This is a genomic window from Cryobacterium serini (genome assembly GCF_004404025.1).
Lineage (GTDB): Bacteria > Actinomycetota > Actinomycetes > Actinomycetales > Microbacteriaceae > Cryobacterium > Cryobacterium serini.
In genome coordinates this window covers 115,343-230,685 of record NZ_SOHN01000019.1, presented here as the reverse complement: position 1 = coordinate 230,685, position 115,343 = coordinate 115,343, and the positions used below count along the sequence as shown (strand labels likewise).

General features: G+C 64.2%; 110 protein-coding genes (2 of these 110 running past the window's edge). 71 read left to right on the top strand and 39 right to left on the bottom strand.

Going from position 1 to position 115,343, the window contains the following annotated elements:
* The 7 genes from E3T51_RS16600 to E3T51_RS16570 form a co-directional block, all read left to right on the top strand.
* Positions 1-1,094: the end of a HelD family protein gene (locus E3T51_RS16600; protein ID WP_134530824.1), read on the top strand. Its footprint begins 1,132 nt before the window's first position; 1,094 of the gene's 2,226 nt are visible here — the last part of the coding sequence; the start codon falls outside the window, past its left edge; the stop codon is at positions 1,092-1,094.
* Positions 1,095-1,297: 203 nt separating this feature from the next.
* On the top strand, positions 1,298-2,863 hold the full coding sequence (locus tag E3T51_RS16595) for an HNH endonuclease signature motif containing protein (RefSeq protein WP_166806527.1): 1,566 nt from the start codon (positions 1,298-1,300) through the stop codon (positions 2,861-2,863).
* Between the two features lie 62 nt (positions 2,864-2,925).
* Positions 2,926-5,034, top strand: a complete 2,109-nt coding sequence (locus E3T51_RS16590) for a S9 family peptidase (protein WP_134530822.1) — start codon at positions 2,926-2,928, stop codon at positions 5,032-5,034.
* A gap of 59 nt (positions 5,035-5,093) precedes the next feature.
* A complete protein-coding gene (locus E3T51_RS16585; protein WP_166806526.1) occupies positions 5,094-6,605 on the top strand; it encodes a DUF3375 family protein in 1,512 nt (503 codons plus the stop codon).
* Positions 6,598-7,287 carry a DUF4194 domain-containing protein gene (locus E3T51_RS16580; RefSeq protein ID WP_134530820.1) on the top strand — a complete coding sequence of 230 codons (690 nt, stop codon included), beginning with the start codon at positions 6,598-6,600 and terminating at the stop codon, positions 7,285-7,287. The genes E3T51_RS16585 and E3T51_RS16580 overlap by 8 nt, the downstream gene beginning before the upstream one ends.
* Complete coding sequence (locus E3T51_RS16575; RefSeq protein ID WP_134530819.1) at positions 7,284-10,670, top strand: ATP-binding protein; 3,387 nt, start codon at positions 7,284-7,286, stop codon at positions 10,668-10,670. The genes E3T51_RS16580 and E3T51_RS16575 overlap by 4 nt, the downstream gene beginning before the upstream one ends.
* 243 nt (positions 10,671-10,913) lie before the next feature.
* Entirely contained in the window at positions 10,914-11,453 is a 540-nt protein-coding gene (locus E3T51_RS16570) for a hypothetical protein (RefSeq protein WP_134530818.1), read from the top strand.
* Here the strand turns inward: E3T51_RS16570 and E3T51_RS16565 are convergent.
* A complete protein-coding gene (locus tag E3T51_RS16565) occupies positions 11,450-11,902 on the bottom strand; it encodes a DoxX family protein (RefSeq protein WP_134530817.1) in 453 nt (150 codons plus the stop codon). The two genes, E3T51_RS16570 and E3T51_RS16565, sit on opposite strands and share 4 nt — an antisense overlap.
* Positions 11,903-12,070: 168 nt before the next feature.
* Here E3T51_RS16565 and E3T51_RS16560 point away from each other — a divergent pair, with 168 nt between their 5' ends.
* Complete coding sequence (locus tag E3T51_RS16560; RefSeq protein ID WP_134530816.1) at positions 12,071-14,362, top strand: FdhF/YdeP family oxidoreductase; 2,292 nt, start codon at positions 12,071-12,073, stop codon at positions 14,360-14,362.
* A gap of 9 nt (positions 14,363-14,371) precedes the next feature.
* Here E3T51_RS16560 and E3T51_RS16555 read toward each other — a convergent pair whose 3' ends face one another.
* From E3T51_RS16555 to E3T51_RS16545, 3 genes are all read right to left on the bottom strand, one after another.
* Positions 14,372-14,689 carry a DUF6457 domain-containing protein gene (locus E3T51_RS16555; protein ID WP_134530815.1) on the bottom strand — a complete coding sequence of 106 codons (318 nt, stop codon included), beginning with the start codon at positions 14,687-14,689 and terminating at the stop codon, positions 14,372-14,374.
* A gap of 98 nt (positions 14,690-14,787) precedes the next feature.
* A complete protein-coding gene (locus E3T51_RS16550; protein WP_134530814.1) occupies positions 14,788-15,276 on the bottom strand; it encodes a DUF427 domain-containing protein in 489 nt (162 codons plus the stop codon).
* Positions 15,277-15,285: 9 nt separating this feature from the next.
* The gene (locus E3T51_RS16545) at positions 15,286-16,572 is read right to left on the bottom strand and encodes an MFS transporter (protein ID WP_134530846.1); all 1,287 of its coding nucleotides are present in this window, start codon (positions 16,570-16,572) and stop codon (positions 15,286-15,288) included.
* Between the two features lie 360 nt (positions 16,573-16,932).
* Here E3T51_RS16545 and E3T51_RS16540 point away from each other — a divergent pair, with 360 nt between their 5' ends.
* The gene (locus E3T51_RS16540; RefSeq protein ID WP_134530813.1) at positions 16,933-17,766 is read left to right on the top strand and encodes an aldo/keto reductase; all 834 of its coding nucleotides are present in this window, start codon (positions 16,933-16,935) and stop codon (positions 17,764-17,766) included.
* Between the two features lie 59 nt (positions 17,767-17,825).
* Positions 17,826-18,848 (top strand): non-homologous end-joining DNA ligase, encoded by a 1,023-nt coding sequence (ligD, locus tag E3T51_RS16535; RefSeq protein ID WP_134530812.1) that lies wholly within the window; start codon positions 17,826-17,828, stop codon positions 18,846-18,848.
* 10 nt (positions 18,849-18,858) lie between these two features.
* Here ligD and E3T51_RS16530 read toward each other — a convergent pair whose 3' ends face one another.
* Positions 18,859-19,860, bottom strand: a complete 1,002-nt coding sequence (locus E3T51_RS16530; protein ID WP_134530811.1) for a glutathione S-transferase family protein — start codon at positions 19,858-19,860, stop codon at positions 18,859-18,861.
* A gap of 42 nt (positions 19,861-19,902) precedes the next feature.
* On the bottom strand, positions 19,903-20,217 hold the full coding sequence (locus tag E3T51_RS16525; protein WP_134530810.1) for a hypothetical protein: 315 nt from the start codon (positions 20,215-20,217) through the stop codon (positions 19,903-19,905).
* A gap of 124 nt (positions 20,218-20,341) precedes the next feature.
* Between E3T51_RS16525 and E3T51_RS16520 the strand changes: the two genes are divergently transcribed.
* A complete protein-coding gene (locus E3T51_RS16520; RefSeq protein WP_134530809.1) occupies positions 20,342-20,758 on the top strand; it encodes a VOC family protein in 417 nt (138 codons plus the stop codon).
* A 48-nt stretch (positions 20,759-20,806) separates the two neighbouring features.
* Positions 20,807-21,610 carry a DUF1206 domain-containing protein gene (locus E3T51_RS16515; protein ID WP_134530808.1) on the top strand — a complete coding sequence of 268 codons (804 nt, stop codon included), beginning with the start codon at positions 20,807-20,809 and terminating at the stop codon, positions 21,608-21,610.
* Here the strand turns inward: E3T51_RS16515 and E3T51_RS16510 are convergent.
* The 3 genes from E3T51_RS16510 to E3T51_RS16500 are packed head-to-tail and all read right to left on the bottom strand — an operon-like array spanning position 21,557 to position 25,594.
* The gene (locus E3T51_RS16510) at positions 21,557-22,330 is read right to left on the bottom strand and encodes a phosphatase PAP2 family protein (protein ID WP_134530807.1); all 774 of its coding nucleotides are present in this window, start codon (positions 22,328-22,330) and stop codon (positions 21,557-21,559) included. The genes E3T51_RS16515 and E3T51_RS16510 overlap by 54 nt on opposite strands.
* Positions 22,331-22,380: 50 nt before the next feature.
* Positions 22,381-23,076 (bottom strand): phosphatase PAP2 family protein, encoded by a 696-nt coding sequence (locus tag E3T51_RS16505; RefSeq protein WP_134530806.1) that lies wholly within the window; start codon positions 23,074-23,076, stop codon positions 22,381-22,383.
* 25 nt (positions 23,077-23,101) lie between these two features.
* Complete coding sequence (locus tag E3T51_RS16500; protein WP_134530805.1) at positions 23,102-25,594, bottom strand: ATP-dependent DNA ligase; 2,493 nt, start codon at positions 25,592-25,594, stop codon at positions 23,102-23,104.
* 71 nt (positions 25,595-25,665) lie between these two features.
* Here E3T51_RS16500 and ku point away from each other — a divergent pair, with 71 nt between their 5' ends.
* Together ku and E3T51_RS16870 are read left to right on the top strand one after the other, a co-directional pair.
* Entirely contained in the window at positions 25,666-26,499 is an 834-nt protein-coding gene (ku, locus tag E3T51_RS16495; protein WP_134530804.1) for a non-homologous end joining protein Ku, read from the top strand.
* A gap of 39 nt (positions 26,500-26,538) precedes the next feature.
* The gene (locus tag E3T51_RS16870) at positions 26,539-26,802 is read left to right on the top strand and encodes an FCD domain-containing protein (RefSeq protein WP_134530803.1); all 264 of its coding nucleotides are present in this window, start codon (positions 26,539-26,541) and stop codon (positions 26,800-26,802) included.
* 53 nt (positions 26,803-26,855) lie between these two features.
* On the opposite strand, the gene E3T51_RS16485 is transcribed toward E3T51_RS16870, so the two are convergent.
* Together E3T51_RS16485 and E3T51_RS16480 are read right to left on the bottom strand one after the other, a co-directional pair.
* The gene (locus tag E3T51_RS16485) at positions 26,856-28,409 is read right to left on the bottom strand and encodes a maltokinase N-terminal cap-like domain-containing protein (protein WP_134530802.1); all 1,554 of its coding nucleotides are present in this window, start codon (positions 28,407-28,409) and stop codon (positions 26,856-26,858) included.
* Positions 28,410-29,105: 696 nt separating this feature from the next.
* The gene (locus E3T51_RS16480) at positions 29,106-29,606 is read right to left on the bottom strand and encodes a GNAT family N-acetyltransferase (RefSeq protein WP_134530801.1); all 501 of its coding nucleotides are present in this window, start codon (positions 29,604-29,606) and stop codon (positions 29,106-29,108) included.
* Positions 29,607-29,739: 133 nt separating this feature from the next.
* Between E3T51_RS16480 and E3T51_RS16475 the strand changes: the two genes are divergently transcribed.
* Complete coding sequence (locus tag E3T51_RS16475; protein WP_134530800.1) at positions 29,740-31,443, top strand: AMP-binding protein; 1,704 nt, start codon at positions 29,740-29,742, stop codon at positions 31,441-31,443.
* Positions 31,444-31,583: 140 nt separating this feature from the next.
* Positions 31,584-31,817: a hypothetical protein gene (locus E3T51_RS16470; protein ID WP_134530799.1), complete on the top strand. Its 234-nt coding sequence runs from the start codon at positions 31,584-31,586 to the stop codon at positions 31,815-31,817.
* A gap of 6 nt (positions 31,818-31,823) precedes the next feature.
* Here the strand turns inward: E3T51_RS16470 and E3T51_RS16465 are convergent, their stop codons facing one another.
* Positions 31,824-32,678, bottom strand: coding sequence for a TIGR00645 family protein (locus E3T51_RS16465; RefSeq protein ID WP_241989393.1), 855 nt, complete (start codon positions 32,676-32,678; stop codon positions 31,824-31,826).
* Between the two features lie 485 nt (positions 32,679-33,163).
* Positions 33,164-33,385, bottom strand: a complete 222-nt coding sequence (locus E3T51_RS16455; protein WP_134530797.1) for a hypothetical protein — start codon at positions 33,383-33,385, stop codon at positions 33,164-33,166.
* 56 nt (positions 33,386-33,441) lie between these two features.
* Here E3T51_RS16455 and E3T51_RS16450 point away from each other — a divergent pair, with 56 nt between their 5' ends.
* Complete coding sequence (locus E3T51_RS16450) at positions 33,442-33,723, top strand: caspase family protein (protein WP_134530796.1); 282 nt, start codon at positions 33,442-33,444, stop codon at positions 33,721-33,723.
* A 12-nt stretch (positions 33,724-33,735) separates the two neighbouring features.
* On the opposite strand, the gene E3T51_RS17365 is transcribed toward E3T51_RS16450, so the two are convergent.
* Positions 33,736-33,861: a hypothetical protein gene (locus E3T51_RS17365; protein WP_255453256.1), complete on the bottom strand. Its 126-nt coding sequence runs from the start codon at positions 33,859-33,861 to the stop codon at positions 33,736-33,738.
* A gap of 487 nt (positions 33,862-34,348) precedes the next feature.
* Here E3T51_RS17365 and E3T51_RS16445 point away from each other — a divergent pair, with 487 nt between their 5' ends.
* On the top strand, positions 34,349-35,845 hold the full coding sequence (locus tag E3T51_RS16445) for a flotillin family protein (RefSeq protein ID WP_166806524.1): 1,497 nt from the start codon (positions 34,349-34,351) through the stop codon (positions 35,843-35,845).
* Positions 35,846-35,946: 101 nt separating this feature from the next.
* Here the strand turns inward: E3T51_RS16445 and E3T51_RS16440 are convergent, their stop codons facing one another.
* The 3 genes from E3T51_RS16440 to E3T51_RS16430 all read right to left on the bottom strand — a co-directional run bounded on the left by E3T51_RS16440 (position 35,947) and on the right by E3T51_RS16430 (position 37,993).
* Positions 35,947-36,780, bottom strand: a complete 834-nt coding sequence (locus E3T51_RS16440) for a PKD domain-containing protein (RefSeq protein ID WP_134530794.1) — start codon at positions 36,778-36,780, stop codon at positions 35,947-35,949.
* Positions 36,781-36,836: 56 nt separating this feature from the next.
* Entirely contained in the window at positions 36,837-37,424 is a 588-nt protein-coding gene (locus tag E3T51_RS16435; RefSeq protein WP_134530793.1) for a hypothetical protein, read from the bottom strand.
* Positions 37,425-37,846: 422 nt separating this feature from the next.
* On the bottom strand, positions 37,847-37,993 hold the full coding sequence (locus tag E3T51_RS16430; protein WP_134530792.1) for a glutamate-cysteine ligase family protein: 147 nt from the start codon (positions 37,991-37,993) through the stop codon (positions 37,847-37,849).
* A 411-nt stretch (positions 37,994-38,404) separates the two neighbouring features.
* Between E3T51_RS16430 and E3T51_RS16425 the strand changes: the two genes are divergently transcribed.
* Positions 38,405-40,672, top strand: a complete 2,268-nt coding sequence (locus E3T51_RS16425; protein ID WP_166806523.1) for a transglycosylase domain-containing protein — start codon at positions 38,405-38,407, stop codon at positions 40,670-40,672.
* A gap of 14 nt (positions 40,673-40,686) precedes the next feature.
* On the opposite strand, the gene dnaE is transcribed toward E3T51_RS16425, so the two are convergent.
* Positions 40,687-44,118, bottom strand: coding sequence for a DNA polymerase III subunit alpha (gene dnaE / locus E3T51_RS16420; RefSeq protein WP_134530790.1), 3,432 nt, complete (start codon positions 44,116-44,118; stop codon positions 40,687-40,689).
* The gene (locus E3T51_RS16415; protein ID WP_104191963.1) at positions 44,115-44,387 is read right to left on the bottom strand and encodes a hypothetical protein; all 273 of its coding nucleotides are present in this window, start codon (positions 44,385-44,387) and stop codon (positions 44,115-44,117) included. Before E3T51_RS16415 ends, dnaE begins: the two co-directional genes overlap by 4 nt.
* 210 nt (positions 44,388-44,597) lie before the next feature.
* On the opposite strand from E3T51_RS16415, the gene E3T51_RS16410 reads away from it, so the two are divergent.
* The 7 genes from E3T51_RS16410 (at position 44,598) to fdhD (ending at position 54,160) form a co-directional block, all read left to right on the top strand.
* Positions 44,598-45,755, top strand: a complete 1,158-nt coding sequence (locus E3T51_RS16410) for a CdaR family transcriptional regulator (RefSeq protein WP_166806522.1) — start codon at positions 44,598-44,600, stop codon at positions 45,753-45,755.
* Between the two features lie 75 nt (positions 45,756-45,830).
* Positions 45,831-47,003 (top strand): glycerate kinase, encoded by a 1,173-nt coding sequence (locus E3T51_RS16405; protein WP_134530788.1) that lies wholly within the window; start codon positions 45,831-45,833, stop codon positions 47,001-47,003.
* A 35-nt stretch (positions 47,004-47,038) separates the two neighbouring features.
* Positions 47,039-48,397: a GntP family permease gene (locus E3T51_RS16400; protein WP_134530787.1), complete on the top strand. Its 1,359-nt coding sequence runs from the start codon at positions 47,039-47,041 to the stop codon at positions 48,395-48,397.
* Between the two features lie 184 nt (positions 48,398-48,581).
* Positions 48,582-50,612, top strand: coding sequence for a PhoX family protein (locus E3T51_RS16395; protein WP_241989403.1), 2,031 nt, complete (start codon positions 48,582-48,584; stop codon positions 50,610-50,612).
* 180 nt (positions 50,613-50,792) lie between these two features.
* Complete coding sequence (gene fdhA / locus E3T51_RS16390; protein ID WP_104191958.1) at positions 50,793-52,010, top strand: formaldehyde dehydrogenase, glutathione-independent; 1,218 nt, start codon at positions 50,793-50,795, stop codon at positions 52,008-52,010.
* Positions 52,011-52,140: 130 nt separating this feature from the next.
* Positions 52,141-53,259: a GTP 3',8-cyclase MoaA gene (gene moaA / locus E3T51_RS16385; RefSeq protein ID WP_134530785.1), complete on the top strand. Its 1,119-nt coding sequence runs from the start codon at positions 52,141-52,143 to the stop codon at positions 53,257-53,259.
* Positions 53,260-53,308: 49 nt separating this feature from the next.
* Positions 53,309-54,160, top strand: a complete 852-nt coding sequence (fdhD, locus tag E3T51_RS16380; protein WP_134530784.1) for a formate dehydrogenase accessory sulfurtransferase FdhD — start codon at positions 53,309-53,311, stop codon at positions 54,158-54,160.
* A gap of 6 nt (positions 54,161-54,166) precedes the next feature.
* Here fdhD and E3T51_RS16375 read toward each other — a convergent pair whose 3' ends face one another.
* Complete coding sequence (locus tag E3T51_RS16375) at positions 54,167-56,467, bottom strand: FdhF/YdeP family oxidoreductase (protein WP_134530783.1); 2,301 nt, start codon at positions 56,465-56,467, stop codon at positions 54,167-54,169.
* Positions 56,468-56,673: 206 nt separating this feature from the next.
* On the opposite strand from E3T51_RS16375, the gene E3T51_RS16370 reads away from it, so the two are divergent.
* The 4 genes from E3T51_RS16370 (at position 56,674) to E3T51_RS16360 (ending at position 62,124) form a co-directional block, all read left to right on the top strand.
* Positions 56,674-58,068 carry an OFA family MFS transporter gene (locus E3T51_RS16370; RefSeq protein WP_134530782.1) on the top strand — a complete coding sequence of 465 codons (1,395 nt, stop codon included), beginning with the start codon at positions 56,674-56,676 and terminating at the stop codon, positions 58,066-58,068.
* Complete coding sequence (locus E3T51_RS17580) at positions 58,065-58,166, top strand: MFS transporter small subunit (protein WP_420898450.1); 102 nt, start codon at positions 58,065-58,067, stop codon at positions 58,164-58,166. Before E3T51_RS16370 ends, E3T51_RS17580 begins: the two co-directional genes overlap by 4 nt.
* Positions 58,167-58,468: 302 nt before the next feature.
* A complete protein-coding gene (locus tag E3T51_RS16365) occupies positions 58,469-60,802 on the top strand; it encodes a glycosyltransferase (RefSeq protein WP_134530781.1) in 2,334 nt (777 codons plus the stop codon).
* Positions 60,799-62,124 carry a nucleotide disphospho-sugar-binding domain-containing protein gene (locus E3T51_RS16360; protein WP_134530780.1) on the top strand — a complete coding sequence of 442 codons (1,326 nt, stop codon included), beginning with the start codon at positions 60,799-60,801 and terminating at the stop codon, positions 62,122-62,124. The genes E3T51_RS16365 and E3T51_RS16360 overlap by 4 nt, the downstream gene beginning before the upstream one ends.
* 182 nt (positions 62,125-62,306) lie before the next feature.
* Here the strand turns inward: E3T51_RS16360 and E3T51_RS16355 are convergent, their stop codons facing one another.
* From E3T51_RS16355 to E3T51_RS16345, 3 genes are all read right to left on the bottom strand, one after another.
* Entirely contained in the window at positions 62,307-63,023 is a 717-nt protein-coding gene (locus tag E3T51_RS16355; RefSeq protein ID WP_241989392.1) for a nucleotidyltransferase family protein, read from the bottom strand.
* Between the two features lie 440 nt (positions 63,024-63,463).
* On the bottom strand, positions 63,464-66,334 hold the full coding sequence (locus tag E3T51_RS16350) for a molybdopterin-dependent oxidoreductase (protein ID WP_134530779.1): 2,871 nt from the start codon (positions 66,332-66,334) through the stop codon (positions 63,464-63,466).
* A complete protein-coding gene (locus E3T51_RS16345) occupies positions 66,331-67,152 on the bottom strand; it encodes an FAD binding domain-containing protein (RefSeq protein WP_134530778.1) in 822 nt (273 codons plus the stop codon). The genes E3T51_RS16350 and E3T51_RS16345 overlap by 4 nt, the downstream gene beginning before the upstream one ends.
* Before the next feature lie 263 nt (positions 67,153-67,415).
* Between E3T51_RS16345 and E3T51_RS16340 the strand changes: the two genes are divergently transcribed.
* Positions 67,416-68,909: a dihydrolipoyl dehydrogenase family protein gene (locus E3T51_RS16340; protein ID WP_241989391.1), complete on the top strand. Its 1,494-nt coding sequence runs from the start codon at positions 67,416-67,418 to the stop codon at positions 68,907-68,909.
* On the opposite strand, the gene E3T51_RS16335 is transcribed toward E3T51_RS16340, so the two are convergent.
* The gene (locus E3T51_RS16335; RefSeq protein ID WP_134530777.1) at positions 68,891-69,427 is read right to left on the bottom strand and encodes a DUF2017 family protein; all 537 of its coding nucleotides are present in this window, start codon (positions 69,425-69,427) and stop codon (positions 68,891-68,893) included. The two genes, E3T51_RS16340 and E3T51_RS16335, sit on opposite strands and share 19 nt — an antisense overlap.
* Positions 69,424-69,708, bottom strand: a complete 285-nt coding sequence (gene clpS / locus E3T51_RS16330; RefSeq protein ID WP_104191949.1) for an ATP-dependent Clp protease adapter ClpS — start codon at positions 69,706-69,708, stop codon at positions 69,424-69,426. Before clpS ends, E3T51_RS16335 begins: the two co-directional genes overlap by 4 nt.
* A gap of 109 nt (positions 69,709-69,817) precedes the next feature.
* On the opposite strand from clpS, the gene E3T51_RS16325 reads away from it, so the two are divergent.
* Together E3T51_RS16325 and sufU are read left to right on the top strand one after the other, a co-directional pair.
* A complete protein-coding gene (locus tag E3T51_RS16325; protein WP_134530776.1) occupies positions 69,818-71,158 on the top strand; it encodes a SufS family cysteine desulfurase in 1,341 nt (446 codons plus the stop codon).
* Positions 71,155-71,634 (top strand): Fe-S cluster assembly sulfur transfer protein SufU, encoded by a 480-nt coding sequence (gene sufU, locus E3T51_RS16320; RefSeq protein ID WP_134530775.1) that lies wholly within the window; start codon positions 71,155-71,157, stop codon positions 71,632-71,634. Before E3T51_RS16325 ends, sufU begins: the two co-directional genes overlap by 4 nt.
* Before the next feature lie 49 nt (positions 71,635-71,683).
* Here the strand turns inward: sufU and E3T51_RS16315 are convergent, their stop codons facing one another.
* The 5 genes from E3T51_RS16315 to E3T51_RS16295 form a co-directional block, all read right to left on the bottom strand.
* Positions 71,684-73,489, bottom strand: coding sequence for an HNH endonuclease signature motif containing protein (locus E3T51_RS16315; RefSeq protein ID WP_134530774.1), 1,806 nt, complete (start codon positions 73,487-73,489; stop codon positions 71,684-71,686).
* A gap of 131 nt (positions 73,490-73,620) precedes the next feature.
* Positions 73,621-74,019: a flagellar assembly protein FliW gene (gene fliW / locus E3T51_RS16310; RefSeq protein ID WP_134530773.1), complete on the bottom strand. Its 399-nt coding sequence runs from the start codon at positions 74,017-74,019 to the stop codon at positions 73,621-73,623.
* Positions 74,016-74,930, bottom strand: a complete 915-nt coding sequence (gene flgL, locus E3T51_RS16305) for a flagellar hook-associated protein FlgL (RefSeq protein ID WP_134530772.1) — start codon at positions 74,928-74,930, stop codon at positions 74,016-74,018. Before flgL ends, fliW begins: the two co-directional genes overlap by 4 nt.
* 3 nt (positions 74,931-74,933) lie before the next feature.
* Entirely contained in the window at positions 74,934-76,373 is a 1,440-nt protein-coding gene (gene flgK, locus E3T51_RS16300; RefSeq protein ID WP_134530842.1) for a flagellar hook-associated protein FlgK, read from the bottom strand.
* A 40-nt stretch (positions 76,374-76,413) separates the two neighbouring features.
* Positions 76,414-76,899, bottom strand: coding sequence for a flagellar protein FlgN (locus E3T51_RS16295; protein WP_134530771.1), 486 nt, complete (start codon positions 76,897-76,899; stop codon positions 76,414-76,416).
* A gap of 290 nt (positions 76,900-77,189) precedes the next feature.
* On the opposite strand from E3T51_RS16295, the gene E3T51_RS16290 reads away from it, so the two are divergent.
* The 30 genes from E3T51_RS16290 (at position 77,190) to csrA (ending at position 102,781) form a co-directional block, all read left to right on the top strand.
* A complete protein-coding gene (locus tag E3T51_RS16290; RefSeq protein ID WP_134530770.1) occupies positions 77,190-78,014 on the top strand; it encodes a sigma-70 family RNA polymerase sigma factor in 825 nt (274 codons plus the stop codon).
* A 191-nt stretch (positions 78,015-78,205) separates the two neighbouring features.
* The gene (locus E3T51_RS16285) at positions 78,206-79,342 is read left to right on the top strand and encodes a flagellin N-terminal helical domain-containing protein (RefSeq protein ID WP_134530769.1); all 1,137 of its coding nucleotides are present in this window, start codon (positions 78,206-78,208) and stop codon (positions 79,340-79,342) included.
* A gap of 164 nt (positions 79,343-79,506) precedes the next feature.
* Positions 79,507-80,862 carry a flagellar filament capping protein FliD gene (fliD, locus tag E3T51_RS16280; protein WP_134530768.1) on the top strand — a complete coding sequence of 452 codons (1,356 nt, stop codon included), beginning with the start codon at positions 79,507-79,509 and terminating at the stop codon, positions 80,860-80,862.
* A gap of 11 nt (positions 80,863-80,873) precedes the next feature.
* Entirely contained in the window at positions 80,874-81,302 is a 429-nt protein-coding gene (locus tag E3T51_RS16275; RefSeq protein ID WP_166806521.1) for a flagellar export chaperone FliS, read from the top strand.
* Positions 81,283-81,663 (top strand): hypothetical protein, encoded by a 381-nt coding sequence (locus E3T51_RS16270; RefSeq protein ID WP_134530766.1) that lies wholly within the window; start codon positions 81,283-81,285, stop codon positions 81,661-81,663. The genes E3T51_RS16275 and E3T51_RS16270 overlap by 20 nt, the downstream gene beginning before the upstream one ends.
* Before the next feature lie 156 nt (positions 81,664-81,819).
* Complete coding sequence (locus E3T51_RS16265) at positions 81,820-82,161, top strand: flagellar basal body rod protein FlgB (RefSeq protein WP_134530765.1); 342 nt, start codon at positions 81,820-81,822, stop codon at positions 82,159-82,161.
* Positions 82,158-82,547, top strand: a complete 390-nt coding sequence (locus tag E3T51_RS16260; RefSeq protein WP_134530764.1) for a flagellar basal body rod protein FlgC — start codon at positions 82,158-82,160, stop codon at positions 82,545-82,547. Before E3T51_RS16265 ends, E3T51_RS16260 begins: the two co-directional genes overlap by 4 nt.
* Before the next feature lie 53 nt (positions 82,548-82,600).
* Positions 82,601-82,861: a flagellar hook-basal body complex protein FliE gene (gene fliE, locus E3T51_RS16255; protein WP_241989401.1), complete on the top strand. Its 261-nt coding sequence runs from the start codon at positions 82,601-82,603 to the stop codon at positions 82,859-82,861.
* Positions 82,861-84,477 (top strand): flagellar basal-body MS-ring/collar protein FliF, encoded by a 1,617-nt coding sequence (fliF, locus tag E3T51_RS16250; RefSeq protein ID WP_134530762.1) that lies wholly within the window; start codon positions 82,861-82,863, stop codon positions 84,475-84,477. Before fliE ends, fliF begins: the two co-directional genes overlap by 1 nt.
* On the top strand, positions 84,474-85,490 hold the full coding sequence (gene fliG, locus E3T51_RS16245) for a flagellar motor switch protein FliG (protein WP_174844610.1): 1,017 nt from the start codon (positions 84,474-84,476) through the stop codon (positions 85,488-85,490). Before fliF ends, fliG begins: the two co-directional genes overlap by 4 nt.
* A complete protein-coding gene (locus E3T51_RS16240; RefSeq protein ID WP_134530761.1) occupies positions 85,480-86,097 on the top strand; it encodes a FliH/SctL family protein in 618 nt (205 codons plus the stop codon). Before fliG ends, E3T51_RS16240 begins: the two co-directional genes overlap by 11 nt.
* On the top strand, positions 86,094-87,431 hold the full coding sequence (locus E3T51_RS16235; RefSeq protein WP_134530760.1) for a FliI/YscN family ATPase: 1,338 nt from the start codon (positions 86,094-86,096) through the stop codon (positions 87,429-87,431). Before E3T51_RS16240 ends, E3T51_RS16235 begins: the two co-directional genes overlap by 4 nt.
* On the top strand, positions 87,428-87,892 hold the full coding sequence (locus E3T51_RS16230) for a flagellar FliJ family protein (RefSeq protein ID WP_134530759.1): 465 nt from the start codon (positions 87,428-87,430) through the stop codon (positions 87,890-87,892). The genes E3T51_RS16235 and E3T51_RS16230 overlap by 4 nt, the downstream gene beginning before the upstream one ends.
* Positions 87,889-88,548, top strand: coding sequence for a C40 family peptidase (locus E3T51_RS16225; protein WP_134530758.1), 660 nt, complete (start codon positions 87,889-87,891; stop codon positions 88,546-88,548). The genes E3T51_RS16230 and E3T51_RS16225 overlap by 4 nt, the downstream gene beginning before the upstream one ends.
* Positions 88,545-89,993, top strand: coding sequence for a flagellar hook-length control protein FliK (locus E3T51_RS16220; RefSeq protein WP_134530757.1), 1,449 nt, complete (start codon positions 88,545-88,547; stop codon positions 89,991-89,993). The genes E3T51_RS16225 and E3T51_RS16220 overlap by 4 nt, the downstream gene beginning before the upstream one ends.
* A gap of 13 nt (positions 89,994-90,006) precedes the next feature.
* Positions 90,007-90,477 (top strand): flagellar hook capping FlgD N-terminal domain-containing protein, encoded by a 471-nt coding sequence (locus tag E3T51_RS16215; RefSeq protein WP_134530756.1) that lies wholly within the window; start codon positions 90,007-90,009, stop codon positions 90,475-90,477.
* 63 nt (positions 90,478-90,540) lie between these two features.
* The gene (locus tag E3T51_RS16210; RefSeq protein ID WP_134530755.1) at positions 90,541-91,737 is read left to right on the top strand and encodes a flagellar hook protein FlgE; all 1,197 of its coding nucleotides are present in this window, start codon (positions 90,541-90,543) and stop codon (positions 91,735-91,737) included.
* Between the two features lie 569 nt (positions 91,738-92,306).
* Positions 92,307-92,540 carry a flagellar FlbD family protein gene (locus tag E3T51_RS16205; protein WP_104191923.1) on the top strand — a complete coding sequence of 78 codons (234 nt, stop codon included), beginning with the start codon at positions 92,307-92,309 and terminating at the stop codon, positions 92,538-92,540.
* The gene (locus E3T51_RS16200; RefSeq protein WP_134530754.1) at positions 92,540-93,418 is read left to right on the top strand and encodes a motility protein A; all 879 of its coding nucleotides are present in this window, start codon (positions 92,540-92,542) and stop codon (positions 93,416-93,418) included. Before E3T51_RS16205 ends, E3T51_RS16200 begins: the two co-directional genes overlap by 1 nt.
* Complete coding sequence (locus tag E3T51_RS16195; RefSeq protein ID WP_174844609.1) at positions 93,415-94,272, top strand: OmpA/MotB family protein; 858 nt, start codon at positions 93,415-93,417, stop codon at positions 94,270-94,272. Before E3T51_RS16200 ends, E3T51_RS16195 begins: the two co-directional genes overlap by 4 nt.
* A gap of 72 nt (positions 94,273-94,344) precedes the next feature.
* Positions 94,345-95,256 carry a flagellar motor switch protein FliM gene (locus E3T51_RS16190; RefSeq protein WP_174844608.1) on the top strand — a complete coding sequence of 304 codons (912 nt, stop codon included), beginning with the start codon at positions 94,345-94,347 and terminating at the stop codon, positions 95,254-95,256.
* On the top strand, positions 95,253-95,960 hold the full coding sequence (gene fliN / locus E3T51_RS16185; RefSeq protein ID WP_134530752.1) for a flagellar motor switch protein FliN: 708 nt from the start codon (positions 95,253-95,255) through the stop codon (positions 95,958-95,960). The genes E3T51_RS16190 and fliN overlap by 4 nt, the downstream gene beginning before the upstream one ends.
* Entirely contained in the window at positions 95,961-96,422 is a 462-nt protein-coding gene (gene fliO, locus E3T51_RS16180) for a flagellar biosynthetic protein FliO (protein WP_134530751.1), read from the top strand. It abuts the gene before it with no gap.
* 86 nt (positions 96,423-96,508) lie between these two features.
* Positions 96,509-97,270 (top strand): flagellar type III secretion system pore protein FliP, encoded by a 762-nt coding sequence (fliP, locus tag E3T51_RS16175; RefSeq protein WP_420898451.1) that lies wholly within the window; start codon positions 96,509-96,511, stop codon positions 97,268-97,270.
* Positions 97,267-97,542: a flagellar biosynthesis protein FliQ gene (gene fliQ, locus E3T51_RS16170; protein WP_134530750.1), complete on the top strand. Its 276-nt coding sequence runs from the start codon at positions 97,267-97,269 to the stop codon at positions 97,540-97,542. Before fliP ends, fliQ begins: the two co-directional genes overlap by 4 nt.
* A gap of 1 nt (position 97,543) precedes the next feature.
* Complete coding sequence (locus E3T51_RS16165; protein ID WP_134530749.1) at positions 97,544-98,302, top strand: flagellar biosynthetic protein FliR; 759 nt, start codon at positions 97,544-97,546, stop codon at positions 98,300-98,302.
* The gene (locus E3T51_RS16160) at positions 98,303-99,445 is read left to right on the top strand and encodes an EscU/YscU/HrcU family type III secretion system export apparatus switch protein (RefSeq protein WP_134530748.1); all 1,143 of its coding nucleotides are present in this window, start codon (positions 98,303-98,305) and stop codon (positions 99,443-99,445) included.
* On the top strand, positions 99,442-101,493 hold the full coding sequence (locus E3T51_RS16155; RefSeq protein WP_134530747.1) for a flagellar biosynthesis protein FlhA: 2,052 nt from the start codon (positions 99,442-99,444) through the stop codon (positions 101,491-101,493). The genes E3T51_RS16160 and E3T51_RS16155 overlap by 4 nt, the downstream gene beginning before the upstream one ends.
* Positions 101,468-102,475: a hypothetical protein gene (locus E3T51_RS16150; RefSeq protein ID WP_134530746.1), complete on the top strand. Its 1,008-nt coding sequence runs from the start codon at positions 101,468-101,470 to the stop codon at positions 102,473-102,475. The genes E3T51_RS16155 and E3T51_RS16150 overlap by 26 nt, the downstream gene beginning before the upstream one ends.
* A 9-nt stretch (positions 102,476-102,484) precedes the next feature.
* Positions 102,485-102,781 carry a carbon storage regulator CsrA gene (csrA, locus tag E3T51_RS16145; protein WP_134530745.1) on the top strand — a complete coding sequence of 99 codons (297 nt, stop codon included), beginning with the start codon at positions 102,485-102,487 and terminating at the stop codon, positions 102,779-102,781.
* Positions 102,782-102,813: 32 nt separating this feature from the next.
* Here csrA and E3T51_RS16140 read toward each other — a convergent pair whose 3' ends face one another.
* Genes E3T51_RS16140 through idi form a run of 8 tightly spaced genes read right to left on the bottom strand, consistent with a single transcriptional unit; the run spans position 102,814 to position 108,865 of the window.
* Complete coding sequence (locus tag E3T51_RS16140) at positions 102,814-103,191, bottom strand: RNA-binding S4 domain-containing protein (protein WP_134530744.1); 378 nt, start codon at positions 103,189-103,191, stop codon at positions 102,814-102,816.
* 36 nt (positions 103,192-103,227) lie between these two features.
* Entirely contained in the window at positions 103,228-104,127 is a 900-nt protein-coding gene (locus tag E3T51_RS16135) for a prenyltransferase (RefSeq protein ID WP_134530743.1), read from the bottom strand.
* Positions 104,120-104,440, bottom strand: a complete 321-nt coding sequence (locus E3T51_RS16130) for a lycopene cyclase domain-containing protein (RefSeq protein ID WP_134530742.1) — start codon at positions 104,438-104,440, stop codon at positions 104,120-104,122. Before E3T51_RS16130 ends, E3T51_RS16135 begins: the two co-directional genes overlap by 8 nt.
* Positions 104,437-104,760 carry a lycopene cyclase domain-containing protein gene (locus E3T51_RS16125; protein WP_134530741.1) on the bottom strand — a complete coding sequence of 108 codons (324 nt, stop codon included), beginning with the start codon at positions 104,758-104,760 and terminating at the stop codon, positions 104,437-104,439. The genes E3T51_RS16130 and E3T51_RS16125 overlap by 4 nt, the downstream gene beginning before the upstream one ends.
* Positions 104,757-106,364: a phytoene desaturase family protein gene (gene crtI / locus E3T51_RS16120; protein ID WP_134530740.1), complete on the bottom strand. Its 1,608-nt coding sequence runs from the start codon at positions 106,362-106,364 to the stop codon at positions 104,757-104,759. The genes E3T51_RS16125 and crtI overlap by 4 nt, the downstream gene beginning before the upstream one ends.
* Positions 106,361-107,269: a phytoene/squalene synthase family protein gene (locus E3T51_RS16115; RefSeq protein ID WP_241989389.1), complete on the bottom strand. Its 909-nt coding sequence runs from the start codon at positions 107,267-107,269 to the stop codon at positions 106,361-106,363. Before E3T51_RS16115 ends, crtI begins: the two co-directional genes overlap by 4 nt.
* Before the next feature lie 11 nt (positions 107,270-107,280).
* Positions 107,281-108,327 carry a polyprenyl synthetase family protein gene (locus E3T51_RS16110; RefSeq protein WP_166806520.1) on the bottom strand — a complete coding sequence of 349 codons (1,047 nt, stop codon included), beginning with the start codon at positions 108,325-108,327 and terminating at the stop codon, positions 107,281-107,283.
* Positions 108,320-108,865 carry an isopentenyl-diphosphate Delta-isomerase gene (idi, locus tag E3T51_RS16105; protein WP_241989388.1) on the bottom strand — a complete coding sequence of 182 codons (546 nt, stop codon included), beginning with the start codon at positions 108,863-108,865 and terminating at the stop codon, positions 108,320-108,322. Before idi ends, E3T51_RS16110 begins: the two co-directional genes overlap by 8 nt.
* Positions 108,866-108,947: 82 nt before the next feature.
* On the opposite strand from idi, the gene E3T51_RS16100 reads away from it, so the two are divergent.
* The 7 genes from E3T51_RS16100 to E3T51_RS16070 all read left to right on the top strand — a co-directional run bounded on the left by E3T51_RS16100 (position 108,948) and on the right by E3T51_RS16070 (position 113,497).
* Positions 108,948-109,490: a MarR family winged helix-turn-helix transcriptional regulator gene (locus E3T51_RS16100; RefSeq protein ID WP_166806519.1), complete on the top strand. Its 543-nt coding sequence runs from the start codon at positions 108,948-108,950 to the stop codon at positions 109,488-109,490.
* Between the two features lie 42 nt (positions 109,491-109,532).
* Positions 109,533-110,087: an adenine phosphoribosyltransferase gene (locus E3T51_RS16095; protein ID WP_134530736.1), complete on the top strand. Its 555-nt coding sequence runs from the start codon at positions 109,533-109,535 to the stop codon at positions 110,085-110,087.
* A 56-nt stretch (positions 110,088-110,143) separates the two neighbouring features.
* Positions 110,144-110,659 (top strand): NUDIX domain-containing protein, encoded by a 516-nt coding sequence (locus E3T51_RS16090; protein WP_174844607.1) that lies wholly within the window; start codon positions 110,144-110,146, stop codon positions 110,657-110,659.
* A gap of 28 nt (positions 110,660-110,687) precedes the next feature.
* On the top strand, positions 110,688-111,302 hold the full coding sequence (locus E3T51_RS16085; RefSeq protein ID WP_338145169.1) for a CDP-alcohol phosphatidyltransferase family protein: 615 nt from the start codon (positions 110,688-110,690) through the stop codon (positions 111,300-111,302).
* A gap of 196 nt (positions 111,303-111,498) precedes the next feature.
* Positions 111,499-111,933 carry an FHA domain-containing protein gene (locus E3T51_RS16080; RefSeq protein ID WP_104192006.1) on the top strand — a complete coding sequence of 145 codons (435 nt, stop codon included), beginning with the start codon at positions 111,499-111,501 and terminating at the stop codon, positions 111,931-111,933.
* Positions 111,934-111,968: 35 nt separating this feature from the next.
* Positions 111,969-112,667: a transcriptional regulator FtsR gene (ftsR, locus tag E3T51_RS16075; protein WP_134530735.1), complete on the top strand. Its 699-nt coding sequence runs from the start codon at positions 111,969-111,971 to the stop codon at positions 112,665-112,667.
* 278 nt (positions 112,668-112,945) lie between these two features.
* Positions 112,946-113,497, top strand: coding sequence for a MerR family transcriptional regulator (locus E3T51_RS16070; RefSeq protein WP_104191904.1), 552 nt, complete (start codon positions 112,946-112,948; stop codon positions 113,495-113,497).
* A gap of 152 nt (positions 113,498-113,649) precedes the next feature.
* On the opposite strand, the gene E3T51_RS16065 is transcribed toward E3T51_RS16070, so the two are convergent.
* Positions 113,650-114,462 (bottom strand): ParA family protein, encoded by an 813-nt coding sequence (locus E3T51_RS16065; protein WP_134530836.1) that lies wholly within the window; start codon positions 114,460-114,462, stop codon positions 113,650-113,652.
* Positions 114,463-114,540: 78 nt separating this feature from the next.
* On the opposite strand from E3T51_RS16065, the gene E3T51_RS16060 reads away from it, so the two are divergent.
* Positions 114,541-115,343: the 5' portion of a pyruvate carboxylase gene (locus E3T51_RS16060; RefSeq protein ID WP_134530734.1), read on the top strand. Its footprint extends 2,602 nt past the window's final position; the window shows 803 of its 3,405 coding nt (coding positions 1-803); its start codon is at positions 114,541-114,543; its stop codon lies off the right edge, out of view.

Here is a 115,343-nt window from a genome sequence, read left to right as displayed (position 1 = left end):
TGCGCGAAGACCTGCGCCTGGCCGACGATGTGCGCATCGCGCTCAATACCGCTTGGCTGCCGCTCACGCCGCAAAAACTGTTGCAAGATCTTTATGCGAGGCCGCAGTGGCTCGAGGAGCTGACTCCGCGCTGGCGATTCGCCCAGCGCAAGCTGCTGGCGCGTCCGCGGGACGCCGAGTTCACGATCTCCGACATTCCTCTGCTCGATGAGGCGGCGGAGTTGCTCGGTGAATATAACGCGGTCGACCAGGCGAAGAAGCGTGCGCTCAAGGAACAGCGCAAGCGCGACGTAGAAAATGCCGAAACGGCCATTGAAAATATGCAGGTGAAGGGCCTGGTCAACGCCAAAGACCTCGCCGCCAGTTTCGCCGAACTCGATGAACGCGCAACGACCAGCGAGCGTGCCGCGCGCGATCGCACTTGGACCTACGGTCACGTCGTCATCGACGAGGCGCAGGAACTCTCGGCGATGCAGTGGCGCTTGGTGTTGCGGCGTGGTCCGCGCCGGTCGTTCACGATCGTCGGTGACATCGCGCAGGCGGCGAGTGCTGCGGCATCCGCCAGCTGGAAAGAGGCATTGCAGCCGGTGCTCGAGGGCTCGCCCGAGGCGGACCGCTGGCGGCTCGAGGAATTGACCGTGAACTATCGCACGCCGAGCCAGATCGCTACGGCGGCCGAAACTGTCGCGATGTCGCACCGGTTGCCGATCACGCCGTCCCGCACGGTGCGGTCCAGCGAATGGCCGGTTGAAACGGTAACGGAGACCGCGGTCGCAGTGCGCCGTGACCTAGCGCTCGGCGCCGGCGGCACCCTCGCCGTGATCGTCGTCGACGCCGGACTCGATGACCTTGAAGCAACCCTGCGCGCTGAATTCGGCGATCTGCTCGGCGTCGGTGCGCTTGGTCTCAGCCGCGAGATAGCGCTGCTCACGCCGCAGGATGCCAAGGGGCTGGAATTCGACGCGGTCATCGTCGTCGACCCGGCTGCCATTCTTGCGGCCTCCGAGCGTGGCGCCGGCGCACTCTATGTAGCGATGACGCGGGCCACGCAGCGGCTCTATTTGGTGGGGGACGCGCCGCTCGGTCGCTCATGATCATGGCGCCGCTGACCTGAACACGCGGTTAGAGATCGTACGAGCCTGCGGACGAAGCCGGGCACCGAATCTCTGGGGCGTCGTGCCGAGCGAACCTTCGTGCATCGTATGTATCTCGTAAAAAAACTTCACAATTTACTGAGATCTTCTCGTTTTTGTGAGCGTTTTAGGCTATAATTGTGGGTGAAGGAGGCACCGACGCCATGACCCTCACCGCCCCGCCCTCCGCCACCGGCTCTGTGCCGGAACCCGAGGGTTCTCGGGTTTTGGTCATTGCTCAGGCTGGTGCTTTGCTGGGGTCTGTTTTAGACGGAACACGGTTTGGTCACCTGGACGATGCTGAAGCTGTCGCGGTCCTGGCAGCGCTTGAGGGTTTGGGCCGCAAGGTTGATGGTGCCAGGCTACGCGCCACCACCGACATCGGCGTGCGTGCCGAAACCGACCTCGGCACCGGGTCCCTCGCCTACAAAAACGGATGCCGCAACCGGGTCGAATTCATCACCCAACTCGCCGGCATCTCCGGCCGCGAAGCCAAACGCCGCCTGAAGCTGGGTGAGACCACGGTCGAACGCACGCCGCTGGGTCTGCCCGTGCCGGCCCGGTACCCGGTCATTGCCGCCGGACTCAGCAGCGGCGACCTCGGGGTGGAGTCGGCAGAAATCATCGCCACCACGTTGACCGCGCTGCACGGGAAAGTCCTGCAGGACGACCTCGACCAGGTGGAACGTGCACTGGTCGCGTCGGCGACCGGAGCGATCACCCCCGAAACCGCGGGGCTGCCCGGAGCAGGCATCCGCTTCGCTCCCGACCTACTGCGGGCGCAAGCCCTCGAATGGCAGGGCCGGCTCGACCCCGACGGCACCGCCCCCACCGACGACCTCGCCGAAGCGAAAAGCTCGGTGACGTTCGGGCTGCTGCGCAACGGCCTCTATCCGCTGCGCGCCGACGTCACCCCGGAACTGCGCGGCATCATGGACACCCTCTTCGACACCTATTTGTCGGCCCGGTCTCGTACTCCCCGGTTTGAACCCACCGAACCCGACGACAGCACAGGCGTTGGCACTGTCACGGGCACCGAACTGGACGGCCTGCGTGTCGGCGACTCGAGCGTGGACGGTGAACGTTTCAGCGCCGACCCCTTCACCGGCGACCCCCGCTACGACGGCGACCGCCGCACCGCCGGAGAGAAACGCGCCGACATCCTCCGCGACGTTTTCCAAGCGGCCGCACTCGACCCGAAAACCCCGACCATGGGCGGCGCCGCCCCCACCGTCATGATCCACATCAACGCCACCGACCTCGACCAGGGCCGCGGCGTCGGCTGGATCGACGGCATCGAAGCGCCCATCTCGATGCGCCGCGTGAAAGAAGCCATCTGCGCCGGCGGCGCCCAACAGGTCATCATCGGCACCAACGGCGACATCCTCCGCCTCGGCGACAAAGTGCGCTGCTTCAGCCCCAAACAACGAGCCGCGATCAGTGCCCGCGACGAAGGCTGCATCATCCCCGGCTGCATCATCCCCGCCCGCTGGTGCGAAATCCACCACGTCATCCCCTGGCGCAAACACGGCCCCACCACCATCGACAACGGCACCCTCCTCTGCTGGTTCCACCACCACACCATCGACACCAACGGCTGGAACATCCGCATCATCAACGGCCGACCCCAAATACGCGGGCCCCTCCTCTGGGACCCCACCCAAACCTGGCGGCCAGCCCACACCCACCGCGCCAACACCCCCAGCCTCGAACCGTACTGGCGCACCTAAGACAAACGGTGCCACTCAGGGTGAGAACGAGGGCAAGCGTGCGCATCCGCTAGCCTGCAACCATGACATCGGAGTCGCACACCACGCCATTTTCCAGCCTCGACGACTACATCGCGTTGCCCCGCGTGGAAGGTCTCACCCTCTCACCCGACGGGGCACGCGTCGTGCTGACCGTCGCCACACTCGCCCGTGATCGCACGACCTACGAGCGGGCACTCTGGTCGGTCGCTGCCGACGGCGCCGGGGTTCCGACCCGTCTGACCCGGTCGGCTAAGGGCGAATCGGGGGCGGCTTTCACCGCTTCGGGCGACGTTCTGTTCGTCTCCGGCCGGCCCGATGCTGGTGCAGAAAAAGATACCGAGGCCGCCCAACTCTGGCTGCTGCCCGCCGCCGGCGGGGAGGCCCGCGCTATCACTCGCCTCGCCGGGGGAGTATCCGGTATTGCCGCCGTCGCCGCGGCCGCCAACTCGCTTGTGATCGCCGCCGACCTGCTGCCGAGCGCCCTCGACCTCGAATCGGAAAGGGTCGCACGCACGGAACGCACCGAGAAGAAGGTCGTGGCCATTCTGCACGAGAGCTACCCGGTGCGTTACTGGGACCACGACCTCGGCCCCGCCGAGCCACACCTGCTTGCACTCGACCTCGCCGACCTGCAGGACACGATCGTCGGCCCCGCAAGCGTTACCCCAGCGGATGCCCCCGCTCCCTACCCCGCCGATCTGCCACGTCCCCGAGACCTCACCCCCAACCCCGGTCGCACCATGGACACTGCCGGCCAGGCACTGACCCCCGACGGCGCAACCCTCATCGTGGCCCGGCGGGTGGCCGAGCAGCGCTCCGGCCGCTTCGTTCTGGTCTCCATCGACGTTTCGACCGGCACCCAGACCACGCTGTTCGACGAACCGAAGGTCGACTTCGAGTCACCCGCCATCAGCCTTGACGGGCGACTGATCGCCTTCGTGAGGTCCGCCGTCAGTACCCCGGAAGGCCCGGCGGACCAGGAAATCTGGGTCGCCGACCTCGACGGCGGCCACCCCCGCCGCCTCGCCGCCGAATGGGACCGCTGGCCGACCAGCCTGGTCTTCGACGCGCCGCACGGTGGCGCTCCGGGCGAATCCAACCAGTCCCTCATCGTCACCGCCGACCACAACGGCCGCGGACCCATCTTTCGGGTCCCGCTCGACGGCAGGGTCCGGGAACAGCTCACCACCGATGACTTCAGCTACACCAATGTGTGCGTCGACGCCCAGACCGGTGACCTCGTGGCGTTGCGCTCCTCGTGGGTCACGCCGGCGCATCCGGTGCGCATCAGCCGTTCCGGCTCCGTCACCGCGCTGGCCACACCGGCCGCACTGCCCGACGTTCCCGGCACGATCACCGAGGTCGAGACCCTCGCCGAGGACGGAGCGCGGGTGCGCGCCTGGCTGCTGCTGCCTGACGGAGCCTCGGCGCAGCATCCGGCCCCGCTGTTGCTGTGGGTCCATGGCGGACCGCTGAACAGCTGGAACGCCTGGAGCTGGCGGTGGAGCCCGCTGCTCGCCGTGGCCCGCGGCTACGCTGTGCTGTTGCCCGACCCCGCGCTGTCCACCGGCTACGGTCTCGATTTCATTGCGCGCGGCTGGAATGCCTGGGGCGTTAAGCCCTACACCGACCTGCTCGCGATCACCGACGCCGCCGAAGCCCTCCCCGAGATTGACGAGACCCTCACGGCAGCGATGGGCGGATCCTTCGGCGGCTACATGGCCAACTGGGTCGCCGGGCACACCGACCGATTCCGCGCCATCGTCAGCCACGCGAGCCTCTGGGCACTCGACCAGTTCAACGGCACGACCGACAACTCCGAATACTGGCAGAGCATCTTTTCGACGCAGGGCATGGTTGACAATTCGCCGCACCAGGCCGTGCGCGACATTGTCACCCCCATGCTTGTGATTCACGGCGACCACGACTACCGGGTGCCGATCGGCGAAAGCCTGCGACTGTGGTCGGAGCTCGCCGAGCACCACGCCAATGCCGACGGCAGTACCCAGCACAAGTTTCTCTTCTTTCCCGATGAGAACCACTGGGTGTTGAAGCCGCAGCACGCCGTCGTCTGGTACCAGACCGTCTTTGCCTTTCTCGAGCAGCACGTGCACGGCGCCGACTGGAAGCGGCCGAGCCTGCTCGGCTGAGCGGGTCAGGGGCAACCTGCCCAGTCGGTTAAAGTGGAGAGCTGGAGAGGAACCAGCTATTGAGTGATATTGCGAGCGAATTGGCGCGGGTACGCGAAGCCTTCGACAAACCCACCCTGCGCCTGCTCGACCGCAAATGGGCGCCGTTCGTGCTCGCGGTGTTCAAGAGCTCGTTCAGCCGCGACCGCCGCAGCGTGGCGTGCGAGCTGCTGCATGCCCAGGTGGATGCCTACCTCGCCGACCTCCGCAGCACCGGTGTCGACGCCCCCGAGAAGACCGGCCGTGCCCTGTGCGTGCAGTGGATGAACGACCTCTGGCTGTACCGCGAAGTCCGCGACGCGGGCGACGGGAGCGAAGAACATTACTCGCTCACCAGCCACGCCCTCGAAGCCCTGCTTCTGGTCGACAGCCTCGCGCGCGATCGGGCGCTGATCAGCGAATCCAGGCTGTCGACGATCGTCGACACCGTGCGCCACCGGGCCACCGAGGCCAACCCCGATCGCGAAGAGCGGGTTCGCCGCCTCGACCAGCAGATCGACGAACTGACCAGCGAGCGCGATCGTCTCGCTCGCGGCGGCGCTATCGAAGCGGCCTCGAACGAGCAGATGCACGAGGGCTACGCCAACCTCATCGACCTTATCCAGCAGCTTCCAAGCGACTTCAAACGGGTCGAGGAGTCGGTCGCGGCCATGCACCGGCAGATCGTCAACGACTTTCGCGGCGAGGAACGCCCGATCAGCGAGGTTCTCGACGACTACCTGGCCAAAACGGATGCCCTCATGTCCTCGACCGCTGAGGGTCGCGCCTTCGAGGGCGCGTTCACCCTGCTGCGCAACGACACTCTCATGCAGGGTCTGAAGGACGATCTGGAGACGATTTTGCTGCATCCGTTCGCCCTCGAACTGAGCCTGAACGAACGGCGCAGCTTCATGAGCACGGTGATGCTGCTGCGCAAGGGCATCGACGACGTTCTCACCCAGCGCAAGGGGCTCACGACCACCCTGCGCGAGCACATTGTCAACCACGACGTCGTGAAAGATCGCGAGCTCGAGCTCGTACTGCGGGGCATCAACCGCGAACTTGCCGTCTGGATGCAGACCGCCGGCCCCCGCGCCACTGTCACCACCGAGCTCATGCCCGGCACTCTCGAGGTGGAACACCTGCGCGAACGGTTCTACGATCCGGTCGCCCACCTCGGACCGCCCGCGCTGGCCGACGTGTCCGACGCTGCTCCCACAGCACCGAGCCTCGGCGACCTGCGCCTGCAGGGCGGGCCACTGCTCGAAGATCTGCGCGACGCCCTCGTGGCCGCTTTCGGGGCGGGGGAGGCAGCATCCGTCGGCAGCGCCTTCAACGGGTTCGGTGCAAGCCTGCGCCGCCCGGTCGAGATTCTCGGCCTGCTGCAACTGGCCGCCCAGCTGAATGCTTCGACCAGCCCGGCCGAGCTGGAGAGCTTTAAAACGATACGACCGGATGGCTCGGTGCGGGTATTCGACGTGCCGCGCCGCACCCTGACCGACGACGACATGGCGGCCCTGGCCGCCCAGAATTTGGGTTCCCAGCATGATTGACGACTTTTCGGCTGAGGGCACCGCTACCGACATCGACAGCGACCCCCAGACCCTTTCCCTGTTCGAGGGCGACGAGGGCGGGCTGAGCGCCCCGCAGCGCCGCACCCTCGTGCTGCTGTTGAAACACCGCTATATCTCGGCGGCCCTGCAGCCCGCCGAATGGCAGACGCTGCTGCAGTCGCAGACCCTGCTCAAGTCCCGCCTCAACGACGTCTTCCTCGACCTGCACGTCGACCTCCATTACGAGGTCGCTTTCAAGAGGCAGGCCCTAGCGGAGGGCGGCGAACGGTTTCCGACGCTGCTGCACGACGTGGCCTACACCCGCGAGGAGACAATTCTGCTCGTACTGCTGCGCCAGCGCTTTCGCAGCGAACGGGCGAACGGGCAGGAAATCGTACTCGTCGACCGGGACAACCTGGTCGAGAACGTTGCACACTTTCGCCCGGAATACGCCACCGACCTTTCCGGTGACGCCCGAAAGGCCGCTGCCGCGGTCGACAGCCTCGCCAAGGCACGGGTACTGCTGAAGACCAGCGACCCAGACCGGTTTCGCATCTCGGCCGTGATCGAAGTGCTGTTGTCGGTGGAACGCCTCGGCGAACTGCTGGACTGGCTGCGTCAGGAAAACCGTGCTGAAGATACGCAACCGCTCGCCGCCTCGCACCTGGAGCCCCTCGTATGAACGATTCCCCGCTGTTCTACATCGATGGTGCCACCGAGGGCACCACCCAGTGGCGAGCCGAATCCATGCAACTGGTCAACTGGGGCGGATTTCACGGCCACCACGCGATCGACTTCAGCGCCGCGGCCACGCTCGTCTCCGGGGCGTCAGGTACCGGCAAGAGCAGCCTGCTCGACGCCTACCTTGCGCTGATGATGCCCTCGGACACCCCGTTCAACGGTGCCTCGAACGACGCCGGCTCCGGCCGAGCCCGAAGCCACGACCAACGTAACCTGATGACCTATCTGCGTGGCAAGACCGACGCCAATCGGGAAGCGGCAACCGGCGAGCTGACCGACCAGGTGCTGCGGGGCGCGCAGGAGGCTACCTGGGGTGCCATCGCCATGACCTTCATCGACGACAACGAGCGCCGGTTCACCGTGCTGCGAGCCTACTTCGTGCCGCGTGGCGCCCATAAATTCGCCGACGTCGCCATGAAAATGGCCACGACCGACGGACACCTCGACCTACGCGACCTCGCCTCCTGTGCCGAGAACAGGTTTGACAAGCGCGCCCTCAAGGCCCGCTTCGAGGGCCTCGAGGTGTTCGACACCTACGCGGCGTTCGCCCAAACGCTGTACACCCGGCTCGGCATCGGCGCCAACGGCGAGGGCGGCAAGGCTTTGCGCCTGCTCGCCCGCATCCAGGCCGGCCAGCAGGTGAAAACGGTCGACGGACTCTACAAGTCGATGGTGCTCGAAGAGCCTGCGACCTTCGCTGCCGCCGACAAGGCGGTCGACCACTTCGAAGACCTGGAACGTTCCTACGGTGCCATGGTCGCCGAGGCGCAGAAGGCTCAGGTGCTCGACCGCCTGCCCGAACTGCACCAGGCTTACGAGGCCGCGACTGCCAAAGCTGAACTGGTCGACACCTTCGGTGTGCACCGGGCAGGGGACACCCCCTTTGTGCTGTGGCAGCTGCTCACCGAGCACACCCTGCTTGAGAATGCCGCCGACACCAACCGGGCAGCTCGCCGCGACAACCAGGCCGCCCTCGTCCAGGCCCGTGACGCCGAGACCGCGCTGAAAATCCGGGTTGTCGAGTTGCAACGGCAGGAGCGCGACAACGGCGGCGATGTGCTCGAACGGCTGCAGACCGAGCTCGTTCACCTCAGTGACCAGCGCGACGATGCGGCGCGGGAACACGAAAATTTCCGTCAGCGAGTGCACGTTCTGGCGGCGCCGATCGATTCCGCTGCTTCCTTCGAGGCCGCCCAGCGGGAGGCCAACCGCTTTGCCGCCGAGTTTGCAGCCGCCGAGTCTGCCCTGGAGACGACCCGCTCGGCACTCCAGCGTGAAGCGTATCCCGTGGAGGAGGGCATCCGCTCGCTCAAAAAGGAACGCGTATTCCTGACCGGGCGCGAGAGCCTGGTGCCACAGTCCCTGCACCAGGCGCGGCTGCTGATCGCCGAAGCGGCGGGGATTCCGACCGAGGAACTGCCGTTCGTGGCCGAACTCATCGACATCGCCGCCGGTGAGGAACTGTGGCGGCAGGCCGCCGAGGTGACCCTGTCGTCGGTCGTCCGGGTTCTACTCGTCGATGAGACGCGTCTGGCGCACCTGAGCGCGGCGATCGACCCGCTGCAGCTGCCTCTGCGCATCCACTTCGAGGGCGTGGCACTGAAGCAGCATCAGGCCGCGACCGGTGACGCCCGGTATGTGTCTGGCAAGCTCGACCTGAAGGACTCGCCGTTTAGCAGCTGGGTGCAGGCGCGCCTTCGGTCGTCGAACCTCGACGCGCTCTGCGTGGCCAGCCCGTCCGAGCTGGTTGGTGAGGGCGCCCGGGTGACGCCGAGCGGGCAGACGCGCAACGGTTCCCGTGGCGCCCATGGCTGGAACACCGGCCAGAAGTCCATCATCGGGTTTTCCAGCCGCGCCCGGCTCGAAGACATTGCCGTAGAGGTGGCCACGCAGGGGCTGGCCGCTGACGCGATCGCGCAGCGGGCATCCGCTGTTACTGAGCAACTCGGTGAACTGCGCGACCAACTGGCCGCTCATCAGTACATTCTCGACACCGACTGGTCGACCATTGACATTGCGACAGCGGCCGAACGCATTCAGGGCAAGAAATCGGAACAAGAGCGGATGCTGGCCAGCAGTGATCTTCTGCGTGCTCTCAGTATCGAAGAGGCCCGGCTCGCCCTCGAGCTCGATGCTGCCCAGAAACTCAAGCACAGCACCGATCAGGCCGCGGCTGTGCTCAACGACGAGCAGGCCAGCATCGTCGACGCACAGGACGCGGTGAATGATCGACTCGAACAGATTGAACAGAGCAGCGCGCTGACCCTGTCGCCGGAACATTCTCTGCACCTCGATGAGCAGTTCGCGCGCGTCACCGACCAGAACGACCTCGCCGCTTTCTCCGGCGGCCTGAAACGCCTGCGTGAGCGGCTGATCAATCAATCGGCGCAGGATCGTGACAGTGCCGCCCGCGACCGGGCCACCATGATGGGTATCTTCGAGACTTACCAGGCTCGGTGGCCCGACCCGAATATCGGTGTAGCGCTCGAATCGGTCACGAGTTACACCGATATTCTCGATGCCATCCGCACACTCGGCCTCTCTGAGCGTCGCCAGGAATGGAAGCGCCGGCTCTCAGCGTGGAGCGGGCAGGACCTCGTGCCACTCACCGGCGCGTTTAACACGGCCATTGAAGAGATCGAAGACCGGTTGCGACCGATCAATGAGATCCTCGCGACCCTGCCGTTCGGCGCAACCCGCGACCGTCTCCAGATTTCGCTGCGCCGACTGCACCGCGACGACGCGAGCGCGTTCCGCAAGGAGCTCAAGGCTCTCTCCTCCGGCGCGACGGAAGAATTCACCGACGATCAAACCGAGGACCGCTTCACTCGGCTGCAGCAGTTCATGGCTGTGATTCGGCGGCCTGATGATACCGCCACGTCCCAGCGCGATGTCCTGCTCGATGTGCGCCAGCACGTCGAGATCACGGCCGTTCGCGTGACTCAGGACGGCACCCGCGTCAGCACCTACTCGTCTCTCGGCGGCAAGAGCGGCGGCGAGTCGCAGGAGCTCGTGGCCTTCGTGGTCGGCGCAGCCCTGCGCTTCCAACTCGGCGATGAAAGCCGCACCCGGCCGCGCTTCGCGCCCGTGTTCCTCGACGAGGCTTTCGTCAAATCCGACGCTGAATTCGCCGGCCGAGCCGTTGCCGCGTGGAAGGGCCTCGGCTTTCAACTCATCGTCGGGGCTCCGCTCGACAAGGTCACCGCGCTCGAACCATCCATGCAGCTCGTGTTGTCGGTCACGAAGAACACGACCACCGGTTACTCGTACATCACACCGTTGACGTCGCCGGGGGTGGTTGTGGCCGGAGCGTCGGCCGCGTAGCTAGGGCGGCACTGCGTGCGGAAGCGCACGTGCCGTTGCCGCAGCGGGGTCCGCCGATCAGGTGCCACGTGAGCGTGGGCGTAGCATGTCTGCATGTCGGTCCAAGATTCTTCTCCATGACTTGGCCTGCACTCACCGACGAGCACCTTGGACTGGAGCGGAACCTTGACCAGAATGCGGCGACTTCATCGCAATCCCGGCTTCCGAAACCCCACATTTTTCTCGACCTGGTTACTGTGGACCGTGGGATTTCTTGCGTTCCCGATCGCGGGCCTCGCCGGCACGGCGGTCGGTGGGCGCGTCAGTAACCCCGTGTCGGCCCTGATCGGTGGCGCGGTCTGTGGGGTCGTCATCGGTTTCGGTCAGGTGCTGGTCAGCCGGCGTCGTCTCAACCCGCTGAACTGGGTTCCGCTGACCGGCATTGGTTTGGGCTTGGGTCTGCTCCTGGGCTCGACGGTGGTCGACTATCGAACGACGCTGCCGGAGTTGGCACTGATGGGAGCGATCACCGGGATCGTGCTCGGTGCAGCCCAGGCCATGGGGTTGCCGCCGCGCACGCGCCGACGCTGGCTGTGGGCCCTGGGTATGGCCACGCTGTGGGCGCTGGGATGGACTGTGACGACGCTGGCCGGGGTCAACGTCGAGGCCCAGTTCACCAATTTCGGCGCCATCGGAGCTGTGATCGTCACGGCGCTGTCCGGACTCCTCTTGCATTTCCTGCTGCCGTTTTATCCCTCGTCGGGCATGTGGCTGCGCTCACGCCCCGTCAGTACCGCCCCTTAAGCCGCCGAGCGGCCTGCGCGCCAAGACCGCCACGCATCGGTAGCCCAGAGCGCCCACAGTACGAGCAGGGGCTGGAAGGCGAGGCGGATGCCCCGGGACAGATCCGAATTCAGTCCGAAGGAGTCGGTCGCCGTGACGAACTGGGAGATGTTTCCGGGAAAAATGGCAACGAAGAACGCGGCGACGACCCAGCCGACGGGCACCCGCCAGCGGTGCAGCGCAAGTAACGCGGTTCCCAGCAATATCTCGGCTATTCCAGAGAGTACGACGACCAAGTCGGTGTCCAGCGGAACCCACGCCGGGACCTGCGCGTGAAATGCCTCCCGGTTGAATGTGAGATGGCTGATTCCAGCCAAAAGCAGCGCGGCGCCGAGTGTCAATCGGCCGAGCAGCCGAGGCAGCGAACGGCGCGGGCTCGATTTGGCTCCGCGAGATTCTTGGATAGTCATTGTCTGAAGTGTAATTGTTTGCTCGCGCTCTGCCCAGGCTGAGCCTCTTTCGTTCGCAGTCGCATGACACTGTCACGGCGCAAACAAGTACTTCCATCCCAGTAGGTGTATCGTGCCAGCGTCGACCGTAATGGCGGCGAAGCGATAATGCGATGAGAGCGGTGCAGCATGAGCAGTGAACCCCCGATCAATGACGTGACAGACATCGACATCGAGGTCACCCACTCCAAAGCCTGGGCCGCTGGCGTTCCGGGCGTGCTGCACTCCATGCAGCCGGCGATCACGCAGATGGGCGCTGTGCGCGGAATGCGCGCTCTGCTATCGCTGAACCAGAAAGACGGATTCGACTGCATGAGTTGCGCCTGGCCCGACCCCGGGCACCGCAAGACCTTCGAATTCTGCGAGAACGGTGCCAAAGCAGTCACCTGGGAGGCCACCCCGATCACCATCCCGACCAACTTCTGGGCCGAACACTCCTTGACAGACCTGCGGGAAAAGAGCGAATACTGGCTTGGCATGCAGGGCAGACTGGTCGAACCCGTCTACAAGCCAGCCGGCAGCGACCACTACCGTCCGGTCAGCTGGCCCGAGGCTTTTCGCATGATCGCCGCCAAGCTCAACGGTCTTGACTCGCCCGACCAAGCCGCCTTCTACACGAGTGGCCGCGCCTCCAACGAGGCCGCATTCGCGTACCAGCTGTTCGCGCGCGCTTACGGCACCAACAACCTGCCGGACTGCTCCAATATGTGCCATGAATCCACCGGCTGGGCCATGGGCATGACCGTCGGCATTGGCAAGAGCACGGTCAGCTACGACGACTTTGCGAAATCCGACCTCATTATCATCATCGGTCAAAACCCTGGTACCAACCATCCACGCATGCTCACCGCGCTCGAAGAAGCCAAAGATGCTGGCGCGCAGATCGTTGCGATCAACCCGCTGCCCGAGGCCGGCCTGCGCCGCTACAAGAACCCGCAGCGGGTGCGCGGAGTGATTGGCCATGGCACCGAGATAGCAGACCAGTTTCTGCAAGTTCGCCTCGGTGGCGACATGGCATTGCTGCAGGCCGTCTCGAAGCGGGTGCTCGACGCCGAGGACGCTGCCCCAGGAACCGTCCTCGACCAGGCTTTTCTTGACGAACACTGCCACGGGCTGACCGAGCTGCGGCAGCATCTCTCCGAACTTGACGAGCGGATGGTGTTGGCCGCAACCGGCTTGCGCGCGGCACAAATTGACGAATTGGCCAAACGCTACCTAAGCGCTGATCGGGTGATCATCACCTGGGCGATGGGGGTGACGCAACAGAAAAAAGGCATAGATACCGTCAAGGAAATCATCAACCTGCTGCTGCTGCGCGGCAACATCGGCAAGCCCGGTGCCGGTGCCTCGCCGATTCGTGGCCATAGCAACGTGCAGGGTGACCGCACCATGGGCATCTGGGAGCAGATGCCGCCGGCTTTCCTCAATGCCCTGCAAGCCGAGTTCGGTTTCAACCCGCCGCGCGAGCACGGCGTTGATGCCGTCTACGGAGTGCGTGCGATGCGCGACGGAAAGTTGAAGGTGTGGGTGGGGCTTGGCGGCAACTTCGTTGCAGCCATGTCCGACACCGGCATTGCCGAGGCCGCCATGCAACGCACCGAAATGAGCGTGCAGATCTCCACCAAACTGAATCGCTCGCATGCTGTAACCGGCGAGGAGGCGCTGATACTTCCGACCCTGGGGCGCACCGAAATCGACGAGCAGGCCGGCGGGGTGCAGTTTGTCTCCGTGGAGGACACAGTCTGTGCGGTGCATCCGTCGTGGGGAAAGCTCGAGCCGGTCGCATCAAACCTGCTCTCGGAGGTCGCGATTATTTCGCGACTGGCCAGCGCTGTACTCGCTGACGCGGTCGCGGTCGACTGGGCCGGATTCGAGGCCGACTACGACCGTATTCGTGACCACATCGCCCACGTGGTCGAGGGATTTGAGAACTATAACGAACGCATCCGGCAGGAGGGCGGATTCATGTTGCCGAACGGGCCGCGGGACTCGCGCACCTTCAACACCCCGATCGGCAAGGCTATGCTGACCACGAACACCCTGGAGTATCTTGAAGTACCGCCCGGGCGTCTGGTGCTGCAGACGCTGCGCAGTCACGACCAGTTCAACACCACCATCTACGGCCTCGATGACCGCTATCGCGGTATCAAGAAGGGTCGCCATGTTGTCTTCATCAACAAGAAAGATCTGCTCACCCTAGGTTTCGTCGATGGCGATCTGGTCGACGTGCACAGCGAGTTCAGTGACAACGTCGACCGGGTGTTACGCGGCTATCGGCTGGTTGCATACCCGACACCGCGCGGTTGCGCCGCCGCTTATTATCCGGAGGCGAACGTGCTCGTGCCGCTCGATAGTGTCGCCGACGGCAGCAACACACCGGTATCGAAGGCTGTCATTATTCGACTGGAGCGTGCTGCGTGAATCGTGACGCTACTGAGCGGTGTTCACCCAGCCGGTGGCGTCGGGGTGTTCCGTCTCGGGCTGCTGGCAGACGGCGGTGACCACATCCACAGCCCGGGCCACGGCTGTGCGTGAGGGCATCGCCGGGTTGGCTGCGGCGAGACCGGCGGCGTAGCCGACCATGAACGTCGTGATCGGGGCGGCCATCGGATTCACCGCGTGGGCGGCTTCATCGGCGACGGTGAGCACAAGGTCGTTGTCTACCTCGAGGTCCACAATCTGCAGTGCCTGACTGAGGCGACGGGTCCACTGCTTGAGAATCTCTTCGTCTACGGCGTTGTGGGTCACAGCAGCTCCTTCAGTTTCGAGTACGTCGGATGCCTGATTGGTCCGAGGCTACCCCAAGCTGCAAAATTCCGTGCAATGAAATTGTGTCGAACCGTGGGCTACCAGCCGGTGGTGCCCGCCGCGCCCTTGAATGGCCCGACGATTTTTTCGGTTATCCAGCCGCCGTAAAAGTCGCCGTCTTGTGCGCGCACCGTTTCACCGTCGACCGTACACCGGTCCATCGACCCCGGATAGACAGCGACGCGGTCGGTTATAGACTCGAAACCCGCATTTGGTGTGGGATAAAACCAGGCGGACCGGGCGCGGGAGCCGACCGAGAGGTATCCGGCAGCGCCCTTGAACTCGCAATAAGAATGACCGGCATCCGGTTGCAGCACGCCCGGCGTGAAGGCACCCCGCGGCAGGTAATACACCGGTGGGTGGCTGGTCTCGAGTACCCGCACGACATCTCTCGTGTCGGCGACGGTCACGCCGTCGAGTTCAATGGTGATGTGTTCCCCGGTGTGTTCGACGCGGGGTGGGCGTGGGTAGTCCCAGACGGATTCCTGGCCGGGGTGGATGGGGTCGCGTTTCACTGGTTCAATCATGATCCGATGCTAGGTCGGTAACCTGCGAAGAGCTGTCGCCGGGTTCCGGTTCGCCGGTCGTAACAGGGCTATGGTGACAGCGGCGGCCACCGCTATGAGCCCGGCCACCATACCGACGGTTCCGGCCCAGCCCCATTGCACGAAGAACAAGCCTCCCAGCCAGCCGAACAGGCTTGACCCCGCATAGTACGAGAGGTTGTATAACGACGACGCCTGCGCTCGACCGACCGTGGACTCGGCGCCGGTCCAGCCGGAGGCGACGGCGTGGGCGGCAAAGAAGCCGGCTGTGGCCAGTAGCACGCCGAGTAGAACGATCACAAGCAGGGGCGACAGGGTCAGCAGCACTCCCATGGTCATTAAGACAAGCGCACAGAGCAGAACCGACCAGCGGCCGAATCGAGCCGCGAGAATGCCGGCCTGGGCCGACGACCACGTACCAGCCAGGTACGCCACGAAAACGAGGCTGATCAGTGCTTGGGGCAGGTTGAACGGGTCGTTGGCGAGTCGAAAACCGAGGTAGTTGTAGAGAGCGACGAACCCGCCCATCAGCAGAAACCCCTGGGCATAGAGCGCGAGCAGGCGCGCAGACCTCAAATTGGTGCGTAGCAGCATGACCAGGCTCAGATCGGTGCCGCGCTCGCGCGCACGGCGAGGGACGAAGCGGCGGGGCACGAAGCCGCGGGGTACCGGAATGAGTGTGATGAACAATACGGCTGACACAGCGCACAGGACGCCGACGGTGAAGACGGCCAGGCGCCAGTTGATGAGCTCGGTGATCGGTCCGGCCACGATACGCCCGAGCAACCCGCCGATCGTGGTGCCCGCGACGTAAGTGCCGGCCGCGCGGGCGGCGTGGCGCGGCTCAATCTCCTCACTCAGGTAGGCGATCGCGATAGCCGGCACACCGCCGAGCATTAACCCCTCGACGAAGCGCCCGGTGAGCAACAGTGAGAAGGTGGGCGCGAAGGGCACGAGCAGTCCAAACACCGTCGCCGCGATCACGGCGATCGACATGGCCCGTACCCGGCCGAGCCGGTCGGCAACGAGCGACCAGGGAATTACGCCGACGGCCAGACCGAGCGTCGATGCGGAGATAACGAGGGCAGCATCCGCTGCGCTGACGCCGACATCGTTGGCGATTTGCGCGAGCACAGCCTGTGGCGAATACAACTGGGCGAAGGTGGCGATACCGGCGAAGAACAGGCCAGCCAGCAGCTTGCGATAGTCGGAGCTGCCGTGCGAATGCCCGTTCCAGGCCGCGGATGCCTCAGCGCGGCCCGGGTGCGCGAACGCCATCACTGGGTGGTCACGACTCGGGGCACGTCCTTAGCGTACGCGTGCCGGGAGCGTCAGCGGGTGCCAAGGGAATCGAGCTGAAGCGGGCGCACGAGGCGTCCTGCGTGCGCACAGTGGTATTTCGCGACAATGCGCCAACTGTGTGCGGGCTGGGAGTGTGTCTTGGGCATTATGCGCAGGGAATATCTCCTTCGGTAGGGTGGTTTCGGCCAGGGTGCACGCTGTTAGGTACGTTGACCGTGACCGGTTGGCGTGCCCACATCGACCGAGCAACCTCACCGTCGATGGGTGACACCAGCGGTGAAGTCACCGGCGAGACAGATACCGGAGCACTTAAATTTCGAACGAAGAGATAAATCCATGACTGTAGTTCCCAACATCACCCTCAATAACGACACCGCGATTCCCCAGCTCGGATTTGGCACCTATCAGGTCACCCCGGAGACGACCAAGGCGGCGACCCTTGCCGCTCTTGAGGCCGGCTACCGACACATCGACACGGCCGAGATGTACGGCAATGAAAAAGAGGTCGGTGAAGCTATCGCAGAGTCTGCGCTGAACCGGTCCGAGATCTACGTTACGAGCAAGCTCAACAACGGGTTCCATGACCGCGCCGACGCCCTGGCCGCTTTCGATCGCACCCTGGACGCCCTCGGTTTCGATTACCTCGACCTGTTTCTCATTCACTGGCCACTCCCGGCTGTTGGAGACTTTGTCGAGACCTGGAAAGCAATGGAGGAAATGCAGCGCTCCGGCCGCGTGCGCACCATTGGCGTGAGCAACTTTCAGCAGGAGCACCTGCAGCGTCTGTTCGACGAGACCGACACAGTGCCGGCCGTCAACCAGATCGAGGTCCACCCTTACCTCACGCAGGACACGCTGCGGGCTTTCAATACTGAGCACGGCATTGCGACCGAAGCGTGGTCGCCGCTCGCGCAGGGCGCAGTTCTCTCCGACCCGGTGATCACAGGCATTGCCGACCGTCTTGGTAAGTCCGCCGCCCAGGTCACCCTGCGCTGGCACCTGCAGCGAGGCGACATCGTCTTCCCGAAGTCCGTCACCCGCAGCCGAGTCGACGAAAACTTCGCCCTGTTCGACTTCGTCCTCACCGAAGCGGATATCGCTGCGATCACTGCCCTGAACCGCGACGAGCGCACGGGCCCGAACCCGGACGAGTTCAACTACATCCCGTAGTTCGTCGTGAGCGCACGCTGAACTCTGTCGCTGCCAACAAATTTGGTTACAGTGTTTGCATGAGCTCTGATGCGGTGGTTCTGACGGTTGCTGGGCCGCACGGCGCGCGCGAGGTTCGCCTTTCGAGCCCGAGCCGGGTGCTCTGGTCCAAATCAGGAATTACCAAACTTGACCTCGCTCACTACGTCATCGTGGTGGGCGAGGCCTTTGTGCAGGCCAACGGTGACCGTCCAGTGTCGCTGCAACGGTTCAGTGGGGGCATTGACGGCGAGCAGTTCTTTTCGAAGAACCCGCCTAAGGGCGCGCCCGACTACGTGCGGTCCGTTCCTGTGGTCTACCCGAGTGGGCGCACGCATCCGCAGCTCGTGATCGACGAACCGGCGGCTGCGGTGTGGGCGGTACAGATGAACACGATCGTGTTTCACCCCTGGCCATCCAGGGCCGAACTTCCGGACAATCCCGATGAACTGCGTATCGACCTCGATCCGCAGCCCGGAACAGACTTCGCCGACACCGTGCCCGTCGCCAATGAGCTGAAGAATCTGCTGGCCGAGGCCGGTCTCACGGCATTCGTGAAGACCTCCGGAAATCGCGGGCTGCACGTCTTCGCGCCCATCAGGCCGACCCGTGAATTTCTCGATGTGCGGCACGCGGTCATCGGCGCAGCGCGCGAGCTGGAACGACGGATGCCCACCCGGGTCACCACAAACTGGTGGAAAGAAGAGCGTGGCGAGCGCATCTTCATCGACTACAACCAGGCCAACCGGGACCGCACCATGGCCGGTGCCTACAGCCCCCGGCCACTGCCGCACGCACCGGTCTCCTGTCCGCTGGAGTGGAGCGAACTCGCCAGCGCCGACCCGCAGGCATTCACGGTTCTCACCGTGCCAGGTCGGCTACGGGACAACGGTGACCCCTGGGCGGCGATGCACGAGCACCCCGGCACGATCGACACCCTGTATTCCTGGTGGGAACGCGATCTCGAAGACGGACTTGGTGAGTTGCCCTTTCCGCCGGATTTTCCCAAAATGCCGGGGGAGCCACCGCGCGTGCAGCCCAGTCGGGCCCGTAAGGTCGACTAGCCCGAAGCGACTAGTTCACGATCCGCTCTGCGGGGAGCGGGGCTTTCGGCGGGGTGCCGTTTCCGAACGGTCGGCCTCCGAGGTCGGCGCGAGCGTGCGGAGCCAGCCACGCGCGCGCATCCGGTCCCTTCGGCACGATACCGCTGGGATTGATGTCGACGTGGGTCACGTAGTAGTGCCTCTTGATTTGCTCGAAATCGATCGTGTCACCGAAACCGGGTGTCTGGAACAGGTCGCGAGCGTAGGCCCACAGCACCGGCATCTCGCTGAGCTTGTTGCGATTGCACTTGAAATGTCCGTGATACACCGCGTCGAAACGGGCGAGCGTGGTGAACAAGCGGACGTCCGCCTCGGTGATCGTGTCACCCACGAGATACCGCTGCCCGGCCAGACGCTCTTCAAGCCAGTCCAGGCGGGCGAAGAGAGCGTCGTACGCCCGCTCGTAGGATTTCTGGCTGCCAGCAAAACCGCACTTGTAAACGCCGTTATTCACGTCGTGAAAGATGAGGTTGGCGACCTCGTCGATCTCCTCCCGCAGCGCTTCGGGGTAGAGGTCAGGGGCGCCGGCTCGGTGGTACTCGGTCCACTCGAGCTCAAAATCTAAAGTGATCTGCGGATAGTTGTTGGTGACGACCTTGCCGCTCGGGACGTCGACGATCGCCGGCACGGTAATGCCGCGCGGGTAGTCGGGAAAACGGGCGAAGAACGCCTGCTGCAGGCGTTCGATGCCAAGCACCGGGTCGGCCCCACCCGGGTCGAGGTCGAAGGTCCAGCTGTTCTTGTCGTGGGTAGGGCCGGGCAGGCCGAGCGAGATGACACCCTCAAGGCCGAGCAGGCGGCGCACAATCGTGGTGCGGTTTGCCCACGGACAGGCGCGGGCCGCGACCAGCCGGTAGCGGCCCGGTTCGACGGGCCAGCCGTCGCGGCCATCCCGCGTGATGCGATCCTCAATGTAATTGGTGTCGCGGTTGAAGTCTTGGCCGGGCTGAATGTAACTGGGGTTCAGGCTCATGTACCCACGCTACGCGACTGACGCCGAATCGGCTGGGCCGGTTTAGACCTCTTCGGCCAACTGCGTCGTGATCTCCGCGTCGGTGCGCGCATCGATGATGCCCCACATCATGTGGGTCGGGCCGCTGCCGTCGCTCGGCTCGACGCGTGGCCGGCTGGCCCAGCCGCGCGCGACGGCGGCGGCACCGAGTTGCGCGAGCGAAGCGCTGATGAGCATCTTGCGAATCTTGCCGGCCAACACGCTGCCATCGGGTGCCTGACGCCAGCCGCGCTTGTGGGCGAGAACCCGCCCTATTTCTTCGTCGGTCAGCCAGCGCGAAAAGCTCCGGGTGGGCGGGTCGATGGCGATCAGCTTCATGCCCGTTACTGTACTCGCAGCCCCGCATCCGGCCCGCAGCACAGAAGGCCAGTCACTCGTGCTAACGACTCATCCGGGCAATAATCACAGCAGCATTCCCAACAAACGATAAGGAGAACCAACCATGAGCAGTCGTCTCAACCCGTATCTCGGCTTTCGCGACAATGCCCGCGAGGCAATGGACTTCTACCAGGGCGTTTTTGGGGGCGAAATCACGCGAACCACGTATGGAGAGTTCAACGCGAGCGAAGATCCGTCAGAGCGGGACAAGATCATGCACTCGGAATTGACGACCACGAATGGGTTCTCGCTGATGGCATCGGATACCCCTAACGGCATGGAGCTTCCCACGAGCAGCAGCATCACCGTCTCACTCAGCGGCGATGACGAAGCCGAATTGACCGGGTACTGGGATAAACTCCTCGACGGTGGCACAGCAATCATGCCGCTGAGCAAGGCGCCCTGGGGCGACAGCTTCGGTATGCTGACCGACAAGTTCGGTACCTCCTGGATGGTCAATATCGCGGGAGCGTCCGCCTAAAGAAGTTTCTGGGCGCCACGGTGTGTGCGCGCCTATGCTGAGGCCGTGATGAATGCATCGGCAACACACATCGCTCGCGACGCGAGCAACAGTGCGGCACTGCAACTGCTCGCGCGGCTGGGTTTCGCCGTCAACGGGCTACTGCACATCCTGATCGGATTCCTCGCGATCACCGTGGCGGTGGGAGCCGGCAGTGGCTCTGCCGATCAGACCGGGGCTCTCTCCCAGCTGGCTTCAAACCCCGGTGGTGTGTTTCTGCTGTGGACTGTCGTTGTCGGCATGTTCGCCCTGGGGCTGTGGCTGGTCGTCTCGGCGTTTATTGTGCACGACGATCCCAAACGTAAGTGGGGGCGTCGTCTGGCAAACATTGCCAAAGCCATCGTTTATTTTGCTATCGGCGCTACCGCGCTGACCTTCGCCCAAGGCGGCTCGTCCAGTTCGGCGGGAAGTACCCAGAGTGCCAGCTCGTCGCTGCTTTCATCGCCCGGAGGCGCGATTTTGCTGTTTCTTGCGGGAGTGGCCGTGCTCGGCGTCGCAGGCTACTTCATCTATAAGGGTGCGGCGCAGAAGTTTCGCTCGGACCTCTCCGTGCCTGGCGGAACGGCCGGGCGCGCGGTCGTCATGCTCGGGGTCGTCGGGTACATCGCCAAGGGCGTTGCCCTCGGGGTGGTGGCGATTCTCGTCGGCGTCGCCGCGCTCACCCGTGATGCCAGCAAGTCCACGGGGCTCGATGGAGCCATTAAGGCGCTCGCCGCCCTCCCGTACGGAACGATTGCGCTGATACTGATCGCCCTCGGCCTAATCGCCTACGGCGCCTACTGTTTTGTTCGGGCCCGGCGAGCGCGGCTGTAGTCCGCGCGCTGCATGGCGGGTATCCCAAGCGATCACAGCGCCAAGCACCATGAGCGAGATCGACAGGGAGGCGAGCGCATCCGTCGCCCAGTGATAGCCGAGATAGAGGCGGCTGATCGCGGCGAGCCCAATGCAGGCCAGGGCGATGGTGAATCCGGCGATAACCGTTCGTCGGCTGGGACGCCGAGAGACAATCAGATAGGTGAGAACCAGAACAAAATCGGCGGCGCCGAGAACGTGCCCTGACGGAAACGAAAAAGAGTGGTCGGGGCCGAAGAGCATCAGCTCGACCGGTGGGCGGCTCCGAGCGATGAGGGGAGCCAAGATCTGGGCCACAATGACCCCGGTCAGCATAGCGATGGCGAGCAGAAGTGGCCGCCACGCGTGCTTGCCCCAGAAACCCCAGGCGACGGTCAGGACCAGCACGATGATCGGCAGCGCCACCGGCCCGAAGACGATGGCCAGAGCGATCATTATGACCGTGAGGGTCGGAGACCGACCGTCGACTAACCACAGGCGCACCGGAGAATCGTAGAACGACGACCGGTCGGGTTGCAGTACGTCAATGAGTACGGAAACAAAAAGCACGATACCGAAGCTCACGACTGTGATCGCGATCCGATGCAATCGGCGACGGTCTGGCGCGGAGAGTGGCCGCGGGTCGATGATGAGTTTCTCAATGCGTGTGCGCCACACCGTTGTGGGCCGTGTATCGCTCATTTCGCGTCCTGTCGATAGTAATGACGTGCCGAGAAGACGATGGTTCGTGGCTACCGCTGACTCCGCCGAAGCCGGCGTTCGCCGTCAAGTTTTGCAGCCAGCGGCGCCCAGATTACAACGGCAATGCCCACGCCGAGGAGCAGGGCGCCAATCGTGTCGGTCAGCCAGTGGGCTCCCAGATACGTTCGGCTGAGCATCATGGCCAACGTGTACGCGGCTCCGAGCGCCCACACCCAGAAACGTGGAAATAGAAGTGCAAAAATCATGGCCATTACGGCTGTATTCGCCGCGTGTCCCGACGGAAACGACCCAAAATCGACACTGACCAGAATATTCTGGGGGCGCGTGCGCCCGAACAGGTGCTTGAGCAGCTGCACGGCACCGCCGGTGAGTATCGTCGCCGCGAGATAGTACCCAGTTGCCCAATATCGCCGGGCCAAAAGCAGCGCGCCAACGATCAGCGCCGGGATCACCAGCGATGCGATCAGTCCGGCGCCGAGGTAATTCAGCACCAGCGCTGGCACATTCAGAATCGGTCCGCGAAACTGGTCAATCCAGATCATCCAGGCCCGGTCAATGGCGAGGGACCCAGCCCCGGTAGATTCAGCGGCGCCGCGCAGCACCACCAGATAGCCGAGGAAGACGGTCAGTAGGAGCGCAATGAGACCGCTGATCAGTGGCCACCAGCGCGTAACCCGTGCTGCGCGTGGTGCCGCAGCGTCCTCCGGATGTCGATCACTGACCATGGAGCAATGCTAGATCGTGCCCGCACTATTCGATCGTGATGTCGCCGGGTATTTTGTCGGGGCGCCACCCTCGCCAGGACGGCTGGCGCAGCCGACCGGTCGCCGTCCACTCGGAGAACTCCACCTCGGCGACAAGAGTGGGGCGCACCCAAACCGCGCCTTGGGCATCCGTTGGCGGAATATCGCTGAACGGTGTGGTCTTGCGAATGAGCCCGGTCAGTCGGGAACGGATGTTGGTCAGGTCGCGTTCCCCGAACCCCGTGCCGACCCGTCCCACGTAGCGCAGGCCCCCGTCGGTCGGTACTCCCAGCAGCAGCGAGCCGATCGCGCCGGACCGGTTGCCGCGGCCGGGTCGCCAGCCGCCCACCACCACTTCCTGGTGGCGAAAATGTTTGATCTTCACCCAGTCGTGGGACCGGTGACCCATCGTGTAGCGCCCGTCGAGCCGTTTGGCCATGACCCCCTCGAGTCCGAGTTGGCGGCTGGTGTGGAACGCCTCGGAAAAGTCACCGTCAAACCGTGGCGGCACCTGGGTCGAGCCGGTCGCCGTGATCGTTGACTCAAGCCGGTCGCGTCTCGCGCTGTAGGGCAGCGCGGTGAGTGGGTGCCCGTTGACTTCGAGCAGATCGAACAACATGAATTGCACGGGCGCTTTCTTGGCTGCCGAAACAATTTCCCGAGCCTCGGTAAGTTTCATTCGGGTCTGCAGGAGGCCGAAATCGGGCCGTCCGCGTTTATCGACGGCCACGATCTCGCCGTCGAGCACCACGGAATCCGTTTCTGACCGTGCTGAAACCGTGGCGAGCAGGTCGGCCACGAGATCTGGATACGAAGCCGTCACTTCGTGCCCGTTGCGGGTGATCAGGCGAACAGTCTGCTCGCGCAGCGCCACATAGGCGAGGGCTCGCATCCCATCCCACTTCATTTCAAAGGCCCACCCTTGGTCTCCGAGGTCGGCTTCGGAGCCAGCGGCGGCGAGCATGGGGGAGTAGGCGTTCTTCGGCGCTGCGGGCATGATGGTCGCAGCGGGGCTGGTGTGCGGGCGGGCATTCGTGCGCGAGCCGCCTGAGGCCCCAGTGTTCGTTTTCATGCGGTGAATCAGCCAGTTGTTCGTTGTCTTGCTGCTGTGGCTGTCGCTCGTGCGAATGAGGGCAAACCGGGCGGTCCCGCCGAGCCCGGCCTCTGGTTCTCCGTGCAGGGTCACGATTACCTCGTCATCGCGCCACTTTTCAAGTTCGTACTCGCCGCGGTCCCAGATCGACACGTCGCCGGCACCGTATTCTCCGACCGGAATATTTCCTTCGAAACTGCCGTACTCAAGCGGATGATCCTCGACGTGTACCGCGAGCCGGTTCTGTGCGGGTGTTACCGGCACGCCGCGAGGCAGGGCCCACGATACGAGCACCCCGTCGTGTTCAAGCCGAAAGTCCCAGTGCAGGCTGCGGGCGTGGTGTTCCTGAATGACGAACGACGTGCCAGCGGATGCCGCGGCTGACACCGCCGGAACCGGTTCGGGTGTCTTTGCGGCGTCACGCTTGCCGCGGTATGCCGTCAGCCGATCCGGCGTAACGAGCGCCGGGGCCGAGCCTGCGCTCGCCGTACTGGCGTCACCCACAGAGTGCTCAAAGGACCCGGCTGTGAGTAGCCCGAGCGGATCTTCCCGTCGCTTCAGTCGTGCGAGTACCTGCTTGTAGTCGAGCTGCTCGAGGTCGGCCGAGGCGAGCTCCTTCCAGGTGCGCGGGGTTGCGACCATGGGATGGCTGCGCCCCCGCAGTGAGTACGGCGTGATGGTGGTCTTGGCTGCGTTGTTCTGGCTCCAGTCCACCAATACTTTGCCGGGTCGTAGGCTCTTTTTCATCTCGCTGACCACGAGGTCACGGTGGTCGGCCTCGAGGGCGCGTGCCAGTTCGTGCGCCACGGCCGAGACCTGATCGGAGCTGTAGGACAGGTCGAGCGCGGCATACAGGTGGATGCCCTTGCTCCCGCTGGTCACCGGCATCGGTTCCAGCCCCATGTCGTGTAAAATCGCGCGAGCCAACCGCGCCACCTCGGCGCACTCGAGCAGTCCAACACCCGGCCCCGGGTCGAGATCGAGCACGAGCCGGTCGGGATTGCGCGGGGTGCCGGTACGACCGAACTGCCACTGTGGCACGTGAATTTCCAGGGCGCTCATCTGCCCGAGCCAGGTGAGAGTGGCGAGGTCGTTCACGAGTGGATAGACGTTCACATGGTCTTTGTGCTGGATCTCGCGCCGTTTCACCCAGCTCGGCGTTGACGGCTCCAGATTCTTCTGAAAGAACATCGCGCCCGGGTTCTCGCTCGTCCCGACGCCGTGCACCCAGCGTTTGCGGGTGGCCGGGCGGTTTGCGGCGTGGCCGATGAGCACGTCGGCGATCGCTGCGTAATAGGCCAGGACGTCGGCCTTGGTGGTTTCGGTCTCCGGGTACAGGACCTTGTCGAGATGGGTGAGCGTAATGCGGTGCCCCTCGACGGAGACCACCTGGCTGCTGGCGTTCATGCGTCAACTGTGCCGCGGAAACTCCGGGTCTACTAGGCGACGAATGTCTCGTTCGGGTGTGTACTGGTCGTATGAGAAGCATCTGGACCGGTGCGATCACCTTCGGGCTCGTCAACGTGCCCGTCAAGGTGTACAGCGCCACCGAAGACCACGACGTCGCACTGCACCAGGTACACGATGCCGACGGGGGGCGCATCCGCTATCAACGGCGGTGTGAGATCTGTGCCAAAGTCGTGCCCTTTGACCACATCAACAAGGCTTTTGACGACGGCGAGCAGACCGTGGTGCTCACCGCTGACGATTTCGCGTCGCTGCCGGCCGAGCACAGCAAGGAGATCGACGTGGTCGAGTTCGTTCCGAGTGACCAGATCGACCCGATCATGCTCGACAGGAGCTATTTTCTTGAACCCGACGGTAAGTCATCGAAGGCCTACGTGTTGCTTCGGCGCACGCTCGAAGCCACCGACCGCACCGCGATCGTGCACTTCGCGCTGCGGCAGAAGACCCGTCTCGGCGCGCTGCGCGTGCACGGCGAGGTGCTGATGCTGCAATCGCTGCTGTGGGATGACGAGGTGCGCGAGGCTAAATTTGCGTCCCTCGACGACCGGGTGAACATCAGCGCGAAAGAGCTCGACATGTCAGCGGCGCTGGTCGAGTCTTTCGCGGCCGATTTCGCACCGGATGCCTTCAACGACGATTATCAGGATGAGCTACGGGCGCTGATCGAGGCCAAGTTGAAGAGCGGCGATGCGGTGTCGACCGAGGCGACCTTCGGTGAAACACCGGAGGAGGGCGAGGGCGGCGAGGTGCTCGACCTGATGGAAGCACTACGGCGCAGCGTCGAGGCCAGCCGTGACCGAGCCAAACCCAAGTCGAAACCGAAGCAGTCCCGTTCGGCCTCCTGAGCCGGCCCCCGAGCATCACGATCCGCAGGAGTTGCGCCGCTGCGCGGGAGGTGGAAGTCCAGGTCATCAGGCCGATGCGCAGCAACTCGCCAAACCGCCCCGCCGCAGTACGCCACCGCGCTGCACGCGCTGTATCGGTATTTTCTGCCCTACCCGGTGGGCTCTCTGCACGGCGTGAACCGTGAGCATGCCCGCCTGGTGGTAGCCCTGCGCGAGCACGACCCGGTGGCCGCTGTGGCCATAATCAGGCAGCACGTGTCGGTACTGCACGACTCGATGTTCGTCGGACTCGCTCAGGGTTAGACCGAATTCAGTAGCGCGCGAAGTAACAACGCTGTTCACCGCCTCGGCATTTTCTACAACGGCGATTTGTGTGACACGCCGACCAGCCGCTCGATGGCGGCGAGAGGGATCGGCAGCCAGGTCGGGCGGTTACGAATCTCGTAGACGGCTTCATAGAGCGCCTTGTCGAGTTCGAAGGCATCGAGCAAGGCTTTTTGATCGGCCAGTTTAACGCCGGAGCGTTCCGCATAACCGTTCAGGAAGGCATTGCGGCATGCCAAGGCCCACTCGAAAATAGTGGGTCCGGCATCCGTCGTTTCGTCGGCGACTGGTTCGCCCGGCGCCTCCATCCCGGTCGAGTCGGGCATCGCTGCCGTCATAGCACCCGCAACATAGGAGAATGATCGCAGCATTCCGGCGACATCGCGCAGCGCGATATCGGGCCGAGTGCGTTCCCGGAGGGTGCGCAGGGGTTCCCCCTCAAAGTCCAGCAATACCCAGCCACGATCCCGCACGTCCAGCACCTGGCCGAGGTGGAAATCACCGTGAATGCGCTGCAATCGCGGCCAGGTCGCTGCCTCCGCGCGAGCGAAGACCGCCTCGATGGCATCGCCATGCTTGGTCAGCATCGGTATTTCGTGCAGGGCCTGGTGGCAACGCTGCCGCATCGTGGCCATTTCGCCGGCGATGACCGCGGGGGTCACCTCCAGTGTCGGCAGAGTACGGGCGAGGTCTGCGTGCACATCGGCGGTGGCCTGTCCCAGTCGAAAAGCCGGACCGGTGAAGTCGCTGCCGGAAGCTGCAGCGACCAGGGCTGTACGCCACGCATCTGGGGCATCGGGCAGAAATTCCTGAGCAAATACGAGATGGCCGACAGCCCGACCGTCAGGTTCGGCGGGATCATCCCACTGGCCAAGAACGTCACCGAACGGGAGCGGGATTCGCACTGATCCAGCATTGGACAGCGCTGCCTGCACCACTACGTCAGGATTCTCACCGGCATGAATGATGCGAAAAACCTTGCAGATGATCGGGATTGTCGGCGCACCGGTTGCGTCCGTGCGCTGCACGATAATCGAGGTGTTGGATTGCTCACCGCTGAGGACGCGACTGGAGACCACCGTAGTCCCCCGAGGGGAGGCGATATCCGGCCTCAAGTCCTCACCGTGCGCACTGACGCCGGTTCGATCGGTCGCCGGAGGGTGAGTCGAACCCGTCACGCTCTGCAGTTCCATGAAGCTGAGCACTGCAGCGGCAAAGATCGGATCATAGGCGGCGTCATAAATAAAGCGTGCTCGGTCGGAACCGGGTCTGCGTACGGTGATCAGGGCATTGGGTGAGCCAGCAAGTTCAAATACCCGCTCCGTGGTCGGCAGCTGGTAGAGAGTGAGCCTCAGGCTCGCGGTATCCAACATGAGGTCGATGCGAATGGTCACGTCCGGGTCGATCGAGTCTAGGGAGAAATGGCCAATGCTGCGAAGAGCCGGAACCTGCCCTTTGTTGCCGAACCACCGCTGTGTCGATACCCACGCGTTGACGTAATCGGGCATCGGGGTGCCCCGATGGGCCGGGGCGAGGTCGGGATTAGCGGTGGGATCTGCATTCGGGGTGCTGTCTCCATCGATCATGCCGTCAGCGTATCCTTCCCGCCCGGATTAAGTCGGTGTGTTCGGGCATGCCGTCGCTGGTGAATCGCGCGGCTCATGCCGACGAGCGTGGCGCGCGGGTTCAACGCGAATGCTGGTACGTTCGCAACCCGCGCATCATGCGCGACTCGCCCTGCGTGCGCTGCTGACCAACCGAGCTAACGGGGCAGCGGCACGCGTCGGAGAGAATACACAGCCCTCAGGCAGCTATGCGGAGACGAGGACGTGCGGCTGGCGCGCGGGCTCAACGCGAATGCTGGTGCGTTCGCAACCCGTGCATTTGAGAACGTAGAGGGGGAGCGAGATGCGAAGGGCTTGCGCGGGGTTCGGTTTCAGGTCGGCCTGTGACTTGCAAAACGGGCAGGTAATTCGCATCGAGGGTTGTCCCTTGGCTTGGTTCTGCGCAAGCGATAACTCGCGTCAAATTGAACATAGGGGGCAATCGCCTATTGCCGCACCCCCTTGAACTTCTCGCCGATTTATGTATACAGAGCAGTCCGTCTGTCCCCGTTTCGGCGGACGCCAGCCCGGGCCATCGGTGCCTGGTCACATGAATGGATTCAGGGACTTCCTACTGTGTATTCAGGGACTCCCTGCAGTCCGTCCTCGAACGACTTGACCTGCCGCGAGCGATGCCCAGGACGAACGACTAGCCACCGTCAGTGACAGTGGTCTTCTCTAAACGGAAACCGCCAGCAGGCTCACGACGACGGTGTCCTCTTTCGTTGAGAGCTGGCCGACCTCGGTGAACCCGAGGCGGTCGTGAAAGGCGAGCGAGCCCGGGTTCGGCGGTTCGAGGTTGACCTCGCAGAATACCTCGGTGAGCTTAAGGCGGCGGGCAGCGCCGAAAATGGCGTCGTAGAGCACCTGGCCGAGGCCCTGCCCGCGATACCCGTCGGCCACGACGATGCGGTCGACGTAGAGAAAATCGGTGGACCGGCTGGAGAACCAGTGGTAGTTCTCGCTCGCGTATTCGGCCCCCGCGATGAACAGAATGGTGAAGCCGATGACGCTATCGGTCGCATCATCGTCTACGACAGCAATTGCGAGATTGCTGTGCTCGACGAGCGCGGCCAACGCTTCGGCATCCAGCTCATTGACCGCGGGCACGGCTGCATTGTTGAGCGCGAGCAAGCGCGGCAGGTCGTCGCGACCGAGAGAGCGAATAGAGAATGTCATCCATTAACGATAGGCCTTGCAACTTGCCGAGCACACGGCTCCCTGTCGGCCACGCTCTGGCTGACCCGAAGCCCTGACAGAATAGATTGTCGCCGTTTCGCACGTGGCGACTCGTTCAAGGAGACAACGGCGTATGACTCACCAGGTGAGCACTAACAACTACCGTGCCGCGCGCGACCAGCTTCTGGCCCTGCGCGACGATCACGCGCGTGCCGCACAGGAGTTTCGCTGGCCCGATGTGGGAGAGCACTTCAACTGGGCCACGGACTGGTTTGACGTGCTCGCTCGCGGCAACGACAAAATCGCGCTGTGGATCGTCGAAGAAGACGGCAGTGAGCAAAAGCTCACCTTTGATGAGATGGCCCATCGATCCGACCAGGTCGCCACCTGGCTCAGCCACCAGGGCGTCGGGCGTGGCGATCACGTCATGCTCATGCTCGGCAACCAGCGCGAGATCTGGGAGGCGATGCTCGCCATCATGAAGGTCGGCGCCGTCATCATGCCCACGAGCGCCGTGCTCGCCTCGCACGATCTGACCGACCGGGTGCGGCGCGGCGGCGTCGCCCACGTAATCGCCAACTCGGCAGACGCGGCCAAATTCGACGACGTTCCCGGCAACTACACCCGCATCGCTGTCGGCCCGCCCCGCCCCGGGTGGGCCGACTTTGCGGACGCGTATCGGGTCACCCCTGAACCGATCACGACGGTTGTCGACTCCGCCGATCCCTCACTGATCTACTTCACCTCTGGTACGACAAGCAAGCCGAAAATGGTGCTGCACTCGCAGACCTCCTACCCGGTCGGCCACCTCTCCACCATGTACTGGCTGGGCCTGCGTCCCGGCGACGTCCACCTCGCAATCAGCTCGCCCGGCTGGGGCAAACACGCCTGGAGCTGCTTCTTCGCCCCGTGGATCGCCGAGGCGACCGTGTTCGTTTACAACTACTCCAAGTTCGACCCGGCCGCCCTGATCGCGCAGCTCCATCGCGCCGAGGTCAGCACGTTCTGCGCACCGCCGACGGTCTGGCGCATGCTTATTCAAGCGGATGTCGGCGCCCGCCCGGCCAGCCTGCGCGAGTTGCTCTCGGCTGGAGAACCACTCAATCCCGAGGTCATCCGGCAGATCGACAACGGCTGGAAGCTGACCATCCGCGACGGATTCGGTCAGACCGAGACCACCGCCATCGTCGGAAACGGACCCGGATCCGTTTTGAAAGCCGGGTCAATGGGCCTGCCCCTGCCCGGCGTCTCGATCAAGCTGCTCGACCCGATCACCGAGCTGCCCGCCGACGAGGGCGAAATCTGCCTCGACCTCTCGCAGAGCCCGGTCAACCTCATGACCGGCTACCACGGCCAACCCGACCTCACCGCCCATGCCATTCGCGGCGGTTTCTTCCACACCGGCGACGTCGCAACGGTGGATGCCAACGGTTACCTCACTTTCATCGGCCGCACCGACGATGTCTTCAAGTCGAGCGACTACAAGGTGTCGCCGTTCGAAGTGGAGAGCGTACTGCTCGAACATCCCGCGGTCGCCGAAGCCGCCGTCGTTCCCGCGCCCGATGCGACCCGCCTGAACATTCCCAAGGCCTACATTCATCTCGCACCGGGCTGGGAACCGACGGCGGAGACCGCCGAAGCCGTGCTGCGACACGCCCGCACCGGGCTGCCGGCCTACATGCGGGTGCGGCGGGTGGAGTTCTTCGATCTGCCCAAAACCATCTCGGGCAAGATTCGCCGAGTTGAGCTGCGCGAGCGTGAAGACGACGCGGCCGCTACAGGTACCCCTCTGTCGAACGAGTGGCGCGACGACCAGTTTCCGGGGCTCAAACGCTAGAAGACCGGCAACACCCCCGACGGTCGTCGGGCCGGCGCGCTGACGCCGATCGACGACGTGCTGGCGGGCATCCGTCGCTACCGCGGTGTGTTCGCGGCGACCGGCTGCGCGACCGTGGCACGAACGTATGGGTGCGGTTCGTGCTTGTTCCCTGGCTAACCGATGCGGTGGATAACGTCGACGCGGTTGCCGAAATCGTGGCTCGCTGGCCCAACGTCTCACGGGTCGAGGTGCTGCCGTTCCGCCAGATGGGCGAGGACAAATGGAACCGCCTCGCCATTCCCTACCCGCTGCACGGGGTACACCCGCCCGATGCCGCAGTGCTCGAGCGCGTGCGCGACCAGTTTCGCACCCGCGGCCTCACGGCGTTCTAGCCACTACTAGTAACGCGCGAGAAGTTCCGTCTTTTTGGCGAGGAATTCGGCATCCGTCACCACGCCGGCGTCACGCAGCTGACCCAATTGGGTCAAGTGCAGGGCGATACCGGTGGATGCCGCGGGCGCGAGTTCGCGACGGATGGGTGTGGCATTCAAGGCTGCCACCGGCTCCGGAACGAGGGCCGGTCCGTGCACGGCCGCGAGTGAGGGTGCAGGCGGGGCTGCGTGCCCGGCCTGCGACATGCGGTCGATCCAAGCCAGCGCGATCGCCGAGAGAATGAACACCATGTGGATGATGACCTGCCAGAGCACGCCGTCCCAGGTGTAGACGTTGCCGGTAATAGTCTCGGTCGGGTCCGAGCCGACCGGCGTGCCGCGCGCGGCCAGATCGCCAACCTCGATGAAGGTTTTCAGCAGGTGAATTGACGAGATTCCCACGATGGCCATGGCGAGCTTGACCTTGAGCACGTTCGCGTTGACGTGGCTGAGCCACTCCGGCTGGTCAGGGTGACCGTCTAAGCGGATGCGCGAGACGAACGTCTCGTAGCCGCCAATGATGACCATGATCAGCAGGTTCGCAATCATCACGACGTCGATCAGGCCGAGCACCGAGAGCATGATCGCGGCTTCTTCAACGTGGATGCCACCGTCGGCGCCGGGCACGGTCAGTGAGGTCCATACGTCGCCGCCGAGGTTGATGAGCTCGACCATGAACACGATCACATAGATAATCTGCGCGATGATGAGGCCGATATACAGGGGAGCCTGCAGCCAGCGGCTAAAGAAAATCATCATGCCGACGCTGCGTACCCAGCTGGACTGGGGACGGAAGGGGCGGGGGAGGGCTGTTTCAGTCACCGATCGATCTTAGGTGGAGTCCGAGTGTGAACCCCCTGTGAGCTGAGCTGGTTTTCAGGACCCGCGCCAGCAGCCGGGAGTCGATGATTCTGGGCGCTTTCGCGCAGGGGATCCACGACCGCCGCTGTCCGTGCCGCCACCAGGGCCCGGCTGAAACTGCCGGCCACGAGATAGGAACGAGCCGGGGCTTCCAGGGGACCCACCCGTTGATCGAGTAGGCGCTCTTGTTGGCCTAAGACCCACTCTTCGTACCAGCCCGGAAGGAGATTCGCCTCCTCTAACAGGTCGATCGATTCCGGCGGCACTGATCGATCGCCGTTCAGCGTTATGTCGGTGGTCAATTCCCGCACCTGGCGCAGATCGATGCGCACCGCCGGATCGAGCTGGAGGGGATCGGTAGTACGCAGCAAACGCGGCAGCTCATGTGAGGTACGAAACACGCTCGCCCGCAAGTTGCCTTCCGACTGGCGCTGGGGCCTGTCGGCTCAGAGCCGTGCGGCCAGCACCGGTCGCGGCTGGGTGTGCAGCACGGCGAGGGCTGCGAGGAGGCGCTGTTGCCGGGCACCGACCTCGACCGGTGCGCCGTTGAAGCACAACTGCCAGTACCCCAGCACGCGAGGATCCCAGCCCTTCGGCCTGCGCAACCCGCCTCGTGATTCGCCGCCGGAGTCTGTGCCGCCGGAGTCTGTTTTGACTGAGTAACTCACCGGTAACGCCGACGGGGTTACTCTCAACCGGCACGAGCTCTGGAGATAGGACGGCCATGAGTCAATTCGCACTTTGTGTGGGCATCAACCGGTTTGAAAACCTGCCCGTGAATCGCTGGCTGAATGGCTGCGTGAACGATACCGCCGATGTTAGCGCCCTGCTCGGCGCGATGACCGAGGCGCTCGACCGTGCGGCTACGCCGGGGGAACACCTCAACCACATCGTGTTTACGATGTCGAGTCATGGCACCCAATTGCCCGACACGAGCGGGGATGCGGCCGACCAGGTCGACGAGGCCTTTGCCACCTATGACCTTCAGCAGAACGGTGCCGTCTGAAACGCGAGCTCCCTAATCATCGACGACGAGCTGCACGATTTGTTCGCCCGACTGGCCAAGGGCGTACTGCTCGATGTGATTCTCGATACCTGCCACAGCACCAGCGGGCAAACTTCGGCGGCCGGTACAACGGGGCATTCACCCGCTTTCTTTTCGATGCGCAGCGATCCCGGTCTCAATTTCGGCACTGCTCGACGCGGCCGCCGGCCGAGGGCCTGAGATCGGTGCGGGCGGGATCGACTCGACCGCGGGATCCGCTGGCCCTGCAGGAGTGATGGCAGTGCTAGCTCACGCGAAACGGATGCCGCGGTGCGCGCCCCCGCCCCGCCCCCGCCGCCGCGTTCCTGCGCGCTGCCGCAGACTTCATCGACGGGTAGCCCTCCGTAACGCCCCGCTGCGCGGGAGGTGCGCCCGTGCGCGGGAGTTGCGCCGCCCACGCAGCGGCGCAACTCCCGAGCACCCTGACGCGACGGCACCGATCGCAGGCTGCCACCACCCGCTCTCAATGGCGACATCTTTCGCATCCGGTGCCGTGTCCTGCCAGACTGAAGGCACGGCTCGGCGCCACGGGAGACAGACCGGATCGCCCAAACGACGTACACGCTATGCGCCTCGGAAGGACTCCATGCTCGATTTTCTGTTTAGCCCGATCCCGGTGATCATTTTCATGATCATTGTGGTTCTGCTCATTGCCCTGGTTTACGCCAAGACCATCTATAAGAACGCCGGGCCCGACGAGGCCCTCATCATCACCGGCAAGAAGAGCCGTAAGACGATCGTCGATGGTGCCACACTCGAGGAATCCGGTCAGCGCGTCGTGCACGGACAGGGCGTCTTCATCACTCCCTTCTTCCAGAAGGCGTTCAAGATCAGCCTGCGCAGCCGGGCGATCGAAATCACTGCCGTTGCGCAGGACCGCAACGGCATCACGCTTTCGGTTGAAGCCGTCGCCATCGTCAAGGTCGGCGACGACCCCGCCGCGATTCGCGCCGCGGCCCAGCGCTTTCTGGGCCAGGACAAGAACATCGATGGCTTCGCGCAAGAGGTGTTGAGCGGTTCGCTGCGTTCCTCGATCGGCGCGACCGACGTCATGACCGTCATCCAGAAACGCGATGAGCTCGGCAGCTCGGTGCTCGCCACCGCACGTGAGTCGCTCGCCAATCAGGGCCTTGACGTTGACTCGTTCGAGATCAAGGGCATCACCGACGAAAACGACTATATTCGCGACATCGGTCGTGCCGAGCAGGCCAAGGTGCGTCGCCAGGCCGAGGTTGCCGAGCACGTCGCGAACCGCGAATCGCAGGAAGCCCTGATCACCGCCGAGCAGGCCATCGCCGAAGCGCAGAACACACTCGCCCTGCGCAAGGCCGCGCTGCAGCTCGACACAGACAAAGCCTCCGCCGAGGCCGCCGCGTCGCGGCCCCTCGCCGAGGCAAAGGCGCAGCAGGCCATTGTGCAGGAGCAAGAACTCACCGCCCAGCGCCGTGCGAGCCTGCGCAAGGCCGAGCTGGAGTCCGAGGTCAACGCGATCGCCGACGCCGACGCATACCGAATCCGCGTGACCGCGATTGCCGCAGCCGAGGCCTCCGTCGCCAAGGCCACCGCCGACCGTGACAGCCGTGTCGCCAACGCCGACGCCACTCGCGCTGAGGGTCAGGCCGACGCCGACGCCATTCTCGCCCGTGGTACAGCCGAAGCGACCGCCACCCGTCTCTCGGCCGAGGCCGTCGCCCAGCAATCTGAGGCGCTCATCCAGCTACGGCTGATCGAGATGCTTCCGCAGATCGCGCACGAGCTCGCCGCTCCCATGGGTAATATCGACCAGCTCACCGTCATCTCAACGGATGGCGCCAGCCAACTCTCCAAGAACGTCGCGTCGGGCTTCAGCGAGGTCGATGCCGTACTCGGCTCCACCATGGGAATCGGCATCAAAGACCTGCTGGGCGGGTTGCTCGGCGGCACTGCCGGAGCCGCCCTGCGGAACGCCGCGCCCACGGGCGCGTCCGTTTCACCCAGTGGCGCATCGACGCTTTCGACTGCGACCGCCGCTGGCCCACTGGCTGACGCGGTGAAGTCGACTTCGGTATCTGAAGGGGCCAAAGAAGCCGCGCCTTCAGAATGACTCTTGGCGATCAACGGCGTTGATTTCGACGCTGATGACAACGAGGCGGTCATAATCGCGGCTGCAACGTAGATGGAGACGTGCGTTGCGACTCGGCTAAGTCAACAGCCGGGGCCATGGGGGTTCACGTTGCAGTCTTCGGCGACGAGCACCGTCGATTCGTTCGCTGCCACGACGGCGAACGGGGCTGACGGCACGGTGACGATACCCTCGACGGGGCGCCAGCCCTGGTCGCCGAAGCTGTAGTCGGCTCGGTACTCGACTGTCAACACCACCGAATAAGTACCCTTCGTTGTGTAGACGTGGCTCGTGGCGGTGCTGGCGAACTCCGCGACGCCGAGGTCTTCCCAGCTGGCCCCGCCGGTTACGCTCGATCCAGCCGTGCCGTCGCCATAGTTCCAGCGGTAGCCGATCGGGGTGAACATCACCTGCGCGGGCTGGCCAAGCAGTAGTCCCTCGCCAACTTGAGCGGATGCTCCGGCCCAGAAATTCGCGGCCAGTCCAACGACCGCCCAGCCGTTGGGTTCCATGCCGGAGGGGGCCGCTGGCGCAGGGAAGTTCTCCAGGTCGGAGACGCGCACGATGGTGCTTGGCGAACAATTCGGGCAGGGCGTTGTGGGGGCGGCGATGGTGGGTGGCCACTCGGGGTGGCGTGAGATCACCGGAAAGTCGCCGGAGCCACAAAGCGTCCACTCCTGCTCCGAGGTCAGCCGGCCAACGGGGTGGGCGCAGATCTCGGTCAGTGCTTGCCCGGTCCCAGCCCGGCCGCCCGAACCACGATCCCCGCCCGATCCGCCGGCGGAGGTGCCACCATATCCGGCTGAGAGGTCGACGCCGGCGCCGTTTACGATGCCCTGGGCTGGTTCTTCATCGGATGGCGGGTCATCGACGTTACCCGCCGTGGTTTCGTCATGCCTCCCTGACCCGTGGCTCATAGCCGAAGCGGATGTGGGAGAGATTAGTGCAATGCAAATCGACAATCCTGTGATCGTCAACAGAAGTTTGTGCCGGTCCATAGTTCCGACCTTTCCAGTAGAAGACGATTCGTCGTGGAGTCCTCGGTCAGAGCGACTTGAAGAGGATGGCGTGAAACGCGATCGGGCGGAACTACTGACACGCCTTCCGAGTCGACGACATCCGTCGCGGAAACATCGAGACACATGTACACAACTACGGAGCCTTTCTGGAGATTGGCTGACTGGATTGTCATGGAGTCGAAAGCAAGATCACCGACGAGATGTACTTCCTTTTCCGACAACCGCTCGAAGGACGCAATTTCACCTGGCAGCATGTCAGCCGTCACGAAGGAGGTGATTCGTTGCGGATCCATGCCGCCCTCGCGTGAAATCGTGTTCGACATCCCCTGATATGACACATAGAACGCCGTCGCGGCAGCCAGTGCCTCCTCGTTCGACGCGAACACCGGAGGGGTCTTTGTGGGGACAGCCGTCGCCACCGGCACCGGGGACACCGTGACGGGCGGGGCGGGGGTGGCCATGCATCCGCTTAGTAAAAGTGACAGTAAAAGGGCGCCGAGCACTACGTTGTGCAGCGGACGGTGACGCGACGGGATGCGCATGGGGTCAGGATAGACGGATTGCTACAATCCTGCCGAGACTTTCCACAGGCTGGTATTGAAGCCGCGAGAACGGTAAGAATCACTGCAACGTGCCCGCGAGCAAACTGCACCCCTCACTCAAAATCTGCGGCTCAGTCGTGTGCAGTCAATGCGTGCGAGAGCAGCGCGGGCTGCCCGCCGGATCGCATGGCGGCGCGCTGACGCTCGGCTCCGGTGCGAGCCGCTGCATCCGGTCCAGTAACTTCAGAACTTGTTCGAGGTTGCCGACCTCGTCGTTGGTCCCGCCAACGCCGACTAGCCGGCGAATTCGACGGTCGTACTCGACGGCATTCGCGAACAGCAGCGTGCACAATCGTCGACCACCGATGCATGTGCATGCTGCGCCAGCTGGAGAATCCGGTATCTGCTCCGTGCCAGAACGGTCAATTCACGGCGCGCGCGAGCTGCGTCGGCAGCCAAACCCGCACCCGGTTGAGCGCCTGTACCCTGGCCTCCCGGCTGGGAATACCGACGTGCACATGCAGTCCGTTGATGAGGTAATCGGGTACCAACCCCGAAACGCTTAACATTGGTCACCTCGGGCCCAGCCTCGACCGAAAAGCGAGCGGATCAGCGGATGCCTGTTCAAAGCGATCAGAGATCGGCGTCGATGGTTCGATCTGCGAAGCGAGAAACTCGTGGCTAATGAATCGCGACACCAAAGAGCGGCCGAGGAGCTCGGCATGCACTTCGTCGCTGACGTTTGCCGGCTGCAGAGTTGCCGGCTTCAAAAGATGAATTCCTCCTCAATGCCGAACGGTCGCATTTCCCACCTCCGGCACTTTCACCGGATACTACTTGAAAAACCGGTATCAAGCCGATACATTCTCAAATCCGGCAGCCGGTCACATTCGCACTGACACCTGACTAATATGACCAATAATCATGAATTGATGTGCAGGTGTGGGCTTTCGCACTTATCGGCTCAGTTGGGGGTAAACGTGGTGCAAGTAACCGAGGTTCCGGCCGGCGCGGCCCAGTCATGGCGGCGTTCTCTTCATGGCGTTCTCGGCGGCCTGCTCGGGTTCGTCGCCATGAGCGCGGCGGCCGGCGTCTTGGTCGCCGTGTCGGTGACCCCGGTCGTGGCGCTCTCGGGCATAGCTGCGACCAACACGATCTCGGTGTTCGAGAATCTGCCGGGTTACGTCAACATCGAGCCCCTGTCGCAGAAGAGTGACATCTTCGCCACCCGCAGTGACGGAACGGTCGAACTGCTCGCCTCGTTCTACGATCAGAACCGCATCGAGGTGAGTTGGGATGCGATCGGCCAGTTTGCGAAGGATGCCGCGGTGTCGGGAGAAGACCCCCGATTCTATGAGCATGGCGGGGTGGATCTGCAGGGCACGCTGCGGGCCACGGCCACAACGGTGGTCGGCGGAAACACGCAGGGTGGGTCATCGATCACGCAGCAGTATGTGAAGAATGTGCTCGTGCAGAAGTGCGAGCTGATCACCGACAAGCGGGCGCACGATGCGTGCTACCACGCGGCGACCGAGACCACGCCAGATCGCAAACTCAAGGAAATGCGGCTCGCCATCGGGGTCGAGAAGAAGTACGGCAAGCACGACATATTGCAGCAATATTTTAATATCACCGGCTTCGGCGGCACTGTCTACGGCATCGAGGCCGCAGCCAATTACTATTTCAACACCACCGCGGCAAACCTCACCCTGACGCAGGCGGCGAGCCTGGTCGCGATTGTGAACAACCCGGTGAAGTTTCAGCTCGACAAGCCTGCGAGCGAAACCAATGGGACCGCAAACGGTTACGCGGCCAACAAACAACGCCGCGACTATATTCTGCGCGAGATGCTGCGGTACCAGAAGATCACGAACTCCGAGTTCGACGCCGCCGTCGCGTTACCGGTCGAGCCCATTATCACCGAACCGAGCACGGGCTGCCAGACCGCCGCGGCCAACGCGTACTTCTGCGACTATGTGACCAAAATTCTGCAGAACGCTCCCATCTTTGGCACGGATGCTGCCACTCGGATGCTCAACTTTCGGCGCGGTGGTTACGACGTCTATACGACCCTTGACCTCGATGTGCAGAACGCGGCCGTGACCACCATGAATCAGCAGGTGCCCAAGGTCTACGCCGGCGGGGACGTGGGCGCGGTGATCACGAGCGTGCAGGTCGGCACCGGCCGGGTGCTTGCCATGACCCAGAACAAGGACTACAGCCAGGACCCCGCAGTGCAGGCGACTGGAGCCAACTACACCGGCATCAACTACGCCACCGACTTCGCCGAGGGCGGGTCGAGCGGGTTTCAACCCGGGTCGACCTATAAGGTCTTCACCCTCGCGGAGTGGCTCAAGGAAGGCCATTCCCTCAACGAGCGCGTTGACTCGAGGCGCAAAGCGAACTGGGGTACTTTTCAGGACAGCTGCCTCGGACCGCAGAACTACAACAAGGAGGGCTTTAACCCGCGCAACGATGCAAACGAATCCGGGGCCAATTACAGCGCGCTGCAGGCCACCGTTGGCTCGATCAATACTGGTTTCATCGGAATGGCCAAGCGGCTGGACCTCTGCGGAATTCGCAAGACGGCTGAGGCGTTTGGGGTGCACCGGGCTGACGGCAACCCGCTCTCGCAGTCTGGAGCATCCGTGATCGGAACCAACGAGGTTGCGCCGCTGACCATGGCCGTCGCCTTCGCCGGCATCGCCAACAAGGGCGTCACCTGCTCGCCGATTGCTATTGATCGCATCGTCGGTCCGGGTGGGGTGGAGATTCCGGTGCCGCCGTCGACCTGCACGCAGTCGGTCGATTCGACGGTCGCGGCCGGTATGGCCTACGCGATGCGTCGGGTGATGACGAGCGGCACCGGGCGGCAGTCCAACGCCAGCACGGTGCCTGCGGTACCGATGATCGGCAAGACTGGAACAACGGATAGCGCCAAAGACACCTGGATGAGCGGCGCCAGCACCAAGGTAGCCACGGTGGTCGCCGTGGTGAGTCTGACCGGAGCGCTCAGCCAGCGGCGGCAGTTCTTTGGACGGGACCAGATCGCGACGGCCCGACATCGCATGTGGCCCGTCGTAATGTCAGTCGTTAATGCCAAGTACGGCGGAGATGCCTTCGACGAGCTCGCCCCCAAGTACATTCCACCCCCCGTGGTCGTGGCCCCGCCGGTCGCTCCGCCGGTCGCTCCGCCGGTGGCTCCGCCGGCACCGCCCGATGCGGCCCCCGCCCCGCCGGGGCAGTAGCCGGACGAAAACGGCTACGCACTCTGCACCGCATTGAGATGGTGCAGGGTGCCACCGGCGTGAGATGAAAGCTGCGCCGGATGCGCGGCGAGTTCAGCCGCGTAGGCGGCGGCGCTGGCTGCTTCCGCCGCGGCAGCGTGCTCGACGGCGTGCCGTTCCTTCACCTGGCGGGCCACGTCGAACAGGTTCCACAGATTCTCCCCGGTCACCGAGACGCCGCGCGCACCGGAGCGCCGTGTGCGACCGCGCACGAGCATGTAATTGGTCTGGAACACTTGCCCGCCGACCCGCTCCTGCGCGTCGTGAAAGAACACGACATTCGCGACCGGGCCGGTGCCATCGTCGAGGCTGATGAACACCACGCGGCGGCCGCCGCGCATCGGCGGTGTGTTCGTGGCTCGCCGAACTCCGGCGAGCAGCACCTCGGTGCCGCCGGGCAGATTGCCGAGCTCACTCGCCGGGGTCACCCCCAACTCCTTGAATAGGGCGTGAAAGCGTTTCATCTGGTGTGACCCGACGGCCAGGTTCAGGTCCTGCAGCTCCAGATCGGTCTGGGTGCGGCCGCGCAGTTCGAGTGAGGTGATGGCACCGGCGCGGTCGCCGGAGTATTGCGGTACCGGTAGTTCCACCTCAAACGCGAGCTGGTCGGCGCGAATGACCACGGCGGTGCCGCGCAGCGACTGGATATGCGCGAGCAGTTCGTGCCGCCGGGTGCGGTCGTAGCCGATGAAGGTGTCGAGGGCGCCCACCCGGGCAAGTGCTTCGAAGGTGCGCCGCCTGGGGTGCACCCGGTCACGAAAGTCTTGCAGTGAGCCAAACGGCTGGTGCCGGGCAATGCGCTCCCGCTCCGCGTCCGTGCTGCCGACCAGTTCCGGCAGCGCCAGACGGATGCCCTGGCTCCCGTCGGCGAGATCCTCCACCCGGTAGTCCAGCGCACTGGACTGCACGTCGAGGGGGAGTACGGGCACCCCGAGCACCCTGGCCTCGGCGACGATGAGGTCTTTGGGCCACATGCCAGGATCGTGGGTAAGAAGCCCGGCCAGGAAAGCGGCCGGGTGATGGGTTTTCAGCCAGGCGGACTGGTACGTAGGTAGGGCGAAGGCTGCACCGTGCGCTTTGGCGAAGCCGAAGCTGCCAAACCCGGCTAGCACCGTCCAGACCTGGTCGATGACGGCAACGCTGAACCCGCGCGCAAGCGCGCGTTCACGCACGTACATTTCGATCTCGGGGAGTTGCTCGGGCTTACCGAGGTGGCGGCGAAAGACATCCGCTTTGCCCAGGCCGCAGCCGGTGAGTTCGTCGAACAGCCGCATGACCTGTTCGTGAAAGATGACAACGCCGTTGGTCTCGCGCAGAATCGGCTCGAACCGGGGATGAATGTAGTCGGGGGAGACCTCGCCATGCCGGGCCTGCAGATATTTGAGCGGCATATTGTTCTTCATCGGGCCGGGTCGAAACAGCGAGATCTCGACCGTGAGGTCGTTGAACACCTCCGGTTGCAGCTTGCCGACCAGCTCCATCTGGCCGGGGGACTCGATCTGAAAGATGCCGAGGGTGCGGGTCGAGCGAATCAGCTCGAACGTTTTCGCATCGTCGAGTGGGACCCGGTCGAGGTCGATGCTCTCGCCGGTGAGCCGATGGTGCTCTTCAACGGCGTGCGCCATCGCCGACTGCATGCGCACACCAAGAATGTCGAGCTTGATCAGCCCCATCGGGTCCATGTCGTGTTTGTCGTACTGCGACATCGGCAGGCCCATGCCGCTCGCCTGCACCGGGGTGCGGTCGAGCAGGCTCGCGTCGGAGAGGATCACTCCGCAGGGGTGCACCGAAATATGTCGGGGGAGTCGGTCGAGCTTGGCGGTGAGGTCGACGAGCAGGTCGAGCTGTTGCGACTCGCGCACCTCGGCGGCGAGGGCCTCGAGTTCGGGCTTCTCTTCGAGGGCGCGGCGAAAGTCGCGGGCGTTGAATCGCCACATCTGCTTGGCGATCACGTTGATCTGGGCGTCGGGCAGGCCGAGGGCGAGACCGGCGTCGCGCACGGCGCCACGGCCGCGGTAGGCGTTGGTCATCGACATGAGCGAGACCCGGTCGCTGCCGAAGGCACGAAAGACCTCGCGGTAGATGTCGTGGCGCCTGGCTGACTCGACGTCGATGTCGATGTCGGGCAGCGTCTGGCGTTCGGGGGAGAGAAAACGCTCCCAGAGCAGCCCGTTGCCGATGGGTTCGACCGAAGAGGTGCGCAGCGCGTAGTTGAGCACCGAGCCGACCCCCGAGCCGCGCGCCTGAATGCGGATGCCCATCCCGCGAATAATGTCGGCCACCCGGGACACGGTGAGAAAGTAGCTGGCAAAACCTAAGTGTTCGACCGTTTTCATCTCGTGGGCGAGCTGGGCGTGGGCCGCTTCGACCGCGCGCGAGCCGCTCGCGGAGTACAGGTCGGCGATGCCGCTTCGGGCGCGCCGCCACAGTTCGGTGACCGGGTCGCCGGTGACGCCAATGACGCGCGCCTCCGGCATGCGCGGGCGCCCCAGCCCGATATCGAGAACCGGGTCGAGGCTGCACCGGTCAGCGAGCTGCTCGGTGTCACGCAGTAGCCGTTCGAGCGCCCCGTCATCGTGCAGACCGGCATCAACGACCATGCGGGCCACCTGGCGCATCGCTCCGGCCGGTTTGAGCCAGGCCTGGCCGTTGGTTTGGGGGGTTTCGAGTTCGGCAAGCGGCAGCAGAAAGCGTGCGGCATCGGCGAGATCGGCGGTGACCGCCTCGGCGGGCGTACCGTACCGCACGGCATTGCTGAGCACTGCGGGCAGCCCCGCGTTCTCGGCGAGGGCGAGCATGCGCGTGGCCGGAGTTACGCTGCCGACGGTGCCGCTTTCGGCCAGGTGACAGACGATTTCGAGTACGAGGGCCTGGGCGGGCAGGGCTCGTTGCCAGTGGGCGAGCCGCGCCGCAGCATCTGAATTGTCGCGCCTTGCGATCGCGAGGCCAACGTCGGAGTCGGGGCCGAGCAGCACGGTGAGCGAGGCGAGGCCGGCCAGATCGGCCAGGCGGGCGCGCGAAATGCTCGGTCCGGTGCTGCCAGGCGTGAGCGCGGAGCGTTGACCGGCACCACCGTCGTGGGCGGAGCTGACCGCCCGGCAGAGCGCGGCGTACCCGCGACCGTTGGTGTGACCGTGGGCGAGCACGACCACTCGGCCGAGCGGGCGATACTCCTCGTCGTGCACGGCGAGTTCGGCGCCGAGCCCGGGGCGGATACCCACGATCTCGCAGGCTCGCACGTGTTTGACGGCTCCGTAGAGTCCGTCACGGTCAGTGACGGCTAGAAAATTCGCGCCCTGCGCGGCCGCCTGCTCGGCCAGGGCTTCGGGAAGCGTTACCCCGTAATGGGTCGAGTAGGCGCTCGCAACGTGTAGGTGCGCGAAGCTCGTCGCCAGTGCGTTGCTCATCCCCAGTCCAATGCTAAAGTCCAGGACCCGTCAATGCCGCGACGCAGGTCGTAGCGGTGCTGTTCTTCGCCGCCGCGACTGGCATCGAGCCGCCACAGCTCGGTGTCGATGCGGGTGGGGGTTCCTTCGTTTTCCCACCACCGGGTGCGTTTGAACACCGCCTGCGGTTGTCCGATGACGGTGTGTTCAAACCGATTCCAGATGAATGCGCGCGGGTCGCCGTCGGGGGACAACTCAACGTCGACCGGTGCGTCAATGATTTGGGGCAAGGTGGGCTCCCTAGGCTCGTGACGGGTGATAATGGTAAAAACCTGATGAGCGATGGTTAAAAAAACTCCTGCAATGAGTTCGAACAAAATCTAGTTGAAACCAATGGCTATCGAATATTTCTTCTAGGTAAAAGTGTATGTCACCCCACCGACATGCGCCATGGGCGATTGCCCGCGGCCCAGCTGACGCCCGCGATCTACGATGGCCAGATGATCGAAGTAATACCGAACGGCAGTGCACCGACCGAAAGCTCACCCAGCACAGCGCAGATCACCAGGGAGCTCGCCCAGCGTCTGGTCGAACAACTTGCGCCGAGCCTGGTGCACAACGTGAACATCATGGATGCGACCGGCATGATCATTGGCTCGGTGGACGCCGCCCGCATCGGTACCCGGCACGATGGAGCCCGGGACGCGGCGTTCCGCGGCGAAGCGGTACACATTGCCCCCGGTGATGAACACCAAGGCACCCGGCCGGGCGTGAATATTCCGCTGATCCTCGACGGCCACGTCGTCGCGGTCGTGGGGGTCACCGGAACCCCCGCCGAGGTTCTACCGGTCGCGCAGGTGCTCGTGCTGACCGTTCACATGCTGCTCACCCAGGAACGACTGCGCGACAACGCGTCGTGGCGAGAATCGGCGACCCGGGACATCCTCTCAACTTTGTCGCTGGGCAAGCTCACCGAAAGCCGCCTGATATCGGGATTGCGGGGCATCGACGTGCCCCTGCAGCCGCCGTGGAACCTGACCGGAGTTTTCAACACGGCGCCCGGCGCGAACTCGTCGGTGTCGCTGCTGCGCCAGCTGCGCGAGCTCTCCGGGGTGGTAGCCGCCGATATCAACGGCGCCGTCTGGGTGCTGAGCGGATCGTCGACGGCGATCGGTTTGTCACTGCTCCGGCAACGCCTGCAACAGTCCCGCGTAGAGCCCCTGTGGTTTCTGACCGGGCGGGTCGGCGCGACGATGCCGCAACTCACCGGTGACGCGGAGCGCCTCGGCACGCTGCTGGCCCGGCCCGGACTGCTCGTCCCACTCACCACGTGGGCCGGCCCCGAGATTCGGCTCGACTCACTGGGGCTCGAACTTGCGATCGCCGGCCTGCCCGACGCCATGATCGACGACCTCGCCGCGTCGGTACTCGCCCTGCTCAGTGACACCCTGCGCGAAACCGCCCGGGTGTTTCTCGGCAACGAACTGTCGATCGTCGGCGCTGCGCGAGCGCTCGGCGTGCACCGCAATACCGTCGTGCAGCGACTCGACCGCATCGAAGTGCTCACGACCCTCAACATGCGGCATTTCAGTTCCGCCGTCTCGATGCGGGTTGCACTGGCGGCCGATGACGCCCACTATGTGCACGGTGCACAGTAATTGTCTCAAAACCCAGCGAAAAATGTGGGTTCATTCCACCTGAATATGTGTGCGATTGTGACCTAGCCTGAACTAATGAACGGTCGCCCGGCATTGAAGCCGCTCACAATAGTCATCGCACCGGATTCGTTCAAGGGAAGCCTCAGTGCAGCCGCCGCCGCCGCAGCCATGGCCGAAGGGGCCTGCGACGCCGCCATCGCTCTCGGTCTGCCGCAGGCCCAGATCACCCTCTGTCCGATGGCGGACGGCGGCGAGGGGACCCTCGATGCCATCGCCGCTGTCTGGGGCGTCGAACCCCGCACCATGCCCACCGTCGATGCGCTTGGCCGCAGCCGACTGGCCCACTATGCGCGGTCAACTAATGGCCGGGTCGGGCTGATCGAGGCGGCCGAGTCCAATGGTTTGCCGCTGGTAGCGGATGCTGCGCCCCAACCCCAGCGCGCCGACACCTTCGGCGTCGGTCTGCTCGCCCGGGAATTGCTCGACCAAAATGTCGAGGAGATTCTGCTCTGCATCGGCGGCTCGGCCAGCACCGACGGTGGGACCGGCCTGCTCGCCGCGCTCGGCGTACGCTTCCTCGATGCGGCCGGCGAAATCGTCGCTCCCGGCGGGGCCGGCCTGGCGCAGATAGAGTCGATCGACCTCGCCGGACTGCATCCGCACGCCCGCGCTGTGCGCTGGCGTGTCGCCGTCGACGTGAATAATCCACTCTGCGGCCCGACCGGCGCCGCCGCGGTGTTCGGCCCGCAAAAGGGTGCTTCGCCGAGTGACATTGCCGAGCTCGACGCCGGTCTGGCCCATCTCGCCGCCATCGTTCTGGACGAATCCGGCGAGGACATGACCGACCGGCCCGGTGCGGGAGCGGCCGGCGGTATACCGGCCACTCTGGTGCCGTTGCTTTGTGCCGAGCTGGTGCCCGGCTCAACCCTGGTAGCGGATGCCGTCGGTCTCGCCGACAAAATCGCCAACGCCGACCTCGTTCTCACCGGGGAAGGCAGCTTCGACTCCCAATCACTCGGTGGCAAGGTAGCCGTGGCTGTCGCTCGTCTGGCCCCGGCAGGATGCCCGGTCGTCGTCATCGCGGGACGGGTGGCGCTGCCTGCGGCCGACACCGCAGCATCCGGGGTCACCGCTGCCTTCTCGATCGCCGGCGGACCGGCGACCCTCGACGACCTGCAGCAACACGCTGCCGAACGCGTGCGCGACACGACGGCGCACGCCGTCACCCTCTTTCTTCAGTCCCACTAGTTGCCGTTCCACCCAGAAATAGAAAGGCCGCCTCAATGCTGAGCATTGCCGTCCTGGTGACTCTCGTCGCCGCCATCGTCTTCGCCACCGCGAAGCTGAAAATCAATCCCTTTCTCGCTTTGCTCGCCGCCGCCCTGGTGGGTGGTTTCGCGTTCCGGTTGCCGGTCGACACGATCGCCCCGACCATCACGACGGCTTTCGGCGTCACTCTGGGCAACATTGGTCTGATCATTCTGTTCGGAACCATCATCGGGGTGATCCTCGAGCGCACCGGCGCCGCCATCGCCATGGCCGAAGCACTCATTCGGGTGCTGGGCACTCGATTCCCGACCCTCACCATGAGCGTCATCGGCTTCATCGTGTCGATCCCGGTGTTCTGTGACTCCGGATTCGTCATTCTGAATTCGCTCAAGAAATCGCTCGCCGCCCGCGCCAAGGTGTCGCTGGTGGCGATGACGATCGCGCTGATGACCGGCCTGTACGCTACCCACGTGTTCGTGCCGCCGACCCCAGGACCGCTCGCCGCCGCCGGCAATCTCAACGTCATCGACCAGCTCGGACTGATCATCGGATTCGGCCTGATTGCCGCTGCGGTTTCTGCGGTGGCCGGGCTGCTCTGGGCGAACCGGTTCCTGACGAAGAACATTGAACTCATGCCGGAAGTGGCCGGCGAAGAAGACGAGCAGGACTACGACAAGATTCGTGCCTCCTACGGCAAACTGCCCAACGCCTTCATGGCCTTTTTGCCGATTCTCGCGCCGATCCTGCTGATCTGCATCGCCTCGATCGCCAAGCTTCCCAGTCTGCCGTTCGGCGAATCCGGCCTGTACCTAGCCGTTGTCTTTCTCGGCACCCCGGTTATCGCCCTGGCCGTCGGCTTGCTCGCCTCCCTGTTTCTCCTGCGGGGCAAGGGCAAGCTCGACATGTTCGGCGAACGCGTCACAGAGGGCATTCGCATCTCGGCACCCATCCTGCTGATCACGGCCTCCGGTGCTGCCTTCGGAGCCGTTCTCGCCGCTTCCGACCTCACCGACTTCCTCGGCAGCTCCCTGTCTACGCTCGGCCTCGGGCTCGCCGTGCCGTTCGTGATCTCGGCCGCACTCAAGACTGCCCAGGGCTCATCTACGGTAGCGATGGTGACCACCTCCGTGTTGCTGTTACCCCTGCTGCCGGCGCTCGGTCTTGATTCTGACCTGGGCAAGGTACTTTCAGTGCTCGCGATCGGCGCCGGTGCCATGGTGGTCTCGCACGCCAACGACAGCTTCTTCTGGGTGGTGTCGCAGCTCAGCCGTATTCCAGTAGCGACCGCATACCGCACGCTCACCCCTGCCACGGCAATTCAGGGTGTCGCCGGTTTCGCCGCCGTTTGGGTGATCGGGCTCATCGTTTTGTAGCGCTATCAGCTTCAAGCGTTCATCTTCGGTTAACCCCCGGGACACCGAGCGGCGGGAGGGTAGGTCTGCCCCCAGTTCGGGGCTCACCCTAACCATGAGGAGCACTCGCATGCTGAATCGTGAATCCACCGGCCCCCGCCAGCACGCGACCGATCGTGATCGGCCGTTGTTGCCGCTGCTTCCCATGGAGGGGCACACGCTCGGCAAGCGCAGCGCGGTCACCTGCCACCTCAAGTGCGCTGACGCCTGCTTCCACCCGGTGCCCAACGAGAGCAAGAACGACTACTTTCGCGACATCGTCGGCGCTGCCCTGAGCCGCCGTTCCCTGCTCATGGGCGCGGGCGTGGGTGCTGCGGCGATCGTACTCGCGTCGGGCCAGTCGGTACCCGCCTTGGCGGCACCCGGCGGTCCAGCCAGCCGGGGCCTCGCATTCACGCCGATCGCGCCCGTTCCGGCCGCCGTCGACGCCTTTTCGGTGCCCGCCGGCTATTCCTGGAACCCCATCATCCGTTGGGGGGACCCGCTGTTCGCCGCCACCGATCGGTTCGACCCGGAACACCAGACGGCCGCGTCGCAGGCTCTCCAGTTCGGCTACAACAACGACTACCTCGACATCCTCGAGGGTCCGGGGCGCAAGGGGCGGGACGGCATCCTCGTCACCAATCACGAGTACACCAACGAGAACATCATGTTCGCCCCCGCCACGACACCGGCCGAAGCGGATGAGCAGCGTCGCATTGCCATGATGGCCCACGGCATGTCCGTGGTCGCCCTCGAACGAAAGCGCGCCGGCCAACCCTGGACCTACCGGGTAGGTGACCGCCTCAACCGGCGCATCACCGCGAGCACACCGTTCACCGTTACCGGTCCGGCCGCCGGCAGTGATCTACTGAAGACGAAGGGCGACCCCACCGGGCGCACCGTGCTCGGCACCCTCGGCAACTGCGCCGGTGGCACCACGCCCTGGGGCACAGTGCTCTCCGGCGAAGAGAACTTCAACGGCTACTTTCGCACCACGGGCACTAGCGCAGCCGATGCCCGCTACGGCTTGGCCAACCGCCCCACCGGTCGGCTCTGGGAACAGATCGACGACCGCTTCGACGCCACTGTCGCCGGCAACGAGAACGAGCCGAACAGATTCGGTTGGATCGTGGAGATCGACCCGGAGGCACCGGACGAGCCTCCGGTCAAGCACACGGCCCTCGGCCGGTTCAAGCACGAAGGCGCCAACGTTATCGTCGGAAAGACCGGCCATGTCGCCGCCTACATGGGCGACGACGAACGCTTCGACTACCTCTATAAGTTCGTCTCCCACGACCGCTTCGACAAGAAAAAGAGCCCGAAGGCGCGCAGCCACAACAAGTCCCTGCTCACCAGGGGCTCCCTGTACGTGGCCCGGTTCGCGGGCAACTCGCCGGCCGCCGAGATCACCGGCACCGGCCAGCTGCCGACCGACGGACTCTTCGACGGGACCGGACAGTGGGTAGCGCTCGTCATCGACGGCGTCTGCCAGGTTCCCGGCTTCACGACGGATGATGCGCTCGTGAACACCCGCCTGGTAGCGGATGCCGTCGGCGCCACCAAAATGGACCGCTGCGAAGACGTCGAGCCCAGCCCGGTAACCGGCAAAATCTATGTCGCCTGCACCAACAACACCAGTCGCGGCCTGCCAGGCAAGGAGGGTGCCACCGAGCCCAACCCGCGGGCGATCAACCGCGACGGCCACATCGTGGAGATCACCGAAACCGGATCTGATGTCACCTCGGTGACCTTCGACTGGAACCTGCTGCTCGTCTGCGGAAACCCGAAGACCAACACGAGCACCTATTTCGCCGGTTTCCCGAGCGACAAGGTGTCGCCAATATCCTGCCCAGACAACGTGGCCTTCGACACCGAGGGCAACCTGTGGATTTCCACCGACGGCGCACCGAGCACGATTGGATTCTGCGACGGACTGTTCAAGGTTCCGCTCGCCGGCCCCGAGCGCGGGCGGGTGCAACAGTTCCTCGCGGTGCCGCGCCAGGCGGAGACCTGCGGCCCGGTCATTCGCTCGGAGCAGTCGATGGTTTATGTCGCCGTGCAGCATCCGGGGGAAAACGGCAGCTGGGCTGCCCAGTCCAGCCGATTCCCCGACTACGTTGCGCTGGGGGCCACTGCTTCGGCTGGTGCGTGGGCCGGGCCGCGGCCATCCGTCGTGCAGGTCTGGAAGAGCTGATTCACCGCCCGTTCTGGTCGTTCCCTAGGCCAGAACGGGGGCCACGAACTGGGAATTGGCCGATTGTAATTTCTGAGATCCGTGGTGAAGTAAGAGGGCTGTAGTCAGAATCGCAGCGCTCACCCAGTGTGGAGAAGGTCGTTTGGCCTGCTCCGCGAAGAAAAACGAGGAAGGTAGTTCATGACGGGGAACAGAGCAGTTGCCTACAAGAGCGCCGGAGTCGTCGAGGTCATTGACATCGACTACCCCACGTTCGAACTCAAAGACGGACCGGGCGTCAACCCGGCCAACGTCGGTCGGAAGGTGCCGCACGGCGTCATTCTCAAAACAGTGACCACCAATATTTGCGGCTCCGACCAGCACATGGTGCGTGGCCGTACGACCGCACCGGCGAACCTGGTGCTGGGTCACGAAATCACCGGCGAAGTGGTCGAAGCTGGCCCCGACGTCGAATTCATCAAGGTGGGCGACATCGTGTCGGTGCCGTTCAACATCAGCTGCGGTCGCTGTCGCAACTGCAAGGAACGCAAGACCGGCATCTGCCTCAACGTCAACCCGGACCGTCCGGGGAGTGCATACGGCTACGTCGACATGGGCGGTTGGGTGGGAGGCCAGGCCGAGTACGTGCTGGTTCCCTACGCCGACTGGAACCTGCTGAAGTTTCCTGACCGGGACCAGGCGCTCGAAAAAATCATGGACCTCACCATGCTCTCCGACATCTTCCCGACCGGATTCCACGGGGCCTACAGTGCCGGTGCCGGCGTCGGAACGACCGTGTACGTGGCCGGAGCTGGCCCGGTGGGCCTCGCGGCCGCCGTCTCGGCGCAGCTGCTCGGCGCGGCCGTCGTCATCGTCGGTGACATGAACGCGGATCGTCTCGCGCAGGCCCGCAGCTTCGGCTGCGAGACCATCGACCTCAGCAAGGGCGAGCCGGGGGAGCAGATTGAACAAATCCTCGGTGTGCCAGAGGTCGACGCCGGTGTCGACGCCGTCGGCTTCGAGGCGCGCGGTCACGGTAAGGACGCCGACCACGAGGCTCCGGCCACCGTGCTCAACTCGCTCATGACGGTCACGGCGGCCGGTGGTGCCCTGGGCATTCCCGGCCTCTACGTCACGGGTGACCCGGGGGCCAAGGAAAAGGCCGCCCAGGTGGGCTCGCTGTCGATTCGGCTGGGCCTCGGCTGGGCCAAGTCGCTGTCCTTCACCACGGGTCAGTGCCCGGTGATGAAGTACAACCGCCAGCTGATGATGGCGATCCTGCACGACAAGGTACAGATCGCCAAGGCCGTGAACGCTCAGGCCATCAGCCTCGAAGATGCCCCGCGTGGCTACGCCGAATTCGACGCCGGCGCGGCGACGAAGTACGTGCTGAACCCCAACGGGTACGTCAAGGGCTAGTAACAGGTAAGCGGATGCCCCGCCAGGGAACTCTCCCGGGCGGGGCATTCTCGTAGCGGCGTCCATCAGCATCCGCTTAGAACCGGAGTTCTGGGCATCGCCGTGCGGGACGCGGGGTTAGGGTGGAAACATGACCGGCGCCGACCTTGCACTCCCAGCTCCGCGCTTCTATCGAGAGCGCGCGGACATTCCATCGAACCTCGAAACACCTACCGGCACCGTGACCGACCGGATGAACCGACCGTTGCACGACCTGCGCCTGAGCGTCACCGACCGATGCAACTTTCGCTGTGTGTACTGCATGCCGAAGGAGATCTTCGGTCGAGACTTTGCGTTCATGGAACATGACGAACTCCTCAGCTTCGAAGAGCTGACCCGGCTCGCGCGCGTGGCCGTTGCCCATGGCGTTGAGAAGATTCGACTGACCGGCGGTGAACCACTGCTGCGCAAGGGGCTAGAAGACCTTATCGCCCTGCTGGCCGAGCTGCGCACTCCCGACGGACGTGAGATCGACATCGCGCTCACCACCAACGGGTCGGCGCTGGCCGTCAAGGCGCAGGCGCTCAAGGATGCCGGCTTGAAACGAGTAACCGTGTCGCTCGACTCGCTTGACGACACCACGTTTCGCACCATGAATGACGTGAAGTTTCCCGTGGCGAAGGTGCTGCACGGTATCGACGTGGCCGAAGCGGTCGGCCTCGGCCCGGTCAAGGTCAACATGGTGGTACAGCGCGGCAAAAACGACCAGGACATCGTGGCCATGGCCCGCCATTTCAAGGACACCCCTCACATTTTGCGGTTTATCGAATTCATGGACGTCGGCACCAGCAACGGCTGGGAGATGGGCGCTGTCGTGCCGTCGAAGGACGTCATTGCGCGTATCCATGCCGAGTTGCCGCTCGAAGAGATTGCTCCGAACTACACTGGCGAAACCTCCCGACGCTGGCGCTACCAGGACGGCGGCGGCGAGATCGGCGTCATCTCGAGCGTGACCCAAAACTTCTGCCAGACCTGCTCGCGGGCGCGGGTATCGACTGACGGCAAGTTGTTCACCTGCCTGTTCGCCACCGAAGGCCACGACCTGCGGGCTCTTATGCGTGGCGGCTGCTCCGACGCCGAACTCTCTACCGTCATGGCGCACCTCTGGCGGGAGCGCACCGACCGCTATTCGCAGCTGCGGAGCGCGAAGACCAGTGAGCTGCGGGCATCTGGTGCCAAGAAAATCGAAATGTCCTACATCGGCGGCTAAACGGCAACGCTGGAGTGCGGCAACGGCACCAGCGTGGGAGACTTTAAGAATGAGCAGAATTACCGCACGACGCAAAATTACCCGAATCACCGTTGGTGCCCAGCCTCTGGCTGGCGAGGACCTGCTTGCGGTCGAAGAACCCCTGGAAATTCGAGTGAACGGCCGCCGCCTCGCCGTCACGATGCGTACCCCGGGTAACGACATCGACCTTGCGGCGGGGTTTCTGGTCTCGGAGGGCGTCATCACGCAGGGTGAAGACTTCAATTCGGCCCGCTACTGTGCCGGGGCCGTCGATGGAGTCAACACCTATAACGTGCTCGATGTCACCCTGGGCGCGGGCGTCGCGCCACCGGCACCGAGCCTGGAGCGCTCCCTCATCACCAATAGCTCCTGTGGCCTGTGCGGCAAGGAGAGCATCGACGCCGTGCGCACCAAATCAGTTTTCAAGATAGCGGATGACGCGGTGCGAGTGACTGCCGAAGCGTTGACGACTTTTCCCGAGAAGCTGCGCGCCGGACAGAACGTATTTGAGAAGACCGGCGGCATTCACGCTGCCGGACTGTTCGATGCCGCCACCGGCGAACTCCTCGTTTTGCGCGAAGATGTCGGCCGGCACAACGCCGTCGACAAGGTCATCGGCTGGGCGGTCAAAGAGAACAGGCTGCCGCTGACCGGCACCGTGCTCATGGTGTCGAGCAGGGCGAGTTTTGAACTCACCCAGAAAGCCCTGATGGCGGGCATTCCGGTGCTCGCGGCGGTCTCGGCGCCCTCGTCACTCGCCGCGGAGTTCGCCGCCGAGGTCGGTATGACCCTGGTCGGCTTTCTCCGCGGCAACTCCATGGTCATCTACGCCGGCGGCGACCGGATCGTCGACGCACAGCGTGACGAGCAGGCCGCCTAACTCGGCCTAGGCGTCAGCGCCGGCTGCAACAAAGCGCACGGTCATGGCCTTGTAACCGGGGGTGTTCGATTCGCGGGCCACGAGCTCGCGGTGCATGAGCGCGTTCGCCTCCGGAAAATATGCAGCCGCGCAGCCGCGCGGTGTCGGATAGACCACGAGGCGGAACGTGTCGGCACGACGCTCAACGCCCTGATACGTGCTGATCACATCGACCATGTCGCGGTCGGCGAAGCCCAGCTCGGTGACGTCGTCTTCGTGGATGAGGATGACGCGACGGCCGTTCTTGATGCCGCGGTAGCGGTCGTCAAGTCCGTAGAACGTGGTGTTGTACTGGTCGTGGCTGCGGATGGTCTGCAAGATCAGGTGACCCTCTGGCGCCGACAGGTACTCGATCGGGCTCACCGTGAACCGGGCCAGCCCAATATCGGTGGCAAAGGTCCGCGTGTCGCGCGGCGGGTTGGGCAGCACGAATCCATTCTTGGTCTTGAGCCGAACATTGAAATCGACAAAGCCGGGAATGACGCGGGAGATGTGGTCACGAACGACGTCGTAGTCTTCGGCCATCGCCTTCCAGTCGACCGCATGGTCGTCTCCGAGCGCGGCGTGGGCCATGCGGGCGATGATCACCGGTTCGGCCAGCAGATGCTCCGACACCGGGTCGAGGCGTCCCTGCGTGGTGCGAACGACCGACATGGAGTCTTCCACCGAGAGCACCTGACGGCCAGACGGATGCTTGTCATCGGTATCCGTACGGCCGAGCGTCGGCAGAATGAGCGAGGTCAAACCGTGCATGACGTGCGAGCGATTGGGCTTGGTGGAGACGTGCACGGTGAGACCGACGCGCTGCATGGCCTTCTCCAGCAGGTCAGTGTCGGAGCAGGCCAGGGCGAAGTTGCCGCCCATGGAGACAAACACGTCGACGCGGTCGTGCACGAAGGCATCCACTGTGTCGACGGAGTCGAGGCCGTGCTCGCGAGGGGACACGATGCCGAACTCGGCGTCGAGCGCGGCGAGCATGGCCTCCTTCGGCTTCTCCCACACACCCATGGTGCGGTCGCCCTGCACGTTGGAATGGCCGCGTACCGGGCACGCTCCGGCGCCGGGCTTGCCGAAGTTGCCCTGCAGGAGCAGGAGGTTGATGATCTCCTTGAGGGTGTTCACCGAGTGTGGCTGCTGGGTCAGTCCGAGCGCCCAGCAGATGATGGTGGCCTTGCTCGCGATGAGCAGCTTCGCCACCGTCTCGATCGCGGCACGGTCCAGGCCGGTGGCTTTCTTCGTCTCGGCCCAGTCGATCACCGAACGAGCAGCGCGGTAGGCCTCGATCCCGTCGGTGTTCGCGGCGACGAACTCGTGGTCGATGACCGACCCCGGTACGCGGGCTTCCTCCTCGAGCAACAGATGACCGAGCGCCTGGAACAGGGCCAGGTCACCGCCGACCTTGATCTGCAGAAACTCATCAGCCAGGTTGGTTCCCTTGCCGACGACGCCCTTCGGAGTCTGCGGGTCCATGAAGTTGAACAGTCCCGCTTCGGGCAGAGGGTTGACGGCCACAATCTTGCCGCCGTTGTCCTTGCATTCGGCCAAGGCCGACAGCATGCGCGGGTGGTTGGTGCCCGGGTTCTGGCCGACCACAAAAATGAGTTCGGCCTGGTGAATGTCCTCGAGCGAGACCGTGCCTTTGCCGATGCCGATCGTGGGGTTGAGCGCTGAGCCGGAGGACTCGTGGCACATATTGGAGCAGTCGGGCAGGTTGTTGGTGCCGATCGACCTGGCGAACAATTGGTACATGAACGCCGACTCGTTGGCGGTGCGGCCAGATGTGTAGAAGACGGTGCGGTCAGGCACCGTGGCGCGAATCTGCTCACCGATGAGCTCGAAAGCATCATCCCAGGAGATTTGCGAGTAGTGCGTATCGCCCGGACGGATGACGACGGGGTGCGTGATTCGGCCCTGGTTTCCGAGCCAATACTCGGTCTTGGTGGCGAGCTCGGCGATGGAATGCTTTGCCCAGAACTCGGGCGTCACCGTGCGCAGCGTGCTCTCTTCGGCGACGGCCTTCGCGCCGTTTTCGCAGAACTCTGCGGTCTTGCGGTGTCCCTGGGATTCCGGCCAGGCGCATCCGGGGCAGTCGGTGCCGTCGCGCTGATTGAGGCGCAACAGGGAACGTGCGGTGCGCACGATACCAGCCTGGGCGATACCCCGATCGAGCGCCACTACTACGGCTTCGACGCCCGCCGCGTGGGTCTTGGGGGCCGTGACGACAAGATTATTTTCGTTGATGTCGTCGATAGGTGCTGAACGTGTCATGTACCCATCCTGCCTTGCCGGATAGGGGAATTCCCCCGATTCATAAAATGGGTAACATTTTGGGACGAAGTTTTCTCCGTGGATCATCTAGGATTGCCTCCGCATACCATTCAATCTATTTGTTCGCGGAGTACGTTCACGGTCGTCGTGGACAGCCGAAACGCACAGCAGAGTCGCTATCGCCTTACCGGCAGCAAGGACGCCCCATGAGCTGGCTCGATCGAGACCGCACTATTGCCCCACCCGGATTTAATCGCTGGCTGATTCCGCCGGCCGCACTGGCCGTGCACCTCTGTATCGGCCAGGCCTACGCCACGAGTGTTTATAAGACGGCGCTCGTGGCGCACTTCGAGGCCAGCCTGGTACAGATCGGGGTGATCTTCTCAATCGCCATCGTGATGCTCGGTCTGTCGGCGGCCATTATGGGCACCTGGGTCGACACCAACGGGCCGCGCAAGGCCATGTTCGTCGCGGCTCTGTTCTGGTCGGGCGGATTCCTCATCGGTTCGCTGGGAATCTTCACGAATCAGCTGTGGCTGGTCTACGTCGGCTACGGCTTCATCGGTGGTATCGGGCTCGGCATCGGCTATATTTCGCCCGTTTCGACGCTCATCAAATGGTTTCCGGACCGTCCGGGACTCGCCACAGGCATGGCCATCATGGGCTTCGGAGGTGGCGCGCTCATCGCCAGCCCGGTGTCGACGGCGCTGCTCGCCCTCTATGACCCCAACTCCGGGGCGGCGAACTGGGTGGCCAGCGGCGATTCCGTGGGCAAGCTTTTTCTTACCCTCGCTGTGGTCTACCTCGCGTACATGATGTTTGGCGCTTTCACAATTAAGGTTCCGGCTGCTGATTGGGTTCCGGCCGGATTCGATCCGTCGAAGGTGCGTGCCAAGGCCCTCGTCACGAGCAACCACGTTTCAGCCAAGAATGCCATTCGAACGCGTCAGTTCTGGCTGCTCTGGGTGGTCTTGTTCTGCAACGTTACGGCCGGTATCGGCATTCTCGAACAGGCTGCACCGATGATCCAGGACTTCTTCCGGCAGAACGACGGCAACTCACTGGTCTCCGCGACCGTTGCCGGTGGTTTTGTCGGCTTGTTGTCGCTCGGCAACATGGGTGGACGTTTCGCCTGGTCAGCTACGTCGGACAAGACCGGGCGTAAGAACATCTACATGATGTACCTGGGCGTAGGCACGGTTTTGTACCTGCTGCTGGCCCTCTTTGGATCGAGCACGACAGTGCTCTACGTTCTTCTGGCCTTCATCATCATCTCGTTCTACGGTGGCGGTTTCTCTACCGCTCCGGCTTACCTGCGGGACCTGTTCGGAACCTTCCAGGTGGGAGCCATCCATGGCCGGCTGCTGACGGCCTGGTCGGCGGCCGGTATTGCCGGTCCGCTCATTGTGAACTCGTTCCTGGACGCGCAGGGCGCTCCGGGTGAGTTGACGGCAGCGGCCTATCAGCCGGCCCTGCTCACCATGGTCGGGCTGCTCATTGTCGGCTTTGTGGCGAACCTCTTCGTGCGACCGGTTCACACCGACTTTCATGAACCCGAAAAGCCGCTCGTCGGTGCAAAAGTAAAGAAGGCGCACGCATGAAGGTTCTAAAAGTCATCGTGGCTTGGGCGCTGGTGGGGATTCCGCTGGCCTACGGCATTTCTCAGACACTCGCGAAGGTGACGGCCCTGTTCGGCTAAACCCGGCCTGTGCAGATATAAACAGATAGAGCCATGCCCCACTCACTGGGGCGTGGCTCTATTTTGCGTGTTCAGTGCTTGGTGCCGATCAGGGCGGTTTGTCACCCGGAGCGCCCTCAATCATGCAATGATGGCGAATGGGAAATTCGCTAACTTGGCTAGGTATGCCTGATTTGTGTGTTTCTATTTTGGGGATCCTCACCGTTTCTCGAACTGAAAGTGCCGAAATTCAGCCATTTTCACTCGCGACAGCCCCGAATTGCCACGATTGATCCGCGGAGTTTCACGAAAAGGAGCAGCCAATGGCTACCCACACCGCACTGGACCACCAACGATCCGCCGCAACGTTGCTCGAAGGAATCCGACGCGCCGACGACCTCACCGTGGCAGCCAGCCGCGATGGGGGCGCCCGCGCTGTGCGACTGCTCGCCCAAGCCGCGACCGATTTGAGCGACCAGCTCACCGCTATCGCCGCCGTGCACGCGCTCGCCCAGGTCTTCGACGACTCTGCTGATGAGGTGTTGGTGGCCCTCCTGAACCACGACTCTGCCTTTCTGCGCGAGCATGCAGCCTGGGCCTTCGGCACCCGGCTGCCGCGCTACGACGCGATCGCCGGCCTGGCTACCCTGGTTCGGCAGGGCGGCTTCTCCGGCATGCTCGCCCAGCGCACCCTGGAACAGTGGGGCTCTTCGGCCGCGGATCAGGTGGCCCTGCTCCTGGAGGGTTCGCTGTTCGGCATCTCTGAAACGGATGCCCGCGCCCGCCTAATTGAGACCATCGGCCTGATTCCCGGCCGCGTTCCTGAACGTCTTCTGCGCCGGGTGGCCATCGACAGCGCCGAGAGTCTGGGCGCTCGTGCCGCCGCAATCGCCGGCCTCGGCGACCGTGCCCCGAATGAAGTCGTGCTCGGGCTGCTCAGTGCTCTCGCGCAGAACAACGCTGCTGCCGGTGATGAGATCGAACTCGCAGCCGTAGCCCGGCTGGCACTGTTCGATCTCACCGCGACGGCCGCGCCGCGTCCGAAATGGAACCGAGGCACGACGATCGCCCAGCTGTTCCTGCACGCCGACATTGACGGTGAACTCTCCCAGGTGGGTGTCGGCGACAACGGCGGCATCGCAACCCTGCTGGTCCGGCTCGGTGACGCCCTCGTCGCCGGGCCAACCGGCCTGCCGGGCGGCGAAACCCTGAGTGCCGCGGCATCCGCTCTGCGTGCGCCGTTTGTCGATAGTCGTTTCAGCGCTGGCCGCGCGATAGAAAAAGACTCGGTAGAACGGGTCATCACCATGTCGCGCGGCACGCACGAGTCGGCGCTCAGCGGCCTGGCCGATGTCGGGAGGACGCGGCGTGGGCACTCATTCGCGGCGATTCCGTTCGTCGGCGACGCAGTCCCATCGATCGATGCGTGGCCTCGGCGGGTTGCCGCGCAACGCGGCATTCGGCGCATCTTACGCTCGGCCGGTGTGGTCGATGCGATTCACCTGCGCATGGCCGACGTCGGCAGCCTCGCCGCGGCAACAGTGGCGCGGGACCTGGACATTCCCATCGTCTTCACCGTCGCGCCAGACCCGCACGGCGTGATCGACTCCCTCGAAGCGAATGGCGCGCTCACCCGGGCCAACTTCGGCACCATCGATGCGGTCGAGCATTTCTGGTTTCGCGCCCGTCTCGTGCAGCGGCTCGCCGCGGATGCCGCTCACACCGTGCTGTTTCCCCGCCCGCGACTGCAGCAAGATATGGAACGTCTCACTGGAATCGACATTGACGCTCACCCGGAACGGCACTCGGTCATTCCCGAGGGGATTGATCTTGCGGTAATCGACCGCTCCCGAACGGATGCGCTCGGCTCTCTCGGACTGACCGGCGGAAGTCTGCTGGTTTCGAAGGACGCCCACGATCGAGCCGCCGCCGAACCCGCTGCGCTCGCCTTTCACCAACTCGACGCCCTACTCGGCACACTGCCGCAGCCCCGGCGCGGACTGCCGTTGCTGATCAGCGTCGGTCGGCTGCATCGGGTGAAGGGCATGGCCGCTCTGGTCGAAGCCTGGAAGGGGAACGCGACCCTGCAACAACGCTGCAACCTGCTTATTGTGGGCGGCGACCTGGAGCATCCGTCGTTTGATGAGGTCGCCGAGCTGGCGCGTATGGCTCGCTCCCTGCCTGATGCTGGTCTTGACGACGCTGCCTCCCACGGCCTGCTGCTGGCCGGGCATCGCCCCAACGACACTGTGGCGCGGTGGCTGGCCGCCGCGCGCTATGGCCGGCCGGGCCTGGCAGCACCGTTCGGGGTGTACGTCTGCGCGAGTATGAAAGAGGAGTTTGGAATTGCCCTACTCGAGGCCATGGCCACCGGACTCACGGTGGTTGCGCCAAATGGCGGTGGACCGGCCACTTACGTCGAGCACGGAGTGACCGGCATTCTCGTCGATACCGGTGACGGGGCCGCTCTCGCTCGCTCCATTGCTGAGGCCGTGGACCTTGCTGCCGGAGCGCAGGGCGGCGCCAATGCGGCCCGAGCCCGCAGCATGGTGGCGAACAATTTCACGATCGAGGCGATGGCGTCGGCCCTTAGCGCGGTTTACCACGACGTCGCCGTGGCGACCGAGCCGGTGGCCTGGGAACTGAGCGTGTCGTGACCCTGCTGATCATCAGCCCGGACTACGCCTCGCACCTGTACCCGCTCGCAACGCTCGGCGTCGCCTGGGCGCGGGCCGGCGAACGCGTCGTGGTGGCGAGCGGGCCGGCCACGGCTGACATCGTCGCCTCGTTCGGGTTTGAACGAGAAAACCTGCAGCTGGGCCGCGGCTCCAACCCCGGCACGATCCGGGTCGAGCAGCAGCCCGCCGGCGAAGATGACGCCCTGCGGGGATTTTTCGATGCGACCCGCCGCGGCATGGTCGAGACCCTGCGCTTTCAGGCTGGGGCGCGCAGCAGCGACCTGCTCTACAACCCGGTCGCAATTGCCCGCGAGGTGCAGCGCATCGTCGAGCGGGTGCGGCCAGATCAGGTCATCGTCGACCACCTCGCCTTCAGCGCGAGACTGGGCTTGCTGAGTGCCGGTGTGGCGCACGCGGACGTCGTGCTCGGGCATCCGTCGGCACTGCCGGTTGGCGTGGAGGTCTACGGTCACCCGCCGACCTGGCCCGCAGTGTTCTCGCCTGCCGCCTCGGAACTGGCCCTGCTGAAACGGCAGTGCGTGGCCGTGCGCGACTCGTTTACGGCCCAGTGGAATGACGCCCTGTGCGAGCTCGACCCTCACGCCGAGCCGAGCCTGGACGCCTTCCAGGAATCGGGCGACGTGCTGTTGCTCAACTACCCGGCCGAACTGCACGCACCGGGGCGAACGAGCCAGCTGCCGCCCCACGTGTTTCTCGGGTCCGCGGTACGCTCCGAGGCCGTCGACCCCGAGGTCGAGGCTTGGCTGGCGGCCGATTCTCGGCCCGTCGTCTACGTGAGCTTCGGAAGTTTTCTCTCAGTGCGCGGTGATGTGCTCGCGCGCGTCGCCGCGGCCCTCGGCGCCCTGCCGGTTCGGGTAGCCATCGCCACCGGGGCGACCGACCCCACCGAGTTGGGTCCCATTCCGGAATCCTGGCTGGTGCGCGGGTTTTTACCGCAGGTGCGTCTGCTGCAGGAAGCTGCCCTCGCAGTGACCCACGGGGGCAACAATTCGGTGACCGAGGCGATGACGGCCGGAGTTCCGCTTGTCGTGCTGCCGTTCTCCACCGACCAGTTCGCCGGCGCGGCCGCCCTCGATACGGCGGGCTTCGGCGAATCCCTGCCGCCCAATACCGCCACGGTTCTCGACCTGCGGGCTGCCTGCGAGCGGATGCTGCGCCTCAGCGCCGACACGAGTGGCGACGCGCGCGTCCGTCTCGACGCCCTCGCGCTGTCGCTGACCCGGCAATCCGGGGCCGAGCGGGCCTACGAGGCGCTGAGCCGGGTGTCGGTACGGGGGTAGCTCAGAGGGATCGGAGCTTCGTCGCGCCGGGCGGTCTTGCAACTTCGTGGGGCCAAGAAGTTCGGGGAGTTCCACTGCTTTTCGGGCCCAGGCCCGGAAAGTGGGCCCACGATAGATCCTGGGCCCACGGTCCGAAGATGGGCCCGGTGGTTCGGTGGGCCGGACTGCTGGGTCGAAACCGGCTAGTCGGGCCGGTCGACGTCGGCCCCGGTGCCGAGGTCGCCGCACTCGACCGCTTCGACGTCGTGCTCGCGCAGATACGGTCGCGCGCCGGTATCGCCAGCGAGAGTGTCGAGAAGGGGCACCCAGTGTGCCCGACCGATCACCACGGGATGCCCCGGTCGGCCGGAAAAACGGGCCTGACGCAGTGTGCCGGCGTCGCTCAAACCAATCAAGCGGGCCACGGTGGCGGTGTTCAGATCGGGCACGTCCACGGGAATGACCGCGACAGCAACGAGGTCGGGCTGTTCGAGGGCGCAGCGCAGGCCGGCGCGAAGGGAGGCCGAAAGCCCTTCGGCCCAGTCGGTGGCGTGCACGACCAAAACGGATGCGGTCGGCCGGGCCGCGCTGTGTTGACGAGCACTGGAGGCCCCCGGGCTCGGGGCTGACGCCCCGTTGGTCGAGGCCGGATCATTATCGCCAGCGTTGAGCAGCGCCGCGGCGTGCGCCCCGCTCGCACCGAGCACGACGATGACCGGGGAACAACCTGCTGCTACGAGCACGTCGACGGCGTTCTGCAGCCAGGACCGGCCAGCGGCATCGTGCACGAGCGCCTTGGGCATGCCATAGCGGGAGCCAGCGCCGGCGGCGAGCACGAGCCCGCCTATTCGGGCGGTGCTGGCGGGCAGCGGGATGCTCGCGGGCTGGGGATCCGGAGCTGGCATCTGCATGTCTGCCATCGTAGGGTTCTCGAGCCGAGCCGTGGTGCCAGGTTCGCGTGCGTTGGCTCGCCGAGCCGTGAGTGTCGAGCGCCGTGACGTGGTGCCGGGTTCGCGTGCGTTGGCTCGCCGAGCAGTGAGTGTCGAGCGCCGAGCCGTGAGCCGTAGTCCCGATCGCGGCTTTTTCGGTCCCAAACTCACGGCTCGGCGTCTCGATCGACCCCAAACTCACGGGTCGGCGAGCGGATGCTCGAGCGGCCACTCCGTGCGCGCACTCCACCTATCGCGGCAGCCGCCCGCCAGCAGCCTTTCACAGTGCGCGGGAGCCGCGCCGCTGCGCGGGAGGCGCAACTCCCGCGCTCTGGCGCAGCTCCCGCGCGACGCGTGGCGCTGGAGTTCTGGCCAGACTCGAACTCCCGCGTCTTGGCGTAGGTCCCGCGTCGCGCGACAGCGGCATCCGCTCAGCCGTGCAGCAGGCGCCAGATGCGGTCGCGGGTCATGGGCAGCTCGGTAGGACGGATGCCGATCGCGTCACGCACCGCATTGGCCAGCGCGGGCGCGACCGGGTTGTAGGTCGATTCGCTCATTGACTTGGCACCGTAGGGCCCGATCACGTCGTGAGTCTGCGCAAAATAGACCTCGGTGACCGGCAGATCCACCAGCTGGGGAACGTGGTAATTTCGCAGCACCCGGGTCGTCACGGCGCCGGCGCCGTCGAGCACAACTTCCTCGAACAGTGCGGTGCCGAGGGCCTGCGCCACTCCTCCCTCGATCTGCCCGCGGCACTGTTCGGGATTCATGACGAAGCCGGCATCGGCGGCCTGGATCGACTGCAGGATGCGCACCTCGCCGGTGTCGGTGTTCACGGCCACCCGAAACGCGTGCACGTTGAAGGCAAGGGACCGCTTCATGCCGTCTTCGCGCCGTGTGGCGGTCAGGTCGACGTCCTTGGCCGCGGCCCAGTGCACGAGGGTATCAAGCGAGACGAGTTCGGACGCTGACTCCACGGCGCGTAGCCCGTCATGCTCGAGCTGCCAGGTCCCAGCGTCGGTTCCTCTGGTCAAGCTGCGTCCGCTCCATGACGCCGCGGCTTCGACGAGAGTTTCAGCCAACGCGGTCGCCGCGGCGAGCACGGCCTTGCCTGCCACAACGACACCGGCCGAGCCGAACGCGCCGGAGTCGTAGCCGGCGGCATCCGAATCGGAGTGCACCAGATCGATGCGGTCCACGGTCGTGTGCAGCGCCGTCGCCGCGATCTGGGCGTGCACGGTCGTGGTGCCGTTACCGAACTCGGTGGTCCCAACCCGCACCAGATAGCGGCCGCCGGCCATCAGCTGAACGGATGCTTGCGAGCGGTGCCCGCGCGGCGGTGTAGTGGCGATCATCGACGACGCCATGCCGGTGCCGATCCGCCACTGGGGCCCGGCCGGTGGGACAACCCGATTGCCGCGTTTCAGGGCGGTTTCGGCGAGGTCGAGGCACTGGTCGAGGCCGTAGCTGCCGAAGACGAGGTCGGGGCCTTCCTCGTGCGTGACCACGAGCGGGTCACCCGGCTGCACCGAGTTGCGTCGCCGCAGCTCGAACGGGTCCAGGTCAAGCTCGCGGGCCAGTTCGTCGAGGGCGCCCTCGATTGCGAAAATGATCTGGCCGAGGCCGTAGCCGCGGAAGGCGCCCGACGGGGGATTATTCGTGTAGACGCTCTGGGCATCCACTCTTTTGTTGGGCACGTTGTAGAGCGCGACGGACTCACTCGTACCGTGGAACATCACTCCGGGTGCATGGTTGCCGTAGGCACCGGTGTCGGCGAGGACGTCCAGTTTTAATGCGGTGAGGCGGCCGTCGACCTGCGCTCCGAGCGTGACGTCGATGGTCATCGGATGCCGCACCGGGGCGATGGTGAACTCGTCGGTGCGGGTGAATTCGTACTGCACCGGACGCCCGGTTTCAAGCACGGCGAGAGTGACGAGGTCTTCCGTGAGGAGCTCCTGCTTGCCGCCGAAGCCGCCGCCCACTCGCGCGGTAAAGACGCGCACTCCGGCCGGGTCGAGGTCGAACAGGCGGCAGATCTCCTTCTGCACCAAAAACGGAACCTGCGAGCTCGTGCGCAAGACCAGCCGTCCTTGGTCGAGCCAGCCGATCGTGGCGTGGGTTTCGAGGTGCGTGTGGGCGATGCGCTGGGTCTGCCAGCTGCCCGAGACGACAGTGGTGGCCTCGGCGAGACCGGCCTCGACGGAGCCGAACTCGCCGTGCAGCTCGGCCACCAGGTTGCGCCCCGGGTCTGCCAGGCGGGAGACGATCGGGTCCTTGTCACCGTGCACGAGCGCCGCGCCGGGAGCAAGGGCCAGTCGCGGGTCGAAGACACCCTCCAGCAGGTCGTACTCGACCTCGATCAGTCGACAGGCAGCCTCGGCGATCGCCACCGAATCGGCGACGACCGCCGCTACCCGCTGGCCGCGAAATCGCAGGGTCTGGTCGAAGACCAGCGTGTCGTCGGGGTCGTCGAACCGGCTTTCATGCCGCGCGGTCGAAAACAGGGTGCTGGGGGAGTCGGCCTGGGTGAGCACACGGTGCACACCGGGCAGCGCGGCAGCCTCCGCCACATTCAGAGAGCGGATGCGTGCGTGGGCGTGCGGACTCCCCAGCACCGCCAGGTGCAGCAGACCGGGGATAACCACGTCGAGGGTGTACGGTTCCAGGCCGCTCACCACGCGCTCCCCGGCGATCGCACCGGGGGAGGTGCCGACCAGACCGGCGGCCCGCACCCCCCCCGTGCGCCCGGTCGCCCGTACCGGTCCGAGGCTCGAAGTCTCGGCATGCTCGCGCCCCGGCGCGGTGTGGCAAAACCCTTCCGGCGGGGTGTGCTCGCCGACGATCGCGTCGGAAATCGAGCGATAGCCGGTGCATCGGCATAGATTTCCCGTCAGTAGACGGGGCAGGTCATCGACGGAAGGCGCGGCATCCGCCTCGATGGCTGCGGCGGTGACGATCATGCCCGGGGTGCAGAAGCCGCACTGAAAGCCGGCGGAGTCGACGAAACGTTGTTGCACAGGCGCAAGGTTGCCCGGCTGGCCCAGCCCGGCCGCCGTCGTGATCTGCTTTCCGGCGGCTCGGTAAGCCGGGTAGATGCAGGAGTGCACGGGCGTGCCGTCGACCTGCACGGTGCAGGCACCGCAGTCGCCGCTGTCGCACCCCTTCTTCACCTCGAAATGCTCGTGTTCGCGCAGCAGGGTGCGCAGGCATTGGCCGGGAGACGGCGTCGCCTCGACCCGGGTGCCATTGACCGCGAAGGTCACGGCACCGATCTCTTCGATTTTCGCCTGTTCCAGCGTCATGCGCGGCCTCCGGCCAGTTCGAGTTCGACGCGAATCTCTTCGCCGAGCAGCAGACCCATCGCGCGTCGCCAGTCGGCGGCGCCGTGGGCATCCGTGAACCAGCAGTCGATCGCGGCGATATCGCGGGCGAGAACGTCGGCGGCGGGTAGCGCCGCATAGCGCAGCTGCACCGGGCGCACCGTCGCCGCCGTCACCGTGAGTACGAAAGCACCGAGCAAGTCGAGCCGTCCGGCGAGCACCGCGCCCGAGCGCCCGAGCGGCGACAGGGCAATCTTGCGATATGCCGTCTGCGCGTGCAGCGAGGCGAGCGGCACGTGAATGGAGCGCAACACATCGCCGTCGGCGAGCACATTGGTCATGTTGCCGGTCACGAACGATCGGGCCGGCACGACCTCGTCGCTACCGTTCGCCCGCCAGACCAGCACTTCGGCGTCGAGGGCGACCGCGAGGGTGATCATGGGGCCGGCCGGCAGCGAGGTGGCCAGGTTGCCGCCGACCGTCGCGACGTTCCACACCTTGAAGGAGCCGAACAGGGCCGTGCAGCACTGATAGAACAGCGGATGCGCCGTCCAGCCCGCTCGCATCGGCAATCGGGAGAGCTCGGCCAGCGTGCAGGTCGCACCGATGACGAGGCCGTCGTCGGTCACTGTGAGGGCCGCCCAGCCGAAGGTCTGCAGGTCGACGAGACCGGTGAGATGAGCGCGCGGGTCGGCGAACAGCTCGGATCCGCCGGCCAGCGGCACGACGGTGGGCCCGAGCGCGATGAGGTCGCTGCGCTGCCGTGCTGCGGTGATTTGGGTCAGGGTGCTGAGGTCCATGTGTCTTCCGTCGCATGTCGTGAAGCCAACTTGATAGTCGGTGGCGCGTCCGCGCGCGGCGGTGGCACAGGGTTTTGGACCCAGGGGCGAACCGAACGCGGTAACAGATGCCCCACCGGGTTGCGACCAGACTACCTTTGGAGGCTCGGGATTAGCAGAGAAGAGCGCGCCCCCCCAACAGGGGCGGTTCGGCTACTCGGGCGCAGGTTGATTCCCAGCCGACACTGTAAGTATTTCGTCGATTACGACGGTGGGAGACCGAGATGACCGCAGCCCCAACCCCCGAACACACGATGCCGTTTGAACAACAGGATGCTGATTCGAACCAGCTCGTCCCCGATCATTTTGATGTGGTCGTGATCGGTGCCGGCCCGGCTGGAACCGCTGCAGCCCTGCGCGCGGCGGAACTGGGCGCATCCGTCGCCGTCTGCGAAGCTGACCGCCTCGGCGGCACGTGCGTGAATACCGGATGCGTGCCCACCCGGGTGCTCGCCAAAACGGCTCGGCTCATGCGGGAGATCCGAACCGCCGACGCCTATGGCATTTCCGTGTCTGAGGGCCCCCTGGATTGGCCCACCATCGTCGCCCGTGTCCGGCAAACCGTCGACCGGGTGCGTGTGATGAAAAATGAGGCGACGCGATTCGCTGACGCCGGTGTAAAACTCATTCTTGAGGGACGCGCCTCCTTTCTGGATGCCTCCACGCTCAGACTGGAATCTGGGCGTCGGGTCACCGCCGGTGCCGTACTGGTGTGCGTCGGCGGTCATTCCCGGCGGCTGCCGGTTGCAGGAGCCGAGCTCGCGACGGTACCGGAGCACGTGCTCGACCTTCCAAGTGTTCCCAGGCGCCTGGCCGTGATCGGCGGGGGAAACACCGGTGCCCAATTGGTCACTGTGTTTCGTTCCTTCGGCTCGGCTGTGACCCTGCTCGATGTTGCCGACCGCGTGCTCGCCACGTCTGATGAGTCCGTCTCGCACGCCGTCGGCCAGGCGTTCGTCGAGCAAGGTGTCATACTCCGCCTGGGCATCGACGGTATTGACGGCCTTCAACGCGCCGTTGACGGCTCGATCACCCTGACCTGGCGAGAGAACGGGCTCGAGAGTGCGGACAGCTTCGACGCGGTGATCATGGCAACCGGCTGGCCAGCGGATATCGACGACCTCGGCCTCGAAACAGCCGGCGTGGTCACGAGTCGTTCGTCTATTATCGTCGATGCGTATTTTCGAAGTTCGGTATCGCACATTTTCGCCGTTGGCGACGCCAATGGCCGAGACATGCTCGTGCAGGCCGCACAATTCGAAGGAGAGGCCGCAGCCGAGAACGCCGTGTTGGATGCCGACCGACGAACCCCGCACCACTTGCTTCCTGCGGGTGGGTTCACCGATCCGGACTACGCAGGTGTCGGTCTGACCGAGGTCGACGCGCGGCGTCGCGACGAGCTGTGCGTCGCAACGGTGGTGCCGTATTCGTTGCTGGATCGGGCGGTGATCGACGATCGCCAGCGGGGATTCCTCAAGCTCATCGCCGACCGCCGCCGCGAGCACATTCTCGGTGCCCACGCGGTCGGCGAGAACGCCGTCGAGGTCATTCAGTCCGTGACGACGGCGATGGCCGCCGGGATCGACGTGGCCACGCTGGCAAATGTGCGGTTCGCCTACCCCACCTACAGTGCCGTGATCGGGCTCGCTGCCCGAGCCCTGCTAGCAGAGCAGGCCGATAGCGCGGTCACGTTGGATGGTCAGACGTCGATCGCGTAGACGAGTTCTTCCTGCAGCATGCCAAGCCATTCATAGAGTTCGCGCAAAAATGGAGTGTCTTCGGTGGCAAGGTGCACGATGCCGTCCGGCGAGATCTGCAACCGATCGGCGAGGGTCAGGCGCAGGTCGGTGAGGCTGCGCAGCCAGGCCTGCACGGCGTCGGGGTCGACACTGACCGTGACCGGCTGGCTATCCTCCCTGTCGGGCGTGGCGGTATCGGGTTCGCTGGCAGCCAAGGAGTCCAGCACGATCTGGGCATTCTGCGCTTTGCGTTCGAGCAGGCCGGTCGCCGTAAAGCGGCGAAACTCCGCCGCCGCTTCGTCGTCGTCCCGGTAGGCGTCGGGAAGCAGTCGGCCGAATGCTCCATCGCTTGCGGTGAGCTGGGGGTCGGTGGTGCCGGAGCGGAGCATTTCGAGAAGCTGGGTAGTGGCGAGACGCAGAAGGTCTGCTTCGATCGGTTCGAAGCGGCCGAGCAATATGCCGTCCGGCTGCGGGGTGAATCGCCGCAGGGCGCTCATTCGTCGGCCTTCGCGAGTGTCGCCCAGAGACCGTATCCGTGCATGGCCTCGACGTGGCGTTCCATCGATTCGCGATTGCCCGTAGCCACGACGGCCCGGCCGTTGTTGTGTACCTGCAGCATGAGTCGTTCGGCTTGTTTGGGGGTGACACCGAAATAGCTGCGAAAAACGTAAGCGACATACGACATGAGATTGACCGGGTCGTCCCAGACCAGGGTCACCCACGGTCGGTCGAGTGACACCGCTTCGCGCAGCTCGGTGTGTTCGGCAGTCTTGGTCATCCCTCAAGCCTCACACGCTACCGCCGGGTTTTCCACCGCCATCTGATACCTCCGTGTCATACTCCGCTGTGCGGTGCCCGCGTTCGGGCCGAGGGAATATCCTTAGGGCATGACGTCTTTTGCCCCATCGTCCGCTATTTCCCGAACCTCTGCCGCCCAGCGCCCAGAACCGGCTCCGCTGACCAACATTGACGTTGAACGCATTCGCAACGATTTTCCGGTGCTGCACCAGGCGGTGAATGGGCATCCGCTCGTCTATCTGGACTCGGGAGCCACTTCCCAGAACCCGATCAGCGTGATGGAAGCCGAGCAGGAATACTATGAGCAGCGAAACGCCGCCGTGCACCGCGGCGCTCACACGCTCGCCGTCGAGGCGACGGAGGTGTTCGAAGCCGCCCGCGATAAAGTCGCCGCGTTCGTCGGCGCAGAGACCGACGAGATCGTCTGGACCTCCAACGCCACCGAGGCCATCAACCTGCTCGCCTACAGTTTCTCCAATGCCTCGCTCGGCCTCGGCGGCCCGGCTGCGCGCCGGTTCAGCCTGGGCGCCGGCGACGAGATCGTGGTCACCGAGATGGAACACCACGCCAACCTCATACCCTGGCAGCAACTGGCGCTGCGCACCGGCGCCACCCTGCGTTTCATTCCCGTGCTCGATGACGGCACCCTTGACCTGCTTTCCGCAGCGGATGTCGTGGGTCAACACACGAGACTGCTCGCCTTCACCCATGGCTCGAACGTCACCGGAACCATCAACCCGGTCGCCGAACTCGTGGCGCTGGCCCGTAAAGTCGGGGCACTGGCCGTGCTGGACGCCTGCCAGACCGTGCCACACCTGCCGGTTGACGTGAAGGCGCTCGATGTGGATTTTGCCGTCTTCTCCGGCCACAAGATGCTCGGCCCGACCGGCATCGGCGTTCTCTTCGGCAAGGCAGAACTGCTCGCCGCTATGCCGCCTTTTCTCACCGGCGGATCGATGATCACTACCGTGAACATGCACACTGCCGAGTTTCTCGCACCGCCGCAACGCTTCGAAGCCGGTACGCAGCGCATCTCCCAAGCCATCGCTCTGGCGGCGGCCGTCGACTACCTAAGCGAAACCGGCATGGATCGGGTCGCAGCGTGGGAAGCCCAGCTTGGCCAGCGCCTGGTCGCCGGGGTCGCCGAGATTGCGGGCGTGCGTCTGCTCGGCCCCGGACTTGGCGTGGAACGGCTGGGGCTCGCCGCTGTCGACGTTGCCGGAGTGCATGCCCACGACGTCGGTCAGTTTCTTGACGATGCCGGGATCGCGGTGCGGGTCGGCCACCACTGCGCCCAACCGCTGCACCGCCGCCTGGGTGTGACCGCCTCCACGCGCGCGAGCACCTACCTCTACAACACCACCGACGAGGTCGACCTGTTTCTGGCCACTCTTGCCGAGGTCGCCCCCTTCTTCGGCGTCAAGCCGTGAGCGACCTGCAGCAGCTCTACCAGACGATCATTCTCGAGCACGCGAAAGCCCGCCACGGGGCGGTCGAGCTCACGCCGCTGGCCGACGCCGTAGCGCTCGGCGACGCGAGCGGCCTGCGGGTGGCCGAATCGCACCAGATCAACACGACCTGCGGTGACGAGGTCACCCTACGCGTCTCGCTCGACACCGAGACGGTCACGGACCTGGTCTGGACCGGGGAGGGCTGCTCGATCTCGCAGGCATCCGCGTCGATTCTCACCGATACGCTGAGCGGCCTGAGCGTCACCTCGGCACGCGCCCTGCTCGATAACTTTCGCGAGATGCTGCGCTCCCGCGGCAAGATTGAGCCGGATGAGGAAGTTCTCGGGGATGCCGCCGCCTTCGGGGGAGTGTCGCGCTACCCCGCCAGGGTCAAGTGCGCCATGCTGCCCTGGGTCGCTTTCGAGGCCGCCCTGATCGAGGCAGAGTCGCACTAGCAGCAGACGGCTGGCCGCCTCACCGGGCGCGAAGGGTTCGGTGAACCGGTTAGAACGGGGCGCTGTAGCCGTTTTGGTCAAGGTTGGCCAGTTCGGCGTTGGCCAGGTCGGCCCAGACGTCGACGGGTCGCGGCGCGGTGTCGACGGCGGGGTCGCGTTCGCGTGAGGCTGAGTGAGGTCCAAGTCGGGTGGCGGGGTGGGTGGCGTAATGTTTGCCGGCAGGGCTGGTCCAGTGCAGGATGCCGTCAGCGGTTTGCCGTGCGGTCCAGCCGGACTCTGTCTTGAGTCGGTGGCCGCGTTTGCAGAGGTGGGCGAGGTTGTCCCAGCGGGTTTCGCCGTTGTACTGCCAGTCGTGGGTGTGATCGACTTCACTGTGACGGGCCTGGCGGGTGCAGCCGGGAAACCGGCAGGTTCCGTCGCGGATCTCGAGCCATTTCTTCAGGTCGGCAGGTACCGTATAGCGGGTCTTGCCAACGCTGAGGACCACGCTGGTCTCGGGGTGAATCAGGATGCGGGTGAAGCTTTTCGCCGTTGCGGCGACGCGGCGGGCGGTTTCGGCGTCGATGGGGCCGAACCCGTCAAGGGTGCCGGGCTCATCACTGAGGCCCATCAGTGTCAACACCGGCACGGTAACGTTCACCAGCCCCTGCACCCCGGCACCCAGACCGGTTTCGGTCACCCCGGTGAGGAGCAGGTCGACGGCGACGTCGAGACGTTGCTGGCCGAGGGTGCGCGTGTCGACGGGGTCTTGCTGGGCTGCGTTGTGCAGGCTGCGCGCGAGGGTATCGACGCGATCGCTAATAGCGGCGGCGTCTTCCTGGCTGACGGTGAGTTCGAGGCAGGCCATGCCGTCGCGGGCGGGCATGACCGAGAAACAGCGCTGGCTGAGCGCTTTCTTGTGGCGGGTGACTATGGATTCTGGGTGGGAAAGTTCCCGCACGGTGATCGCCCGCTTCTTCAACTGCCCAACCGTGAGGTCCTCGATCCCGGCCAGCACCGCGGTTTCAAACGCAGCCCAGGCATTATCAGGCAGCGACAGGGCGTTGTCGACGACGACCTCCACGTGCCGGTAGCTGATCAGCCCGGCCTCAAGCGTGGCCCGAGTGGCGGGCAGTTCGTGCTGCAACTTTCTGCTCGTACAGAGCAGGTTGCGGGCCGTGTTCTCGTGCACTCGCAGGAGGCAGCTAAGTTCGGCGACGAGGCCTTCCTCGGCGGCTTGTTTCTCTGACCAGCGCTGCAACGGCCTGCCCTGCTCTCCGGCAGCTTGTGCTTCCTGAGTCAGCATCACGCGGGGCAGCGGCCGCCCAGTCACGGCCGTATTCTCCACCCACCGGGCGAGGCCGTCGATCGCGGCCGCCCGCGCGGCATAGGCACGGTTGATGGCGCGGTCACAATCCCGGACGGCATCGAGCAGCCGCACCTGCTTCGCATCGGCGGGGCGCGACTTCCAATCCTGCAGGGACGCCGCGACCACATAATTCAACGCCTGCACCCCCGACAACGTCTTGCGCTCGGCCGACCTGCGCGTGGGCGGGGGCTGGCCGGGCACAATCCCCGCCGCCGCCATTTCAGCCTCCCATTCCGCCCGGGCGGCGGCACTGTGCACCGCCCGGGCGTCAGCCGCAGCATTCTCCGCGGCCAGTTCGTCAGCCGCAGCATTCCTCGCGATTAGAGCGTCGACGGCGGACTCGGCGGCGGACTCGGCGGCGGACTCGACGGCGGCGGACTCCGTAATGCTCGTGCGAGCGACAGCAACTTCAGTACGCTCGTGAGCGGCTTTATCGGTGCCTTGACCAGCGGCACGGTGCGCGTTTGGAGGCTCGGGATTCGGAGGTGGATCGTCGGTGATCGCCATGAAACAATTATCGCACAGATCGAACAAGAAAACGATACTCGCTCAGGTTCTATCGCGGAATATCGCACCGAAGCTCGTATTTAACTGCGATCATTTTCTCGGGTTAAATCGTCTGCAAAAGTGGGAATGGCTCAAAAACTAGTCCCGGCGCCAAGCTCGGCGTGCAGCGGCCAGTCCTGATCATCGAGGATGAGCTGGGCGCAGGTGCCGCTGCGGGCGTTGACCACGATCGGCGCCATCAGGTTCACCGTGGTGCTCTCGCCGGGATTGACGACCACCAGCACGAGGGCGTCGTCGGGCGTCGTCAGTGACAGGGCCGCGGACTGCTCGTCGGAGATGACCGGGGTGTAACTCGGCAGAAAGATGGCCGCGTCCAGCACGAAGAGGCGCGTGGTCGGCTGGGCGGATGCTTCCAGCGAGTACAGGCCGGCGGACCCGTCGATCTCGTCGAGCACGAAGTCGGTGAGCGGAGCCAACCCGGGCGGGGGAGAGACAAAGCGCAAAGTGGGACTGGTGAGAGTACTGCTCATGCGAGGAAGTCCATCAGGGTCGGTTGGAGCACACGGGCAGTAACAGCGAGCGCGGCCTGATACGTCATTTCCTGGAGTTTCAAATCGAGGATGACCTGGCCGAGGTCGGCGTCTTCGATGCCGGAGCGCTGGGCATCCAGTGTGTTGGCTTTTTCGAGCAGGGTGGATTGGGCTCGTTCAATTTGCACCTGGCGGGCGCCGATGCCTGTGTGCTGACCAACCATGACTGCCATCCGTTCATCAATAGTCGTAAGGCGTGCTCCCACATTAACGGGCGTCGGCGAGCGCAAGTCTTTGACGATGTCGTCGAGCAGATCGAACACCGAGCCGGAGTTCACGCTGGTCGGAGTGTCGAAGATGGTGCCGCCGTCGGCGTCGACCCGCACGGTGCTGGTGGCGCTGATGCGCCGTTCGACGCTGCTGGCATCTCCTTTAAAGGTATAAAGCCCCGAGTTGGTGTCCAGCGCGAACGCCGTCGCATCATCCGAATTACCGGCAAACACGCTACGGCCGAGAAACGTCGTGTTGGCCTGGGTGGCGAGGTCGGTCTTGAGACCTTCCAATTCGACGGCGATCGCTTCCTTCGCGGCAGTTGTGAGCGCTCCGGAGTTCGCTCCCTGCACCGTGAGGTCGCGCACGCGGTTCATGATGTCGGTGACCGACGACAGGGCGGAGTCGATGGTGGTGAGCCAGTTGTTGCCGTTGTCAGCGTTGGCGCTGTACTGATCGACCGCGCGTATCTCGGCCCGCACCGACATCGCGGCCGCAGCGGCGGTTGGGTCGTCGGAGGACCGATTGATGGTCTTCAGCGTGCTGGCTTGTTCCTGCAAGCGCGACAGCTGGCTCAGGTTCTCTTGCAGATTGCGCTGGGCCGCGCGCATCTGGGTCTGGTTGGTCACTCGATCAACCATGATCTACCTCCCGACCAATCCGGTGCGATTGATGAGGGTATCGAGCATTTCATCGACAGCCGTCATCATGCGGGCCGCGCCCTGGTACGCGTGTTGAAACATGAGCAGGTTCACGTTCTCTTCGTCGAGGTCGACCGAGGAGTTGGCGAGCTGTTGGTTGGTGGCCCCCGATGACATCGAGCTGGCCAGAGAGGCCGACTGCAGCTCGGTCTGCGTGAGCACGCCCGTCTTCGTCACGAAGTCCGACCAGACCGTGCTCGGCGAGACGATGACGCTGCCATCCGCGGCGAATCCGGCGCCGAGTTGGGCGATAGCATCCGCTATTGTGCTGTCGTACTCGCCAGAATCCTTTGACGCGCGAACGGCCATATCAGCGGATGCCTTCGGCAGGATACTGAGACCCTGCGCGGCCGGTGCGCCCGACGCGACAGCAAAGAACTTTTGGTCGGTCGCATCCGCTTGCGTGAATCCGGTCGAGTAGATGGCGTTGACTTTGTCGGCCAGATCGCTCGCGAACGAGTTGTACGAGGCCGCGGCTTCGGCCAGCGCACCACCGGCGCCACTGCTGGCCGGGCCGAGCAGCGACAGCGCGCCGGCGATTTCGCCGCTGGCCATCGAGACCGGTGTCTGAGCGTTGTCCGTCCATTCGAGCTGCACCGACTTGTTGTCCTGCATTACCCGGGCACCAGTGACGCGCACCTGATGAGCTATTCCGCCCGATACCAGTGCGTTACCGCCTACGAGTACGTTCACGGTGCCGTCGGCCTGCTCGGTGACGGACGCGCCGGTGAGGGCGGCGATCGTGGTGGTGAGGGAGGTGCGCTGGTCGAGCAGTTCATTGGCCGTACCGCCCGTGGCCAGACTCTGGCGAATCTGCACGTTGAGCGCGGCGACCTGGGTGGCCGCACCGTTGAGTTCGGAGACCATATGGTTCAGATCGGTGCGCACCGATGACCACTCGTTCGAGACGGCCTGATAGCCCTCGGAGATCTGCGTGACCAGCTCGCCGGCCGTTCCGAGCAGCAGCGCGGCTGGGGCGGCCGTGTCCGTGCCATTGGCGAGGGTCTGCCAGCCAGCCCAGAATTCGTCGAGCTTTGCGGAGATGCCGTTCTCGCCGGGTTCATTCAGCGAGTCTTCGACCGAAGCGAGCGCATTCGCGCGCACCGCTGTATAACCCGCCGTTGCGGCGGTCGCTCGAACCCGCGCGTCGAGTTGGGCGCTGGCGAGGCGTTCGATCCCGTCCATGGCTACGCCTTCCCCGACCCGCGCGCCGTGTGAAAAGACCCCGGTCGAAGCTGTGGCGCCGAGGGCGGAGGTCGACACGCGCTGCCGGGTGTAGCCATCCGTATTGGCGTTGGCAATGTTCTGCCCGACCACATTGAGGCCTTGCCGAGCGGCGACGAGGCCGGTATAGGCGGTATTCAAACCGCCGAAAGTGCTCACCGGGTAGTCCATTCGTGTCGCTTACAGGTCATGAGGTGCCTTAAAGGTTGCGATCGAAGATGCGAGCGACGGTTTCGGGAGCGGCGGTTGCGCCACTCGCGTCGTAGGTACGAGGGTTGACGTTTAACGTGCTCAGGGTCTCCTGAGTGGAGCGAACAGCTGCACGTATATAGCGTTCGTTGGTTGCCTGCAGTTCCCTGATCTGAACGGTGAGATCGCCCATGGCCTTCAGGTGAGAGGCGAAGATTTCGCCCCACGGGCCGGCCGGGGAGTGTGCAGCGAGTTCGCTCAGGGTGGCTTCTTCGGAAGTGCCCCATTGGGTGGCCAGCGCGGCGACTTCAACCGAGCGGCCGAGGCCTGCCTCCCGCACCAATGTCAAAACCTGCTCGACTTCCCGAGTGGCGTATTGCAGCCAGCGCGACTTGCCGCCCTGAAGCAACAACTGTTCCTCCTGGAGTTTGAAGATGAGAAGCTCCAACAGCTCGCGTTCACGCCACAACAGCGCGGACAGTTCATTGGCGCCCATGACTCCTCCACCCATCATTTTTGGCCGAGGCCACCGTCACACCGACGCGTGCCGTCCAGTTCATTCGAGGTCACTATCGGTCACCGCGTCAGGCCCGTTAGGGATTTCACGGTGAAAATAACGGGTTTGTCCTCTAAAGAGAGGACGAAACTCTGCCATAAATGGGTAATGTTTGGTTCCCATTTCCCCACAACTGGGGTAGCTTGGTTCACGAGGCGAATGTGCCTCGCGTTGGGGTGATCAGGGTATTCCCCCTCGCTGGAGACAGGTGACATGTTTCGGGGGCCGCTGTGAATCGGAAAGACCGTAATGCGCTCGTCGTCGAGAACCTGCCGCTTGTCGGCTATCTCGTATCTGAGGTCTGGGCCAAGGCCCGTCACCTCTCCCGCGACGACCTCGCATCGGCCGGTGCCCTGGCACTGATCACATCAGCGGATGCCTTCGATCCGGCTCTGGGGGTACCCTTCGGTGCCTTCGCCCGCCGCCGCATTGTTGGCGCTTTCGCCGACGACATGCGCTCGAGCGATTGGGCGACCCGCTCGGCTCGCCGCCGCATCAAAGAAACCCTCGCCGTGCAGGACACGCTCTCGGCAGCGCTCGGGCGCACCCCCAATGTGAATGAGATCGCGAACGCCCTCGGAGTCGACCGTGACACGGCAGCGGCTGGCCTGGCCGACGCGGCCCGCACCCTGTCGGCCCTCGATGACACAACCGCCGAGTTTCTCGTGGCCGATACCGCGATGCCAGAGGAATCACTGCTCTCCACCGAACGCCTCGTCTACCTGCGTGCTGCAGTCGGCGCCCTGCCCGACAAAATGCGCGCCATCGTCGAACAGATCTATTTCGACGATCGCTCGGTCAAAGACATTGCGGCTGAACTCGGCACCACCCACTCCGCCGTGTCGCAAACGCGCGCCGAGGCGATTCGCCTGTTGCGCGATGGACTGGTGACTCACTACTCCGACGAGACCGTGGCAGAGTTCAAGCCTGAATCCCGCATAGCGCCCGCCCGCCGCAGCGCTTACCTGGCCCGCCTCGCCGATCTGGCGAGCGTCGGTATGACCCACAGCGTGCAGGAGCACCGGCAACTCGATACCTCCCGCGCCGCGTCCTGACTCTTTTCTATCGCTGCACGGTGGCGCCTGCGGTGGCGCTGCAATCGCACACGCTCACCAGTGGGCACCACGCACTGTGCTGACAAAACAGTCCCTGCGGATTTCTAACCCGCCTCGGGAAGTGGCCGATAGCTCAAAGTGCTGGCCCATGGATGGGCCGGTGTATTCGACCCAATCACGGAGGATTCATCATGGCCATGCAGGTTAATACAAACATTGCGGCGAACAACGCGTACCGCAACCTCGCAACAACCCAGAACGACCTGTCGAAGTCACTGGAAAAGCTCTCCAGTGGTCTTCGCATCAACCGTGCCGCGGATGACGCAGCCGGACTCACCATTTCCGAGGGCCTGAAGTCGCAGGTCGGTGGCCTCACGGTCGCCAGCCGCAACGCCCAGGACGCCGTCAGCGTCATCCAGACCGCTGAAGGTTCGCTCAACGAAGTCACCTCGATTCTGCAGCGCATGCGCGACCTCGCTGTTCAAGCCGGCAACGACTCGAACAACGCCGAGTCGCGTACCGCGATCACGACCGAGGTTGGACAGCTGACCAATGAGCTGACACGGATCAGCGAATCTACCAACTTCAATGGAACGGCACTTCTCAACGGCGCACCGGACTCAGCAGGAGTGCTGAGCTTTCAGGTGGGCGCAAATGGCGACGCCAGCAGCCAGATTGCCGTTGATTTAAGCAAGGCAAACGTGGCCGTCATCGGCAGGGGGCTCGCCTCAACCAACGTCGGAACGTCATTCGCCGGGGCTGCGACCGCGACCGGCGCCTTGACATTCAGCATTACAAATGGTGCCGACGTTGTTTCCGTTGTGACGGGCAGCGTAACTACCGGAGATACCGCGACCACGGCCGCAGCCGCATTGAATGGTGATGCCAACTTCAGCAAAGCTCTGACTGCTTCTGTGGATGAGGGAGGCAAGCTCAATATCAAGTCGCTCAGCGGAGGAGTGATTGCGGAAACGACATCCACTGCTGTCCTTGGTGGGGCGGCTACAACACAGAGTCTGATCGGCGGCTTGGATTTCTCCAGCGCAAGTGGCGCCGCGTCGTCTCTCGTTACACTCGACAAGCAGATCACGGCCGTATCGAGTGCCCGCGCCGAACTCGGTGCCAACCAGAACCGGTTCGAGAGCGTCATCAAGAACCTGGCCGTCTCGAAGGAGAACCTCACCGCTGCCGGTTCGCGTATTCGCGACACCGACATGGCCGAGGAAATGGTCAAGTACACCCGTGCGAACATTCTGTCGCAGGCCGGTACCGCCATGCTCGCGCAGGCGAACCAGTCCAACTCGGGCGTTCTGCAGCTCCTCCAGTAACACCCGCTGAATCGCACGACCAGATCGATCCTGATCTGAGCTTGGTGGCGGCCGAGGCGCGCTTTGGACAAGCGCCTCGGCAGCCCCCAGGCTTTTTTCACACCAGCACGGGCATCCGTTTTCTTAGGATGCACTAGAAGAGAAAACCAAGAGAAGGTCACGTAATGTCTCTCGCAGTCGATGGCCTGATCAGCGGCCTGGACACCACATCGCTCATCAACTCGCTGATGACCCTCGAGGCCGGCCCGCAAAATCAGCTGAAGGCCAGGGTTTCCAGCTCTAACACCCTGGTAACGGCGCTCCAGGGTTTGAACACCTCGATCGCCTCACTCGCCACCCTCGCCGCAAAGGCGACCGCTACCGATGCGCTCGACCTCTACTCCGCCAGGAGCAGTTCCCCGAACGTCACCGTTTCGGCCGGGGCAACGGCTACCGGCGGCGAGATCGACATTGTCGTCGACAAGCTCGCGCAGGGCCAGGTTTCGGTCTCGAGCGCGGTAGCCGTCTGGCCCGGTTCCAACTTCTCCATCACCAACACCGCATCGGGCGTGGCCACCGTCATTTCTGCCGGATCGTCGAACCTGGACGATGTCATTACGGCAGTGAACGCCTCCGATGCGGGCGTTAAAGCGGTGAAAGTGGCCGCCGGCACGGACAGCAGCGGCAACGCCCTCTATCGCTTGCAATTCACCGCAACATCAACCGGCGTCTCCACCGCATTCACCTTCACCTTCGACCCGTCCGATCCGGCGACCGATCCAACGATGACCGAAATTAAGAGCGCCCAGGATGCCTCGGTGCGGCTCTGGGCCAATACCGGTGCCCAGCAGATGATCACGTCGGCGACCAACACCTTTAGCGACCTGCTGCCGGGAGTCTCGGTGACGGCATCCGCCGTGTCGACCGACCCCGTGACCGTGAGCGTCACCCGCAACGATGCCGCGGTGAGCACCATCGCTTCCGACCTGGTGAGCGCGCTCAACGGGGTCTTCGCTCTCATCTCAACGAAATCCGCCGTGGTCAACAGCACGGATTCCACCGGAAAGGCCGTGTTGTCGGCGGGGGTCTTCACCGGCGATAGCACCGTGCGCGACGTGAAGCAGTCGATTCTGAACGCGGCTTCAGCCCCGGTTGGCGGCAGGTCGCCGTCGGAAATTGGCATCAGTATCACGAAGTCCGGCACGCTGGAATTTGATTCGGCCAAGTTCGCCGTCGCGATGGCCGAGGACCCCGCCTATGTCAAGGGCGTGCTGACTGAGATCGCCGCGCGCGTCGGGGGAGCCGCGGAGAACGCGTCCGACAAGTACGACGGCATGATCACCAGCAAGATCACCGGCCAGGAATCGCTCGTGAAGAGCCTCGGCACCCAGATCGACAGCTGGGACCTGCGACTGGCCTCGCGCCGGTCTACTCTGGAACGCACCTATGCCGCGATGGAAGTGCAGCTCAGCAATATGAACGCCCAGTCGGCCTGGCTCACCGCCCAGGTCAGCGCCCTGACCAGCTCAACCTCGAAATGATGACGATGACCATGAGTGCAGGAACCAACGCCCAGCGTTCGCGCTACAACCGCGACGCCGTGCTCTCGGCCACCCCGGTTCGGCTGCTCACGATGCTCTACGACCGCCTGCTGCTCGACCTGAACCGCGCCGAAGCGGCCCAGCAGCGCCAGGACTGGCAAATCGCATCCGAGAATTTGCTGCATGCCCAGGCGATCGTGTCGGAATTGAGCACGTCGCTCATCGTCGAGGCGTGGGACGGTGGCGAGGGTCTCTTCTCGCTTTATACCTATGTGTCGACCGCTATGGTCAGCGCGAACACCAGCCGCGACCCGGCCCGCACGCGCGAGTGCATCGTGCTGCTGGAGCCACTGCGGCAGACCTGGCACGAAGCGGCCGAGCTGCTGCCGGCCACGCCGACGCCCGCCGCAGGCCGAAGCGGTGAGCTCGGCATTGGATAACCTGTCCACCTGGGAAGCTGCGCTCGACGACCTGGAGATTCGTCTGGATGTTGCAGCTCGGTCGATGGCGGTCGAAAGCCCGGGTGGTGAGGCGGGTTCTCTGGCGCCCTGGAGCGGCTCGGCCAGCGAAGGCGGGGAAGTCACGACGCCGGTTGGAGCGGACTGGTCGGCACCGAAAGGGCTCGGTGCGTTTCCCGCAGAACTTGCCACACGCGTGCAGGACCTGCTGCACAACCAGCAGAAGCTGATCAATGAATTGGAACAGGCACGCATCCTCACCCTGAAACACCTCACCGCCGTGCGGTCGGTACCTCCGGAGCGCGATGCGCGGGCATCCGTCTATCTAGATGTGGCCGGTTAGCCCCGGCCACCACGCGTAGCGCAACAAACTTCGGGAATCTTCTTACGAACTGCTTACTCTTCTGTCGGCGCGGTCGATAGCAAGGGGTGAGCACGGATTGCTCACAATCAGGCCACGGATCGGCCGTCTTGTCTTTCGTCGACGAAGCGGGTACGCATGCTTGATTCCGTGACCTCTCTAGCCCTCACCAGCGCATTGGACGGTCTGGCCCTGCGCCAGCGCACCATCGCGAACAACATCGCGAATATCAATACGCCCAACTACCACGCCAAGGTCGTCTCTTTCGAGAACACTCTGGCCAAATCTGTCGCCGAGGGCAGCGGCGTGGCGGCGGCTACGACCGAGCGCTCACTTGATCCGACCCTGCTGAACGGCAACAACGTCAACCTCGACACCGAGACGCTCGCCAACATCGATGCGTTGCTGCGCTACCAGTTCGCCGCTCGGGCCGTCGAGGGACCAGCCACGTCAATGCGCGCCGCAATGAAAACCGCCTGATGGTCGACGCCATCGGCATCGCCGGAAGCGGAATGACCGTGCATCGCAAATGGCTCGACGCCATCGCCGACAACCTCGCCAACGCCAACACCGCCACTGCGACCAACAACGCCGCCTTCCAGGAACGCTACATCGTGGCGCAGGAAGGCACCGGCAACGTCGGAGCCAGCGCGAGTGCCGCGTTTGGTAGCGCGGAGGGAACCATAGTCTACGAGCCGGAGCATCCTTTGGCCGATGCCGACGGTTATGTGCGTTACCCCGAAATCGACATGGCGAAGCAGATGGGCAACCTCATCATGGCTCAGCGTGGCTACCAGGCCAACGCCGCCGTCGTCGACCGTGCCAAGACCGCCTATGAAGCCGCACTACAGATCGGACGTGGCTGATGCCGCTCAGCGCTATCAACGCAACCGCCGCCGTAACGTCGCTTTCGGGCGTCATGGGCACTTCTGCCACGACCGCTACGCGGGGCATTGATGGCTCCGGCTTCGGCACCGCGCTCTCGGGCGCCATCGACAACCTCCAGCAGCTGCAAGGAACTTCAAACGCCCTTGCCATTCAGGCCGTGACCGGTGACCTTAACGACATTCACACCGCTACCATTGCGTCGACTCGCGCGCAGGTGACCATGGAACTCGTCGCCGCCGTGCGTAATAAAGGTGTCGACGCCTTCAACGAGATCATGAGGATGCAGGCCTGATGCCCCGGCAGGTCACCAGCGTGTTCAAACGCCTCGGAAACGCCATTCGCGAGTTCACCATTGCGCAGCGCACAGTCGCCATCATTGGCGTTGCGGTGCTCATACTCGGCATCGCCGCGCTGAGCATGTGGGTGACCAAGCCGGCCTTCACACCCTTGTTCTCCGGTCTCAGCGGCGAAGACGCAAGTAGCATTGTCGAGCAGCTGCGGGCTGACGGCGTGGAGTACGAACTAGCAAATGGCGGCGCCACCATTTTGGTGCCCGAGGCGAACGTCTACGACGAACGCATCAAGGCGGCTTCGACGGGCCTGCCCACGTCGAGCACCGGGGGATATTCTTTGCTCGACTCGATGGGTGTCACGTCGAGTGAGTTTCAGCAATCGGTAACGTATAAGCGCGCGCTCGAGGGCGAACTTGCCAAGACCATCGGTGCGCTGGACGGCGTTCAAATTGCTTCGGTGCGCCTTGCGATTCCCGAAGACAGCGTGTTCGTGTCGGAGAAAAACGACCCGACCGCATCGGTTTTCGTTGAAACGGAAAACGGCGTTTCGCTCTCCAACGACCAGGTTCAGGCGATAGTGCACTTGACGAGCGCGTCGATCGACGGCATGGCCGCGGCCGACGTGGCTGTCGTCGATTCGACCGGCGCAGTGCTCTCGGCCGTCGGAATCGGCGCCACCGGGGGAGCGGAGCAGCAAGCCTCTGACTATGAATCCCGTGTTGGTACCGCAGTGCAGGCCATGCTCGACAAGGTCGTCGGTGCCGGCAACGCCACCGTCGTCGTTGCTGCCGATATGAGCTATGAATCGGCCGAACGGGTGGAGGAGTCGTTCACCGCCCCGATCGAGACTCCGGCTCTCAACGAATCCGTCGACACGGAAACCTATACGGGAACCGGGGGCAACGCCGCCGGTGTGCTCGGTGCGGAGGCGGCTGTCGCAGCCGATGGCGCCACCGACGGTACGTTCTCGAGCGAGTCGACCACCCGCAACAATGCCGTCAACAAAGTGACCGAGAGCCGTACGATTCCGGCCGGTGCAATCACCCGACAGACCGTCTCCGTGGCCGTCGACGCCGCTGCCGCTGCCAACCTCAACGTGGCCGACATCACTTCCCTCGTCACCTCCGCCGCTGGAATCGACGCCATTCGCGGCGATGCAGTCACCGTCGAGGTCATGGCCTTTGACACCACCGGTGCTGCAGAGGCAGCGGCAGCGCTCCAAGCGGCAGCGGATGCCGCGGCCGCCAAGCGGTTCGCTGATATTCTGCGGGTGTCCGTGATTACCGCTGGCATTGTCATCACGCTCGTTGTCAGCCTTATTCTGTACGCACGTCGGTCTAGGCGCCAGAGCCGGGAATCGGTTGAGATCGGTGATCTGACCCAAGTGCAGGATGCGCTTGGTGAAGCGCCGACGCCGCTGTCGGTCACCGCGTCACCGGCAACCCTGTTCCTTGACCAGGGCAACGACACCCCGACCCGGATCCTCCCGACCGTGGCGTTCGTGCCCACCGACACCGACATCCGTCGTGCAGAAATCGACGCGCTCGCCCAGAACGACCCGCGCAGCACCGCGGAGTTCCTGCGCGGACTCATGGACGACCGGCAGCCCGCATGAGCGAGATACTCACGGTACTGAGCGGCACCCAGAAGGTGGCCGTCGTGCTCATGAACATGGACCGTCAGCGCGCGACCGAGGTCATGAAAGAGTTCAGCGATATCGAAGCCGAGGTCATCGCGGGCGAGATCGTTCAACTGCGCAACGTCGATCCGGCACTGGCTGAAGCCACACTCAACGAGTTTCACGAAATTAGCCTCAAGGGTCGCCGTCTATCGAGGGGAGGTCACGATTTCGCGATAGGCCTGCTCGAGGCCTCTTTCGGCGCTGAGCGCGCGGCCGGCGTCATGAACCGGGTCGCCACCTCGATGGCCGGCAAGGCCTTCGAGTTTCTAGACCCCTCAGAGCCCGGCGACGTGCTCACCCTGCTCGATGGCGAAATGCCCCAGACCGTCGCCCTTGTTCTGGCGCACCTGAGGCGCGATCAGGCATCGGCTGTTCTGGCCGGCATGGACGCCAGTTTGCGCACCGACGTAGCCCAGTGCATAGCCACCATGTCCAGTGCCACTCCCGAGGCCATTCGCATAGTCACGGACACCCTCAAATTGCGCACCGGCAAGATCGTGGCCCGCGCCAGCGCAGAAGTTATCGGCGGTATTCAGCCGCTCGTCGACATCATCAACCGAGCGGATGCCGCCACCGAGCGGGCGCTTCTGGAAAGTCTCGAAGAACGCGACCCGGCCCTCGCCGAAGAGATTCGTTCACGCATGCTCACCTTCGCCGACATCGTCAAGCTCGAAAGCCGGGACGTGCAACAGGTGCTGCGCGGAATCGACACGAATGTGCTGGCCATGGCGATGAAAGGCAGCACCGACGCCGTCATCGAGGTCATTCGGGCCAACCTCTCCGAGCGCAACCGCGATGTGCTCGACGACGAGACCACGAGCCTTGGTCCGGTGCGCATGCGTCAGGTCGAAGACGCCCGCGCCGAAATCGTGCGCGCTATTCGCGATATGGAAGCGCAGGGGAGTATCACGGTGCAGCGCGGTGCCGAGGACGAGTATGTCAACTGAAACCGGGTTTGGCCGCATGGCTTTTCCGCGTCTATACGGCGAGGAGCAGGAGCGTGCAGCCGAGCAGTCGCGGGTCGAAGGCCACGCCGCCGGCTACACCGAAGGGTTGCGGCTGGCCGCAGAGGATGTCGCGCGCCGCGCTGACGAGATCAACGCCGAACACGCCGAAAATGAACGCTACGGCGAGGCGCAGATCGACCACGCGGTGCGCTTGCTTGCCGCCGCCGCCCGTGCCCTCGACGAACGCAGCATCCCGCTTATTCAACAGGCGGAATCCACCCTCGTCAACACTTCTCTCGAACTGGCCGAAGCAATTCTCGGTTGCGAACTCAGCCATACCGAGCCGTCGGCTCGCCGGGCTTTGGAACGCGCCCTGCACCAGCCCGACCAGCTTGATCGCAGCGAGGTCCACAGCATTCGCATGCACCCGGAGGACCTCGTCGTGCTGAACGCGCAGACGCGGGCGCTGGAGAGCATCCGCTTTGTCGCCGATTCTAGGCTCAAGCGCGGCGACGCCATCACAGAATTCAGTGACGGGTTTCTCGACGCACGCATCAGCACGGCGTTGGCCCGTGCGAAGGGCGCCCTAGCCGAGGTTAAAGCATGATCACGGCCTGGCGCCCGCGGGCCGCACAGCTGGCGCAAGCGATTAAAGTGGGCAGCCCGGAGCGGGTCGGTATCGTATCGTCCATCGTCGGGCTTGGCGTGGAGGTGCGTGGCCTGCGCTCGGCAATCGGCGACATTGTCACTCTCGACGCCCGTCCCGGCCACGAAGGAATCGATGCCGAGGTCGTCGCCACGACCCAGACCAGTATCCGCTGTATGCCGCTCGGTCGCATCACCGGGTTGCAGGCGGGGGCCCGGGTACGGTCAGCCGGCTCGTCCCTGCTCGTGCCCACCGGTCGCGGTCTGTTTGGGCGCGTCATCGACGGTCTCGGCCGCCCGATCGACGGCAAGGGGCCGCTCGATTCTGATGGTGCCGTTTTACTCGAACACGACAGCCCGTCGGCCATGCACCGAGCGCGCATCACGACCCCGCTGCACCTGGGTGTCCGCGTTCTCGACACGCTCACGACGGTCGGGCGCGGCCAGCGCCTCGGGCTGTTTGCCGGTTCTGGCGTGGGAAAATCGTCGCTGCTTTCGATGATTGCCCGAGGAACGGATGCCCAGGTGTCCGTCATCGCGCTCGTGGGGGAACGCGGGCGTGAGGTGCGGGAGTTTCTCGAAGATGATCTCGGCCCGGAAGGCCTGGCCCGTTCCATCGTCGTGGTCTCCACCTCGGACGAACCCGCAATGATGCGGTTGCGCGCCGCGTTCACCGCGACCCGCATCGCGGAATCGTTTCGCGATCAGGGCTCCGACGTCATGCTCATGATGGACTCGCTCACCCGCGTCGCTATGGCCCAGCGCGAAATCGGCCTCTCGGTCGGCGAACCGCCGGCTACCCGTGGCTACCCGCCCTCGACGTTCTCGGTGCTCGCCCGACTCCTCGAACGCGCCGGAACCGGTGAAACCGGCTCGATCACCGGAATTTACACCGTGCTCGTCGACGGTGATGACCACAACGAACCGATCGCAGACGCGGCGCGGTCTATTCTCGATGGTCACGTCGTGCTCGACCGTAAACTTGCTATCACCGGCCATTTTCCGTCGGTCGATGTGCTCGCCTCCGTTTCTCGCGTTGCCGCGCGGGTGAACAGTGCGGAACGAAACGTGATCGCGACGACCCTGCGCACGGTGATGGCGGCCCGTCAGGGCGCGCAGGACCTCCTCGACGTCGGAGCCTACCGGGTCGGCACTAACCCGCTGGTGGATGCGGCAGTTGAGAATGACTTGGCCATCAAAGCCTTTCTGCAGCAGCGGATGAACGACCAGACTCCCAGCGAGCAGGCCTGGGCCCAGCTCACCCGACTGACTCGTGCGTTCGGGGCCATGGCATGAGCCGCCTCTTTCCTCTCGCCGGATTGCAGCGATTGCGCAATCTGCAGCAGGACCAGGCTGCCCTCGACCTGGCCGAAGCGAACGCCCGGGTGGCGGCGAGCGAGGCCCGCCATGGGCGCGCCCGCACCGCTCTCGGAGCCCTCGGTAATTCCCCGCAAACCATCGCCGCTCTCAACGCCATGGCAGCGGCGCGGTCCTCATCGCGCAGCATGCTGGCCGAGCTCGAAGCCGTTGGCCGTAATTACCAGGAGAGCCTGGGCTCCGCCCAGACTACGTACAACGCGGCCAGGGCCGAGTCGGTCGCGCTTGAAAAACTGCACGAGCGGCACGCTGCCGCCCTGCTGGCGGCAGACCAGCACGCGGAACAGACCGTGCTCGACGAAATTGCCGGGGCACGCTGGCATCGCTCACATACCGCCACGAGCGATACCGCCACAATGAACGAGGAGGAGACACCATGACGATGATCGCGGCCATGGGGCGAATCAGCCAGATCCAGGCCACTCTGCAGCAGCTCTCCGGCGTGTCTACAGACCGGGTAACGACAACGGCCGCAGCGGCGACGACCGCTGCGGCGTCCGCCTCGGCTGGGAGCTTTGCCGCGACTCTCGCGGCGGCACTCGGCACGGCCGCAACCAGCGCGACCGGATCGGGCATGGGTGCTAGCGGCGCCGACGTGGTCGCCTCCGCGGAGAAATACCTTGGGGTGCCCTACGTGTTCGGTGGTGAAGATTCCAGCGGAATGGACTGCTCCGGACTAGTGCAGACCGTCTATGCCGATATCGGAATAGAACTGCCGCGACTCGTGTCGGGGCAGATGAAGATGGGAACCGAGGTCGCTTCCCTCGCCGAAGCCCAGCCTGGCGACCTCATCGTCACCGGCGGTGGCGACCACATTCTTATCTACGCCGGCGATAACAAGGTCATTCATGCGCCGTATCCGGGCCGTACTGTTTGCCTGCGGGAGGCATATATGACGGATGCCGACATCACCACCATCCGCCGGATCATTCCGACCGACACCGCTGCCACGGGCGCCGGCTCTGCCGACAGGCTCAACGCCGCTTTTGCCGCTTTCGCCCAGCAGAACTCAACAGTTATGGGAAGCGCACTATGAGCCTCACCCTCGGTCAGTTTCGGACAGCTGCAGCGCCGCCCGCGCCCTCTGCTCCGCGCGAGACGAAGTCGGTTTCGCCGGGTGCCGACACCTTCGGGGCGATCATGGATGACACCCTTGCGGCGGACCTTGACGCTTCTTCGGCTCCGGTGTCGACGGAGCCGAAGGGAGATCAGGCGGGGGATTTCGCAGCCGGGGTGACGTTGTCGGTGTCGCCAACACGCCTTGATTCCGTCACAGCGGATGCCGCCATTCCGGTGGTCCCCATGTCGTTCTCGGCGACCCTGACGCTGGCCAACGGCGGCGGGGCGGCCCCAAGCGTTATGTCCACGGCAACAGTCGCGGTCGACGGTATGCTTCATTCGGGCACCTCGGCTTCGGGGACTGGCTGGAGCGCAATCGATACGGCGGCACCTCTCACACTTGCCGCTGCGGGCCTGGCTGCAAGTGCCGGCACCCTGGGAGCGGCGGCCGGTTCGGCGGCGTCGAATATCCCAGCCGCCGTGTCAACGATCCCCGCACCATCGACTCCCGGCGCCGCCGTGAGCACCACCGTTGCTGCATTAGCCAGGGGCAGCGCCGACGCCGCAGGGCCGACCGCCACGGCGTTTGCCTCCGTCGTCACGGCAGCCGCTCCGAGCGCTTCCGGTAAAGCGACCGCGACCGGCGCCACCGACCCGGCAGCAGCCACTTCTGATGCCGCAGGGGCTGTCACGGTGTTGCCGGTCCCGGCCACGTCAGCATCCGTCGGAGCTGCGACATCGGCGGGTGTCCCTGGCCTTTCCGGTGCAGCAAATGCTGGTGCAGCACAGGCTGGTGCAGTACAGACCGGTGCGGCACAGAACGCCGCGTTAGAGCGCACGGGGGCGGCTGGCTCCGCGCTGCCGGACTCCGTGCGGCTGACCGGGCGAGGCGCCGGCTCCGAAGCCGTCATCCCCTCGTCACCCGCCGTACCCGCTTCGGTACCCCTCACGGTGTCGACCCCCACGGCCACTTTGGTGGCTGCACCCGCTCCGGCTACTGCCCTGCCGCTCGCCGCGCAGGTCATGAAGCCGCTGTTCTCGCTCGCCACCGCGGCTCCCGGCGAGCATGTATTGACCATCAGCGTGTCGCCCGACAACCTGGGGCCGGTCACCGTGCGGGCGCACGTGACGGGGGAGGGTATTCGGGTGGAGCTGTTCGCTCCTACCGACCTGGCCCGGGAGGCCCTGCGTGTGATTTTGCCCGACCTGCGGCGTGACCTCGCTGGTTCCGGGCTGAGCGCCCAGCTCGACCTGTCGTCCGATAGCCAGGCCGGCAATCCCAGTGCTACGCGCCAGCCCCGCTCCGAGGCTGACGGACGCAATCCGGACGCCCGTAGCCCGTCCGAACGAGCACCGGACACTCCCCGGGAGCAGCGACCACCCCAATTCGGATCCACCCACACCATCGACGTACTGGCTTAGAAGGAGAAAAATCGTGACAATCGACGCCGTGGCGGCCACTGCCGCCGCTCCGACCGCAATGTACTCGTCAATGACCACGACGCGCACCCCCAACCAGTCCATGGACTCGGAGGTGTTCATGTCGTTGCTGGTGACGCAGTTGCAAAACCAGGATCCCAGCGCCCCGATGGATACCAACGAGATGATCGGCCAGACCACCCAGCTTGCCATGATGGAAAAGCTCACCGAAATGGCCACGGCCAGTGGGGAGGGCTTCTCCCTGCAGATGCGCACCTCGGCGGCAGCCCTGGTGGGGGAGACGGTCACCTATACCGACCCCGACGGCGCCGAAGTCACGGGGCTCGTTTCGTCGGTCTCGTTCGCCGGCCCCGTGCCCACGGTTACCGTCAACGGTGAACCGGTGGCCCTCGATGTTATTTCCGGCGTGACCAGCGCCCGTGCCGAAGACACCGAAGACGCCGCGGAGGCGACGACCGCGGCCTGATCCGCGGCTTGTCCTCGACCCATCAACTGCACCGCATAATTCTTTTCTGAAAGGCAGCATCCCATGCTTCGTTCTCTCTACTCCGGTATCTCTGGCCTTCGTTCGCACCAGACCATGCTCGACGTGACCGGTAACAACATCGCCAACGTGAATACGACGGCATTCAAGGCGTCCGCCGCTCAGTTTCAAGACACCCTGTCGCAGCTGACCGAGGCCGCTGGCGGCGCCACGGCCACTACCGGTGGTACCAACCCGGCCCAGGTCGGCCTCGGTGTGCAGGTAGCGGGAATCTCCACGAACTTCGCCCAGGGGTCCTCGCAGGCGACCGGCAAGACCACTGACTTCATGATCAACGGCGACGGCTTCTTCGTCACGTCGCTCGGCGGAGAAACCCTCTACACCCGGGCCGGTTCTTTCAACTTCGATTCGGCTGGGCGACTGGTCTCGCCAGACGGTGCAATCGTGCAGGGCTGGGGCGCAACCAACGGAGTCGTCAACGCTGGCGGAGCCACCGGAAACATGACCCTGCCGGTTGGCGCGATCGTGCCGGCATCCGCCTCGACTGCCGCGACCTTCAGCGGCAACCTGCCGTCGGATACGGTAGAAAACACCACACTCGCGCCGCGCACCATCGATGTATACGACGAGCTGGGAGTAGCCCGCACGGTGTCACTGACTTTCACTCGTACCGCCACCGGCTGGACGGTGGCCGATCCGAAGAATCCCTCGACGACACCGCTTCAGCTCACCGCTGAGACTGACGCCAATGGACCAACGGGCAAGTTCACAACCGTCGCCGGCGCTAACTTCACGTTCGACGGTATTCTCATGAACTTCGACGACGTCAGGGGCTTCGCCGGACTCGACACCGTTGCCGGCGACACCGACGATGGCAGCGAGGCCGGTACCCTCAACTCCTACACGCTCGGAGCTGACGGAACCCTCGTCGGCCTGTTCAGCAATGGCCAGCAACAGGCCATCGGTCGCATCGCCCTCGCCACCTTCGTCAACCCGGGCGGGCTCGAAAAGGCCGGCTCCTCCGCCTACCGCGCCACCTTCAACTCCGGTGGCGCTGAGCTCGGAACCGCCGGCACCGGCAGCCTCGGCTCGCTGACCAGCGGAGCGCTCGAAATGTCCAACGTCGATTTGTCGCAGGAATTCACCAACCTGATCGTCGCCCAGCGCGGCTTCCAAGCCAACGCTCGCATCATCACCACCTCAGACGAGGTCTTGCAGGAGCTGACCAACCTGAAGCGGTAATCGCGCTCAGTAGACAAGAGTGTGGGGTCCTCAAGCGTCCGGACCCCACACTCTTGTCTACTGGGTCTGGGGCTGTGCATAACTTTCCGGGGATGCGCGGGATGCGCGGGATGCGTCATCCTGATGGCGTGAACGCGCGAAAGAAGCTTCCACCGCACCTGCTGACCGCACCGTTCGCCGTGGCTCAAGGCGCGGCGCACGGTTTATCGCCGGGTCGCATGCGCGTCAACGAACATGCTGCACGTTGCCGTGCAGCTGCCAGGGTGGGCGCTGCGGCTGAACGGTGTCACCGGCAGGCACTGGCTGTCGACGGCACCGATCTGTTCGATTGGTGTGGACTTCAGCGTCACGAGCCCCGCGCGATCCTGGTGTGACCTCGCATCCAGCCTCACGCTCAGGCAGCTCGTCGCGGATGGCTCCGCCGCGGTCAGTAGACAACTTCGGTTGCAACGTCAGACAACCCCTCAAAATTGTCTCGTGAGCGCCGTTGAGCCAGCTAACATGAGCCGCGCGGCGGCCGATGGTACACAATGACGCCTCCCTCGAGTCGTTCGAGACAGGATGGGCACATGATCGTACTTACGCGGCTGAATGACAGTCACTTTGCGATTAACCCGGATCTGATCGAGCGCATCCACGCGAACCCGGATACAACCCTCGTCATGGTGGACGGCGCCAACTTCATCGTCACCGAGTCCATGGAAGACGTCATCGAGAAAATCGCCAGCTACCGTGCCCACGTCATCGCGCTCGCTTACGACCCGAGCGCCGGGGACCTGCCACGAGGCCCCAGGAAGCTCTAGTGGATCCCGCAACTCTGATCGGCCTGGTACTGGCGTTCGGTGCCCTCGTTGCCATGATCACCCTCGAACATTCCTCGGTCATGTCCATCCTGCTGCCAGCGCCCATGATTCTGGTCTTCGGTGCGACCATCGCGGTCGGCCTCGCGGGCGGCACGATCAAAGACTTCACGTCTGCCTTCAAGGCAGTGCCCGGAGCGTTCCTCGGCAAGACCACGCCGCCGCAGTCCGTTATCGATCAGGTCGTGGGACTGGCCGAAACCGCGCGCAGTTCGGGCCTGCTCGCGCTCGATCAGGCAGCCGACAACGTCAAGGATCCGTTTCTGCGCGGCGCCCTGCAGAATATCGCCGACGGTACCGACGGGGATGAACTGAGGATGCTCCTCGAGGACGAGATCGCGACAGAGACTCGATCGAATCGGAATGCCGCCAAATTCTTCACGGCTCTTGGTGGGTACGCCCCGACGGTCGGCATCATTGGCACGGTCGTCTCGTTGACCCATGTTCTCGAAAACCTGGATACGCCCGCGACACTGGGACCGATGATTGCGGCCGCCTTCGTCGCTACTCTCTGGGGCCTGCTCTCGGCCAACTTCATCTGGCTGCCACTCGGCTCGCGTCTGCGCCGCCTGGCCGACCTCGAGGCCGACCGCATGACTCTCGTCATGGAAGGCGCCCTGGCCGTGCAGGCTGGCAGTCAGCCGCGACTGCTCGGTGAGCGCCTGCGCGCGATGGTTCCCGCCGAGCTCCTGCCGAAAGTCGGAGCCAAGGGCAAAAACGGCGCTGCGGATACCGCCGGTGCAGCCGCTGAGACCAAGACAAAGACCAGCAGCAAAGGTAAGGGCAAGGGTAAGGACAAAGACCTTCCCGAAGCAGCATGAGCGTGCGGGCTAAGCGCCGCAAAATGGTTGATGAGGAGGACGTTCACCCGGACGAACGGTGGATGGCTTCCTACATGGACATGGTTACCGTGCTGATGTGTATGTTCATCGTGCTGTTCGCCATGTCGACCGTCGACCAGGACAAGTACGAGCAGTTGGCCAACTCCCTGGCCACCGGTTTCGGAGCGGTGGATGCGGGCAAGGTCGACACCGCTGAGGGGGTCGTCGTTCCGGCTGACCTCATCGATAACGAGGGTGAATCACCCACGGAGGTCACTCACTCAGCCGATGCTCTCGATCCGGCTGACGCGACTGCCCAGGCACTGGCAAATGTCGAAGCGGCTGCAGGGGAGGTCGTGAAGTTTGACCAGCTTGAGACTGCCATCACCGGCAACCTGACCGCCGCCGGGGTAGCGGATCTCGTGGAATTTCATATCACTGACCGTGGTCTGACCCTGGGGCTGGTCGGAAGTGAAACATTCTTCGCACCCGACAGCGCCCAACTCACTGCGGCTGCGATCACGGTGCTCGATGCCACAGCACCGGCCCTCGTGTCCACCGCGCAGAAGATTTCGATTGAAGGGCACGCCGACAAACACGGCCAGTCCGCCACTTTCCCTACCGACTGGGAATTGTCGGCCAACCGGGCTACCCAGGTGTTGCGTCGCCTCGTAGAGCAGGGCGGCGTTGCCGGAGACCTGATCTCCGCAGTCGCTTTTGGGTCGGCTCAGCCGGCGAACACCGGATCCACACTCGCGGATATGGCGCAGAACCGCCGGGTCGACATTGTGCTGCTTTCAGACCAGCCGGACAGCGTGCGAGCACTCATTCCCGGGATCGTGGCCGAAAATTGACCGTGAACCGACGCGGCGCAGCCGCTAGCTGAGACTTCTTACCTTTCAGCCACTTCGGTCGATAGTCCCAACGTGACAGTCCAGGATCAGGTCAGCAGCAGTGCGCTCGCTAAAGCGGCAAGAAGCGTTGAGCTGTACGACTTTCGGCGGCCCACCACCCTGGCTCGTGAACACTCCCGCGTTCTGGAACTGGCCTTTGAGACTTTTGCACGGCAGTGGGGCACCCAGCTGACCGCACGCGTACGTGTGCTCTGCATGGTGACCTGCGAGCAGGTACTCATGGCCACCTACGACGAGTATGCGGGTTCGTTACCGCCGAAAACCGCCATGGTGCTGTGCACTGTCGCCGGCCTGGAAGCCCGCGCGGTCATTCAGTTTCCGACCACGTCGGCACTCACCTGGGTGAACCATATGCTCGGCGGCAGCAGCAGCAGGCCGGTGCTCGCTGAACGCAACTTCACCCAGATTGAGCTGGCTCTGATTCGCAAGCTCATTTCGGAAAGCCTCGAAGACCTGCGTTATTCCTTTGGGCCGTTGATCGTTGATGAAATGGGCGTCGAAGCCATTCAGTACAACTCCCAGTTCGCGCAGGCAGCGGCAACCGGCGACCTCATGGTGGTTGCGACCTTCGCAATTCGAGTGGAAAAGGTCACCGCCACGGCAACGGTGGCGATTCCCGCTGCGGCCCTGATGCCGCAACTCGGCGAAGCGAACCCCACGAGCACCATGTCGAACGCTGCCGAACTTCTGCAGGCCCAGATCGCGGCCGTACCGGTTGACGTATCGCTTCGACTCGAGACCGCCCACGTACTGCCCAGTCGCATTCTGTCGCTGGCGGTCGGCGATGTTCTGCACATTCCGCATCCCCAGCATCGTCCGCTCAATCTGACCGTTGACGGCCAGTCGCTGGCCCGCGCGGCCGTCGGAGTCAACGGTTCCCGGCTGGCCTGCATCGTCACTGATACCGAGGAAACAGCCCAATGATTTCTACCCGATCTATTCCTGAAGTTGCCGTCGACGCGCTCATTCGCGTGTTGCCTACGACGGTACCGTTACAAGCACTGCCACACCTCGGCAGCGCCGAATTATCATCGCGCATCGGTTCGGCCGTGGTGGCCTCGTTTGTGGGTACGACTTCCGCGGACCTGGCCGTTGTGCTCACCGACTCTGCGTCGCTCGACGCCGCTGCCGGGGCGAACTCGCAGCTCGTTTCCAGCCAGGACGTTCTGCGTCCCGCCCTGGAGAGCGCCTCCGGAGTGCTCGGAATCGGCGTGCTCGGCGATTCCCGGGTCGAAGACGCCTCAGCATTGTTCGCCGCCGAAGAGACTGAGGTTTTCGAACTGAGCGCGGGCGGGGTCGTGACCGGTTGGTTTGGCATTCGGCTGCGTCAGAACGGAGTTGTCGGCGGGCCGGGATCGATGCCAGAGCGCACAGCTCTGGGCAACCTCGGGCGCATCAGCAACGTCGAAATGTCGTTGACGGTTGAAATCGGGCGCACCCGTATGTCCGTGCGTGACGTCTTGTCGCTCAAACCGGGTGCTGTCATCGAGCTGGATCGCTCGGCGGGGGCCCCGGCCGATATTCTCCTGAACGGTCGACTGATTGCCCACGGCGAAATCGTCGTCGTCGACCAGGACTACGCCGTGCGCATCACCCAGATTCTCGATGTAGCGGATGGCCTGTCGTAAGTGGACACCCTCATTGTTGCGGTGCGTGTCGCCCTGTCATTGGGCGTGGTTCTCGCACTGCTCTGGTACCTGCAGCGACGCCTGTCGCGCGGGGTGCGCGCACTGGGTATTGCCAACCCGGTGACCGTCGTCGGCCGTCAGCCCATCGGGCAGAAGGCATCCGTTGTCGTCGTCGAGGTCGACGGAACGCGCCTCGTTCTCGGCGTCACCGAGCAGGCCGTGACCGTGCTGCACGAGAAATCCCTTGTGCCCACGACAACGTCGACCCTCGACGCCGCCATTTCGGTGCTGGGCGGGTCGCAGTCGGCACCAGCGACGGCGTTCGCCCGATCCCTGGCCGCGGCTGAAGCGGATGACGCGGCTCGCTTAGCGCCGCCCGCGCCCTCCGCTCCGCTAGCCGGGTCGATCCTGTCGCCGTCGACGTGGCGCCAGACCGCCGCACTCCTTCGGCAGGGCCGGTGAATACCCCGCCGTATCGGTTCACTTCCCGGGCCTGTTCCGCGCGCATCGGCCTGTTCATCGTTCTGATCGTGGTGACCACGACGGTGCTGCTCTGGCTGGGAGCTACGGCCGGCCACGCCATGCCGATCGACCCGACGCCTCCGACCGATCCGACCGACCCGACTGACCCCGGTGGTGGCGGCCTCACTGTGGACATCAATGGTCCTAACGGTGCGCCCTCATCGGCGATCGTCACCCTGCTGGGCATTACCCTACTGTCGGTCGCACCGGCGCTGCTGCTGATGATGACGAGCTTTACCAAGATCTTCGTGGTGCTCGCCATGACCCGCAACGCCCTCGCGCTCCCGTCGATCCCGCCCAACCAGGTGCTCGCCGGACTGGCCCTTTTTCTGTCCCTCTTCATCATGGCGCCCGTGCTCACCGACATTAACAACATCGCGTTGCAGCCGTACCTCGACGGTTCACTGAACTTCACCGACGCGCTGAATTTGGGTTCCGAGCCGCTGCGCCAATTCATGCTCGCCAACACGCGCGGCGAGGACCTGGCCCTGATGACCCGGGCTGCCGATCAACCCAACCCAGACAATCCCGATGACGTCACCCTGCTGACACTCATTCCCGCGTTCATGATCTCGGAACTGCGCGCCGCCTTCATCATCGGGTTTGTCATCTTCATCCCATTCCTGGTGATCGATATCGTCGTCTCCGCGGCGCTGATGTCGATGGGAATGATGATGTTGCCGCCCGTCATGATCTCGCTGCCGTTCAAGATTCTTCTGTTCGTGCTCGTCGACGGCTGGGGGCTCATCATCACGAGCCTCATCGGCAGTTATCAGATGGCCACATGAACACCAATGCGGTACTCGACATTGGCCTCCAGGCGCTCATTCTCGCTGCCAAACTGTCGGCCCCGGTGCTGATCACCGCTCTCGTGGTGGGCTTCGCCATCTCGCTGCTGCAATCGATCACGCAGATTCAAGAAGTCACGCTGTCGTTTGTACCCAAGGCTGTGGCCGTTGCCCTGGCTCTGCTGATTTGCGGCCACTGGATGATCGCCGAATCGATCGCATTCACCAACCAGATGTTCGAAAAGATCCCCTCCCTGCTCGGCGGAGGCTGACGTGGAGTTCACCCTCAATTTCGCCTGGATCGAAGCGGTCATGCTCGCTGGTGTGCGCATAATCGCCTTTCTGGTCATCGCGCCGCCGTTCTCGTATCGCGCATTCCCCGCACGGATCAAAGCCATGCTCGCCATCGGACTGGCCCTGGCCGTGTCGCCGCGGGTCACCGCCGACTACGTATCCCAAGACACCGCCGGTTTCGTCGGCGCCCTGATTCTGGAAATTCTGGTCGGTGCCACCCTGGGCTTTCTGGTCTTCCTGGTCTTCGCCGCCGTGCAGTCGGCCGGTGGTCTCATCGACATGTTCAGCGGGTTCCAGATGGCGCAGGGCTTCGACCCCCAGTCCATGATCAACGGTGCCCAGTTCACCCGCCTGTTTCATATGACCGCCCTCGCGCTGATGTTCGCCTCTGGCGCCTACCAACTCGTGCTTGGCGGCCTGTTTCGCAGCTACACCGCCATGCCACTCGGCTCTGGCCTGGACCTGGCGGCACCGGCGCAGGCCATAATCGCGGGCACGACCCAGATGTTCCTCGCCGCCGTGCAGATCGCCGGCCCCCTGCTTGTCGTGCTGTTTTTAGCGGATGCCGGCCTCGGCCTCCTCACCCGGGTCGCCCCCGCGCTCAACGCGTTCGCCCTCGGTTTTCCGCTGAAGATTCTCATCACGCTGATCCTCGCCGGGACGGTCTTCATGGCCCTGCCGCGCATCGTGTCCTCACTCACCGGGCAAGCCCTCGATGCCCTCATGGGGGTGAGGTAATTGTCCGAAACTGATTCCGGTGAAAAGACCGAACCGGCCACCCAAAAACGTATGAAGCGGGTGCGCGAAAAGGGTGAGCTGTCTAAATCGCAGGATGTCACGGCCTGGGTCGGCGTTGGTGCCGCCGGCCTCATGCTGCCAGCCACTATCGCAGCGGCGAGCGAGGCGGGTACCGACCAGATGTATCTGATCGGTACCCTGGCCAGCACTCCGGATCCGAGCGTGGCGGTCGAAGCCCTCGGCAACGGGTTGGCGTCGCTCGCCGATATTCTCACTCCGTTTTTTGTCGTGGTGCTCGTGGTCGTGCTGGGCGGTGCTGCACTGCAGGGCGGTGTCCACTTCAAGAAATTCACCGGAAAGTACGAGCAGTTCAACCTCGTTACCGGTATGAAACGCGTATTTGGCACCCAGGCGATGTGGGAGGGCGTCAAGGTACTTGCCAAGACGGCCGCCGTCGGAATCGTCTTGTACTGGGTAATCCAGGGACTGATGCCGGTGTTGCTGACGGCAGGAGGACTGCCGGTATCGGAATTGCTCAGTGCCGCCGGCAGCGGCACAGCCGCACTGCTGCAGGCAGCCGTTGCGGCCGGCCTCGTGCTCGCCGTCGCCGACATCTTCGTCATCATGAAACGCAATCGCAAAAAAACCATGATGACGAAGAAGGAGGTCACCGACGAGAACAAGGCCGCAGAGGGTGACCCGCTGATCAAATCGCAGCGTCGCTCCCGCCAGCTGATGATGAGTCGCAATCGCATGATCGCCTCGGTCGCCGATGCCAACGTGGTGCTGGTCAACCCCACGCACGTGGCCGTGGCCCTCAAATACGAGCCGGGTAAATCCGCGCCGCGGGTGGTGGCCAAGGGAATCGGGCACGTGGCCGCCCGTATTCGCGTGCAGGCCGAGACCGACCAGGTGCCGATTGTGCAGGATGTACCGCTCGCCCGGGCACTGCACGCGGCGTGCGAGATCGGCGACGAGATTCCCACGGAACTCTATAGCGCCGTTGCCAGGGTGCTCGCCTTCGTCATGGCCCTGCAGAAGCGGGGCAGTACGGCGGGAACCCACACCATGAGCGCACTGGCGGCCGCGCCGTCATCATCATCACCCACATCACCACTGCAGACTGCCGGAGGCCGTTCGTGAATCGCAATCTCATCAAGCTCGCTGTTCCGGTCGGCGTGGTCGGCATCATCCTGCTGTTGGTCGTGCCCATTCCAGCCGGCCTGCTCGACGTTTTGATTATTCTGAACATCATGCTGGGTCTGGTCACCCTGCTCACCACGATGTTCGTGAAGAAACCGCTCGACTTCTCGGTTTTTCCATCGCTTCTTCTGGTCGCGACCTTGTTTCGCCTCGGCCTCAATGTCGCCTCCACTCGCCTGGTACTCGGCGAAGGTTATGCTGGCCAGGTGATCGAGGCTTTCGGGCACGTCGCCGTTGGCGGCTCGATCATCATCGGCGCGGTCATCTTCATGATTCTCGTCGTCATCCAGTTCGTCGTCGTCACCAAGGGCGCCGAGCGTGTGGCTGAGGTCGGTGCCCGATTCACCCTCGACGCCATGCCCGGCAAGCAGATGGCCATCGACGCCGACCTCAACGCCGGCCTGATCACCGACGCCGAGGCGAAGGACCGTCGTGCCGAGGTATCGGCCGAAGCCGACTTCTACGGAGCCATGGACGGCGCGTCCAAGTTCGTCAAGGGCGACGCGATCGCCGGACTGATAATTATCATCATCAACCTGATCGGCGGCATCGCCATGGGCATGCTGCAGCGCGGACTGGAGCTCGGCGAGGCGGTCAACACCTACGCGCTGCTCACCATCGGCGACGGCCTCGTCACCCAGATTCCGGCCCTACTCATGGCCGTCTCCACCGGCATGATCGTGACCCGCTCGAATGCGGAGACCGACATCGGTTCGACTGCATCCGCTCAGCTGATGCAGTCGCGCAATGCGCTGACCATTGCCGGCGCGGCCGCTGTGCTGATGGCGCTCATTCCGGGCATGCCCGTGCTGCCGTTCCTCATCGTCGGCATGGCGCTGATGCTGATCGCCCAACGCATCAAGGCCGGCGAGGTCACCAAACAGGCGAGTATCGCGGCCACCACCGCCTCGGAGAAAAGCGTTCCCAAAACCGACACGACCGAAGACCTGATCGAGCAGATGCGCGTGCATGCGCTGGAGATCATGCTCTCGCCCGACCTCGTCGACCTCGTCTCCGGTGCCTCTGACGATCTGTTGGCCCGGGTACGCGGTCTCCGTCGTAAAATCGCGATGGATCTCGGCGTGGTCGTGCCGCCGGTGCGCACCCGGGACAGCGTCGATCTGCCACCAGCGACCTACGTCATTCGCATTGCCGGTGTCGAGTACGGGCGTGGCCTGGCCCCAGCCGGCAAGGTGCTGGCCCTCGGCGACGCCCTCGATACCCTCCCCGGACAGGTCACGATCGAACCGGTGTTCGGCCTGGCCGGCAAATGGGTGCCGAGCGAGATGCGGCACAGCGCCGAGATGACCGGAGCCACCGTGATCGACCGGGTCTCGGTCGTGGTCACCCACCTCTCCTCGATCATCACCACCAACGCCGCCCGGCTGCTCACCCGGGAAGACGTGCGGGTGCTGACGGATGGCGTCAAACAGGTCAATCCATCGGCCGTCGACGACCTCATTCCGAGCTTGCTCTCCCTCGCCGAGGTTCAGCGGGTGCTGCAGGGGCTGCTGGTCGAGCAAATTCCGATCAACGACCTGCCGCGCATCTACGAGGCACTGTCCCTGCGCGCCAAGGCTTCCAATGATGCCGAGGGGCTGGTCGAAGCCGCTCGCCTGGCGCTCGGTCCGGCACTGACCGTTCAATATCTCGATGGCACGCTGCTGCGCGTGATCATGATCGACCCCACCCTCGAACAATCCATGCTCGAGGGCCTGCGCCCCTCAGATCAGGGAACGCAGATTCTGATGGATCCGGTGCGCCTGGAAAATGTACTCGCCTCGGTACGCACCTCGGTGGCCAAGGTCGAGGCGAGCGGTCAGACCGCGGTACTGGTGTGTGCACCGGCACTTCGACCGGCTATCCGTCGCCTCATTTCGACGCAGACCGGTGGCCTGCCGGTATTGTCGTACCAGGAAGTAACATCGGCGAATGTGACCATTGAGACTGTGGGTGTGGTGCGTGGAGCCGAAACGATTTCTGCTTGAGGGCCCAACCCTGCGGGAGTTGAAGGAACGCGCCGTCGCCGAGCACGGCGCCAATGCCACCATCATCGCTGCCGAGCGGGTCACCGTCGGCGGGATCCGCGGATACTTCGCACGTCAGCACTACGAGATCACGGTCGAGGTATCGGAACCGGCAACGCGCAAGAAATCGGCCCACAGCGGCCTCGACATTTCGGCCCGGCTGGGCATAGCGGCGCTGCTCGACGACGCCGACGAGGCTGAATACCGGCTGCACCCCGCCCAGGCATCGCCGCAGCTGTCGACCGCGTCCGACGGGTTCGCCAGGCTCATGGACGAACTCACCTTCGCCACCGGTCGCGGTGCCGTTGCGGATTCGGGACCTGAACTGGTCACGCGCGCACCAGCAGCTTCGACTTCGGCACCCGGTTCGGCACCCGTATTTGCACCAGCGCCGACACTTGCTCGCCCGCCGGTGCCGACCCCGCTCACAAGGCCGGGGGATCTGGTCTTGATTGTCGGGCTCGAGGACGACCCCCTCACGATCGCGCGTCTGATGCTGCGTGTGGCCGGTGCGGGTGAACTCCGCACCTCCGGCACCCTGCCGCAGGACGGCACTGAGCGGGTCGACGATCGGCGCGGCGCCATGCTGGCCAGAGCCCAGGGCGTGGAAATCGGCCACAGCACCTTCATCGCCTACGGGCTCAAACCCGCTTCTGATGCGGTTACGCGTGCGGCAGCACTCACCGAGATCGGTGCGGACCAGGTTTGGGTGGTCGTGGACGCGAGTCGCAAGACCGAGGACACCATCCGCTGGGTCAACATGGTGGAGAGCAGCGTTCAGGTGCACGCGGTCGCTGCGCTCGGCCGCCAGTTCACGACCTCACCGGCCACCGTCGACGACCTGGGCCTGCCGGTGGAGTGGATGGACGGGCGGGTGGCCGCGGCGCCGACCGGCCGCCGCGCGGCCGTGCCGCATTCCCAACCGGGCCAGCGCGAACGCTAGGCTGGAACGATGCTCGTTCTGACACGCAAACTCGGGGAAAAGATCCTCATTGGTGACGATATCGTCATCACCGTGCTCGACGCCCGCGGCGACAGTGTGCGCATCGGAATCGATGCACCACGGGGCGTGAAGATTCAGCGCGACGAGGTCGTGCGCGCGGTCAGTGAGGCGAACGTCGCGGCGAGCCAGATCGACACCGCGGCCGAAGATCGAATCAAACGGTCACTTGGAGTGCTCGCCGCACTGCAACCAGTCCAGGGCGAGCCTCAGACACCCCCGCTACCGAACCCGCCTGCGCTGGCCTAAAACCGCAGCAATGACCGCTGCTACAGCATCCGTCAGTCGTTGACGTGCCCGCGCAGCTCATCAATCTCCCGGCGTTCACGTTTGGTCGGCCTCCCGGCGCCGCGGTCACGCATCGGGACCAGAGCTACCTCCTCGCGTGGCGGCGGCGGGGGAGTCTTATCGACATAGCATTCGGCAGCCACAACGGCTCCTACCCGTTTGACCACGAGGCGTGACACGATCAGCACCCGGTCGAAGCCATCAGAGCGCACACGCACCTCATCGCCGATACGCAGGGCCTGCGCGGCCTTGGCCTTGTCGCCGTTCACTCGCACATGTCCGGCGCGGCAGGCGGTCGTGGCCATCGAGCGGGTCTTGAACAGGCGCACGCCCCAGCTCCAACTGTCGACTCGGGCAGATGTTAGCTCCATCTATTCACTGTAATAGAAAGTACTTGAATCGAACGCTCAGGCGCCCTGCCGCGTCCAAACGATCAGCAGCAGCGTCGAGAGAAAACCGGTGAAGAAATTGAGCCCCAGAAAACGTTTCCAGCCACGGTTCGCGAGCTCCGACTGCTCGTCCCGGACCGACCAAAACGGCAGCACCGCCAGAATGTAGGGAACGGCCAGCGCCGCCGCGAGCGGCCCCGGCCAAGGGGTGGCGAGCATGAGCAGACCGGCCAGGGTCCAGAAAGCGATTGCGAGCCGCACGGTTTGCGAGGCACCGAGCGCGGTTGCGATCGACGCAATCCCGGCCTGGCGGTCGGGCTCGATGTCCTGCACCGCGCCGAAGGCGTGGCTGGCCATTCCCCATAGAAAGAACGCCGCGAGCAGGGCGAGCAGACCGAAGTTGACTGTGGCGCCGGCCACCACGAGCCCGTACACGGCGGGGCTGAGGAAGTGGGTACTCGAGGTGATCGAGTCCAGGAGGGGCCGTTCCTTGAACCGCAGCCCACGTACCGAGTAGGCCACGACCGCGAACAGGCTTACGGCTATCACCACCCAGGAGAGCGGATGCCCCGCCCCCGCCAACACGACCATCGCCCCGCCCACAATTACCGCCGAAACGACCCCGGCAGCGATGACCGTTCGGTGCAGTGCAGGGTGCAGCAGTGCGCCCTCAACGCCGCCTTTTCGTGGATTGTGCAAATCCGACTCGTAGTCGAAGACGTCGTTGATGCCGTACATGAGCAGGTTGTAGGGAATGAGGAAGAACAGCGTGCCCACGATCAACATCGCGTCGATGCGCCCGGTGGTCACCACATACGCGGCGGCAAAGGGAAAAGCCGTGTTGACCCAGCTGAGCGGCCGCGACGACAACACGACCTGCCAAGTTTTCCATCCTGTGGTACCGATCTGCTCAGTCATCCGTTCGTCCTAACCTGGTACCGCCCGAAATCACCCACAGCGCCGGAAGCAGAATCGCCGCGGCCAGTGGGTACGCAAAATCTTCGATCGGGGCGAGGCCGATCAACACACCCGAAATGTGCTCTGGGTCGTAGCTGAACAGTCCAGCCCCAATCATCAGGTTATCGAACACGGCAGTGAGCAGCAGCGTGAGCGTGAGCGCACCAGCCACGGCGGAGACGAACCGGGCCGAGATCAGCCGGCGCTTCACCGCCACGACGGCCACCAGCGCCGCAACGACGAGGAAGACCGCATTCAACAACAAATACGTCATTGCACTGCCCGCCGCGCCAGTACGAGTCGGGTGGCCTGCACGAGATTCATCGTCAGATAGCAGAGAAAAGTGAGGAAGAAGAACTCCTCGAGCGGCAGTTCCGGCGCCAGCTGCAGGCCGGTCATCAGCGTGGTCTCACCCCGGTAGAAAATGCCGAGGCCGATACCGGCGAGGTCCCAGACGAGAAAGAACAACACTCCGATGCCGAGCACCAGGGTGGCCCGGAGGGGCGAGCACCAGAAGAAGAGGTGGAAGCGCCAATCCAGCACGGTCATACCTCCGAGCGCCACGAACAACGCCAGCAGGTACAGAACGCTCACGACCGCCTGTGCGCAGACTCCGCTGAGGCCGCGTCCGGGCCCGCGTAGCGTGCCGGCAGCGGCTCGGCGAGCGGTTCCGTCGTGGTGTCATGCCGAATCCGTTTGAGCAGGATTTCAGCGCTGATCAGGCACATCGGCAGGCCGATACCGGGGATGGTGGTACCGCCGGCGTAGTAAAGACCCGCAATCTTCTTGGACATGTTCGTTCCGCGCAGGAAAGCACTTTGCCGCAGGGTGTGCGCTGGGCCGAGGGCGCCGCCCTTCCAGCTGTTCAGGTCGTCGGCGAAGTCGGCCGGGCCGACCGTGCGTCGCACCGTGACGCGTTCGCCGAGGTCGGGTATGCCGGCCCACTGGGCGACCTGCGCGATGGCGGCATCCGCTATGAGCTCGATCGTGGCCGAACCGGTGCCGTTGATGCCTCCAGCACCGAGACCGACATCGGCCGGTACGGGCACCAGCATGAACAGGTTGCTGTCGCCGGCAGGCGCGACCGAGGCGTCGGTCGCGCTCGGCATACACACGTACAGCGACGCCGGGGACGGTACGGAGGTCTTCTTGCCGAAGATCTGTTTGAAGTTCGTGCCCCAGTCGGTCGTGAAAAACAAGGAGTGGTGCTGCAGCTGGGGCAGTGGGCCGCTCACGCCGAGCATGACCAGCACGGCACCGGGACCCGACATACGCGTGTCCCACCAACGCTCCGGATAGGTCTGCAACTCGGCGGGAACCAGTTCGGTCTCGGTATGGTGCAGGTCGGCGGACGACACCACGATGTCGGCGTCGAGGTCTTGCGGTAATCCGGAGCTGTCGATGTAACTGACCCCGTGCACCGTCTTGTCGGGGCGGACTCGAATGGCGCTCACTCGCGCTTCGGCGATAATTTGAACACCTTCGGCGCGGGCGATCGCCGCGATGCTCTCGATCAGCGTGTTGAAGCCGCCCTGCGGGTAGAGCACCCCGTCGGCGAGGTCGAGATGGCTCATCAAGTGGTACATCGACGGTGTCAGGTTTGGCGCGGACCCCAGGAAAACGGCCGGATATCCGAGAATCTGACGCAGTCGCGGGTCCCGCACATACCCAGCGATGAACTTGTCGAGTGGCTGCATCAGCAGTCGAGCCAACCGCGCCAGGCGCCGCAGCACGTCGGGTACCAGAAACGGTCGGAACGACTCGAAGCTTGAGTACAAAAACCGTTTCACGGCCATGTCGTAGGTTTCGATGGCCGAGTCCAGGTAGCGATCGAGCGCTCGGCCGGCCCCCGGTTGCACCGACTCGAACAAGCGGATGTTTGCGGCGCGGTCGCTGCGAATATCAACCGGCTGGGTATCGCCCTCAAAGAGCACCCGGTAGCCGGGATCCAGTTTCACGAGGTCGAGCTGCTCCGCCGCGCTCGTACCGAACAAACGGTAGAAGTGCTCGAAAACCTCGGGCATCAGGTACCACGACGGACCGGTATCGAAGCGGAATCCTTCGGCCTCCCACAGTCCGGCACGCCCGCCGAGTTCCGCCCGGGATTCCAGCAGCGTGACGTCGTGGCCTTCGCGGGCCAGCAGGGCGGCGCTGGCCAGACCGGCGATACCGCCGCCGATCACGATGGTGCGTGTCATCGCTTCCACGCGCCGGGGCCGATACTCGAGGTCAGGGCGATCATGAGTTTCTCTCCATCTGGCACCCGCACGCGGGAGCGCAATAACTGATCGGCCGGGGTCGACCGCAACCGCTTGGACAACCGAGTGAACAGCCCTTGGGCCGCGGCCACGGCCCGCCGGCAACCGGGCGGCAACAACGGCAAGACAGCGCTGGCAATGGACAAATCGGCGTCGATGTCATCCAGAATCACGTTCTTCTGTTCGTCGCTGAGGTTGAGGGGATCGATCCCCGGAAAGTAGTTGCGGCCGAGTATCTCGCGATCACATGACAGGTCGCGCAGAAAGTTGATCTTCTGAAACGCAGCACCGAGGTGGCGTGCGCCATCTTCAAGCACGCCCAGTTCGGTGGCGCTGCGCGGGGTTCCGCGCACGAAACAGCGCAGGCACATGAGCCCGATCACTTCCGCAGAGCCGTAAATGTACTCGGCGACGCCTTCGACGCTAAAGGGGGTCGGATCGAGATCGCGGCGCATCGACGCGAAAAAGGGTGCGATCAGGCTGGAGTCGATGCCGCACTGCCTGGCCGTCGCGGCGAAAGCGTGCACCACGAGATTGGTGCTGTAGCCGCGCACGATCGCGCGTTCGGTCTCGATTTCGAGCTCGTCGAGCAGCTGCCGCTGTTCGGCAACCGAGACGCCGGCCTCCGCCGCAGCTCCGTCGACGATCTCGTCGGCAATACGGACCAGGGCATAGATCGTGCGTACGGGCGTGCGCACCTGGGCGCTCAGCAGCCGAGCGGCGAGTCCAAACGAGGTGGAGTAATGTCCGATCACCGTTGTCGAACTGGCCTGCGCCGTCTGCGCGTACTTGTATAGATTCGTATCAGAGCGCATTCGGACTGGCACGGCTGGCAGGTGGCTCATGCGTTGGCTCACTAGCGGACCCGGTTCACGGCTGTCTCGGCCAGCTCGATCAGGCTCGCCCGCAGGTCTCTGGGGATGATTGCCGGGTTGAGCGTTTCGACCGCCAGGCGGGAATGGTCATAGGCAAGCCCCTCAGCAGCCGCTTTCGCACCGCACGCCCGCAGGTGCTCCCGCGCCCGTTCGGCCTCCTCGTCGCTGAGATCGATCTTGCCGAGGTAGGGCGCAATCAGCGACCAACTCTGGGTGCCGCCGGCGTGGGCGATCAGCGCGGTCTGTTTGCCCTCCCGCAAGTCGGCGGTGACACTCTTGCCGGTCTTGACGGGGTCGCCAAATACACCGAGCAAATCGTCGGTGAGTTGAAACGCCACCCCGACGAGGCGTCCGTAGTGCCCGAGCAGGCGAATTGCCTCGGCCGACGCGCCGGCCAGCACAGCCCCGGCCTGTAATGGCGCTTCGAACGAGTAGACGGCGGTCTTGTTCTCCAGCGTGGCGATGACCTCGGCCACGGTGAGCGGATGTTTCGCCGAACTGTTGGTCACGTCGGCCAACTCCCCGGCGGCCGAGACGAAAACTGCTCGGTCGAGCAAGTCGAGCAGCCGCAGCCGGGTGCGCACATCGACCGGCAGCTTCGCGAGCGCGCGATGCGCTTCACTCAGCGCGAGGTCGCCCGCGAGAATGGCCGCAGCGGTGCCCCACACACCGGCCTGATCTGTGGCGGCTCCGTGCGCGAGAGCGCGATCGTTGAATCGGCCGGCGATGTTGGCCACTCCGCGCCGGGCCAGGTCGCGGTCAATCACATCGTCGTGAATCAGGAACGCCGTGTGTAACAGTTCAAAGCTCACCGCGACCGGTGACACGAGGGCCTGATCGCGCCCACCGAAACCGGCATAGGCCGCCAGTACGAGGGCGGGCCGTACCCGTTTACCGCCGCTGCTGGCCTGCTCCAGAGAATCCCAGAGGGCAACATAGTGTTCGCCATAGTCCGTCGCCCGCAGTCGTGCCGTGGCAAAAAACCGGGTGAGCTCGGTCTCGACGCCTTTCGCAACCGTGTCAAGCACGAAAACTCTCCAGCTGTTGCACCTGCAACGCCATCCACGGACTAAAGGCCCACGGGGCATCCGCCACCGCACGGGACAGGTCTGCCGGTCGCGTCCAGGTGAACTCGGCGACCTCGTCAGGGTTCGGAGTCGGCTCCTGCACGGTTGTGGCGAGGTAGACCGGGCAGATTTCGTTTTCGACGACTCCGCTGCTGTCAGTGGCACGATAACGAAACAGAGGCAGCGCCAGGTCAAGAGTGTCGAGCTCGAGCTCAAGCCCGAGTTCAAAGCTGGCCCGGCGGGTGACAGCCTGCGTCAGTGGTTCAGCGGGCAGCGGATGCCCACAAAAAGAGTTGGTCCATACTCCCGGCCACGCCTTCTTAGTCAGCGCGCGGCGGGTGACGAGCACCTCGCCAAGCGGGTTGAAGACGTAACAGGAAAATGCCAGGTGCAGCACAGTGTCCGCTCCGTGCACGCTGTACTTCGGCGCCGTGCCAATGTGACGGCCCTCCTCATCGAGAAGAATCACGTGTTCATCAAGAGCGTTTGTGGTCTCCACGCGGGTTCCCCTTCTCGGTTTTAGCCTGATCATGATTAGAATAACTAACCAAGTTAGCGATTTCCCACGTTACCATGGGTATATGTCCCACGATGAGAGTATCCCGCAAGCAGCAGGGACGTACTGGTACGACCCGAAGAATCCTGGAGTTTCTTCGGCGACAGTGGTTTTGCGCGCCGTACGTCGGTTTCGAGTTGCTGATGCCATGATGCGTCGTCGTGCCCAGGCCGACATGTGCGTCAACGAAACCGACCTAGTGGCCCTTCGTCACCTCATCGCCTGCGAACGCGAGAACCGGGTTGCCAGCCCCAAATACCTGAGCGACTTCCTAAATATCTCGTCTGCCGCCACGGCAAAACTCCTCTCCAGGCTCACGGCCTCCGGTCACATTCGCCGTGAGGTGGATCCAGACGACGGCCGTGCCCAAAGGCTGTTCGCCACTGAGACATCGCACATCCAGATGCGACGGGCGCTGTCGGGAACCCACGAGCAGCTGATGAAGGTCGCCCTCGACCTTACGGCCGACCAGCAGGCGGCCGTGGTGCACTTTCTCGATGCCATGAGCGCCATCGCTGTCATGCCACGTGCCGAAGCGACCACTGTCGAGCAGTCAGTTGAGTCTTGACACCGTTCTGCCGGTGATACCCGTGCCGCTTAAGATGAAGCAGTGACTCATCTCTCTGCACCTAACGCTTCGCCGTCATCGGCCGCCGCCCACGTCGAGGCTTTGCTGGCCTCCTACCCTGACTTTCCTCAGCCAGATATCCTATTTCGCGACCTCAACCCGGTCTTTGCCGATGCCGTCGCTTTTCGCGCGATCGTCGATGACCTCGCCGATCAGCACCGCGGACAGTTCGACGCCGTAGCGGGCATCGAAGCACGCGGCTTTCTGCTGGCCGCCGCCGTCGGCTATGCGGCCAATGCCGCCGTGCTGGCCGTGCGTAAGGGCGGCAAACTGCCCGGCACCGTCTTGATCGAAGAATACGACCTGGAATACGGCTCGGCCCGTCTCGAACTCGAAGTCGGGCAGCTTCCGGCCGGTACCCGCGTGCTCATCCTCGACGATGTACTCGCCACCGGCGGCACGATTGCGGCCACGAGCCGTCTCATCGAGAGGGCCGGCTATACCCTCACCGGTGTCGGCGTCGTGCTCGAGCTCATCGACCTGCACGGCCGCGAACGGCTCGGCACTGCGCCGGTGCACGCGATCATGTCGATCTAGGTGGATCGGACGATGTTGCGCACGAACCTGACGCGTGTGTGGGGCATGCTTGGAACATGACTGACAGTTCGGGTGTCGATGCAAACCGGGCGCACGGGGCTGCAATCCCCCCGGAAAGCCCCAATCTGGACAGCGGCGATGCGTGGGTGCACGCTCCCGACGGCCGCAAATTTTGGGGCCGATTCGGTGCCGCCGGACTTCTCGTGCACCACCCCCGCCGGGGAGTGTTGCTGCAGCACCGCGCGCTGTGGAGCCATTTCGGCGACACCTGGGGGCTGCCCGGTGGTGCTCGCCACGAAAATGAAAGCGCGATCGACGCTGCTCTGCGCGAAGCCAGGGAGGAAGCCGGCGTGCCAGCCCACCTGGTGCAGGTCAAATTCATCTCTGTACTCGACCTCGGATTCTGGTCATACACCACCGTTGTCGTGGAGGCGACGCAGGAATTCACACCCGTCATCAGCGACCAGGAAAGCATCGCCCTGCGCTGGGTATCGACCGATACCGTTGACCTCCTCGCCCTCCATCCTGGTTTTGCCGCCAGCTGGCCCGCACTGCGCGGGCAGCTGGGCTGAATCTGGCCCTCCTCGATAGACTCGCACTGTGACAGGGGCAACGAACGACGTGGTGAGCGATCGGATGTTCAACCTACCCAACATGCTGAGCTTTCTGCGGTTGCTGCTGGTGCCGGTTTTTCTCGTGCTCCTCGCCCAGGGAGAGGATGCCTGGGCCTTGGTCGTGCTTAGCATCTCCAGTTTCAGCGACTGGCTCGACGGCTTTCTCGCGCGGCGCTGGAACCAAATCACCCGTCTCGGGCAGTTGCTTGATCCGGCCGCCGATCGGCTCTATATCTTTGCCGCTCTGATCGGACTCGCCTGGCGTGATCTGGTTCCGTGGTGGATTGTGCTGATCGTAGTTGGACGCGACATTTTTCTGCTGATCCTCGGGGTTATCCTCGCCAACTTTGGGTTTGGCCCGCTGCCGGTGCACGACCTGGGCAAGGTTGCTACCTTCTGCCTGTTCTACGCACTGCCGATGATCATGCTCGGGCAGGCCTTTCCGCAACTGGAATGGTGGTCGCAACCGATGGGGTGGGCATTTGCCCTGTGGGGTGCATTCCTGTACTGGTGGGCCGGCATCGTCTACGCCATTGAAGCGATGCGAGTGATTCGACTGCCGAGGGTCGGCCCGGGTGTATCTTCCGATACGCTGGAATGATAGGAGGTGCATGATGGTCGATCAATCCGGAAAGAACAATTTCAAGGAGCAGAACGAGCCCGTGCCCGCAGATCAGAGCGAAAACCCGACGACAGGCGAAGCAATAATGCCCAGCAAGGCGCAGTCAACCCCAGCATCCTCCAACCCTGGCTCGCCCGGCGACGAGACGCCCGGCGAATCGACGACGGTGCACGACATGCTCAGCACCGACACAACCATGAACTTCAGCCAGGAGTTCGCCGCCCAGATCGCGTTCATCGATTCCAACGTGACCGTGGAGGAGCAGGAGTCCATCGCGGCTTTGCCTTCGGGTTCGGCACTTATGGTCGTGCGTCGCGGGCCCAATGCCGGTGCCCGCTTTCTCCTCGACGCTGACCTCACGAGCGTCGGTCGCCATCCCAACGCTGACATTTTTCTCGACGATGTCACGGTGTCGCGTCGGCACGCCGAGTTTCTGCGCAACGGCACATCATTTACGGTGAAAGACCTCGGTTCGCTCAACGGCACCTACTTCGACGGTGAACGAATCGAAACGGCTGCCCTGACCGACGGCGCCGAAGTGCAGGTTGGCAAGTTTCGCCTCACCTTCTACGCTTCGCGCCTCGACCTCGCCCGCGCGACGAGCGAGTAGTGGCGGCAAACTCCGCCCAGGCTCGTTCGGAGCCTGTGTCTTCATCGCCAGCGCACGGGCACGCTTCGGGATCAGCGCCGCTGCTGAGTATCGGCCAGGTGCTGGCGCGACTCACCCCGGAATTTACCGATCTGACCCCATCGAAACTGCGCTTCCTTGAGGAACAGGGCCTCGTTGCGCCGGCCCGCACGGAATCCGGTTATCGTAAGTTCTGCGCCAGCGACGTCGATCGTTTGAGACTGATCCTGTCGATGCAGCGCGATCAATACCTGCCGTTGAAAGTCATCCGCTCCTATCTTGCCGACCTGGATGCCGGGCTGTCGCCGGTGCTGCCGGGCGGAACCACCCCCGGGCCGTCAATGCTAGGAACGTTGCGACGTTTGACCCGCGACGATCTGTTGCGCGAGGCCGGAGCCTCCGCTTCTCTCCTCCATGACGCCGTATCCGCGTCGATTATTCTGCCCGCCGAACACTACGGCGACGGCGTGCTGCACGTGCTGCGTGCCCTCGTCGAACTGCAGCGCAGCGGAATCGAGCCACGGCACCTGCGGGGCTTTCGCGGGGCTGCTGAACGCGAACTCGGTCTCATCGAAAGCGCTCTCGTACCGCTCTCCCGTCGCAAAGACGCCTCCAGTCGGGCCAAGGCGGCTGAAATGGCCGTGGAAATTGCCGGGCAGCTCGAGATTATTCGAGGCAGCCTGATTCGGTCAGCACTGGGCCGACTGACCAAGTAGGTCGTAGACTGGCGCAGGCACACGGCGGCGCCGGCGGCCTTGATCCAATCGCGTCGGCTGCCGCTTACTGTAGTCGACCGACACGCCAAACCGGTCAAGCGGATGTCAGGCCCACAAGCCCTGCACCTCGGTACCGTAGTTAGTGCCGTCAAGCACGACGTTTTCGTAAACCAGCACTACCGCACGTCCGCACCAGTTTGATTCCGCACCACCGTGACCGAGTCTCGCTTGATTGCAGCGTTCAGTCACCGCACGATGTAACCCCCGAGAGGCAACCCATGAGTGAGCTCAAGCCTGATGCTGACGCTTCGCGTTACTCGTTAGGACTGCTGTTCACCGATGGCATGCCCGAGCTTGATGAGAACTCCGGCTACCGCGGTGCAGTCGCCGCGCGCGCCGCCGGAATCAGCTACCGTCAGCTCGACTACTGGGCCCGCACTGGCCTGGTCGAACCCACGGTGCGCGGCGCGGCCGGTTCCGGCTCCCAGCGCCTCTACGGCTTTCGCGACATTCTCGTGCTCAAGCTCGTCAAGCGTCTGCTCGACACTGGCATCTCCCTGCAGCAAATTCGCACCGCCGTCAACCAGTTGCGCGAGTCGGGCATCAGCGACCTCGCGCAGACCACGCTCATGAGCGACGGCGCCAGCGTCTACCTGTGCACCTCCAACGACGAGGTCATTGACCTGGTCAGCCGTGGCCAGGGCGTCTTCGGCATTGCCGTCGGCAAGGTGCTCCGCGAGGTCGAGACCAGTCTGGTCGAACTCGACATGCAGCCCGTCGACCCCACCGACGAGCTGGCTGCCCGCCGTACCACCCGCAAAATCTCCTAGCTCTCGCTATCCACGCCGCGATAGCCGCCAAAGCGCGGTACGCGGCAGTTGCGCAGCCTGGAGGGAGGCGAACCTACCGCACCTAATGCAGGTCCGTTTCAGCGACGACGCAGATGAGCAGGTTCGAACGCCGCAGCACCCGAAGACAGCTCTTAACCCACGGGAGCCTCGGCGTACTCACCGATGCGCGCTGTACGCAGCACCCGGTCGAGCAGTTGGTCAAAGTAGCCGGCCATTTCGAGGGCACTGTCACCCGGCCAGATGTGCAGCGGCTTTGCGGCGCCCTGCGCCTGCTGTAGCGATGTGCGCTCCGGCAGCTGCGGGCTCAGCACGAGCGGCCCGAACATGTCGCGCAGCTCTTTGATCCGGAACTGGTGCTCGAGCGAAGCTGTACGGGCCCGGTTCACGATGATGCCGAGCGGCTGCAGGCGCGGGCTCAGGCCACGACGGATTTCTTCGATCGCACGCAGCGCACGATCGGCTGCAGCGACCGAGAACAGCCCCGGCTCGGTGACGACCGCAACTCGGTCGCTGGCAGCCCAGGCGGTACGCGTAAGGGCGTTGAGGGAGGGGGCACAGTCAATGAGTACGAGCTCATAGTCTTTCTCGATCGTCGAGAGAGCTTCCTCGAGTTTCCAGATATCGCGGATGCTCGGGTGCGGCCCGTCAAAGTTGATCGCCGAAGGGCTCCCGATCATGACGTCGATGGTGCCTGGGCGATTGCGCGTCCATCCACTCGGGGCGATCGCCGCGCGAACCGTCTTTTCTTTGGGTGAACCGAGGACATCGGCAACATTGAGGTGACCGGCAACCTGGATATCCATTCCGGTGGACACATCGGACTGCGGATCGAGATCCACGACGAGTGTTCGCACGCCACGGGCGAAGGCAGCGGAAGCCAGACCAAGGGTCACAGTGGTCTTGCCGACACCACCCTTGAGGGAACTTACGCTGAGTACGTGCATGAGTAACAACGTTACCTTCACTAGTGTTAGAGAACCTAACCGTTAGCTGTGCGCCACGTACGCCCTCGAAAGGCCTGCATGTTTGAAAAAATCCTTGTTGCCAACCGCGGAGAGATCGCGATTCGTGCCATGCGCGCGGCTTACGAGCTCGGAGCCAAGACCGTGGCGGTGTTTCCATTCGAGGACCGCAACTCTTTGCACCGTCTGAAAGCGGATGAGGCGTACCAGATTGGTGAGGTCGGGCACCCGGTTCGCGCTTATCTCGACGTGAGTGAAATCATCCGCGTGGCCAGGGAATGTGGCGCCGACGCCATTTATCCCGGCTACGGTTTTCTGTCGGAGAACCCCGAACTGGCCGATGCGGCCGCTGCTGCCGGCATCACATTTATCGGTCCGGGCGCCGACGTACTTGAAATGGCCGGCAACAAGGTCACCGCGAAGGAACACGCTATCGCTGCGGGCGTACCCGTACTTAAATCGACACAGCCGTCGACCGACGTTGAACTGTTGATCAGTCAGGCCGATGAGATCGGCTTCCCCATCTTTGCCAAGGCCGTGGCTGGTGGTGGCGGACGCGGCATGCGCCGGGTGGCGAAGAAGAGCGAGCTGCGCGGGGCTCTTGAAGAGGCCATGCGTGAGGCCACCAGTGCGTTCGGCGACCCGACGATGTTCCTGGAGGCTGCGGTGCTGCGCCCCCGACACATCGAGGTGCAGATTTTGGCGGATGCTTCTGGCGAAACCGTGCACCTGTTCGAGCGCGACTGCTCGGTGCAGCGTCGGCACCAGAAGGTGATTGAGATCGCCCCGGCGCCGAACCTCAGTGATGAAATTCGGGTGCAGTTGTACGCTGACGCCATCAAGTTCGCCCGGTCGATCGGCTA

Bases quoted from the DNA above. Each gene is read 5' to 3' on its own strand.
- E3T51_RS16445 (WP_166806524.1), top strand. From the start codon at position 34,349: ATGCTCGATTTTCTGTTTAGCCCGATCCCGGTGATCATTTTCATGATC.
- E3T51_RS16370 (WP_134530782.1), top strand. From the start codon at position 56,674: ATGAGCTGGCTCGATCGAGACCGCACTATTGCCCCACCCGGATTTAAT.
- E3T51_RS16440 (WP_134530794.1), bottom strand. From the start codon at position 36,780: ATGAGCCACGGGTCAGGGAGGCATGACGAAACCACGGCGGGTAACGTC.
- E3T51_RS16315 (WP_134530774.1), bottom strand. From the start codon at position 73,489: ATGGCGATCACCGACGATCCACCTCCGAATCCCGAGCCTCCAAACGCG.
- E3T51_RS16295 (WP_134530771.1), bottom strand. From the start codon at position 76,899: ATGGGCGCCAATGAACTGTCCGCGCTGTTGTGGCGTGAACGCGAGCTG.
- E3T51_RS16235 (WP_134530760.1), top strand. From the start codon at position 86,094: ATGATCACGGCCTGGCGCCCGCGGGCCGCACAGCTGGCGCAAGCGATT.
- E3T51_RS16070 (WP_104191904.1), top strand. From the start codon at position 112,946: ATGAGTGAGCTCAAGCCTGATGCTGACGCTTCGCGTTACTCGTTAGGA.
- E3T51_RS16530 (WP_134530811.1), bottom strand. From the start codon at position 19,860: ATGAGCCTGAACCCCAGTTACATTCAGCCCGGCCAAGACTTCAACCGC.
- E3T51_RS16080 (WP_104192006.1), top strand. From the start codon at position 111,499: ATGCTCAGCACCGACACAACCATGAACTTCAGCCAGGAGTTCGCCGCC.
- E3T51_RS16560 (WP_134530816.1), top strand. From the start codon at position 12,071: ATGAGCAGTGAACCCCCGATCAATGACGTGACAGACATCGACATCGAG.
- E3T51_RS16275 (WP_166806521.1), top strand. From the start codon at position 80,874: ATGAGTGCAGGAACCAACGCCCAGCGTTCGCGCTACAACCGCGACGCC.
- E3T51_RS16480 (WP_134530801.1), bottom strand. From the start codon at position 29,606: ATGACATTCTCTATTCGCTCTCTCGGTCGCGACGACCTGCCGCGCTTG.
- E3T51_RS16550 (WP_134530814.1), bottom strand. From the start codon at position 15,276: ATGATTGAACCAGTGAAACGCGACCCCATCCACCCCGGCCAGGAATCC.
- fliN (WP_134530752.1), top strand. From the start codon at position 95,253: ATGATTTCTACCCGATCTATTCCTGAAGTTGCCGTCGACGCGCTCATT.
- moaA (WP_134530785.1), top strand. From the start codon at position 52,141: ATGACCGGCGCCGACCTTGCACTCCCAGCTCCGCGCTTCTATCGAGAG.
- ku (WP_134530804.1), top strand. From the start codon at position 25,666: ATGAGAAGCATCTGGACCGGTGCGATCACCTTCGGGCTCGTCAACGTG.
- E3T51_RS16515 (WP_134530808.1), top strand. From the start codon at position 20,807: ATGAATGCATCGGCAACACACATCGCTCGCGACGCGAGCAACAGTGCG.
- E3T51_RS16375 (WP_134530783.1), bottom strand. From the start codon at position 56,467: ATGACACGTTCAGCACCTATCGACGACATCAACGAAAATAATCTTGTC.
- E3T51_RS16065 (WP_134530836.1), bottom strand. From the start codon at position 114,462: ATGCACGTACTCAGCGTAAGTTCCCTCAAGGGTGGTGTCGGCAAGACC.
- E3T51_RS16435 (WP_134530793.1), bottom strand. From the start codon at position 37,424: ATGCGCATCCCGTCGCGTCACCGTCCGCTGCACAACGTAGTGCTCGGC.
- E3T51_RS16220 (WP_134530757.1), top strand. From the start codon at position 88,545: ATGAGCCTCACCCTCGGTCAGTTTCGGACAGCTGCAGCGCCGCCCGCG.
- E3T51_RS16355 (WP_241989392.1), bottom strand. From the start codon at position 63,023: ATGGCAGACATGCAGATGCCAGCTCCGGATCCCCAGCCCGCGAGCATC.
- E3T51_RS16265 (WP_134530765.1), top strand. From the start codon at position 81,820: ATGCTTGATTCCGTGACCTCTCTAGCCCTCACCAGCGCATTGGACGGT.
- E3T51_RS16285 (WP_134530769.1), top strand. From the start codon at position 78,206: ATGGCCATGCAGGTTAATACAAACATTGCGGCGAACAACGCGTACCGC.
- E3T51_RS16090 (WP_174844607.1), top strand. From the start codon at position 110,144: ATGACTGACAGTTCGGGTGTCGATGCAAACCGGGCGCACGGGGCTGCA.
- E3T51_RS16350 (WP_134530779.1), bottom strand. From the start codon at position 66,334: ATGACGCTGGAACAGGCGAAAATCGAAGAGATCGGTGCCGTGACCTTC.
- E3T51_RS16520 (WP_134530809.1), top strand. From the start codon at position 20,342: ATGAGCAGTCGTCTCAACCCGTATCTCGGCTTTCGCGACAATGCCCGC.
- E3T51_RS16540 (WP_134530813.1), top strand. From the start codon at position 16,933: ATGACTGTAGTTCCCAACATCACCCTCAATAACGACACCGCGATTCCC.
- E3T51_RS16590 (WP_134530822.1), top strand. From the start codon at position 2,926: ATGACATCGGAGTCGCACACCACGCCATTTTCCAGCCTCGACGACTAC.
- E3T51_RS16595 (WP_166806527.1), top strand. From the start codon at position 1,298: ATGACCCTCACCGCCCCGCCCTCCGCCACCGGCTCTGTGCCGGAACCC.
- E3T51_RS16365 (WP_134530781.1), top strand. From the start codon at position 58,469: ATGGCTACCCACACCGCACTGGACCACCAACGATCCGCCGCAACGTTG.
- E3T51_RS16400 (WP_134530787.1), top strand. From the start codon at position 47,039: ATGCTGAGCATTGCCGTCCTGGTGACTCTCGTCGCCGCCATCGTCTTC.
- fliE (WP_241989401.1), top strand. From the start codon at position 82,601: ATGGGCACTTCTGCCACGACCGCTACGCGGGGCATTGATGGCTCCGGC.
- fliF (WP_134530762.1), top strand. From the start codon at position 82,861: ATGCCCCGGCAGGTCACCAGCGTGTTCAAACGCCTCGGAAACGCCATT.
- csrA (WP_134530745.1), top strand. From the start codon at position 102,485: ATGCTCGTTCTGACACGCAAACTCGGGGAAAAGATCCTCATTGGTGAC.
- E3T51_RS16565 (WP_134530817.1), bottom strand. From the start codon at position 11,902: ATGACTATCCAAGAATCTCGCGGAGCCAAATCGAGCCCGCGCCGTTCG.
- E3T51_RS16485 (WP_134530802.1), bottom strand. From the start codon at position 28,409: ATGATCGATGGAGACAGCACCCCGAATGCAGATCCCACCGCTAATCCC.
- E3T51_RS16230 (WP_134530759.1), top strand. From the start codon at position 87,428: ATGAGCCGCCTCTTTCCTCTCGCCGGATTGCAGCGATTGCGCAATCTG.
- fliW (WP_134530773.1), bottom strand. From the start codon at position 74,019: ATGAGCAGTACTCTCACCAGTCCCACTTTGCGCTTTGTCTCTCCCCCG.
- E3T51_RS16100 (WP_166806519.1), top strand. From the start codon at position 108,948: ATGTCCCACGATGAGAGTATCCCGCAAGCAGCAGGGACGTACTGGTAC.
- E3T51_RS16340 (WP_241989391.1), top strand. From the start codon at position 67,416: ATGACCGCAGCCCCAACCCCCGAACACACGATGCCGTTTGAACAACAG.
- E3T51_RS16500 (WP_134530805.1), bottom strand. From the start codon at position 25,594: ATGAACGCCAGCAGCCAGGTGGTCTCCGTCGAGGGGCACCGCATTACG.
- E3T51_RS16210 (WP_134530755.1), top strand. From the start codon at position 90,541: ATGCTTCGTTCTCTCTACTCCGGTATCTCTGGCCTTCGTTCGCACCAG.
- E3T51_RS16205 (WP_104191923.1), top strand. From the start codon at position 92,307: ATGATCGTACTTACGCGGCTGAATGACAGTCACTTTGCGATTAACCCG.
- dnaE (WP_134530790.1), bottom strand. From the start codon at position 44,118: ATGAGCAACGCACTGGCGACGAGCTTCGCGCACCTACACGTTGCGAGC.
- E3T51_RS16510 (WP_134530807.1), bottom strand. From the start codon at position 22,330: ATGAGCGATACACGGCCCACAACGGTGTGGCGCACACGCATTGAGAAA.
- E3T51_RS16225 (WP_134530758.1), top strand. From the start codon at position 87,889: ATGACGATGATCGCGGCCATGGGGCGAATCAGCCAGATCCAGGCCACT.
- E3T51_RS16505 (WP_134530806.1), bottom strand. From the start codon at position 23,076: ATGGTCAGTGATCGACATCCGGAGGACGCTGCGGCACCACGCGCAGCA.
- E3T51_RS16430 (WP_134530792.1), bottom strand. From the start codon at position 37,993: ATGTTAAGCGTTTCGGGGTTGGTACCCGATTACCTCATCAACGGACTG.
- E3T51_RS16115 (WP_241989389.1), bottom strand. From the start codon at position 107,269: ATGAGCCACCTGCCAGCCGTGCCAGTCCGAATGCGCTCTGATACGAAT.
- E3T51_RS16545 (WP_134530846.1), bottom strand. From the start codon at position 16,572: ATGGCGTTCGCGCACCCGGGCCGCGCTGAGGCATCCGCGGCCTGGAAC.
- fdhD (WP_134530784.1), top strand. From the start codon at position 53,309: ATGAGCAGAATTACCGCACGACGCAAAATTACCCGAATCACCGTTGGT.
- E3T51_RS16345 (WP_134530778.1), bottom strand. From the start codon at position 67,152: ATGGACCTCAGCACCCTGACCCAAATCACCGCAGCACGGCAGCGCAGC.
- E3T51_RS16410 (WP_166806522.1), top strand. From the start codon at position 44,598: ATGATCGAAGTAATACCGAACGGCAGTGCACCGACCGAAAGCTCACCC.
- E3T51_RS16140 (WP_134530744.1), bottom strand. From the start codon at position 103,191: ATGGAGCTAACATCTGCCCGAGTCGACAGTTGGAGCTGGGGCGTGCGC.
- E3T51_RS16450 (WP_134530796.1), top strand. From the start codon at position 33,442: ATGAGTCAATTCGCACTTTGTGTGGGCATCAACCGGTTTGAAAACCTG.
- E3T51_RS16405 (WP_134530788.1), top strand. From the start codon at position 45,831: ATGAACGGTCGCCCGGCATTGAAGCCGCTCACAATAGTCATCGCACCG.
- clpS (WP_104191949.1), bottom strand. From the start codon at position 69,708: ATGACCAAGACTGCCGAACACACCGAGCTGCGCGAAGCGGTGTCACTC.
- crtI (WP_134530740.1), bottom strand. From the start codon at position 106,364: ATGACACGCACCATCGTGATCGGCGGCGGTATCGCCGGTCTGGCCAGC.
- E3T51_RS16240 (WP_134530761.1), top strand. From the start codon at position 85,480: ATGTCAACTGAAACCGGGTTTGGCCGCATGGCTTTTCCGCGTCTATAC.
- fliQ (WP_134530750.1), top strand. From the start codon at position 97,267: ATGAACACCAATGCGGTACTCGACATTGGCCTCCAGGCGCTCATTCTC.
- fliD (WP_134530768.1), top strand. From the start codon at position 79,507: ATGTCTCTCGCAGTCGATGGCCTGATCAGCGGCCTGGACACCACATCG.
- E3T51_RS17365 (WP_255453256.1), bottom strand. From the start codon at position 33,861: ATGCCCCGTTGTACCGGCCGCCGAAGTTTGCCCGCTGGTGCTGTGGCA.
- E3T51_RS17580 (WP_420898450.1), top strand. From the start codon at position 58,065: ATGAAGGTTCTAAAAGTCATCGTGGCTTGGGCGCTGGTGGGGATTCCG.
- E3T51_RS16195 (WP_174844609.1), top strand. From the start codon at position 93,415: ATGAGCGTGCGGGCTAAGCGCCGCAAAATGGTTGATGAGGAGGACGTT.
- E3T51_RS16325 (WP_134530776.1), top strand. From the start codon at position 69,818: ATGACGTCTTTTGCCCCATCGTCCGCTATTTCCCGAACCTCTGCCGCC.
- fdhA (WP_104191958.1), top strand. From the start codon at position 50,793: ATGACGGGGAACAGAGCAGTTGCCTACAAGAGCGCCGGAGTCGTCGAG.
- E3T51_RS16475 (WP_134530800.1), top strand. From the start codon at position 29,740: ATGACTCACCAGGTGAGCACTAACAACTACCGTGCCGCGCGCGACCAG.
- E3T51_RS16135 (WP_134530743.1), bottom strand. From the start codon at position 104,127: ATGACTGAGCAGATCGGTACCACAGGATGGAAAACTTGGCAGGTCGTG.
- E3T51_RS16580 (WP_134530820.1), top strand. From the start codon at position 6,598: ATGATTGACGACTTTTCGGCTGAGGGCACCGCTACCGACATCGACAGC.
- fliG (WP_174844610.1), top strand. From the start codon at position 84,474: ATGAGCGAGATACTCACGGTACTGAGCGGCACCCAGAAGGTGGCCGTC.
- E3T51_RS16130 (WP_134530742.1), bottom strand. From the start codon at position 104,440: ATGACGTATTTGTTGTTGAATGCGGTCTTCCTCGTCGTTGCGGCGCTG.
- E3T51_RS16575 (WP_134530819.1), top strand. From the start codon at position 7,284: ATGAACGATTCCCCGCTGTTCTACATCGATGGTGCCACCGAGGGCACC.
- E3T51_RS16335 (WP_134530777.1), bottom strand. From the start codon at position 69,427: ATGAGCGCCCTGCGGCGATTCACCCCGCAGCCGGACGGCATATTGCTC.
- E3T51_RS16395 (WP_241989403.1), top strand. From the start codon at position 48,582: ATGGAGGGGCACACGCTCGGCAAGCGCAGCGCGGTCACCTGCCACCTC.
- flgL (WP_134530772.1), bottom strand. From the start codon at position 74,930: ATGGTTGATCGAGTGACCAACCAGACCCAGATGCGCGCGGCCCAGCGC.
- E3T51_RS16525 (WP_134530810.1), bottom strand. From the start codon at position 20,217: ATGAAGCTGATCGCCATCGACCCGCCCACCCGGAGCTTTTCGCGCTGG.
- ligD (WP_134530812.1), top strand. From the start codon at position 17,826: ATGAGCTCTGATGCGGTGGTTCTGACGGTTGCTGGGCCGCACGGCGCG.